The 113,179-nt window shown below is 68.2% G+C and carries 103 protein-coding genes and 3 pseudogenes (2 of these 106 cut by a window edge); 54 read left to right on the forward strand and 52 right to left on the reverse strand.

Going from position 1 to position 113,179, the window contains the following annotated elements:
* From G3I17_RS22405 to G3I17_RS22415, 3 genes and pseudogenes are all read left to right on the forward strand, one after another.
* Positions 1-362: pseudogene (locus tag G3I17_RS22405) on the forward strand (helix-turn-helix transcriptional regulator); it begins 186 nt to the left of the window's first position.
* Between the two features lie 348 nt (positions 363-710).
* The gene (locus G3I17_RS22410; RefSeq protein ID WP_164599409.1) at positions 711-1,313 is read left to right on the forward strand and encodes a hypothetical protein; all 603 of its coding nucleotides are present in this window, start codon (positions 711-713) and stop codon (positions 1,311-1,313) included.
* Positions 1,310-3,427 carry a bifunctional polysaccharide deacetylase/glycosyltransferase family 2 protein gene (locus G3I17_RS22415; protein WP_343238378.1) on the forward strand — a complete coding sequence of 706 codons (2,118 nt, stop codon included), beginning with the start codon at positions 1,310-1,312 and terminating at the stop codon, positions 3,425-3,427. The genes G3I17_RS22410 and G3I17_RS22415 overlap by 4 nt, the downstream gene beginning before the upstream one ends.
* On the opposite strand, the gene G3I17_RS22420 is transcribed toward G3I17_RS22415, so the two are convergent.
* The 3 genes from G3I17_RS22420 to lysX form a co-directional block, all read right to left on the reverse strand.
* Positions 3,419-4,243, reverse strand: a complete 825-nt coding sequence (locus tag G3I17_RS22420; RefSeq protein ID WP_164599412.1) for an alpha/beta fold hydrolase — start codon at positions 4,241-4,243, stop codon at positions 3,419-3,421. The genes G3I17_RS22415 and G3I17_RS22420 overlap by 9 nt on opposite strands.
* 80 nt (positions 4,244-4,323) lie before the next feature.
* Positions 4,324-5,286, reverse strand: coding sequence for a hypothetical protein (locus G3I17_RS22425; protein WP_164599414.1), 963 nt, complete (start codon positions 5,284-5,286; stop codon positions 4,324-4,326).
* 149 nt (positions 5,287-5,435) lie between these two features.
* On the reverse strand, positions 5,436-8,789 hold the full coding sequence (lysX, locus tag G3I17_RS22430) for a bifunctional lysylphosphatidylglycerol synthetase/lysine--tRNA ligase LysX (RefSeq protein WP_164599416.1): 3,354 nt from the start codon (positions 8,787-8,789) through the stop codon (positions 5,436-5,438).
* A 58-nt stretch (positions 8,790-8,847) separates the two neighbouring features.
* Between lysX and G3I17_RS22435 the strand changes: the two genes are divergently transcribed.
* Positions 8,848-9,534 carry a DUF998 domain-containing protein gene (locus G3I17_RS22435; RefSeq protein ID WP_164599418.1) on the forward strand — a complete coding sequence of 229 codons (687 nt, stop codon included), beginning with the start codon at positions 8,848-8,850 and terminating at the stop codon, positions 9,532-9,534.
* The gene (locus G3I17_RS22440; protein WP_164599420.1) at positions 9,531-10,274 is read left to right on the forward strand and encodes an alpha/beta hydrolase; all 744 of its coding nucleotides are present in this window, start codon (positions 9,531-9,533) and stop codon (positions 10,272-10,274) included. Before G3I17_RS22435 ends, G3I17_RS22440 begins: the two co-directional genes overlap by 4 nt.
* 1 nt (position 10,275) lies before the next feature.
* On the opposite strand, the gene G3I17_RS22445 is transcribed toward G3I17_RS22440, so the two are convergent.
* From G3I17_RS22445 to G3I17_RS22465, 5 genes are all read right to left on the reverse strand, one after another.
* A complete protein-coding gene (locus G3I17_RS22445; protein ID WP_203590601.1) occupies positions 10,276-11,505 on the reverse strand; it encodes an ROK family transcriptional regulator in 1,230 nt (409 codons plus the stop codon).
* 194 nt (positions 11,506-11,699) lie between these two features.
* Positions 11,700-14,621, reverse strand: a complete 2,922-nt coding sequence (locus G3I17_RS22450; protein ID WP_164599424.1) for an AAA family ATPase — start codon at positions 14,619-14,621, stop codon at positions 11,700-11,702.
* Between the two features lie 115 nt (positions 14,622-14,736).
* Complete coding sequence (locus G3I17_RS22455) at positions 14,737-14,943, reverse strand: hypothetical protein (protein WP_164599426.1); 207 nt, start codon at positions 14,941-14,943, stop codon at positions 14,737-14,739.
* Positions 14,944-14,952: 9 nt separating this feature from the next.
* Entirely contained in the window at positions 14,953-15,162 is a 210-nt protein-coding gene (locus G3I17_RS22460; RefSeq protein WP_164599428.1) for a hypothetical protein, read from the reverse strand.
* Positions 15,163-15,196: 34 nt separating this feature from the next.
* Positions 15,197-18,073, reverse strand: coding sequence for a type 2 lanthipeptide synthetase LanM family protein (locus G3I17_RS22465; RefSeq protein WP_164599430.1), 2,877 nt, complete (start codon positions 18,071-18,073; stop codon positions 15,197-15,199).
* Positions 18,074-18,501: 428 nt separating this feature from the next.
* On the opposite strand from G3I17_RS22465, the gene G3I17_RS22470 reads away from it, so the two are divergent.
* Entirely contained in the window at positions 18,502-19,536 is a 1,035-nt protein-coding gene (locus G3I17_RS22470) for an MsnO8 family LLM class oxidoreductase (RefSeq protein ID WP_203590602.1), read from the forward strand.
* Between the two features lie 58 nt (positions 19,537-19,594).
* Positions 19,595-21,055: an NAD-dependent succinate-semialdehyde dehydrogenase gene (locus tag G3I17_RS22475; protein WP_164599434.1), complete on the forward strand. Its 1,461-nt coding sequence runs from the start codon at positions 19,595-19,597 to the stop codon at positions 21,053-21,055.
* Here the strand turns inward: G3I17_RS22475 and G3I17_RS22480 are convergent, their stop codons facing one another.
* The 9 genes from G3I17_RS22480 to G3I17_RS22520 all read right to left on the reverse strand — a co-directional run bounded on the left by G3I17_RS22480 (position 21,056) and on the right by G3I17_RS22520 (position 31,224).
* Entirely contained in the window at positions 21,056-22,282 is a 1,227-nt protein-coding gene (locus tag G3I17_RS22480) for a glutathionylspermidine synthase family protein (protein WP_164599692.1), read from the reverse strand. It abuts the gene before it with no gap.
* Entirely contained in the window at positions 22,282-22,707 is a 426-nt protein-coding gene (locus tag G3I17_RS22485) for a hypothetical protein (RefSeq protein ID WP_203590603.1), read from the reverse strand. The genes G3I17_RS22480 and G3I17_RS22485 overlap by 1 nt, the downstream gene beginning before the upstream one ends.
* Positions 22,704-24,065 (reverse strand): APC family permease, encoded by a 1,362-nt coding sequence (locus G3I17_RS22490; protein WP_203590604.1) that lies wholly within the window; start codon positions 24,063-24,065, stop codon positions 22,704-22,706. The genes G3I17_RS22485 and G3I17_RS22490 overlap by 4 nt, the downstream gene beginning before the upstream one ends.
* Positions 24,066-24,224: 159 nt before the next feature.
* Positions 24,225-24,980 carry a 3D domain-containing protein gene (locus G3I17_RS22495; RefSeq protein WP_164599436.1) on the reverse strand — a complete coding sequence of 252 codons (756 nt, stop codon included), beginning with the start codon at positions 24,978-24,980 and terminating at the stop codon, positions 24,225-24,227.
* Between the two features lie 117 nt (positions 24,981-25,097).
* Entirely contained in the window at positions 25,098-27,548 is a 2,451-nt protein-coding gene (locus G3I17_RS22500; RefSeq protein ID WP_164599438.1) for a glycoside hydrolase family 2 protein, read from the reverse strand.
* A 79-nt stretch (positions 27,549-27,627) separates the two neighbouring features.
* Positions 27,628-28,242, reverse strand: coding sequence for an SGNH/GDSL hydrolase family protein (locus G3I17_RS22505; RefSeq protein ID WP_164599440.1), 615 nt, complete (start codon positions 28,240-28,242; stop codon positions 27,628-27,630).
* A 7-nt stretch (positions 28,243-28,249) separates the two neighbouring features.
* The gene (locus G3I17_RS22510) at positions 28,250-29,347 is read right to left on the reverse strand and encodes a Gfo/Idh/MocA family oxidoreductase (RefSeq protein ID WP_164599442.1); all 1,098 of its coding nucleotides are present in this window, start codon (positions 29,345-29,347) and stop codon (positions 28,250-28,252) included.
* Positions 29,344-30,090 (reverse strand): sugar phosphate isomerase/epimerase, encoded by a 747-nt coding sequence (locus G3I17_RS22515; RefSeq protein ID WP_164599445.1) that lies wholly within the window; start codon positions 30,088-30,090, stop codon positions 29,344-29,346. The genes G3I17_RS22510 and G3I17_RS22515 overlap by 4 nt, the downstream gene beginning before the upstream one ends.
* 192 nt (positions 30,091-30,282) lie before the next feature.
* Positions 30,283-31,224 carry an amidohydrolase family protein gene (locus G3I17_RS22520; RefSeq protein ID WP_164599447.1) on the reverse strand — a complete coding sequence of 314 codons (942 nt, stop codon included), beginning with the start codon at positions 31,222-31,224 and terminating at the stop codon, positions 30,283-30,285.
* A 79-nt stretch (positions 31,225-31,303) separates the two neighbouring features.
* Between G3I17_RS22520 and G3I17_RS22525 the strand changes: the two genes are divergently transcribed.
* Both G3I17_RS22525 and G3I17_RS22530 read left to right on the forward strand, forming a co-directional pair.
* On the forward strand, positions 31,304-31,774 hold the full coding sequence (locus G3I17_RS22525; protein WP_164599449.1) for a MarR family transcriptional regulator: 471 nt from the start codon (positions 31,304-31,306) through the stop codon (positions 31,772-31,774).
* 206 nt (positions 31,775-31,980) lie between these two features.
* On the forward strand, positions 31,981-32,994 hold the full coding sequence (locus G3I17_RS22530) for a LacI family DNA-binding transcriptional regulator (RefSeq protein ID WP_164599451.1): 1,014 nt from the start codon (positions 31,981-31,983) through the stop codon (positions 32,992-32,994).
* A 60-nt stretch (positions 32,995-33,054) separates the two neighbouring features.
* Here the strand turns inward: G3I17_RS22530 and G3I17_RS22535 are convergent, their stop codons facing one another.
* Genes G3I17_RS22535 through G3I17_RS22545 form a run of 3 tightly spaced genes read right to left on the reverse strand, consistent with a single transcriptional unit; the run spans position 33,055 to position 36,371 of the window.
* A complete protein-coding gene (locus tag G3I17_RS22535; protein ID WP_164599453.1) occupies positions 33,055-35,154 on the reverse strand; it encodes a molybdopterin-dependent oxidoreductase in 2,100 nt (699 codons plus the stop codon).
* Between the two features lie 35 nt (positions 35,155-35,189).
* On the reverse strand, positions 35,190-35,708 hold the full coding sequence (locus tag G3I17_RS22540; RefSeq protein WP_164599455.1) for an AAA family ATPase: 519 nt from the start codon (positions 35,706-35,708) through the stop codon (positions 35,190-35,192).
* A 54-nt stretch (positions 35,709-35,762) separates the two neighbouring features.
* Entirely contained in the window at positions 35,763-36,371 is a 609-nt protein-coding gene (locus G3I17_RS22545; RefSeq protein WP_164599457.1) for a TetR family transcriptional regulator C-terminal domain-containing protein, read from the reverse strand.
* Positions 36,372-36,449: 78 nt separating this feature from the next.
* On the opposite strand from G3I17_RS22545, the gene G3I17_RS22550 reads away from it, so the two are divergent.
* From G3I17_RS22550 to G3I17_RS42195, 3 genes are read left to right on the forward strand one after another with little or no spacing between them, the layout of a single operon-like run.
* Positions 36,450-37,007 carry a 2TM domain-containing protein gene (locus tag G3I17_RS22550; RefSeq protein ID WP_164599459.1) on the forward strand — a complete coding sequence of 186 codons (558 nt, stop codon included), beginning with the start codon at positions 36,450-36,452 and terminating at the stop codon, positions 37,005-37,007.
* Positions 37,008-37,047: 40 nt separating this feature from the next.
* A complete protein-coding gene (locus tag G3I17_RS22555; protein ID WP_164599461.1) occupies positions 37,048-37,692 on the forward strand; it encodes a Pr6Pr family membrane protein in 645 nt (214 codons plus the stop codon).
* 29 nt (positions 37,693-37,721) lie between these two features.
* Positions 37,722-38,366 (forward strand): methyltransferase domain-containing protein, encoded by a 645-nt coding sequence (locus G3I17_RS42195; RefSeq protein WP_203590607.1) that lies wholly within the window; start codon positions 37,722-37,724, stop codon positions 38,364-38,366.
* A 55-nt stretch (positions 38,367-38,421) separates the two neighbouring features.
* Here the strand turns inward: G3I17_RS42195 and G3I17_RS42200 are convergent, their stop codons facing one another.
* Positions 38,422-39,078: a transglycosylase family protein gene (locus tag G3I17_RS42200; protein WP_164599465.1), complete on the reverse strand. Its 657-nt coding sequence runs from the start codon at positions 39,076-39,078 to the stop codon at positions 38,422-38,424.
* A 613-nt stretch (positions 39,079-39,691) separates the two neighbouring features.
* Here G3I17_RS42200 and G3I17_RS22570 point away from each other — a divergent pair.
* A complete protein-coding gene (locus G3I17_RS22570; protein ID WP_164599467.1) occupies positions 39,692-40,291 on the forward strand; it encodes a response regulator transcription factor in 600 nt (199 codons plus the stop codon).
* Here the strand turns inward: G3I17_RS22570 and G3I17_RS22575 are convergent.
* The 9 genes from G3I17_RS22575 to G3I17_RS22620 all read right to left on the reverse strand — a co-directional run bounded on the left by G3I17_RS22575 (position 40,270) and on the right by G3I17_RS22620 (position 53,024).
* The gene (locus tag G3I17_RS22575; protein ID WP_164599469.1) at positions 40,270-41,973 is read right to left on the reverse strand and encodes an ABC transporter ATP-binding protein; all 1,704 of its coding nucleotides are present in this window, start codon (positions 41,971-41,973) and stop codon (positions 40,270-40,272) included. The genes G3I17_RS22570 and G3I17_RS22575 overlap by 22 nt on opposite strands.
* Entirely contained in the window at positions 41,970-43,637 is a 1,668-nt protein-coding gene (locus G3I17_RS22580) for an ABC transporter ATP-binding protein (protein ID WP_164599471.1), read from the reverse strand. Before G3I17_RS22580 ends, G3I17_RS22575 begins: the two co-directional genes overlap by 4 nt.
* Positions 43,634-45,601, reverse strand: a complete 1,968-nt coding sequence (locus G3I17_RS22585; protein WP_164599473.1) for a prolyl oligopeptidase family serine peptidase — start codon at positions 45,599-45,601, stop codon at positions 43,634-43,636. Before G3I17_RS22585 ends, G3I17_RS22580 begins: the two co-directional genes overlap by 4 nt.
* Positions 45,602-45,912: 311 nt before the next feature.
* Positions 45,913-48,474 carry a class III lanthionine synthetase LanKC gene (gene lanKC / locus G3I17_RS22595; RefSeq protein WP_164599477.1) on the reverse strand — a complete coding sequence of 854 codons (2,562 nt, stop codon included), beginning with the start codon at positions 48,472-48,474 and terminating at the stop codon, positions 45,913-45,915.
* Between the two features lie 238 nt (positions 48,475-48,712).
* On the reverse strand, positions 48,713-49,687 hold the full coding sequence (locus G3I17_RS22600; RefSeq protein ID WP_203590608.1) for a hypothetical protein: 975 nt from the start codon (positions 49,685-49,687) through the stop codon (positions 48,713-48,715).
* Between the two features lie 275 nt (positions 49,688-49,962).
* The gene (locus tag G3I17_RS22605; RefSeq protein WP_164599479.1) at positions 49,963-51,027 is read right to left on the reverse strand and encodes an ATP-binding cassette domain-containing protein; all 1,065 of its coding nucleotides are present in this window, start codon (positions 51,025-51,027) and stop codon (positions 49,963-49,965) included.
* On the reverse strand, positions 51,024-51,839 hold the full coding sequence (gene modB, locus G3I17_RS22610) for a molybdate ABC transporter permease subunit (protein ID WP_164599490.1): 816 nt from the start codon (positions 51,837-51,839) through the stop codon (positions 51,024-51,026). Before modB ends, G3I17_RS22605 begins: the two co-directional genes overlap by 4 nt.
* Positions 51,840-51,843: 4 nt before the next feature.
* Positions 51,844-52,629 (reverse strand): molybdate ABC transporter substrate-binding protein, encoded by a 786-nt coding sequence (modA, locus tag G3I17_RS22615; RefSeq protein ID WP_164599492.1) that lies wholly within the window; start codon positions 52,627-52,629, stop codon positions 51,844-51,846.
* A complete protein-coding gene (locus tag G3I17_RS22620; protein WP_164599494.1) occupies positions 52,629-53,024 on the reverse strand; it encodes a TOBE domain-containing protein in 396 nt (131 codons plus the stop codon). Before G3I17_RS22620 ends, modA begins: the two co-directional genes overlap by 1 nt.
* 111 nt (positions 53,025-53,135) lie before the next feature.
* Here G3I17_RS22620 and G3I17_RS22625 point away from each other — a divergent pair, with 111 nt between their 5' ends.
* Both G3I17_RS22625 and G3I17_RS22630 read left to right on the forward strand, forming a co-directional pair.
* Positions 53,136-55,058, forward strand: a complete 1,923-nt coding sequence (locus G3I17_RS22625) for an acyl-CoA dehydrogenase (protein ID WP_164599496.1) — start codon at positions 53,136-53,138, stop codon at positions 55,056-55,058.
* The gene (locus G3I17_RS22630) at positions 55,055-55,672 is read left to right on the forward strand and encodes a hypothetical protein (protein ID WP_164599498.1); all 618 of its coding nucleotides are present in this window, start codon (positions 55,055-55,057) and stop codon (positions 55,670-55,672) included. The genes G3I17_RS22625 and G3I17_RS22630 overlap by 4 nt, the downstream gene beginning before the upstream one ends.
* Before the next feature lie 529 nt (positions 55,673-56,201).
* Here G3I17_RS22630 and G3I17_RS22635 read toward each other — a convergent pair.
* Positions 56,202-58,820 carry a bifunctional FO biosynthesis protein CofGH gene (locus G3I17_RS22635; RefSeq protein WP_343238379.1) on the reverse strand — a complete coding sequence of 873 codons (2,619 nt, stop codon included), beginning with the start codon at positions 58,818-58,820 and terminating at the stop codon, positions 56,202-56,204.
* A gap of 275 nt (positions 58,821-59,095) precedes the next feature.
* On the opposite strand from G3I17_RS22635, the gene G3I17_RS22640 reads away from it, so the two are divergent.
* Complete coding sequence (locus G3I17_RS22640) at positions 59,096-59,653, forward strand: TetR family transcriptional regulator (protein ID WP_164599500.1); 558 nt, start codon at positions 59,096-59,098, stop codon at positions 59,651-59,653.
* A gap of 50 nt (positions 59,654-59,703) precedes the next feature.
* On the opposite strand, the gene G3I17_RS22645 is transcribed toward G3I17_RS22640, so the two are convergent.
* Both G3I17_RS22645 and G3I17_RS22650 read right to left on the reverse strand, forming a co-directional pair.
* Positions 59,704-60,201, reverse strand: coding sequence for a DUF2867 domain-containing protein (locus tag G3I17_RS22645; protein ID WP_164599502.1), 498 nt, complete (start codon positions 60,199-60,201; stop codon positions 59,704-59,706).
* Between the two features lie 13 nt (positions 60,202-60,214).
* Positions 60,215-60,766, reverse strand: a complete 552-nt coding sequence (locus G3I17_RS22650; protein ID WP_164599503.1) for a TetR/AcrR family transcriptional regulator — start codon at positions 60,764-60,766, stop codon at positions 60,215-60,217.
* Between the two features lie 196 nt (positions 60,767-60,962).
* Here G3I17_RS22650 and G3I17_RS22655 point away from each other — a divergent pair, with 196 nt between their 5' ends.
* Genes G3I17_RS22655 through G3I17_RS22665 form a run of 3 tightly spaced genes read left to right on the forward strand, consistent with a single transcriptional unit; the run spans position 60,963 to position 63,267 of the window.
* Positions 60,963-61,745 carry a GAF and ANTAR domain-containing protein gene (locus G3I17_RS22655; protein WP_164599506.1) on the forward strand — a complete coding sequence of 261 codons (783 nt, stop codon included), beginning with the start codon at positions 60,963-60,965 and terminating at the stop codon, positions 61,743-61,745.
* 54 nt (positions 61,746-61,799) lie between these two features.
* Positions 61,800-62,516: a GAF domain-containing protein gene (locus G3I17_RS22660; protein ID WP_164599508.1), complete on the forward strand. Its 717-nt coding sequence runs from the start codon at positions 61,800-61,802 to the stop codon at positions 62,514-62,516.
* 37 nt (positions 62,517-62,553) lie between these two features.
* Positions 62,554-63,267: a GAF and ANTAR domain-containing protein gene (locus tag G3I17_RS22665; RefSeq protein WP_164599510.1), complete on the forward strand. Its 714-nt coding sequence runs from the start codon at positions 62,554-62,556 to the stop codon at positions 63,265-63,267.
* On the opposite strand, the gene G3I17_RS22670 is transcribed toward G3I17_RS22665, so the two are convergent.
* Together G3I17_RS22670 and G3I17_RS22675 are read right to left on the reverse strand one after the other, a co-directional pair.
* Complete coding sequence (locus tag G3I17_RS22670; protein ID WP_343238380.1) at positions 63,268-64,482, reverse strand: MFS transporter; 1,215 nt, start codon at positions 64,480-64,482, stop codon at positions 63,268-63,270.
* A complete protein-coding gene (locus tag G3I17_RS22675) occupies positions 64,479-64,928 on the reverse strand; it encodes a MarR family winged helix-turn-helix transcriptional regulator (RefSeq protein ID WP_164599512.1) in 450 nt (149 codons plus the stop codon). Before G3I17_RS22675 ends, G3I17_RS22670 begins: the two co-directional genes overlap by 4 nt.
* Positions 64,929-65,006: 78 nt before the next feature.
* Here G3I17_RS22675 and G3I17_RS22680 point away from each other — a divergent pair, with 78 nt between their 5' ends.
* Positions 65,007-65,864 carry a LysR family transcriptional regulator gene (locus tag G3I17_RS22680; protein ID WP_164599514.1) on the forward strand — a complete coding sequence of 286 codons (858 nt, stop codon included), beginning with the start codon at positions 65,007-65,009 and terminating at the stop codon, positions 65,862-65,864.
* Here G3I17_RS22680 and G3I17_RS22685 read toward each other — a convergent pair.
* Entirely contained in the window at positions 65,813-66,562 is a 750-nt protein-coding gene (locus tag G3I17_RS22685) for an SDR family oxidoreductase (RefSeq protein WP_164599517.1), read from the reverse strand. The genes G3I17_RS22680 and G3I17_RS22685 overlap by 52 nt on opposite strands.
* A gap of 136 nt (positions 66,563-66,698) precedes the next feature.
* Positions 66,699-67,892 carry a nucleotide disphospho-sugar-binding domain-containing protein gene (locus tag G3I17_RS42205; protein WP_164599519.1) on the reverse strand — a complete coding sequence of 398 codons (1,194 nt, stop codon included), beginning with the start codon at positions 67,890-67,892 and terminating at the stop codon, positions 66,699-66,701.
* A gap of 40 nt (positions 67,893-67,932) precedes the next feature.
* Here G3I17_RS42205 and G3I17_RS22695 point away from each other — a divergent pair, with 40 nt between their 5' ends.
* Positions 67,933-68,412, forward strand: coding sequence for a MarR family transcriptional regulator (locus G3I17_RS22695; RefSeq protein ID WP_164599521.1), 480 nt, complete (start codon positions 67,933-67,935; stop codon positions 68,410-68,412).
* Complete coding sequence (locus G3I17_RS22700; RefSeq protein WP_164599523.1) at positions 68,405-68,866, forward strand: isoprenylcysteine carboxylmethyltransferase family protein; 462 nt, start codon at positions 68,405-68,407, stop codon at positions 68,864-68,866. The genes G3I17_RS22695 and G3I17_RS22700 overlap by 8 nt, the downstream gene beginning before the upstream one ends.
* Here G3I17_RS22700 and G3I17_RS22705 read toward each other — a convergent pair.
* The gene (locus tag G3I17_RS22705; RefSeq protein ID WP_164599525.1) at positions 68,850-69,554 is read right to left on the reverse strand and encodes a transporter substrate-binding domain-containing protein; all 705 of its coding nucleotides are present in this window, start codon (positions 69,552-69,554) and stop codon (positions 68,850-68,852) included. The genes G3I17_RS22700 and G3I17_RS22705 overlap by 17 nt on opposite strands.
* A gap of 54 nt (positions 69,555-69,608) precedes the next feature.
* Positions 69,609-71,249, reverse strand: coding sequence for a GMC oxidoreductase (locus G3I17_RS22710; RefSeq protein WP_203590610.1), 1,641 nt, complete (start codon positions 71,247-71,249; stop codon positions 69,609-69,611).
* 67 nt (positions 71,250-71,316) lie between these two features.
* On the opposite strand from G3I17_RS22710, the pseudogene G3I17_RS22715 reads away from it, so the two are divergent.
* Positions 71,317-72,385: pseudogene (locus tag G3I17_RS22715) on the forward strand (MFS transporter).
* 19 nt (positions 72,386-72,404) lie between these two features.
* Positions 72,405-72,704, forward strand: a complete 300-nt coding sequence (locus tag G3I17_RS22720) for a thiamine-binding protein (RefSeq protein WP_164599527.1) — start codon at positions 72,405-72,407, stop codon at positions 72,702-72,704.
* A 19-nt stretch (positions 72,705-72,723) separates the two neighbouring features.
* Here G3I17_RS22720 and G3I17_RS22725 read toward each other — a convergent pair whose 3' ends face one another.
* Positions 72,724-73,467 carry an SDR family NAD(P)-dependent oxidoreductase gene (locus tag G3I17_RS22725; RefSeq protein ID WP_164599529.1) on the reverse strand — a complete coding sequence of 248 codons (744 nt, stop codon included), beginning with the start codon at positions 73,465-73,467 and terminating at the stop codon, positions 72,724-72,726.
* A 99-nt stretch (positions 73,468-73,566) separates the two neighbouring features.
* Between G3I17_RS22725 and G3I17_RS22730 the strand changes: the two genes are divergently transcribed.
* Positions 73,567-74,424: a helix-turn-helix transcriptional regulator gene (locus tag G3I17_RS22730; RefSeq protein WP_164599531.1), complete on the forward strand. Its 858-nt coding sequence runs from the start codon at positions 73,567-73,569 to the stop codon at positions 74,422-74,424.
* Here G3I17_RS22730 and G3I17_RS22735 read toward each other — a convergent pair.
* Positions 74,388-74,804, reverse strand: coding sequence for a nuclear transport factor 2 family protein (locus G3I17_RS22735; protein WP_164599533.1), 417 nt, complete (start codon positions 74,802-74,804; stop codon positions 74,388-74,390). The two genes, G3I17_RS22730 and G3I17_RS22735, sit on opposite strands and share 37 nt — an antisense overlap.
* Positions 74,805-74,970: 166 nt before the next feature.
* Here G3I17_RS22735 and G3I17_RS22740 point away from each other — a divergent pair, with 166 nt between their 5' ends.
* Positions 74,971-76,836 (forward strand): glycoside hydrolase family 3 N-terminal domain-containing protein, encoded by a 1,866-nt coding sequence (locus G3I17_RS22740; protein ID WP_164599535.1) that lies wholly within the window; start codon positions 74,971-74,973, stop codon positions 76,834-76,836.
* Positions 76,837-76,856: 20 nt separating this feature from the next.
* Positions 76,857-78,167 (forward strand): ThuA domain-containing protein, encoded by a 1,311-nt coding sequence (locus G3I17_RS22745; protein WP_239062782.1) that lies wholly within the window; start codon positions 76,857-76,859, stop codon positions 78,165-78,167.
* Here the strand turns inward: G3I17_RS22745 and G3I17_RS22750 are convergent.
* Positions 78,136-79,008 (reverse strand): bile acid:sodium symporter family protein, encoded by an 873-nt coding sequence (locus tag G3I17_RS22750; RefSeq protein WP_164599537.1) that lies wholly within the window; start codon positions 79,006-79,008, stop codon positions 78,136-78,138. The two genes, G3I17_RS22745 and G3I17_RS22750, sit on opposite strands and share 32 nt — an antisense overlap.
* Before the next feature lie 87 nt (positions 79,009-79,095).
* On the opposite strand from G3I17_RS22750, the gene G3I17_RS22755 reads away from it, so the two are divergent.
* The 3 genes from G3I17_RS22755 (at position 79,096) to G3I17_RS22765 (ending at position 82,666) form a co-directional block, all read left to right on the forward strand.
* Positions 79,096-80,187: an oxidoreductase gene (locus G3I17_RS22755; RefSeq protein WP_239062783.1), complete on the forward strand. Its 1,092-nt coding sequence runs from the start codon at positions 79,096-79,098 to the stop codon at positions 80,185-80,187.
* 61 nt (positions 80,188-80,248) lie between these two features.
* Entirely contained in the window at positions 80,249-81,088 is an 840-nt protein-coding gene (locus G3I17_RS22760; RefSeq protein WP_164599539.1) for an endonuclease/exonuclease/phosphatase family protein, read from the forward strand.
* 231 nt (positions 81,089-81,319) lie between these two features.
* On the forward strand, positions 81,320-82,666 hold the full coding sequence (locus tag G3I17_RS22765; protein ID WP_164599541.1) for a C40 family peptidase: 1,347 nt from the start codon (positions 81,320-81,322) through the stop codon (positions 82,664-82,666).
* Between the two features lie 77 nt (positions 82,667-82,743).
* On the opposite strand, the gene G3I17_RS22770 is transcribed toward G3I17_RS22765, so the two are convergent.
* The 3 genes from G3I17_RS22770 to G3I17_RS22780 form a co-directional block, all read right to left on the reverse strand.
* A complete protein-coding gene (locus G3I17_RS22770) occupies positions 82,744-83,007 on the reverse strand; it encodes a hypothetical protein (RefSeq protein ID WP_164599543.1) in 264 nt (87 codons plus the stop codon).
* A gap of 47 nt (positions 83,008-83,054) precedes the next feature.
* Positions 83,055-84,650, reverse strand: coding sequence for an alpha/beta hydrolase (locus tag G3I17_RS22775; protein ID WP_164599545.1), 1,596 nt, complete (start codon positions 84,648-84,650; stop codon positions 83,055-83,057).
* 102 nt (positions 84,651-84,752) lie between these two features.
* The gene (locus tag G3I17_RS22780; protein WP_164599547.1) at positions 84,753-85,241 is read right to left on the reverse strand and encodes an inorganic diphosphatase; all 489 of its coding nucleotides are present in this window, start codon (positions 85,239-85,241) and stop codon (positions 84,753-84,755) included.
* A 50-nt stretch (positions 85,242-85,291) separates the two neighbouring features.
* On the opposite strand from G3I17_RS22780, the gene dacB reads away from it, so the two are divergent.
* The 14 genes from dacB (at position 85,292) to G3I17_RS22850 (ending at position 97,910) form a co-directional block, all read left to right on the forward strand.
* Positions 85,292-86,650 (forward strand): D-alanyl-D-alanine carboxypeptidase/D-alanyl-D-alanine-endopeptidase, encoded by a 1,359-nt coding sequence (gene dacB / locus G3I17_RS22785; RefSeq protein WP_164599549.1) that lies wholly within the window; start codon positions 85,292-85,294, stop codon positions 86,648-86,650.
* 46 nt (positions 86,651-86,696) lie between these two features.
* Positions 86,697-87,791: a zinc-dependent metalloprotease gene (locus tag G3I17_RS22790; RefSeq protein ID WP_164599552.1), complete on the forward strand. Its 1,095-nt coding sequence runs from the start codon at positions 86,697-86,699 to the stop codon at positions 87,789-87,791.
* Between the two features lie 4 nt (positions 87,792-87,795).
* Positions 87,796-88,815: a tRNA lysidine(34) synthetase TilS gene (tilS, locus tag G3I17_RS22795; protein ID WP_164599701.1), complete on the forward strand. Its 1,020-nt coding sequence runs from the start codon at positions 87,796-87,798 to the stop codon at positions 88,813-88,815.
* Between the two features lie 5 nt (positions 88,816-88,820).
* Entirely contained in the window at positions 88,821-89,372 is a 552-nt protein-coding gene (gene hpt / locus G3I17_RS22800) for a hypoxanthine phosphoribosyltransferase (protein WP_164599554.1), read from the forward strand.
* A gap of 193 nt (positions 89,373-89,565) precedes the next feature.
* Complete coding sequence (gene ftsH / locus G3I17_RS22805; RefSeq protein ID WP_164599556.1) at positions 89,566-91,593, forward strand: ATP-dependent zinc metalloprotease FtsH; 2,028 nt, start codon at positions 89,566-89,568, stop codon at positions 91,591-91,593.
* A 4-nt stretch (positions 91,594-91,597) separates the two neighbouring features.
* Complete coding sequence (folE, locus tag G3I17_RS22810; protein WP_164599558.1) at positions 91,598-92,170, forward strand: GTP cyclohydrolase I FolE; 573 nt, start codon at positions 91,598-91,600, stop codon at positions 92,168-92,170.
* A 162-nt stretch (positions 92,171-92,332) separates the two neighbouring features.
* Positions 92,333-93,481, forward strand: a complete 1,149-nt coding sequence (locus G3I17_RS22815; protein ID WP_164599560.1) for a S1 family peptidase — start codon at positions 92,333-92,335, stop codon at positions 93,479-93,481.
* A gap of 153 nt (positions 93,482-93,634) precedes the next feature.
* A complete protein-coding gene (gene folP / locus G3I17_RS22820; protein ID WP_164599702.1) occupies positions 93,635-94,432 on the forward strand; it encodes a dihydropteroate synthase in 798 nt (265 codons plus the stop codon).
* Positions 94,429-94,893, forward strand: coding sequence for a nuclear transport factor 2 family protein (locus tag G3I17_RS22825; protein ID WP_164599562.1), 465 nt, complete (start codon positions 94,429-94,431; stop codon positions 94,891-94,893). The genes folP and G3I17_RS22825 overlap by 4 nt, the downstream gene beginning before the upstream one ends.
* Entirely contained in the window at positions 94,890-95,294 is a 405-nt protein-coding gene (gene folB / locus G3I17_RS22830) for a dihydroneopterin aldolase (RefSeq protein ID WP_343238381.1), read from the forward strand. Before G3I17_RS22825 ends, folB begins: the two co-directional genes overlap by 4 nt.
* Positions 95,291-95,857 carry a 2-amino-4-hydroxy-6-hydroxymethyldihydropteridine diphosphokinase gene (folK, locus tag G3I17_RS22835; protein ID WP_164599564.1) on the forward strand — a complete coding sequence of 189 codons (567 nt, stop codon included), beginning with the start codon at positions 95,291-95,293 and terminating at the stop codon, positions 95,855-95,857. The genes folB and folK overlap by 4 nt, the downstream gene beginning before the upstream one ends.
* A 2-nt stretch (positions 95,858-95,859) precedes the next feature.
* Positions 95,860-96,378: a DUF3180 domain-containing protein gene (locus tag G3I17_RS22840; protein WP_203590611.1), complete on the forward strand. Its 519-nt coding sequence runs from the start codon at positions 95,860-95,862 to the stop codon at positions 96,376-96,378.
* Between the two features lie 11 nt (positions 96,379-96,389).
* Positions 96,390-96,830 (forward strand): hypothetical protein, encoded by a 441-nt coding sequence (locus G3I17_RS22845; RefSeq protein WP_164599568.1) that lies wholly within the window; start codon positions 96,390-96,392, stop codon positions 96,828-96,830.
* A 114-nt stretch (positions 96,831-96,944) separates the two neighbouring features.
* Positions 96,945-97,910 carry a hypothetical protein gene (locus G3I17_RS22850; protein WP_164599570.1) on the forward strand — a complete coding sequence of 322 codons (966 nt, stop codon included), beginning with the start codon at positions 96,945-96,947 and terminating at the stop codon, positions 97,908-97,910.
* Between the two features lie 69 nt (positions 97,911-97,979).
* Here the strand turns inward: G3I17_RS22850 and G3I17_RS22855 are convergent, their stop codons facing one another.
* Entirely contained in the window at positions 97,980-99,080 is a 1,101-nt protein-coding gene (locus tag G3I17_RS22855) for an NADH-quinone oxidoreductase subunit D (protein WP_239062807.1), read from the reverse strand.
* A gap of 118 nt (positions 99,081-99,198) precedes the next feature.
* On the opposite strand from G3I17_RS22855, the gene G3I17_RS22860 reads away from it, so the two are divergent.
* Positions 99,199-99,687, forward strand: coding sequence for a PH domain-containing protein (locus G3I17_RS22860; protein WP_164599583.1), 489 nt, complete (start codon positions 99,199-99,201; stop codon positions 99,685-99,687).
* A 155-nt stretch (positions 99,688-99,842) separates the two neighbouring features.
* Positions 99,843-100,985 (forward strand): annotated as a pseudogene (locus G3I17_RS22865) (PH domain-containing protein); the annotation flags it as partial.
* A gap of 23 nt (positions 100,986-101,008) precedes the next feature.
* On the opposite strand, the gene G3I17_RS40990 reads toward G3I17_RS22865, so the two are convergent.
* Positions 101,009-101,896: an SAM-dependent methyltransferase gene (locus G3I17_RS40990; RefSeq protein ID WP_164599594.1), complete on the reverse strand. Its 888-nt coding sequence runs from the start codon at positions 101,894-101,896 to the stop codon at positions 101,009-101,011.
* On the reverse strand, positions 101,893-102,474 hold the full coding sequence (locus G3I17_RS22875; protein ID WP_164599595.1) for a 2'-5' RNA ligase family protein: 582 nt from the start codon (positions 102,472-102,474) through the stop codon (positions 101,893-101,895). Before G3I17_RS22875 ends, G3I17_RS40990 begins: the two co-directional genes overlap by 4 nt.
* 185 nt (positions 102,475-102,659) lie before the next feature.
* Between G3I17_RS22875 and G3I17_RS22880 the strand changes: the two genes are divergently transcribed.
* The 7 genes from G3I17_RS22880 (at position 102,660) to G3I17_RS22910 (ending at position 109,686) form a co-directional block, all read left to right on the forward strand.
* A complete protein-coding gene (locus G3I17_RS22880) occupies positions 102,660-103,520 on the forward strand; it encodes a Rossmann-like and DUF2520 domain-containing protein (RefSeq protein WP_164599596.1) in 861 nt (286 codons plus the stop codon).
* A complete protein-coding gene (gene panC, locus G3I17_RS22885) occupies positions 103,517-104,344 on the forward strand; it encodes a pantoate--beta-alanine ligase (protein WP_164599597.1) in 828 nt (275 codons plus the stop codon). The genes G3I17_RS22880 and panC overlap by 4 nt, the downstream gene beginning before the upstream one ends.
* 22 nt (positions 104,345-104,366) lie before the next feature.
* Positions 104,367-106,025, forward strand: a complete 1,659-nt coding sequence (locus tag G3I17_RS22890; RefSeq protein WP_164599598.1) for an L-aspartate oxidase — start codon at positions 104,367-104,369, stop codon at positions 106,023-106,025.
* Positions 106,026-106,028: 3 nt separating this feature from the next.
* Complete coding sequence (gene nadC, locus G3I17_RS22895) at positions 106,029-106,883, forward strand: carboxylating nicotinate-nucleotide diphosphorylase (protein WP_164599599.1); 855 nt, start codon at positions 106,029-106,031, stop codon at positions 106,881-106,883.
* Positions 106,883-107,647, forward strand: a complete 765-nt coding sequence (locus tag G3I17_RS22900; protein WP_164599600.1) for a type III pantothenate kinase — start codon at positions 106,883-106,885, stop codon at positions 107,645-107,647. Before nadC ends, G3I17_RS22900 begins: the two co-directional genes overlap by 1 nt.
* Positions 107,648-107,802: 155 nt before the next feature.
* Entirely contained in the window at positions 107,803-108,255 is a 453-nt protein-coding gene (locus G3I17_RS22905) for a hypothetical protein (protein WP_164599601.1), read from the forward strand.
* Positions 108,256-109,686: a multicopper oxidase family protein gene (locus G3I17_RS22910; RefSeq protein WP_164599602.1), complete on the forward strand. Its 1,431-nt coding sequence runs from the start codon at positions 108,256-108,258 to the stop codon at positions 109,684-109,686.
* A gap of 12 nt (positions 109,687-109,698) precedes the next feature.
* On the opposite strand, the gene G3I17_RS22915 is transcribed toward G3I17_RS22910, so the two are convergent.
* On the reverse strand, positions 109,699-110,259 hold the full coding sequence (locus tag G3I17_RS22915) for a carboxymuconolactone decarboxylase family protein (protein ID WP_164599603.1): 561 nt from the start codon (positions 110,257-110,259) through the stop codon (positions 109,699-109,701).
* Positions 110,260-110,287: 28 nt separating this feature from the next.
* Positions 110,288-110,701 (reverse strand): TIGR03668 family PPOX class F420-dependent oxidoreductase, encoded by a 414-nt coding sequence (locus G3I17_RS22920; protein ID WP_343238382.1) that lies wholly within the window; start codon positions 110,699-110,701, stop codon positions 110,288-110,290.
* An 84-nt stretch (positions 110,702-110,785) separates the two neighbouring features.
* Between G3I17_RS22920 and G3I17_RS22925 the strand changes: the two genes are divergently transcribed.
* Positions 110,786-112,090: a fibronectin type III domain-containing protein gene (locus G3I17_RS22925; RefSeq protein ID WP_164599604.1), complete on the forward strand. Its 1,305-nt coding sequence runs from the start codon at positions 110,786-110,788 to the stop codon at positions 112,088-112,090.
* On the opposite strand, the gene G3I17_RS22930 is transcribed toward G3I17_RS22925, so the two are convergent.
* Both G3I17_RS22930 and G3I17_RS22935 read right to left on the reverse strand, forming a co-directional pair.
* A complete protein-coding gene (locus G3I17_RS22930; RefSeq protein WP_164599605.1) occupies positions 112,076-112,783 on the reverse strand; it encodes a DedA family protein in 708 nt (235 codons plus the stop codon). The two genes, G3I17_RS22925 and G3I17_RS22930, sit on opposite strands and share 15 nt — an antisense overlap.
* A 131-nt stretch (positions 112,784-112,914) precedes the next feature.
* Positions 112,915-113,179 carry the 3' portion of a winged helix-turn-helix domain-containing protein gene (locus tag G3I17_RS22935; RefSeq protein WP_203590612.1) on the reverse strand. 305 nt of this gene lie beyond the right edge of the window, so 265 of the gene's 570 nt are visible here — the last part of the coding sequence; the start codon falls outside the window, past its right edge — the gene reads right to left on this strand; its stop codon occupies positions 112,915-112,917.

Raw genomic sequence — 113,179 nt, forward strand, 5'->3', positions numbered from 1 at the left:
GTCCTGGCCGGGTGGCGCAGACCCCTGAGCAGGCGGCTGCTTTCACCCGGGCGATGGTCACCGATCTCCGCGCGGCCACCGCGCGCTACCCGAACGACGCCGACCTCCGCGCCCTGATCCAGGAGCTCCGCACCTGCAGCGCCCGCTTCGCCGGCCTCTGGGACGACCACGTGGTCGGCTTCCACGAGTCCAACACCAAAACGATCAACCACCCGGAACTGGGCCCGATGCTCCTCGACTGCGACATCCTCACGGCCCCCGGCAGCGACCTCCGCCTGGTCGTCTACACAGCCCCACCCGATTCCGAAGCCGCCGAAAAACTCCGCCTCCTCTCGGTGATCGGCCTGCAATCCCTCACCTGACCACTCGTGGTTAGCGGTCGCCGACACCTCGCAGATCCGGCGGCTGAGGTTCCAGGTGCCGGAGGTCGGTACCGAGATCCTGACGATCTTTGATCCTCACACGGAGGGCGCCGTTGCTCATCGGGGCGTCATGGTGACTCGGTGTTGCCGGATTTGGCGATCTTTGTGCCGGCCGGACGATCTTTCGGTGAACAACATTCCACGGTCTGTTTGAAATGAGGTGAAGCGCGTAGCCTCCGAATTCGAGGCTTGATGGGGGAAATCGTGAAACCGTTCTTCAGGGAACCCGTGTTCGTCGATCCCACTGGCAGGCGAAGCCGCCGGCTCCGCCGGGCCGGTGTGGTTGTGGTGGCTCCGACGTCCGCGTATCTGTTGTTGATGGTGAGCAGCGTGCTGGGTGGGCCGACGATCGACACCCCGCTGCTTCCGCCGGCCGCCGCAGACAAGGCGTCGTCCGGCTCTCAGGCGGAGACGGCGGCCATTCCGGAAAGCCGCATCGACAAGCCAGGACAGCAGCCGGAGGTAGTGCGGACGGGGCAAGCAGAACGGACGGCTGTGGACGACGCTGTGCAGCCGAAGACCAAAGGGACCGCTGCCGTGGTGACAGGCGAGGCCGAGCCGCAGGCCGTGGTACGGGTGCCCGCCAAGGCCAAGCCTGCCCAGGTCGTCGTCCCGGAGCCATCCGCGACAGTCCAGCAACCGGCCAAGCAACCGGTCGTGCCGACCTCGACGCCCGATCGGCCCAAGCCGGCTCCGCCCAAGTCAGCCGCGCCCAAGCCGGCCCCGCCCAAGCCCGCCCCGCCCAAACCTGCCGTACCGAGCACCCCGGCACCTGCTGCCCGGCCGCTCGCGCCGGTGGTCGACCCGGTGATCGCGGTGGTGACGCCGGTGCTCGCGCCGGTGGTGGACCTGCTTGACGGGGTCGGAGGGCTGCTGGGCCTGGGCAGGTGACTCGGCGGAGCGCCAGAGACGTACCGCTGCGGACTCACTGGATCGTCCTCACGGTCTGCTTGGTGTGCCTGGTCGCCGCACTCTTGTTGCATGGCTATACCCAGCACCTGTTCGGTACTGCGCCGGACGCCGAGCCGCCGGACCGCACGTCGTACGCGAAGGTACCCGATGAGGTCAGCCGCGGCGGGCCGGTCATCGACGCCAGCGGAGCCGAGATCCACACCGCCGCGCCGAAGCCGAAGACGATCGCGCTGACCTTCGACGACGGCCCGGACCCGGTCTGGACGCCACTGATCCTCGACCTGCTCCAGCAACATGATGCCAAGGCGACCTTCTTCGTCGTCGGTGTCCAGGTCGTCGACAACCAGGAGCTGACCCGGCGGATCAATGCCGAAGGCCACCAACTCGGCCTGCACACCTTCACCCACGCGGATCTCGCCGCACTACCCGACTGGCGTCGCTCCTTCGAGCTGCGGCAGAGTCAGCTGATCCTGGCCGGAGCCGCCGGAGTGAGTACGCCGCTGCTGCGGCCGCCGTACTCGTCCAAGGCCGAGGCCGTCGCCGACGAGGACTGGTCGGGGATCAGGTACGCGCGGGAGCTCGGCTACCTCACTGTGCTGACCACTCAGGACAGTGAGGACTGGCGCCGGTTGGGAGTCGACCGGATCCTCGCCAGTTCGCGACCGGCGGGCGACGCCGGACAGATCCTGCTCGTCCATGACGCCGGCGGCGACCGGAGCCAGACTGTGGCTGCCCTGGCGGTGCTGATTCCCGAACTGAAGGCACGCGGCTTCCGCTTCCAGACGGTCAGTGACACGGTCGGGATTCCGCAGCCGGTCCGGAAGGCCACGCTCAGCGAGCGGCTGCGGGGCCTGGGGATGATCGGCGCGATCAAGCTCAGCGACACCGTCCTGCTCGTACTCACCTGGCTGCTGTACCTGGCCGGCGGTCTGAGTCTGCTCCGGGCCGTGGCAACGGTCGTGGCCGCACGCAGGCATTCCAGCACCAGATCAAAGGCCTGGCTGGATCCGGTCACTGAGCCGGTCACCGTCGTCGTACCCGCCTACAACGAGAGCGCGGGGATCGAGGCAGCTGTCCGGTCGCTGGTGGCTTCCGATCATCCGGTCGAAGTGATCGTGATCGACGACGGTTCGACCGACGGCACGGCCGACCTGGTCGAGTCGCTGGGGCTGCCCGGAGTACGAGTGATCCGGCAGGAGAACGGGGGGAAGCCTGCCGCCCTCACGAGAGGGATCCAGGAGGCCTCGCACGAACTGGTGGTGATGGTCGACGGTGACACGGTCTTCGAACCCGACGCGGTCCGGCTGCTCGTCCAGCCGTTCGCCGACTCGGGGATGGGCGCGGTGTCCGGCAACGCGAAGGTGGGCAACCGGGAAGGAGTGCTGGGACGCTGGCAGCACATCGAGTACGTCGTCGGCTTCAACCTCGACCGGAGGTTGTTCGACCTGGCCCGGTGCATGCCGACCGTGCCAGGAGCGATCGGAGCCTTCCGGCGGAGCGCGTTGCTGCAGGTCGGCGGGGTCACTGACGACACCTTGGCCGAGGACACGGACCTGACGATGGCGCTGTGGCGGGGTGGCTGGCGGATCGTCTACGAGGAGCGCGCGAAGGCCTGGACCGAGGCGCCCAGTTCGCTGGGATCCCTTTGGCGGCAGCGTTATCGGTGGTGTTACGGCACACTGCAGGCAATGTGGAAACATCGGGGCGCCCTGGTGCAGCGCGGCTCGGCCGGCCGGTTCGGCCGCCGTGGTCTCGGTTTCCTGCTGGCTTTCCAGGTCCTGCTGCCGTTGCTCGCGCCGGTCGTCGACGTGTTCGCGCTGTACGGCCTGATCTTCCTCGACCCGGTGCGCGTCGCGGTCCTCTGGGTAGCCTTCGTCTCCCTGCAGGCGTTGACGAGTCTGTACGCCTTCCGGCTCGATCGGGAGCCGATCGGCCCGTTGTGGACGCTGCCACTGCAGCAGTTCGTCTACCGGCAGCTGATGTACCTCGTCGTCATCCAGTCGGTCGTCACCGCGCTGGCCGGGTCACGACTGCGCTGGCAGCGGATGGAGCGGTACGGCAGCCTGCAGGTCCCCGCGAGTCGGTCACGCTGAGCCGTTGAGGATGGTTCTGGCCACCAGCGCCGAGTCGTCGTTCATCGGGACGTGGCCGCAGCCGTAGAGCGGGATCATCCTTGCGCCGGGGAGTTGAAGGTGGGCTCGGGCTGCCTGGCGGGGGAGGAGGATGCGGTCGTGGGTGCCCCAGGCGATCGTGACCGGGACGTCCGGTACGTCGCCGTCGAAACTCACTCCTGACTTGCCCAGCCGGACTACTCGGTCGAAGGCCGTTGAGGCGCGCATGGCGAGGGTTTCGGCGACTACGGCTTCGGGGCTGCGTTGGGCCGGGCGGTGGTAGATCATGCCCGTCATCACGCGCCGGCCGGACGTAGTACGGGCCATTCGGCGGATGGTCGAGTCGGGGGTGTGTTGGGCGACCCGGCGCATGTTGACCAGGACGTTGAGGGCCCAGGTGCGCTCGCGGGGAGTCCAGAAGCCCGCGGGGGACAAGGCGGTGACGGAGCGCACCGAGCCGAGTTGGCCGAGGCGGAGGGCGACCAGGCCGCCCATCGAGTTGCCCACGACATCGGGTTTGCCGAGGTCGAGCGCAGTACAGAACGCCTCGACCGCGAGTGCGAAGGAGTCGAGCTCATCGGGGATCCCGGCTGGTACGTCGGGAGACTCGCCGAAACCGGGGAAGTCGAGCGCGATCACGTCGCGCGACTCGGCCAGCTGCCCGATCACCGGGTCGAACGCCTGCCGGTGGTGACCGATGCCGTGCAGGAGCAGCAGCGGCGTGCCGGCGCCCTTGCGGTCGTAGGCGATCTCCACCCCGGGAACACCGGCCACGGTCACGGTCGCAGTAGCGCTCATGAACTCATGGTGACCCCGAGGTGGAGCCCTGTCATCGTGACATGGTCGATGTCACATAGCTGTGAAGTTTCCCCGGCCGGCTAGAACGGGTCGACGTTGCTCGCCGTCACGTTGCCGACGGTCGCCTGCAGCTCGATCTCCCAGGCCTTGTTCTTGGCGAAGGACGAGTCGAACTTCGAGAACGCGCAGTCGGAGCTGAACTGGCGCCGCTTCGGGTTCCAGGCCTTGCCGGTCTTGAAGTACAGCTCGTAGGTGCCACCGATCCGGTAGACCTTGGTCGTCTTCTTGGCCTGGACGTAGACCAGCACCTGCGGCTTGCTCGGTGACTTCCCGGTGTTGACGATCGCGATGGCGACGTCGGAGGACTTGCCGTTCTTGATCAGCAGCGTGGCCGGACCGCTGGGCGCGTTCCGGACCAGGATGTCGCCGTTCGACGGGCGGGTGTCGGCCGCCTCGGGGCCGACGTCGGGCAGTGTCCGGCCGACGATCAGCCCGAGGGACCGCAACTGGGCGACGGCGACGCTCAGCGTGGTGTTGAGCTGGCGCTGCAACGACTGGGAGACGTACGCGAGCCCGCCGCAACCGACGTCGTCGGTGTCCCCCGCCGCCAGATTGGCCGCTGCGGCCTTCAACCGCAACTGCAGAACGCGGTTGGCGACGACGGCACGAGCCGGCGGCTTCAACGATCCGAGTGCGATCGACTCGGCGGTCAGCGTCTGGGTCAGGTTCTCCATCGCCGCGTTCAGGCTGTCCTCGGTCTTGACCGTCCCCAGGGCGTTGATATCGCCCGCGAGCCGCTGGTCGAGCCGGATCAGCGCCGTCTGGTACTGCGCCTGGGTCAGCGGCCCGGCCGGTGCTGTCGGTGTGGGAGTCGGCGTAGGCGTTGGCGTTGGATCGAAGGTCGGATCCGACGTCGGCGCCGTGGTGGGCGCAGTGGTCGTCGGGTCCGTACTCGACAACGTCTTCTTGCCGTCCGACCCACCGCATCCGGCCACCAGTGCCAGTGCGACGACAGCGGCGGAAATGGACAGACTTCGGCGCATGAAAGCCCCCCAGGTCTCGAGATTTATCCCCTTGTAAGAACCCTATGCGGCAAGGAGGGTCCCCGCGAGCCCATTGACCGCTTCGTGTCAGACGCGGAACCTCCCGCACCGGTTCCCATCGATCCGGGATCCGGATCGATGGGTGAAGGTCAGTTGCGCGGGGCCGGCCGGACGAACGGGAAGGCGAGGGTGGCGCGGATGTTCTGGCCGGTGAGCATCATCATCACCCGGTCGACGCCGATGCCGAGACCGCCCGTCGGGGGCATCGCGTACTCCAGTGCGCTGAGGAAGTCCTCGTCCAGCGACATCGCTTCGGGGTCGCCGGCGGCCGCCTTGAGCGACTGCTCGGTGAGCCGTCGCCGTTGCTCGACGGGGTCGATCAGCTCCGAGTACGCCGTACCGATCTCTGCTCCGAAGGCGACCAGGTCCCAGCGTTCGGCCAGTCGCGGGTCGGTCCGGTGGGTGCGCGTCAGCGGCGACGTCTCCAACGGGAAGTCGGTGTAGAAGGTCGGCACGGTGGTCGTCGGCTCGACCAGCTCGTCGTACAGCTCCAGCACCAGCTCGCCGGGCGACAAGTCGAAGCCGGCATGGACACCGTGCTCGGCGCACAATTCACGCAAACGTTCGATCGGGGTACCGGAGTCGATCGGTACGCCGGTGGCGCGGCCGACCGCGTCGTGCACGGTGATCACCGGCCACTCGCCGGAGATGTCGATCTCGCCGTCGGCCCGTTGCACCACGGGCTTGCCGAACACCGCGGTCGCGGCCTCGATCAGCAGTTCGCGGGTGAGCTCGCGCATCACGTTGTAGTCGGCGTACGGCTGGTAGGCCTCGACCGAGGTGAACTCCGGGTTGTGCGTCGCGTCGGCGCCCTCGTTGCGGAAGTTGCGGTTCAGCTCGAAGACCTTGCCCATCCCGCCGACGCTGAGCCGCTTGAGGTACAGCTCGGGCGCGATCCTCATGAACAAGTCGGTGTCGTAGGCGTTGATGTGGGTGACGAACGGCCGCGCGTTGGCGCCACCGTGCACCGCCTGCAGCATCGGCGTCTCGACCTCGATGAATCCCCGTGACTCGAACCCGTTCCGCATCGCCCGGACCGCGGCGCTGCGGTGCTGCATCATCTGCAGCGAGTCGGGATTCATCACCAGGTCGAGGTGCCGCTGGCGGACCCGCGCCTCCGGGTCGGTGAAGCCCTTTCGCTTGTCAGGTAAGGGATGCAGGCACTTGGCCGCCATCAGCCACTCGGTCGCCGCGATCGACAACTCGCCCCGGCGGCTGGTGACGACCTCGCCGGTGATGCTGACGTGATCGCCGATGTCGACCAGGCGGCGCCAGTTCTCGACCGCCTCGGCGCCCGTGCTGCCGGCCGACATCATCACCTGCAGGCTGGACAAACCGTCCTGCAGCAAGGCGAAAGACAGCGCGCCGTGGTTGCGCATCCGCATCACCCGGCCGGTGACCGAGACCTCGTGGCCGGTGTGGTGATCGGGTGGCAGGTTCTGGTGGAGGGCGCGGATCCGTTCCAGGGTTTCGGTTCGCGGTACCGAGACCGGGTACGGATCGATGCCCTTGGCAACGAGTTCGTCGAGCTTGGCGCGCCGGATCTGCTCCTGCTCGGTGAGTTTGCGATCCGGCAGGACCGGCCGCAGCAGCTCTTGCTCCTGCTCCCGGACGGCGGCCGCGAACTGTCCGCCGTCGGCCGTCATGATCGCGTGCCGCTCGGCGGTCTCCGCGCTGTCGACCCGGGTCCACGGTCGCGGGGCGGGCAGGAAGCCCTCCGCAGTGCCGGCGGCCAGCAGCACCTGGGCCAGCGATGCGCCACGGGAGTAGCAGATCAACCGGGGGGACCAGCGCGGCAGATACTTCTCGTTGGACTGGTACAGGCTCTCCAGTTGCCAGAATCTCGACGCGGCGGTCAGCAGCGCGTTGGTGAGGCGTAGCACCGGACCGGCGCCGACGCGCTCGGCGTCGCTGAAGATCTCCCGGAACATCGCGAAGTTCAGTGAGATGTGGTGCACGCCGAGATCGCCGCACGCCTCGACGAGCGCGTTGACCATGAACTCCATCAGGCCGTTCACGGACTCGGGATCGCGCCGCATCAGATCCAGCGACACCCCGCGCACACCCCAGGGAGCGAAGGCGAGCAGACCCCGTACCGCGTTGTTGGAGTCGCGCGCGATGACCATCACACAGCGGGCGTCGGCGGGATCGCCGAGCCGGCCGAGCGCCATCGAGAAGCCACGCTCGGTCTGCGCGCCCCGCCACCTCTCGGCGAGCCGCACGTACTCCGCGAGGGCCTCGGGGGACAGATCGCCATGCCGCACCACTTCTGCGTGGTACCCGGCTCGCTGGGCCCTGGTGACGGCCTGGCGGACCGGTCGCATGGTCCGGCCTTCGAGGGTGAAGTCGGCGACGTCGATGATCGCCTCGTCGCCCATCGCGAGCGCTCGCAGGCCGGCGTCGACGTACGCGTGCGCTGCCTCCTCGCTGGCCGACAGGACGGCCGGGGACCAGCCGTAGTTCTGGGCTTCGGCGAGCCAGCGCTGGATCGCGCCGGGCCAGGCCGCTGGATCCCCGATCGGGTCGCCGCTGGCGAGACTGACGCCGTTGACCACTCGATACGCGATCGCGGCCTGGTTGTCGGGGGCGAAGACCACTGCCTTGTCGCGCCGGGTGGCGAAGTAGCCGAGCGAGTCGCGCTCGCCGTACTCGAGCAGCAATCGGCGGACCTGGAGCTCCTCGGCCTGGCTGAGGTAGCGGACCCGTTGTACCGACCGGAGGAAGATCGCGAAGGCGACCACCAGCGAGGCGGCGGAGATCGCGCCGACGGTCAGGCCGACCCAGCCGTGCCCCTCGTGGCCGGCGCCCATCTTGCTGCGGCTCTGGCCGAGCGCGGCGATCAGCGCCCAGCCGATCTTCTCCTTCTGCCCGGTCAGCGTCCGGGGGAACGCCTGGGTCAGGCTGATGCTGACCGCGATCGAGATCAGCAGGCCGGCGATCAGCGCGCCGACCGCGAGCCGCCTGGTACCGGGGGCCAGCCGGGCCGGGAAGGCGGCGCGGATCGTCCAGAGCAGCAGCACCAGCGCGGCCACCACGACCACCTGGGCGATGGCGATCTCCAGGTCCTGCGGCTTGGCCTCGCCGAACTCGTCGATCAGGCCCTGGTCGCGCGGATTGGCCAGCCGGATGCTGGCGAAGCCGACCGCCGCGACGGCGGTGAGCAGCCAGAGCACCTCGAAGACCCAGAGCACCCACAGCAGCGCGGCCCGCTTGCCGCGCAGCAGCGCACTGCCGATGACGGCGAGGTAGACGGCCGAGAAGAAGGTGTGCCCGGCCGGGATGCCGAAGAAGTCGAAGGCCTGGTCGACCCGCTTCACATATGCGGGTGCGAACAGATGCAGCGGGATCGCGAGGAACGACCAGATCGAGGCGAAGACGACGATGCGCCCGACCCAGCCGGCAGCCCGCTGCTGCCACTTCGGGATGACCTGTTCCGATGACACCCAGCGATCATCGCATCCCCGGCAGGCGACTTTGGTTTCGTGTGCGACTCTTTCGACCATGACGGCCGTCCCCGCCCGGTTTCCGTATCGCCTGATGCGGGGTGTCCTGGTGGCCGCAGGGCTGCTCTACTGCAGCCTCTTCCTGGAGTTCCTGGCCGGTTATCCATTGGATGTCCACAACTCCTTCCTCAGCGAGCTAGGCGCCCTGGACCAGCCGACGAGCTCGTACGCGCGGGCGATGGATCTCGGGGCCGGCGTGTTGTTGCTGCTGGCGGCGATCCTCGGCCGGCCCGCCGTGCGGATGCATCGCGACGTCGCCGGGCTGCTGATCAGCGCGGCCGTGTTCGGCGCCGGGACGCTGTTCGACGCGCTGTCGCCGATGAGCTGTGCGCCATCGGTGAGCGCGCTCTGCCGGGAGACCGAGGACAGCGGGCAGAGCGGTACGGCGCTGGTGCTGCACGAGGTCACCTCGACCGTCGCGGGGATCGGGAGTGTTGCCCTGGGCATCTTTGCCGTCCTGGTACTGCGCCGCTCGGGCTGGGGTGGCGTCTGGGGCAGTGTGGTCGCCGGGCTGGCCGCCGCCGTCGCCGTCACGCAGGCCTGGCTGGGGATCGAGACGGGCCTGGAGGTCCTGACCGGCAACGATCTGCATCCGCCGGGGATCCTGCAACGCGTGTCGGTGGCACTGGTTTGCTTAATGCTGGCGACATTGCTGCCCGGTCTGAGGCAGGCTTTCACCCGATGAGTACCAGTTGGGTTCTGCTGCCGGGGCTGGCCGAGGCTCCCGAGGAGTTCGGCGAGGTCCTCGCCCTGCTGTCCGGCAGAGAGCTTCGGGTGATCGACCCCTGGCTCACACCGGTGACCGCGCCGGTCTCGCAGTTGCGGAGCGGGATGACGCTGCCGGTGGGGCTGCTCGGGCACTCGATCGGTGGCCTCGCGGCGTTGCGATGGACGCTCGCCCATCCCGACGAGGTCGACCGGCTCGTCCTGATCGACTCCAGCCTCACCTCGGAGACCGGCTGGCGATGGCTCTACCCGGGCACCCGGGGTGATCGGGTGGTCCGGTCGGTACTACGGGGGCTGGCGCGGATCGGCGTACCGGCCCTGCTCGGTACTGCGGCGCGACGGGTGTTCATCCGCGTCGGGAGCATGCGGAACAACGACCGGCTCTCGAAGGCGACGGCGCGCTCCCGGTACGCCGCGGCCGGGTCGTGGTTGCTGTTCTGGGACGAGCTGAGCGGTAGCTGGGCGCTCGCGGCCGAGGTCGCGCGGCTGCTGGAGTCTCCGCCGGCCGTCATGCCACCCACGGTGGTCCTGGTGGCGACAGGCGGCAGCTCCCGCTTCACCGCCAACAGCTGGCTCGCCGGTCAGCGAGCCCTGGCAGCCAAGCTCAACGCCACTGTCGAAGTACTGCCCGACTCAGCACACCTGGTCCACCTCGACCGCCCCGACGCCATCGCCAAGGCCGTCACCAGCCTCGCCTGAGCTAGGCCGGCGTAGTGAGCGCAGGGGTCGGGAGTTTGCGCTGCCAGACCTCGTCGAGGGCCATTCGCATGGCGCCGGTGACTACGGCGTCCTCGGCCAGGGCGGAGAGCTCCAGCTTCGGGTGGTTGAGGGTCAGCAGCCGGAGCTGGTCGGAGATGGCGTCCAGGAGGACGGCGCCGGCCCGCGCGACACCACCACCGATCACCACGGCAGTGGGGTCCAGGACCAGTACAGCGGGCGCAAGCGCGCGGGCGAAGTCGCGGGCGACCTGCTGGACGACTGCCTGGGCGACCGGGTCGCGCTCGGCCGCGGCGGCGAAGACGTCGGCGGTGTCGAGCTGGTCGCGACCGAGCTCAGCGAGGCGTGAGTCGGGGTTGGCGATCGCGGCCTGGCGGCCCAGCTCGGCGATGGCCTCGGAGCCGACGGCGCGCTCCAGCGGGCCGCGGCTGTCCTCGGGGTTGATCACGTCGTCCGGTGCGGTGGCGATGAAGCCGATCTCACCAGCCGCGCCCGTACCGCGGTGGAGGCGGCCGTCGATCACGATGCCGGCACCGAGTCGCTCACCCCACTGGATTGCGAGCAGCGTGCCCGTACCACCGCGGGCAGCGGCGATGGCCAGGGCAGCCAGGTTGGCGTCGTTGTCGAGCATGACGGGGCAGTCGAGCAGGCTGCGGACGTGCTTGGTCAGGTCGATGGCCGACCAGCCCGGTACGGACGGGACCAGCTGGACCCGGCCGGTGTGCTCGTCGACGATGCCGGGGCTGGCGGCGACGGCGGCGGCGATGTCCTCGGCGGGCACCTCTGCCTCGGCGAGCGCCTCGGTGATCACCTCACTGATGACGCCGAGCAGCTCCTGGGCCGTCCAGCCCGGGCCGGACCGGCGTACCAGGGAGAGCTTGCGGCCGGCCAGGTCGGAGACGCCCACGGTGACGCGGTGCGGGCCGACATCCAGCCCGAGCACCGGCGCCGCGCGCCCGCGCAGGGAGACCCGGATCGCCGGGCGACCCAGCGAGCGGTCCGCGGAATCAGGGCCGTGCTGCTGCAGCCAGCCGGCATCCAGCAGCTCGTCGACCGCCTGTGCGACGGTCGGTCTGGCCAGTCCGGTGCGTTCGACCAGTTCGGCGACCCGCAGTGGTGCCGGTGCCGAGCGGCGGACCGCGTCCAGCACAGCGGCGACGTTGATCCGCCGCAGCATCGTCGTACCGCCGCCGCCGACCGTTCCCTTGCTCATGTCCGACCCCTTGCCTGCCACTCGCCCATCTTATATATAAAGCGAGCGTTCATAAATTATCCGGCCAGTTGCGCGCGTGCCGCCGGACCTTCGCGGGCGGGCGGTCGCCTGGAAATCCGTGAGTCGACAACTATCACCCGAACGTCGTCCCGCGCCCCAGCACACGCACGCGACCCGGGATCAGTCCTGCAACTTCAGTCTTGCAGCACCGTCCGCGCAAAGCTGCTCAGCGCCTCCCGATCCGGCTGCTGAGTCTTGGTCATCAGGCTCGCGACGTGCTTCTCCACCGTCCGCGGCGAGATGTGCAACCGGGACGCGATCGACTTGTTCCCGATCCGGTCCACCAGCAACTGCACCACCTCGAACTCCCGCGTGGTGATCCCCAGCTGCCGCAGATTCGCCGGCACCTGATCGGACCCGGTCCGCCGCTGCGACACGGTGGCCCCCAACTGCCGCAACATACTCCGGCAAGCACTAGCCACCGCCGGTACTTCGGCATTGTGGAAGTAATCCTCAGCCTGCCGAAGCCAGGCAACTGGTTCTCCCCACCCGTCGGCAGCCGCCGGCTCCGCAATCAACCGAAGCCCGAGATACCTGGCCATCGGGTAAAGCTCTGAAGACTCCAGGGCGGCGGCGACGGCCGCAGTCGCCTCGGCAGTCTTCTCATCGCGCCCGAGCAGTACCGCCTGCGCCAACTGCACGAACTGCCGATTCCACCGCATCTTGCTCCCGGCTGTCGCCGACACAGCCTCGAAGTGCGGCCAACCGTTCCGGCCCGCGAGCACGCCGAGCAGCAACGCTAGTCCGTTCTTGCCCGCCATATGAAAGACCGCCGGATTCTGCGCGTCGTAGGCGAGCGCCTGCGCCATCTCCGAGTCGGCCAGAGCCCGGTTCTCTTCGAGCAACGCGCAGAAGGTCCGCGCAAGGCCGTAGGACAAGGGCAGTTCATGCGAGGCGCGTTCGCCCCAGGTAGCCAATTCGCCGAGCGTGCTCTCCATTTCCGCACGCCTGCCCTGATGAGCGGCCAGCACGGCCATCGTCACCAGCTCGTACGGTGCCCCCCGGCTGAGCTTGAGTCGTTGAGTCACTTCCAGGCAGGCCGCGATCATCTCCTCGGCTTTCGTGTACTCGGATCGTAGGATCGCCTGCAGGCCAAGGGCTCCGTCGATCTCGTAGGCCGTCGGGATCGCGCCGATCTGGAGCGCCTGCTGCCTTGCGTGGTCCAGCTCGGTGACATCGCCTTCGGCCAGGCAGATCGTGCCGGCCTGGTACAGGTGCGACATCACTCGCTGGAGAGCGAGATTGTTCTCGGTGGCCACTTGGCGGGCCCGGCGGAAGTAGTCGACGGCCTGGTCCAGGTCGTGCTGGCGGGCCAGCATGCCGAGCTGTTGCCAGGCGTCGACGGCGACGCTCGGAAGGTTGGCGCGTTCAGCCGCGGCCGCTGCCCTGGTGGCGAATTCCGCTGCCGACTTCAGCCTTCCGGGGCTGGTCTTCGCCAGCTCCAGATGAGCAGCCATGGCGTCGACCGGAGCCAGATCGACGTCGGCCGCGGCATCTCCGAGGATGGATCGGGCGATCGCCACATGCGTCGACGCGGACGCCCAGCGTCCGGCCAGATTCTCGACCCCGGCGAGCCGTACGTACAGTGCGGCGACCTTGCGATGATCGAGATTCTGGTTCTCCAGTTGCTCGATCACCGCGGACTCGGCGGCAGGGTGGTCGAACTGCCCGTTCTCGCCGGCGGCGAGCAGCAGCGAGCTGAGAACCTCGGCGCGGTAGTCGAGGTCGGGATCGTCGACGAGCAGGGTACGGGCGCGGTCCAGGAGGTGGACCGCGGAGGCCATCGAGCCTTCCTCGAACGTGCGCCGGCCCGCTTGGGCGAACAGCCTGCCCGCCCGCACCCGGTCACCACCGCCCTGGGTGAGTTCGGCTGCCATCGGGCACCATTCACCGGGCAGGCCGGGATGGAGTTGTTCGATCGCGTCCGCGCACCGGATCGCCAGATTCGATCGCTCGGTCGGCGTCAGATCCGCCAGCAACGCGTCGGCGGTCAAGGGATGCCGAAAGGCGTACCAGTCCGGTACTGGCTCGTCGGGCCCGACCAGTTGAGCGGCCAGACCTGCTCGCAACGTTGCCAGCAGCAACCGCTCGTCGACGTCGCCGGCCTGCCGGACCACGCTGAGCGGAAAGCGGTGGCCGATCACGGCCGCGAGCAGAAGGAGCTCACGGGACTGGGAGCTGAGCCGGCTGGTCCGGCTGTTGATACTGCGAATGACGGCTGGTGGAACAGCGGTGTGCGAACCCTCCACGAGCCGAACGGTGCCGTCGGGGTCGGCGAGCAGTTGCCCGGTCCGGCCGGCTTCCTGCAGCAGTTCCTCCACGATGAAAGGGATCCCGGCGCTGTCCTTCCACAGTCGCTCCACCAACTGCTCCGGCACGCCGTCGGTGCTGACCTCGAGGTAGCCGGCGGCGAGTTCACTGACCTCTTTGCGGTCGAGTCGCTGGAGCTCGATCGCCGTGGCCGTGCCGCGCTGATCCGCCAGCCGGGCAAGGTCGAGTCCGGAGCCCTGCTCGGCACGCAAGGTGCACAGCAGGACGACCGGTTGATCCTCGAGGTTGTCGAGCAGGTACTCGATCACCGCGAGTGTCTCCGGGTCGGCGTCGTGGAGATCCTCCAGCACGAGCAGAGCACCCCGGTCGGCGGCGATCAGTCCGAGCAGTCGCAGGATCGCCTCGCCCAGAACGATCGCGGAGATCCCTGCCTCGTGGGACTCGCCCTCGTCCCAGTCCGGGATCAGCCGGCCCAGGACTTGGCGGTACGGGCCGAGCGCCATCGGATCGGGCATCCCACCGCGCCGGATCAAGGACAGGAACGCCTCGGTGAACGGTCTGAAGGCGACCATCGTGCCCATCGCTCCCACCCGGCCACGCAACGTCGCCATGCCACGACCGACGGCCATCGTGGTGGCGACCGCGCCCAGGCGGCTCTTTCCGATGCCGGGCTCACCGAGTAGGAAAATCGCACTGCCGCGACCGTCACGAGCTTCGGTGATCAGCCGGTCGAGTCGCGCGATCTCCCCATCTCTGCCGACCACTTTGGGCGCATGGGTCTGCATGGCTGCAAACTCTATCCAGAGTCTGCTGACGGCGCAGTGAGTTCGGCGGGGTTGCCGCCGGTTCGAGATGCTGCTCAAACGTATGCTTGCGGCTCGAACCGGCGGCGGCGGCTGCCTAGCCTGGAGCGCTGACTGTGGTGGTGATGCAACGGTCGGTGACCTCGACGAGCCCGATCGACAGGACGCCGGTAGCTCCGACCAGGGCAAAAGCCCGGGCCCCGATCCAGCTTCGCTTGGGCATCCCCATCGGACCGATGGGATCTTCGATCTGCTCGGCCGGTGGGACGGTGAAGTCTTCGGGCTGGTTCTCACGAGTTGACACGATGCTCTCCTACGGCTTGCTGACCGAAGTCGTGATGGGACAGTCGGTGTACACCATCAGACCGACGGCCAGGGTGCTGGTGTAGCCGACGAGGGCGAAAGCCCGCCGGCCGATCCGGCTTCGGCTCGGGAGGTTGATGGGTCCCAGCGGATCGGCTCCGGACGAGTCGGTACTGGTTGGCTGGTCCTGTGGTTCGTCTGGTGGGTTGTGGGCGGTCATGGTGGTTCCCCTGTCGATGGTGTTCGGCCGGTCGTCAACGCTGTGATGGGCGCTTCGGATCGGTACTTGGTTCGAGCAGCAGGACTGACGGGACGCGCCGGCCGAAGCCGAGACGCAGGAGCCCGTAGCCGATGCCTGCCAGGCCGGTCAGCAGACCTGGCGAGGTCACCCCTCTTGGCGTACCGCAGTGCGGTCCGTACTGCTGCAGTGCGGCGAGTACCAGCCCGGCCCGGCGACGTCGGACCGCCTCCATGGCTGGGTCATCGCGTTCTTCGAGCCACAGGAGTGGCTCTAGTGCGCCGAGCTCGCCGTGACACAGACTCATGTCGGCGAGCATCGGACGTTCGGTGGCGGCCTTCAGGTACGCGTCGAGATCGACGTGAGCGCCCGCCATGCTCCTGGCCAGGGTGGTACCGGCTTCGCCGGAGCACCAGCCCGGGTTCGCCGGGTCGCCCGGCCGATCCATGTCGGCGGCAACGAAAGCCGCCTCGCTGTACCTGTCGCCTGGCGTTCCGTACTGGCCCAGTGCCCAGGCGACTCCCTGGTAGCCGCCGGCGAAGCCGGCATGCGGCACAGGCCCGTTGCGCCGGCCGGTCTCGACAGCTTCGATCAGTTCGTCGGCATAGCGGCTCGCCAGTTGCGCGGCCGCCGGGTGGTCGATCGCGCGGAGGGCGGCCAGCCCGCCGGCAGCGCCCTCGGTATAGCTGGGGAACTGGCCGGCGTCGGGAGCGAGCCCGCCGGCGATCTCGAGCGAGGTCGTGAGCCAACCGTCGAGGTCCGGATCATCGAGGAGCGAGGAAAGCCGGCTCAGGCCGTAGCTGATGCCACCCAACCCGTAGAAGCCAGGGCCGATGAGCTGCGCGAGATCAGGAACAGAGACGAGGGTCCGCAACAGCTCCGGGATCGGGCGGATGGCGTCTCTGGCCAGTTCGCGATATTTGTCGGCGCCGGTGAGTGACCCGACCTGGGCCAGGAAAAGGGCAACTCCGGTGTAGCCGGTGGCCAGACCGGCGCCCATCGGCATCAGCGACCAGTGGTGGTCGTCGAGTAGCTCCAGGCCCAGCCAGTTCGCCCGGCCGTCGCCGCCATCCACGGCTCGGGCCATGATCTCGTCAGCGATGTCGGTGGCCGCGGCGAGAAGTTGTTCCGGGTCAGCTGCTGCTGCCTGCACTGTGCGGGTGGTACTGCAGGCATGCACGATCGGCTCGGGCCGGGTGGCCAGAGTGGCGGAGATGATCCACTGCTGCCGATGCTGATCAATTTCGGTCAGCAAGCCGATCTTGGTCTCGACGGCGGCAAGTCCGTCGTGAGTGAAGAACTCTGGCACCCGGGTGCCGTCGGAGCCCCAGACATCACGGCTGCCCGGCCGGGCAGCGAACAACGGGATGTCACCGGCCCACAGGTCGGCCAGCTCGGTCGGTACCAGTCGGTGCAACGCCGGATCGGCATCCCAGAGCAGGTCGAGCAGTTCGCTGCGTCCGTCGGCGGCGCGGAGGGCATCAGGATGCGTCGCCTCGTCGAGAAGCGTCGCGTACGTCTGAGTCGCTCGGGGGACGTAGCGGATCTCGTCGTCCCGGCAGGCGGCAAGGAGCCCCTTCGGGCCGACCAGTTCGTGGCGGTTCCAGGCTATTGCCTCGTACCCGGTCTGGAATCCCACCAGCAAGGCCGCTTCGTGGTCGCGAGGCTCTATCGCCACTCGATTGAGAAGTGGGCGGTTCTGGCTGCCCCGCGTTGTGGTCGGAACGCGGACCATGTGCATGGTGTCGAGACCGGGGTCCGCCCAGTCGACCTTGCTGATCGGAGACACCTCGCCGGAGTCGCCGCCCAGACCCGAGATGTCCACGATTCCGTGTTCCCCGGTGAGGAGCAGGGGCAGCAGCGCGGTTCGATAGACCGAGCTCTGCAAGGCCGCGTGAGCGGGGTCGTGGCCTGGCATTCCCTGGAGGAAGGTGCTCGGGTGGAACAAGGTTTCCACGTCGACCATGACTGGCTGGTCGCCGTGGGCGATCAGGTTCTCGTGGTGCATGTCCGTGCCGTCGAGGACATACAGCAAGGCCAGCAGGGCGCCCTGGCGCTGGTAGAAGCGGCGGACCTCTGCCAGGTCCTGGCAGGGGGTGTGGTCGATGTACTCGAGCCAGCCGTAGCCGGGGCGGCGGAGTACGTCGACTGATTGGAGGTCCAGACCGGTTTTGCTGTTGAGCCAGTGGATCAGGTCGTTGAAATGTGCGTGCAAGTCGAGCGGCCGGGGCTTGTAGATGAGGCGTTGGCCGTCGGTGAAGGTGAGGGTGGCTGTGGAGCGACCGCCGCGGTGGGAGTCGCCCCCGGGCTCGATGCTCAGCAAGGGACCCGGGTCAGTGCCTGACAGGAGGTCGGTGATGAGTTGCTCGCGGTCCTCGGCGAGGCGTGCCAGCAGCTCGATGTGGCCCTCGACCGCCTGTCGGCACGCCTCGCCCAGGACCCGGGCCAGCACCGGGTATGCGGCCAGGAAGTCCGCCAGCTCGCTCCCTCCGACGAGCCGGTGGGTGAAGTCGAGAAAACGCTCGGCCGGCGTCTCGCCGGCCAGCTCGCCACGGTTACGGGCCCGGGCGAGTTCCAGTACCAGCGTTCGGGACGCCAGCCGGACCAGGCGCAGTCCCAGCCGCTGGAGGAACTCTTCGGCCAGTACGCCGTCCTGTTCCGCCGCGGTGAGGTCCTGCCGGGCAGTGGCCAGCAGTGGTTCGAGGCACCGGACCAGCGCTTGCTGCCAACCGCCTGTCACCGGTGCCGGGGGGACTGACATGGCTGTACTGCGTTCGATGTACTCCGCCCAGCCGGGCATCGGCAGGCCCAGCTCGTGCGGGCCCATCCCGGCAGACCACCAGGCTGTCGACTGGTCGGTCCGGGACGTCCCGGCGGTTGCGGAGTTGAGCACACGCTCAGGGTGCCATCGGGGGGTAGGCCCTGCCATGGGTACGGAACCCCCATATTCCGTATGGGCGCGGTAACGAGTTGGTGACGGGCAGAAGAGAGTGCTGTACCGCGGGGCGTCGACTGGGGGTAGATCGCCCCGCGGTCCAGCATCGCCTGTACCGGACAGCCTCTGGTGGAAGGCCGTTCGGCGCAGGAACCGTGGTGCCGGGTAGTGGTCGAACTCCCGACGCCGTGAACGATGCCGGACCGCCGGAACCACCAGCAAGGGCTCTGCCTACCCAATTTCCCCGCCGTCGCGGAGCCGGTGTCCGTGGGTGGGAACGGACCAGAACATGGGGGCCGACCCCCCATGTGGAAAGCCGGCCGGGCTGCGACGGTGAGCGGGTGTACAGCCCCGCATCCCCCGGACTCCCGGTCTCAGCTCACTCGGTGCTCGACGTAGTGCCGCAGCTGCCCGGTCAGTCCGCCGCGGCGGCGCTCCGGGAGACCGTCGAGGTCGCTCAGGCTGCGGACGATCTCGGGTACCGGCGGTTCTGGGTTGCAGAGCAGCATGGCGTCCGGGGTGCTGGTGGCGCAAGCCCTGCGGTGTTGGCCGCTGTTCTGGCCGCCAGGACCGACCGGATCCGGTTGGGCTCGGGCAGTGTTCTCCTGACCAACCACCGGCCGCTAGTGGTCGCAGAGCAGTTCGCGGCGCTAGCGGCGGCGTACCCGAGCCGGATCGATCTTGGTGTCAGCAAGGCGCCCTCAGTAGCGCCGAGTACCGCCGCTGCACTCGGCCTGACCGAGAAAGGGTGGGACACCTTCCCCCAGCGGCTGGACGAGCTCTGCCGCTTCCTGCGTGACGGTCTGCCCGGGCGTGCTCCGGTGGGCGACGTACGGCTCGCCCTGGCTGGACTGCCGCCACCCGTCTTCGTGATGTCCGACAACCCGGCCGGCGCGCAGGTGGCCGCAGTACGGGGGCTGCCGCTCTTCCTGGCACATCATGGCGCTGCCGTCTGCACGCTGGCGTCGGTAGCGGCGTACCGGGACAGCTTCGAGCCGACAGGGCCGACGGGGAAGCCGTACGTCGGGGTGACCGTGGGTGTGGTTGCGGCGGACACCGAGGAGGAGGCAGTAGCCCGACTGGGCGAGTACGTCCGGGTGAAGTCGCGTCTGAAGACTGCGGCCAACCGGGCGACGCTGGCTGAGCTCCTGGAGTTGCTGGCGCCACCGATCACCGGTCGCGAGCGGATCAAGGCCGAGCGGCTGCTGGACGAGCCCGGGTACGTCGTGGGTACGCGGTCTGGCGTTGCCGGGGGACTGGCGTCCGTGGCGGCCAGTACCGGAGCAGACGAGCTCATGCTGGTCCCACTGGCCTTCGACAGCCTGGTTCGGTCAGCCATCCTGCGGACCGTCGCAGCAGGCCTGACCCGAGCCATCCGCAGCATCCCCCGCCACGCCCCGCACTTCGTCGCCTCTGCCTGATATCCCCGGCCTATCCCCGGCCTATGGTTGGCAGTGCCGACTAGTGAAAGGCGGGCTGATGTCGCGGGAGCAGGAAGTCGTCGAGGCTTGTCCGACCGAACTCTTCATCGCAGGCAAGTGGCGACCGGCCGAGGGCGGCAAGACCCTCGCCGTTGAAGACCCAGCCACCGGTACGACGCTGTGCGACGTGGCGGACGCGAGTCCTGCCGACGGACTGGCCGCGCTGGACGCCGCCGTCGCAGCGCAGGCCGACTGGGCCGCCACCGCCCCCCGGGAGCGCGGCGAGATCCTCCGGCGGACCTATGAGCTGATGACCGAGCGGGCCGACGAGCTGGCCCTGCTGATGACCCTGGAGATGGGCAAGCCGGTCGCGGAGTCCAAGGGCGAGATCGCGTACGCCGCGGAGTTCTTCCGCTGGTTCGCCGAGGAGGCCGTCCGGATCGAGGGCGGCTACCAGGTCGCGCCGAACGGCAAGGGCCGCGTCCTGGTGATGCGGCAGCCGGTCGGGCCGTGCCTGCTGATCACGCCATGGAACTTCCCGGCCGCGATGGGTGCCCGCAAGATCGGCCCGGCGGTCGCCGCCGGCTGCACGATGGTGATCAAGCCGGCCTCCCAGACGCCGCTGTCGATGCTGAAACTGGCCGAGCTGATGACCGAGGCGGGTCTGCCACCCGGCGTACTGAACGTCGTCACCACCCACGACTCGGGTGGCGTGATGGAGCCGCTGATCCGCGACGGGCGCGCGCGCAAGCTCTCCTTCACCGGCTCGACCCCGGTCGGTGTGAAGCTGATCGAACAGGCGGCCGAGAAGGTGCTCAAGACGAGCATGGAGCTCGGCGGCAACGCACCGTTCCTGGTCTTCGAGGACGCCGATCTGGACAAGGCGGTCGACGGCGCGATGCTGGCCAAGATGCGCAACGGCGGCGAGGCCTGTACTGCGGCGAACCGGATCTACGTGCACTCGTCGGTGATGGAGGTCTTCGCCACCAAGCTGACCGAGCGGATGGCTGCGCTGAAGGTCGGGCGCGGCACCGAGGACGGGGTCGACCTCGGCCCGCTGATCGACGCCAAGCAGCGGGACAAGGTGAAGGACCTGGTCGACGACGCGGTTGCCCAGGGAGCGGAAGTACTGACCGGCGGAACGATTGCCGAGGGCAACGGTTACTTCTACCCGCCGACCGTGCTGGCCGGCGTGCCGAAGTCGGCGCGGCTGCAGAAGGAGGAGATCTTCGGCCCGGTCGCCCCGCTGACCGCGTTCGAGACCGAGGACGAGGCGGTCACGATGGCCAACGACACCGAGTTCGGCCTGGTCTCGTACCTGTTCACCAACGACATCGGCCGGGCGTTGCGGGTCAGTGAGCGGCTGGAGACCGGCATGATCGGCCTCAACCAGGGCATCGTCTCCAACCCGGCCGCGCCGTTCGGCGGCGTCAAGCAGTCCGGCCTCGGCCGTGAGGGCGGCACGGTCGGCATCGACGAGTACCTGGAGATCAAGTACCTCGCGGTCGCTCTGGACTAGCTACTCCGCGAGCCATTTCTGGATGGTCTCCTGGTCCGGGCGGGCCTCGGTGCCGATCGCGTGCGGGACGAACCGCGCGTAGTAGTCGGTGACGGGGCCGTCGGACTCGCGGACCATCATGCCGGCCGCGACGCCGTCGACGATCCAGCTGCCGATCACCGCCCGGTTGCCCTCGTACGACGGCAGCGGACTCCACTCCTGGTAGACCATCGTGTCGGTGTCGTAGGGGCCGTCGTGCACGTCGTCCTCGGTGGAGGCGATGGTGTGGATCCGGATGTTGCTGCCCTCCCGCCCGTGCAGCGGCTTGGCCACCCACTCGAGCAGGTCACCCGGCGTCCCGAAGTACGCGGGAAGCAGGTTCGGGTGGTCCGGGTAGAGCTCCCACAGCACCGGCAGGATCGCCTTGGTGGACAGCATCGTCTTCCAGATCGGCTCGATCCACTGCACCGGCTCGCGCTCGAGCCCGGACAGGATGTACCGGCCGAACTGGTCGTCGAGCATGTCCTCCCACGGGTAGAGCTTGAACGCGGTCCGGATCTTCCGCCCGCCCCAGTCGACGAACGCGCGCTGCTCCGTCTCCCAGCCGAGGTCCTCGATCTCGTGCCCGTACGTCGCCAGCCCGGCCATCGCCGCCGTGTCGCGTAGGTAGGCCACCGTCATCGCCTCTTCGCCGGTCGTCTCGGCAGCCGAGTTGAAGAAGTGCGCCTCGTTGCCCGGGAACGCCCCGGCCGCGCGCCGCTCGCTCCACCACTTGACCAGCCGGTCGTGCACGGAGTTCCACTGGTCGCCCTCGGGGAAGACGTCCTCCAGCCAGTTCCACTGGATCACCGCCGACTCCACCAGCCCGGTCGGGGTGTCGCCGTTGATCTCCAGCATCTTCGGCTCGACCCCGTTCCAGACCAGGTCGAACCGCGCGTACACCGACGGGTCGTCGCGTTTCAGCGACTCCCGGACCAGCGGCAGCGTGCCGGACGCCAGCCCGAGTTGCGAGTCGCTGAAGCGGTCACCGGCCGCCATCACGGCGGCGGCGTGCTTGCACATCTCGTAGAGCTCCTCGGTGACGCTCTCGAGGTGCTCCACCTCTTCCAGCGTCACCTCGTACCAGGCGCTCTCGTTCCAGTACGGCGTCTGGCTGCCGTCGGGCAGGTCGGTCATCGGGAAGACCAGCCCCTGCTCGACGACCGTGTCCTTCCAGCCCGGGCGGGGTTTGATCGAGTGCCGCCACATCAACCGCCAGAGCTCCCCTTGCCCGCCTTGCCGAAGCCGCCGCGGGAGATCGTGCCGATGTTGCCGCCTTTGGTGTCCAGCCCGCCGCGCTTGACCGTCGCCGTGCCGCCGGAGGCGTTGCGCAGGCCGGAGGTCGTGTAGCCGCCGTCGGCGGTGTTGTAGCGGCCGCCGATCGGTGGCACCAAGGCTCCGCCCCGGGTGGCCATGTAGAACCAGAAGAAGCCCGCGCCGGACCCGTGGTACTCACGGTCGTCCTTGCACTGGTCGTCGTCGGCGCGCTGCTGGGTTTCCGGGTCGACACAGATCGCCTGGTAGTCCGACTGGTCCTCGTCATCGTTGCTGCACCCGGTCAGCGAGGCGGCGACCAGCGCGGTCAGTCCGAGCGTGATGCCCACGCTGCGCATCCGCTTCTTTGATTGAGTCATGCCCTGCCTTCCCCCTCGGCCGGCGGCTTCATCGAGTACATGATGAGCGCGCCCACCACCATCGTTACACCCACGACAACCAGGGGCCCTGTACCGACGTCCGAGACGGCCAGGACGAGTACTACGACGAACGACGCCGCCGCCAGCAACGGGATGATCACCCGCTGCAGTACGCGGCCCTTGATCGCCCCACTGAAGTACACCGGTACTGCGACGGCAGTGACCAGGTAGTAGATCGACACGAGCACCGAGACGGCCCCGACGGCGTCGGCCAGCAGGGCGTCGGAGGTGAGCACCAGCGTCACGTAGATGACCAGGCTGGCCCCGGCGAAGACCCAGGTGGAGACGCTGGGGGTGTGGAAGCGAGTGGAGATCCGGGCGAACTGTCCTGGGAACGCGTCCCTGCGAGCCATCGACAGCATCGTCCGGGCAGTCGGCAGGATCGTCGTCTGGGTCGAGGCGAGGGCGGAGACGAGCACTGCGCCCACCAGGAGCTTGCCGCCCGCAGTACCGAGCAGGTCGTTGCTCAGGACGTAGAAGAAGTCGTCATCGGCTATGTCGGCCAGTGGACCGACTCCTGCGTACACGACGGCGGACCAGGCGACCACGGCGTACAGGACGACCAGGAAGCCATTGGCGATGAGGGCTGCGATGGCCGGAGTGCGGCGTGGGTCGCGGGTCTCCTCGTTGAGGCTGAAGGACGAGTCCCATCCCCAGTAGAGGAACACTGCGACCAGTACTCCGGTTGCCCAGGCCTTCTCGCCGGTGGCCGTCGATAGCGGGATGCTGAGCGTCCCGGCGTCGGCGAAGGCGTTGATCGCGAACCAGAGCAGTGCGACGACCTCTACCGTCAGCAGGATCGCCTGGGTCCAGGCGGCGATCTGAACGCCGCGATAGGCGAGCACTGCCATCACAATGATGAACAGTGCGCCCAGACCGGCTTGTGCGAGGCGGGAGTCGGCCGCGCCGTCCAGACCGAACAGTAGGTAGGTGTAGACCGAGGCGACTTGCGCCAGGTTGCTCATGACGAGCACACAGGCCATGACTGTCGTCCAGCCGATCATGCGGCCGACACCCAGTCCGAACGCCTTCGAGGTCCACGGGAACGTCGTACCGCAGTCCGGCTCGGCCCTGTTCAGCTCACGGAAGCAGAGCGCGACCAGGATCACCGGCACTGCTGAGAGCGCCAGGACCAGGGGAGCGGCGGCGCCGACGTACGCGACCAGTAGTCCGACCGCCACGGCCAGCGAGTACGCCGGTGCGGAGGAGGAGATCCCGATCGCGGTGGATGTGCCCAACCCCAGCGCATCCCGGCGCAAGCTCCGCCCACGGGACCGCGAATCAGCTGTCGTCGTCATCGTCCCCCAAGAGTGCCACCCCGCAGGCCCACCGTCTGTGAGGCGCCGTCGTCAGCCGTTCATCAGTTGGGTCACTGTGACGAACTCGAAGCCGCGGGCGCGCAGGCCGACGCCGGCCGCCGTAGTGCTCTTGCCGTGGCGATGCCGGGGCGGGACTGACTACTCCACTACGAGGTTGAGGCGTTGGATGCCCCAGTTGTCGGCGGCGGGGCCTGGGGGAAACCAGACGTCGACGATGTCGTCCTTGATCCAGCTGCCGATGTCGGCGGCGTAGCAGTGGCCGTAGCCGGGGACGTAGAGGCGGGTGCCCCAGGGGATGATGCGGGCGTCGACGGCGCAGATGCCGGTACCGGCGTTGTAGCCGAGGGCTGTCTGGGCGACGTCGTTGTACGCCGAGACGCGGTAGTTGTACGTCGTGCCCACAGGGATCGTGTAGCCGGCCAGCCGGTTGGCCGAGTTGAGCCGGAACGAAGTGGTGATCTGGCCGATCGACGCGGCCGCGGTGTCCTCCTGCGACATCGCGTAGACCTGGTAGTGCGCGCCGGCGCAGGGCGAAGAGTCAGTGACCAGCAGGGTCGGCTGGCCCCAGTCGCTGATCCATTGCAGCGCCTGCCCGTTCTTGAAGGCCCGGTACGCCTTGGCGCCCGCCACCCGGTTGAAGGTGAAGGTCACCTTGCCGTCCGTACCGAGTCCGCCGTTGATCCCGGTCGGCGCCGGCAGCCGTCCAGCGACGCTGTACGCCGGTGCCGTGGTGCCGTTGCCGTGCCCACCCGACACCGGCCGGGTGGGGATCGTGCCGGTGTAGAAGTGCTGACATGCGGGGAGCGCCGCCGAGGCGGTCGCCGGGGCGACCACCAGGGCGGCGAGGCTGAGAAAGGCGAGCGAGGCCGCCTTGAATAGCTTGGTTTTGGGCATGACGAACAGACCTCCAAGGTGGGGGCGGAACCTGAGGCAGTCGAGCTGTCAGCACCCAGTAGGAGGTCTGTCGATCACTTAGTCAAGGTCTCGTCATAAGTCTGGTCAGGAGTCTCGTCAGGAGGCGATCAGGTCATTCGCCGAGCGGAGCAAGGGCTTGCCGATCGGCGCCGTCGGAGCGGACGCGTTGGTGACGTGGAACGTGTGCGAGTCGCCCGCGCTGAGCGTCACCAGGCAGCTGTCGACCTTGGCGCTCGCCTCCAGCCGATCCGGGAACAACGCGAGGTCCTTGGCCAGCGCGCTCGCCGTCACGGTCACGTCGTACCCGTCGGTGGTCGGGGCGACCGCAGCCGTGTAGGCGTCGGCGACAACCTGCAGCGACGTGTCCTCGACGAAGTACCAGTACGCCGTACTGCCGTCCGCTGTCTTGACCTCGACGTACTCGGCTGTCGGGTCGGCCGGAGTGGCGACCGACTCGGGCAGCGAGTTGAGGACGGCATCGCGGGGACCGACCTCGAGCGCGAACGTCTCGCTCGCGAGCGCCTCGCTGCCCTTCGCCGTACTGCGCCGGGTCACCGTCACCTCGGTGCTCCAGGCAACATCGCTGTCGTTGTGCGCGGCAACCACCGGCCCGTCCTCGCGCGGCTGAACGGACAGCAGCCGATCGGCGTATACGCGCTTCAGCGTGTGCCACAAGGGTTTCCGTACGCCGAGTCCGTCGACGGCTGCCCAGGAGACGACCGGCCAGTTGTCGTTGAGCTGCCAGACGATCGCGCCGGTGTTCAGCGGGAACAGGCTGCGGAAGTGTTCGATGCCATAGGCAACGGCTCGCGCCTGGTTGAGCTGCGTCGTCCAGTGCCAGTCGTCCATCGTCTTCCACAACGGCAGGTGATCGCCGAGACCTCGTTCGAGCTTGAGGTTGCCCTCGTGGGCCTTCTGGTGCACGAGCATCTGCTCGCCGTACGGGTCGAGCGGCTCGTCGTGCACGACGGACGTCAGCGTCGACCAGGCCGGCGGGCCCTGGAATCCGAACTCCGACACGAAGCGCGGCTTGTACTTGCGGTAGGTCGAGTAGTCGACCTGGTTCCACACGTCCCAGATGTGCATCGTGCCGTTGCGCTCGTCGTTCGGGTGGATGTAGCGGTCGTACGAGAACGGGCTGCCGGCCGAGTACGGCGTCCGCGGGTCGAGCTCGGCGACGATGCGGGGGAGGAGCTCCAGGTAGTACCCCTCACCCCACGAGCGCCCGGCCAGCGGCTCACGCCAGCCCCACTCGACGTACCCCCAGATGTTTTCGTTGTTGCCGTTCCAGAGCGCGAGGCTGGTGTGGCTGCTCAGTCGCGTAACAGCCTCGCGGGCCTCGGCCTCCACCTCGCTCCACAGCGGCTCCTCCTCGGAGTACGCCGCGCAGGCGAAGAGGAAGTCCTGCCAGACGAGCACCCCCAGCTCGTCGCAGACGTCGTAGAAGTCTTCGCTCTCGTAGAGGCCGCCGCCCCAGACGCGGAGCAGGTTCATGTTCGCGTCGATCGCGTCGCGGATGCTGCGCTCGTACGTCTCGCGGTTCTGCCGGGTGAACAGGGCGTCGTCCGGGATCCAGTTGGCGCCGTGGATGTAGATCGGCTTGCCGTTGACGGACAGGACGAACGGGCCGCCGTCCTTGTCCGGGGCAACGTTCATGGTGATCGTGCGGAAGCCGACGCGGGTCTGCCAGTCGTCGGTCTGGTTGCCGGCGGCCACCGAGATGCTGACGTCGTACAAGGGCTGCTCGCCGTGACCTCGCGGCCACCAGCGGTCCACCGCGTCGATCGTCGACGTGACGCCGACCTCTTGGGTGCCAGCAGCAACGGTCATCTGCGTGGTGGTACCGCCGACCTCGACGGTGATCATGGCGTCGTCGGTAGCTTCCTCGGACCAGGCGAGGGAGACCCGGCTGTCCAGTACACCGCGGTCGCGATCGAGCCCGGCGAGCGGGCGGACGGAGTCGATCCGGACGCCGGTCCAGGACTCGATCCGCAGCGGGCGCCAGATGCCGGCGGTGGCGACGTCGATACCCCAGTCCCAGCCGAAGTTGCTCGCCATCTTGCGGATCGAGTTGTAGGGATGGAGATTCGTGTGCGGCCACATCCCGGACTCTTCCCGCAACCGGTTCGCGGTGGCGACCGGCGAGGCGAACTCGACGACGAGTTCGTTGCTTCCAGCAACCAACAGCTCGGTCACCGCGAACCGGTACGACCGATGCTGGTTGCAGGTCTGCCCGATCTCGGTGCCGTTGAGAACCACCCGCGCCGCTGTGTCGAGGCCCTCGGCGACGAGCTCCTGGACGGCGTGCTCATCCGGCTCCCAGTCGAAGGCGGTCCGGTAGCTCCAACTGGTCTTCCCGATCCAGTGCAGCTTGCCCTCGTTGTCCCCGTCGAACGGATCAGGAATCACTCCCGCCGCCAGCAGATCCGAGTACACCTCACCCGGAACGGTCGCCGTGACCGGCGCCGCGAGCAACGCACTGTTCCGATCCGGCACCGGCCCCTCCACCGCCCGCACAGTCCAGGCGGCCCCGCCTTCGGTGGTCAACGAAACAGTCCTCAGAGTCGAGGTCACAGGGGGTTCTCTCTTTCGAACGGAATACTTAACCTGGTGCAGTAAGCCTACGTCAGGACAAACGATCCAGTACCGTCCGGCGCCACAGGTCGGCGAGCAGTTGGTGGCCGGCTGCGGTGGGGTGAACGCCGTCGTCGGCCAGGGTGGTAGCGCCTGCGGTCGCAGCTTGCCGGTTGAACTCCACGTCGGCGGGGACGAGGATCGCGTCGTACTCGGCTGCGAGGCGGCGGACCACGGCGATCTTGGGGTCGAGGTCTTCTCGCCAGGTGTGCTGTTCCTCCTTCACCGCAAGGAGAAACGGCTCGATCAGGACGAGTTGGGCGTCCAGGCCGTCGAGCATCGCGCGGTACGAGTGTTCGAAGGACTCGGCCGACGTCGGGTCGTCCTCGTCGTACCGGCGCCAGGTGTCGTTGATGCCGACCAGAATCGAGACGACGTCCGGCTCGTACGCGAGCACGTCGGTCTGCCAGCGGGCGGCGAGGTCGACCGCCCGGTGCCCGGAGATGCCGGCGTTGACGATCCGCGGCCGGTCGGCGCCGAACGCGTCGTACAGGTTCTTCACGTAGCCGTCGCCGAGGCCGGCCGGATCGCTCCGGCGGCCGCAGTCGGTGACGGAGTCCCCGGCGAACACGATGGTCCGCCGGGGATCCCGAAGTGTCACAAGCATGCTGTCATCAGATGGTGGTGGCCTCTACGTCCCAGTCGTCCGGCAGGACGGGCGGGACCTCGACGGTGCTGGTGACGTCGACGAACGAGCCGGTTTCGATCGACTCGGTAATGGAGGCCATCACATCGACGACGTGGAACGCGAGCGCCCCGGTAGCCCGGTGCGGCCGGTCCTCGCGGATCGCGCGCGCCATCTCCAGTACGCCGGTACCACGCTCAGCTGTCGCCTCGGTGGTCTCCAGGACCTCCCAGTCCTCAGCGCCCCGGCGACGAATCTTGATCTCGCCGTCGAAGCGGTTCGGGTCCGGTACGGCGAGCGTCGCCTCGGAGCCGGTGATCTCCACGAACCCGCCCCGCGACAGCGGCGAGTCGAAGCTGAAGATGCTCTGCGACGACTGACCCGACTCGAACCGGGCGATCGCGCTGACGTGCGTCGGAACCGTCACGTCGAAGTCCGTGCCCTCCAGTGGCCCGGATCCGATCGTGCGCTTCTCCCGCGACTTCGAGCCGATCCCGGCGACGGCCGCGACCGGGCCGAACAGCTGCACCAGGGTGGTCAGGTAGTACGGGCCGATGTCCCAGAGCGGACCGGCGCCTTCCTGGAAGAGGAAGGCCGGGTTCGGGTGCCAGGACTCCGGGCCGGGGGACTGCATCAGAGTCAGCGCGGTCAGCGGCTGACCGATGTCACCGCGTTCGATGATCCGGCGCGACTCCTGCAGACCCGGCCCCAGGATGGTGTCGGGCGCGCACCCCAGCCGGAGTCCCGCGTCCTGAGCGGTCGCGAGCAGCTTGAGTCCGCTCTCCTGGTCGAGCGAGAACGGCTTCTCGCTCCACACATGCTTGCCTGCAGCAACGGCTGCCAGGGCGACCTCGACGTGCGCGATCGGGATGGTCAGGTTGACCACGATCTCCACGTCGGGGTGGCCGAGCACGGCCTCGGGGCCGCCGTGGGCCTCGATCCCGTACTCCGCTGCCTTCGCCTCCGCGGCCTCCGGGCGCAGGTCGCCGATCGCGACCACCCTGAGGTCGGGGAAGCTCTGCATGCTCTTGAGGTAGGCGTCGGAGATCGTGCCGGCGCCGATCACGCCTACGCCGACAGCCGTCATTCGACGCCCTCCCCGGTGAGGTAGGTGAAGCTGCCCGCGACGGCGTCGAAGATGTCGCCCTCGAAGTCGTCGAGCTCGACCACGCGCAGCGTGCCCGGCGATGCGGCGAGGATGTCGTTCACCGCGATGGAGCCGGCGCCGACCGCGACCTGCGCCTTGTTGTTCAGGGTGCCGTCGCCGTCCTTGACGTGCAGCGCCTTCACCCGGTCACCGAGCCGGCCGAGCAGAGCCGGTACGTCGGCGCCGCCGACCGCGGCCCAGTAGGTGTCGAGCTCGAGGATGACGTCGTCGGACAGGTTGTCGGCCAGGATCTCCAGGCCGTGCACCCCGTCGATCACGGACTCCAGCTCGAAGTGGTGGTTGTGGTACCCGACGGTGATGCCGTGCTCGGCCGCCTCTTTGGCAGCCTCGTTCAGTGCCGCGGCCGTCGCCTTGATGTCGTCGGCGGACTGCCAGCGCGCGGGGTCGACGTACGGGTCGATGACGGTGCCGATGCCGAGCTTCTTGGCCACCTCGAAGATCGGGCCGGACTCGTCGCGGAGCAGCCCGGCGTGCGTGGTGGGAGCCGAAAGACCGTACTTGGGCAGCGCCTCGGCCAGCTGGTCGGCCAGGCCGACGACACCGAAGGGCTCGACCTGGCGGTACCCGATCTCAGCGATCCGGGCGAGCGTGGCGTCGAAGTCCTCCTCCAGCCTGTACCGGACCGTGTAGAGCTGTAGGGACAGATTGTCCACTGCGACCATGTTTTTCTCTCCTCGTCTTCGGGGACTCCCGCTGCCCATGAGAGCCCCCGGACTGGACTAGCCGAACCGGTTAAGTAACTCGCCGCAGCCTATCCCAGCCAGCCACCCCCGGACCACCCCATAATCACCAGTCGAGCCGCCTTCACAGCCTGAAGGCAAGCGCTTACCCAGGATGCCGTTTCGTCAGGGCTGTCAGGTGAGGCCGAGTAGGCCGGCTGCGGTGGTGTCGAGGATCGCCTTCGTGTCCGCGTCGGACAGGTTGGCGCGTTCGATGTAGGTGACGGCCTCTTGGAAGGCTTCGCCGGATTGGTACGGGAAATCGGTGCCGAGGATGAGGCGGTCGGCGCCGAGGGTTTCGGCGGCGGCGTGGAGGGCGGGGAGGTGGTCGTGGGCGACGGTGTCGAACCACATCCTGCGGGCCGCCAGGCTTGGCTTCTCGGGGGTGTTCGGGGACTCCCAGGGTTGCTGGCGGTCCATCCGGTTGAGGGTCATCGGGAGGGCGCCGCCGAGGTGGGAGCCGATGATCTTGAGGTTGGGGAAGCGGCTCGGGATGCCGGCCAGGATGAGGTGGGTCAGTGCGACGGTGTCCTCGATCGGGGCGCCGATCGACCAGGTCATCGTTTCGCTGATCAGCTCCGACTGGGCGCGGGTGCCGGCTGGGTGGACGTACAGGACTGAGCCGCGGCGGTCGAGTTCCTGGTAGATGGGGAGGAAGGAGGGGTCGTCGATCGGCTTCCCGAGTACGTCGGTGGTGATGGCGACGCCGAGCATGCCGAGGTCGTCGAGCGCGCGGGTCAACTCGGTCAGGGCGGCATCGGTGTGCGGGAACGGCAGGGTCGCGAAGGCGCGAAACCGATCCGGGTGGCGGCTGGTGAGTTCGGCGTACTCGTCGTTGACCCACTTGGCTGCCTCGGTGGCGTGCGCCGCGTCGTCGAGATGCGGCGAGGCCGGCGGCGTCGAGAGCACCTGCAGGTCGATACCGGCCCTGTCCATCAGCGCGAATCGCTTGTCCAGCTCTTCAGCCGTCGATCCCGCGCCGAGTCCGTGATGGGCGGGTGCCTCGGTGCTGCCGAAGCTCTCCAGCAGGTGCAGGTACTCCTCGCTCCACAGGTGAGCGTGTACGTCGATCCTCATGGTCCTGGTTCCTCTCTCTTCCGAAGTATCTAACACAACAGTATCTAACATGTTAGATATTCCAAGGTACACTCATCCCATGGCAACGGACCAGCAGTTCGAGGACTTCGTCACCGCGACCCACGACCTGTATGCCGCCATGCGCCGCAATCGCGCCCAACTGGCTCGCGACGCCGCGGGCCTCTCCCTGTCCCAGTTGGCCCTGCTGGACGCCGTAGCCACCGACGGTCCTTTGGCGGTCGGCGAAATCGCCACCCAAGCAGGCGTCTCAGGCCCCAACGCCACCCGCATGCTCAAGCAGCTGGAGCAATCCGGCGTAGTAACCCGAACCCGTTCCCCTCAAGACGAACGCAAGGTAGTAGTCGACCTAACCCCCCAAGGCCGAGCCCTCTACACCCAGAACCGCAACGCCCTCCGCACCTCCCAGCAAGCCCACTGGTCCACCCTCAACCCCACCCAGCGAACCCAATTCGTCAAGGTCCTCCAGCAAATGGCGGTCATGATCCCCGAATGGATCCCGGTCCCCCCTGTGCCGAAGGACAGGAAGTAGTTGCTGGTCGGGGTTTTCGTGAGCGCGAGAGGCGGGCGGTAGTCGCCTGGCTACTGTTCGTGTTCGCAGCGGGTGGGTTTGATCAAATGGTTGCTCTGGGTGGTGGAAAGCGGTTACCTAGAGACGGGGAGTACACGGGGGTCGCAGAATGGGGGCTTACCGGACCGCCCGTCACGGTTCGGACCGCCCGTTCGAAGGAGGCCATCGTGCCCCGAATCACGATCAAGGAGATCGCCCGACGGGCCGGCGTCTCCAAAGGCGCGGTTTCGTACGCGCTGAACAACCAGCCGGGGGTCAGTGAGGCTACCCGGGCTCGTGTGCTGAAGGTCGCCGAGGAGTTGGAGTGGGTGCCCAACCGGGCGGCCCGGCAGTTGTCGGCCGCGCGGAGCGAGACGCTCGGTCTGATCCTGGCCAGGAGCGCCAAGACCTTGAGTGAGGAACCGTTCTACATGGGCTTCGTCGGTGGCGTGGAGTCCGTGCTGAGTGACCGGTCGTACGCGCTCGCCCTGCAGGTCGTGCCCGACCTGGCCGACGAGATGGCGACGTATCGGAAGTGGGCTGCCGAGCGCCGGGTGGATGGGGTGCTGGTGGTCGATCTGCGGGTCGACGATCCGCGGATACCCCTGCTGCGCAAGCTCGAACTGCCCGCGGTGCTGGTCGGGGATCCGGCGCTCGCGGACGGTCTGACCTGTGTCTGGACCGACGGTACGACGGCGATGTACGCCGCGGTGGAGCACGTCGCGTCGCTCGGTCATCAAGCGATCGCCCGGGTGGCCGGGCCGCCTGAGCATGGTCATGTGTGGATCCGGGATCAGGCGTTCGCGGCGGTGAGCCGGCGACTCGGGCTGGATGCGCGGGTCGTGCACACCGACTTCTCCGGTGAGGAAGGCGCTGCCGCGACGCGGGAGTTGATGGCAGGCGAGGCGAGGCCGACGGCGATCATCTACGACAACGATCTGATGGCCGTCGCCGGGTTGTCGGTGGTGAACGGTCTCGGGCTCCGTTCGCCGGACGACGTCACGCTGGTCGCCTGGGACGACTCGACGCTGTGCCGGCTGACCCATCCGACGCTGACCGCGATGAGCCACAACATCGTTGCCTACGGCGCTGAAGTCGCCCACCGCCTGTTCGATCTGCTGGACGGTGCGCTGCCGCAGTCGCACCTCTACTCCACCCCCGCGCTCGTCGTGCGCGGCAGCTCGGGGCCGCCACCCGCCTGATGTGGGTTTGCCGCCCCGCGCAGGGCAAGGGCGGGTGTTGGGGCGGCTCGGGGGTGGTGGTCAGGCGGGGGCGGCGGTGACTTTCACCGGTACGCCGTTCAGGGCGGCGGTGCCTGCGATGGGGTCGGTCAGGGTGCTGTCGGTGATGTCGTTGATGCTTGCGCCGGCGACCTGGCTGGCCACCGACAAGCGCACTCCCGGGCGGCCGTGGCCGAAGCCGTGCGGGAGGCTGACCACGCCGGGCATCATGTCGTTGCTGGAGGCAACTTCTACCGAGATGGTGCCCGCGGCCGAGCTGATCTCCACCAGCTGGCCGTCCGTCAGGTCGCGTGAGCGCAGGTCGTCGGGGTTCATCAGCAGCTGGTGGCGCGGCTTGCCCTTCACCAGGCGGGCCGAGTTGTGCATCCAGGAGTTGTTGCTGCGCAGATGCCGCCGCCCGATCAGCAGCAGGCCGTCATCGGCAGGGCCCGTGAACAGAGCTGAGAAAGCGCGCGGCAGGTCGTCGATGATCATCGCCGGCGCGAGGTCGATCCGCTTCGTCTTCGTGTACAAGCGGCCCGGCAGCGCCGGCTGCAGCGGCCCGAGATCCACCCCGCCGACCGACTTCCGCAACTTGCGCACGGACAGCCGGTACGGCCCGATCCGCAACCCGAGGTCGACAACACGGCGAGGTGACAACCGCAGTCGCAACGAGGTGATGGCCCGCTGCCGAAGCCGGCCGCTATCCAACAGAGCGAGCCCCAACCCGCGGAAGATCTCCCAGTCGTGTCGCGACTCCGACGGCCGCGGCAGTACGGCGTCGTTCCACCGAGCAGTGTTCCGTACTGCGAGCTGGTGGAAAGCCAAGTCGTAGTGATCCCGTTCCAGCGGCGGCGTAGGCGGCAGGATCACATCCGCATGCCGGGTCGTCTCGTTGATGTACGGATCCACGCAGACCATGAAGTCCAGCGTCTCCAGCGCCTCGTCCAACCGCCGGCCGTTCGGCGTCGACAACACCGGATTGCCCGCGATCGTCACCATCGCCCTGATCTGTCCGTCGCCCGGCGTCAGGATCTCGTCGGCCATCGCCGACGCCGGCAACTCGCCGCCGAACTCGGGCAGCGACCGCACCCGGCTCGTCCACGCCCCGATATGCCCCTTCCCGATCCCACGCAACGTATCGACCGCCGGCCGCGGAAACATTGACCCACCCGGCCGATCGAGATTGCCGGTGATGATGTTGAGCACCTGCACGGCCCACTGGCAGATCGCGCCGAACTGCTGCGTCGACACCCCGAGCCGCCCATAACAAGCAGCCTTGTCAGCGGCAGCGAACTCCCGCGCAATACGCCGGATGTCATCGGCCGCAATCCCCGTCACCGCAGCCGCCCGCTCCGGCGTCCAGTCCCGCGTCACCTCGTCGACAACCGAGAGGCTGTCGACATACGACGCCACAGCAGTCGTCCCGTCGCGCAGGATCTGATGGATCAGAGCGAGCAGGAAAGCAGCATCGGTACCAGGCCGTACGAAGTGATGTTCGTCAGCCACCGCCGCGGTCTCGGTCCGCCGTGGGTCGATCACCACGACCCGCCCACCACGCTTCTGTACTTCCTTCAGCCGCCGCCCGAAGCCGGGCGCGGTCATCATGCTCCCGTTGGACGCGAGCGGATTCGCCCCGAGCATCAGCAGGTACGACGTCCGGTCGATGTCCGCCACCGGAACCATCAGCTGGTGCCCATACATCAGATGAACAGCCAGCATGTGCGGCAACTGATCGACCGACGTCGCGCTGAACCGGTTCCGCGTCTTGAGCAGCCGAACGACAGTCGGCATGTGCGTCATCGCGCCGACGCTGTGCACATTCGGGTTGCCGAGGTACACGCCGACCGAGTTGCGCCCATGATCCTTCTGCACGGCACGCAGCCGGGTGGCGACATACGCATACGCCTCGTCCCACCCCAGCTCCTCCCAGCCGGTGGCGGTACGGCGTACCGGCTGGGTGAGGCGGTCCGGGTCTTCCTGGAGATCGCGGAGCGCGACAGCTTTGGGGCAGATGTGCCCACGGGACAACGGATCCGCCTCGTCACCGCGGATGTCGGTGACGCGGCCGGCCTCGACGGTCACGAGCACACCGCAAATGGCCTCACACAGGTTGCACGAAGTACGCCGGACGGTCGCCATCCAGCCAAACTACTCCGCAGTAGCCGACTCGACCACTACTCGAACCGGGCCTCGTCGAGGCGGCCGAGGATGGCGTCGACGGTCTCGTGTGGGGAGAGGTCGGAGTTGTCGAGCCAGAGGCCGCGGCGCGGGCTGAAGGCGTGCAGTTCGTAGTCGAGCTCGTCGACCGAGTGCCCGTGGTCGGAGCCGAGCCGGTCGTGGATCACCTCGGGTCGCGGAGTGAGCACGACCAGGTACCGGGGGCGGGTCTCGATCCCGTCGAGGAACTCGCGCAGCAGCTCGCCGATCACGACATCCTCGAGTACCACCGTGAAGCCGCCCTGCGCGTAACTGTCGGCGGCCTGGCAGGCGAGCCGGTAGCGCAGCTTGAGCTGCTTTTGCGCCTCCGCGCCGTTCTCGGCGACGGACGACGCCTGGCCGCTGACGATCATCCGCCGGAACACGTCACCGTGCAGATGGACGCCGTACTGGAACCGCTCGGCGAGCAGTTGGGAGACGGTGGATTTGCCGGCCGCCATGATCCCGCTGACGACGATCACCCCCTCGGTCTCCATACAGGGGATCGTGCCACCCGGGACAACCTTTTAGTCAGGCCTCGTCCATCTACTTCAGCGGCGCAAGGGCTGTAGCTCGAGAAGATGCCCGCGAAGGATCTCGCGGACCCGCTCCGGTGTGCTGACGGTGGGCTGCACGGCGGCATGCAGGGAGAGGCCGTCGATCAGCGCGTGCAGCCGTTCGGTCTCCAGGTCGAGCCGCAGGTTCGGGCGGAGGCCACCGGCTTGGGCGAGGTTGTGAAGCAGCATTTCGCAGAGGCTGCGAAGACCCTGGTTGACCGGGGCGAGGAGGTCGCGGAGTGCGCCGGCGCCGGACTCGGCCTGGGCCTGGGCGGTGAAGGAGAGCCAGATGTCGAACTCGGCCTGCCGTTCGGTGTCGAGCGGGATCACCTCCTCCAGGTACCGCAGCGCGATCTCGGTCGGCGAACCGGTGGGCTCGATGGCCTGGATCCGCTCGCCCACGCGACGCGACACCAGGTCCATCGCGAAGGCGATCAGACCGGCCTGGTCGGGGAAGTAGTAGCGCACGGCGCCGGCGGACCAGCCCGCCTCGGTGGCGACGGTACGGACCGAGGCGGCCCGGATCCCGTCGCGGCGGACCACCCGCCACAGCGCCTGGGCGATCTCCTCGCGGCGGGTGTCGTGATCGACGATCTTCGGCATCTGACCTTTTTAGCACAGCTGTGTTAGAGTCGCTGTATTGACACGGTCGTACTGAATAAAACGAAGGAGTGAAATCCCGTGCTGCTCGCTGTGATCGTCGGGTGTGAGATCGGCTTCTGGGTCCTGCTCGCCGCCGGAATGGGGACGCGCTACCTGCTGCGGTTGCCGCGGCTGGGGATGGTGCTGCTCGCGATGGTCCCGCTGGTGGACGTCGTGCTGCTGATCGCCGGCGTGATCGACATCCGGGCCGGGAGCGAGCCGTCGTTCAAGCACTCGCTGGCGGCCATCTTCATCGGGGTCAGCGTCGGGTTCGGCCACCAGAGCCTCAAGTGGGCGGACGGCTGGGCGGCGTACAGGTTCGCCGGTGGGCCGCGGCCGCGCAAGCCGGCGAAGGGCACTCGGGAGAAGGCCCGCCACGAGCGCCAGGGCTGGTACCGGCACGTGCTCGCGTACGGCGTGGGTGTCGGCGTGATGATCGCTCTCGGGCTGCTGTCCGGCAAGGGTTTCGACGCGCTGCTCGGCCCGGCATGGCCCTGGACCATCGTGCTCGTGATCGACGGTCTCGTCTCGTTCAGCTACCGCACCGAGGTGAATGAGGACGACGAGAAGAAGATCGTCGAGAAGCAAGCGGCCTGACCTCCCCACCAGACCCGTCCGAAAGCCGTACCTTTCAGGCATGACGTCAGCAGGGCGGGTCTGGTCCGGTGTCACCGCGGCGGTGGTCGCCATCGGTGTCGTGATGCAGGCACTGGTCACAGCGACCTCGACGGGCGGCGACGGCTTCTACAAGGAGAATCCCGAGCGGGTTCTGAACGTCTTCGCCTACTTCACGATCCAGTCCAACCTGTTGCTCGGTGGCACCTGCCTGTTGCTGGCCCTCCAGCTGGGCAAGCAGGACAGCACGTTGTTCAAGACGCTCCGGCTCAACGGCGTGCTCTGCATCGCGGTGACCGGGATCGTGTACCACCTGGTGCTCGCCGGTACCGACGACCCGTCCGGCTGGGCCTGGGTCGCGAATCTCCTGGTCCACACGGCCACCCCGCTGCTCGGCGTACTGGGGTGGTTGGTGTTCGGCCCGCGGCGGCAGACCGACGGGCGGATCGTCGCCTGGTCGGTCGTCTATCCGCTGCTGTGGGTGGCGTTCACGCTGATCCGCGGCGAGGGCACGGGCTTCTATCCGTACGAGTTCGCCGACGTCGACCTGCACGGCTACGGCAGGGTCTTGCTGAACTGCCTGTTCGTCGCGCTACTGTTCCTGGCTCTGGCAGCCGGGGCCACCCTGCTCGACCGCCGGATCGGAAGACGAACCGTCAAGAACTGAGCCGTCGACAGATAGGGCCCAAAGTGCTGGTGACATCTCGCTCGTACGCCGAGTACGAGGCGATGTTCGACCTGTCGGAGTTACCCGATTCGATCCTGGACTGCTGTGCCGGTGGCTCGAGCTTCACCGCCGAGGCGGCCGCTCGGGGTGTCGACGCCGTCGCGGTCGACCAGGCCTATGAGCTGCCGATGCCGGAACTCGTCGACACCGTCCGCCGCAGCCTGCCGGCCGGCGCGCAGATCGTCGACGCGCACGCGAGCAGCTTCGTCTGGAACTGGTACGGCGATCCCACGCGCAAGGACGAGATGCGGATCGAAGCGGCCGACCGCTTCCTGCAGGACGTGTCGCTGGCACCCGACCGGTACGTCGCGGGCACGCTGCCCGAGTTGCCGTTCGAGGACGGCCGGTTCGACCTGGTGCTGTGCTCGCACCTGCTCTTCACCTGGGCCGACACGTTCGACCGCGACTGGCATCTCGCCGCGCTCGAGGAGCTCGTCCGGGTCAGCCGGTCCGAAGTACGGATCTTCCCGCTGGTCCAGCAGGGTGCCGGCGAACCGGTCCTGTACTTGCAGGAGCTCCTGGACGCCTTACAGCCGGTCCGGTCCGAGATCCGCAAGGTCCCGTACGAGTTCCAGGTCGGCGCGGACCAGATGCTGGTCCTGAATCACCAATAGGTACTACGGCCGCGGGCGGGGATTGAGGGACCGCCCGCGGGCCGCAGTGTGGGGGTCAGCGCAGGTACTTGCCGCACACCGGCCACGGGGAGGCGCCACGCTGTGCGTAGAGCTTCTTCGCGCGCATGAGCTGCTCGGCCGCCGACGCGTTCGTCGGGTTGCCGGAGCCGCCGACGCTGCGCCAGGTCTGCAGGTCGAACTGGAACAGGCCGTAGTAGCCCGCCGGGTTCACGGCCTTCGGGTTGCCGCTGGACTCACAGTTGGCGACCTTGGCCCAGGCGCCACTCAGGTTGGCCTTGCCGCTGCCGGTCGAGGGGCGATCGTCAGAGCGGGTGGCGCGCTTCTTGGGCACGGCCTTCTGGACCGTCGTCTTCTTCGCCGTCGTCTTCTTCACGACGCGGGTCTTCTGCGCGGCCTTCTTCTTGTCGGTCTGCCGGACGGCGGTCGCGGTCACGCCGTCGAGCTTGAGGGTCTGACCGATCAGGATCAGGTCCGGGTTCTGCAGGTTGTTCAGCTTGGCCAGCTGGTGCCAGTCGGCACCGTTGGCCTGGGCGATCTCGGACAGCGTGTCGCCGGCCTTGACCTTGTAGTCGGCGGCGAACGCGCCACTCGCGCCGGCGGCGGTGATACCGGCACCGAGGCCGGCGATGGAGAGGGTCCGGACCACTCGGCGGGTACTTCGCGAAGGTCGGGCGTGTCGAGCTTTGGACATCAGAATTCTGCTCCTCATGAGCTGGGCACCCTGACCGGGGTGGTGGGGTGGGGTCAGGATTTGCAGGGTGAACTTCTCCAGCCCGGATGAGCCAGCCACGTGCGCACTTGCCCCGAGAACCTCAGTCCCGGGCAAGTGCGGCCGGAGCGAGGTGAAGGTGGACGTCACCTGGGTGCGTGAGGCTCGGATCGCCGGCCGCGTCAGTTCGAGCGGCCGTACCGGGCTCCGCAGTCTGGTGAGGTACCACTCCCTTCCGGGGTGCAGGGGACGGGCATCCGGGCAGATCACGAGACTGCGTCCGAATGATCACGCATCGGTAACGACGTGATCGGCCCATCGTGCTGGACGGATCGCCGGAACGCAAGAGGCTTCGGTGGATCCGCAGAAGATTTCGCCGACTCCGAAGATCCCGAAAGCCCAACAACAGAACGGTTTACTGCCCAAAACTGATCGGTTTCAAGCAAGCGTTCCCACTCCGTGGACAAGCGCTTGCTTCAGGCGTTCGAGCGGATTCGCGCGTGCCCTCGCGCGAGTTCGCTCGTTGAGGGAAGGATGGGCCAGGCCGCGGTATGGCCGACCCCGTGTTGAGGCAGACGATGTGAGGGGGCGTGCGGTGATCCGAGTACTCCTCGGCCACCGCGGCACGATGGTGCGAGGTGCACTGGCCGCGGTGTTGGCGCGAGAGAACGACCTGGACGTGGTGGCCGAGGTGGAGTCCTCGGACGAGATCCTCACGGCGATCGGCAGGCGGCCTCAGGTCGTGGTGCTCGATCCGCAGTTGCCCGGCAAGGTCGGGATCGAGGACCTGTGCCGCAAGCTGACCGGCCGCGGCGTGCTGGTGCTGATCGACCACGAGGCGATCGCCGCGACCAGCCTCGCGCTGGTCAAGCAGGCGCCCCGGATCGGGCTGATCGCGACCGACTCGTCGACCGACCAGCTGGTCGAGGCGATCCGCGACGTCGCCAAGGGACTGCCGGTGGTCGACGTCCGGCTCGCGGTCGCGGCGCTCAAGGCCGGTGACAATCCGCTCACCGATCGCGAGTGCGAAGTACTGCGGCAGGTGACGACCGGTGCGACCGCACAGGAGATCGCCCGGACGCTCAGTCTGAGTGCGGGCACGGTGCGCAACTACCTGTCCCGAATCCTGGCCAAGACGGGTGCGCGCAGCCGGATCGAGGCGATCCGCAAGGCTCAGGACGCGGGCTGGATCTGATCACGCTGGAGCTGATCAGCTGGGGGTTGCCAGTGCCCGAGCAGCTCGCGGTAGAGCGGTGACTTCCGCAGCAGTGTCGGGTGGTTGCCGATGGCGGCCTTGTTGCCGTCCAGGACCAGGATCCGGCGGGCGCGCAGTGCGGAGCTGATCCGGTGCGCGATCACGATCAAGGTGCCGCCGCGTGCCGCGAAGGCTTCCTCCGCGCGTCGCTCGGCTTCCGGGTCGAGGAAGCAGGTCGCCTCGTCGAGCACGACCAGCGGCGCCGGTGACAGGTAGGCCCGAGCGAGCGCGATCAACTGCCGCTCGCCGGACGACAGCTCGCTGGGCCGTACTCGTGCGCCGAAGCCACCGAGCCGCTCGACCAACCGGTCGGCGCCGACCGCGTCGACGGCCTGCATCACCTCGGCGATCGTCGCGTCCGGCAGCAGATAGGTGAGGTTCTCCATCAACGGGCCACTGAAGACGTACGCCTCCTGCGGAATCAGCACTCGCGTCTCGGCCAGCCGCTCCACCGGTACTTCGCTGGGCGGTACGCCGCCGAGCAACAGCCGGCCACTCGTCGGTGCGAGCATCCCGCAGACGAGCCCGGCGAGCGTGGACTTGCCGATACCGCTGGGCCCGACCACGGCGAGGTGCTCGCCTTCGGCCACGGTCAGGTCGAGGTCTTCGAGCACGGGATCCGCGGAAGGCCCGTAGGCGAAGGTCAAACCGCGCAGGCGAAGCTGGTACCCATTCACCTCGTCCACCGGACGCGGCGCCGGCGTGGGTGCCGCTGAATCGAGGACGCGGCCGAGGGTGATGACGTACCGCAGGCCGCTGTCGCCGAGCGCACCCATCACCGTGCTCAGCGCCGGCTGGAGGCCGACCAGCACATAGGTGAGTCCACCGAGCAGCGTTCCGGTGCTGATCCCGCGGCCGACCAGCCAGGGACCTGCGCCCAGCAGGATCAGCAGCGGCGCCCAGCCGCCGACCGCGAAACACAACGTCCGCAACGCGGCCACCTTCGCCAGCGACCGTTCCGCAGCGGCCTGCGCCTCGATCGGCTCGCCGACCAGGTTTTCCGCGAATTCCTCGGCACCTGTGGCAGCGATGTCCCGTACGCCGCCGAACGTCATCCCCGCCGCCGTCGCCAACTCCTCGTCGGCTTGCAGCGAAGCCCGCACCCGATCGGCCGCCATCCCGAGCACCGCCAGGGACAACGCAAAACCGACCAGAAACGGCGGTACGACGAATGCCGCGACGAGAGGCGCCAAGGACAAGAGGCCGACCAGGACGCCGAGCAGGGTGACTGCGAAGTTGCGGATCACCAGGACCAGCCCGGCGAAGGTGTCGCGGACGATCTCCACCTGGCGATTCAAGCGGGCCACGGCGGCCTCGTCGCCCGTTCGCAGCGCGCCGCCGACGACCCGGCGGACGAGGTCGTCTCTCAGCGGCTCGACCAGGTTGCCGAGGCGGCCGTAGACCTGGTGGGAACCGGCGGCGCCCAGACAGGCGGTCGCGATCAGGCCGCCGAGCCAGGCGACGCCTTGCCAGGCGCGGCCGGCCAGGAAGTTGTCGGTGGCGTGGGCGACGGCGACGCCGTAGATGGCGGTCGGGAGGATGTCGGGGATCGACCAGGCGGCCAGCTTGAGCGTCGATCGGTTGCGCAGCGCCGCGGCGCCGAAGCGGAGTTCGCGTCTCATCCGAACACCGCGCGGTAGGCGGCGTCCTGCCACAGTTCCTGGTGCGAACCGACTCCACGGACCCGGCCGCTGTCGAGCCAGACGACGAGGTCGGCGCGGGCGGCGGTCGCGGTCCGGTGGGTGACGATCAGCCGGGTGCGGTGGTGGCGGTCCTCGGTGAGGGTCTTGCTGATCTGCATCTCGGTCGCGGTGTCGAGGCTGGAGGTCGCGTCGTCCAGCACCAGCAGGCGACTCGCCGGCCAGGCCCGGGCCAGGCCGAGTCGTTGCCGCTCACCGCCGGACATAGGGGCCTTGGGCAACGGAGTGAAGTAGCCGTCGGGGAGGCGGCTGACGAAATCGTGGGCGTGGGTCGCGCGCGCCGCTGCGAGGGTACGGACCGGGCCGACCGCGTCGTGGGAGATCGCGTCGCCGACGGTCGTGCCGACGAGGGTCGGGCGCTCGAAGGCGCAGCCGACCGCAGTACGGAGGGCTTGGCGGTTGAGGGCCTGGAGCGGGACGCCGTCGAGCAGGACCTGGCCGAAGTGGGGGTCGCGGAGGCGGGCGGCCAGACCGGCGAGCACGGATTTGCCGGCGCCGCTGGGGCCGACCACGGCGATCGTCGCGCCGCCGGGGAGTTCCAGGTGGATGTCTTCGAGCATTGCTGAGTCCTCGGCGAAGACGGTGACGCCGTCGAAGGTGAGGCGTCCGGGGCCGGGCGGCAGGGGAAGCGTTCCGTGCGCGACGGGGGTGATGGCGAAGACTTCGGCAGCGCGCTGGATGCCTGCGCGGGCTCGGGCGATCTCGCCGATCACACCGGTGAGGCTGCCCAGGCCGGCGCCGAGTATGGCGTACTGGCTGGCGGCGAAGAGCTCGCCGGCGGTGATCCGGCCGTCGACGAGTTGGAGGCCGCCGACGGCGAGGACCGCGACGAGGACGAGGGGGCCGACGATCGCCGCCTGGGCGCCGGAGCGGGCCAGGACTTTCCAGGTCTCCAGGCCGTGCTTGTGGAGATCGGGGAGGAAGCCGAGGATCCGGCGTTCTTCGCGGGCGATGGTGCCGGCCGAGGAGATCGTGCGGAGGCCGGCGACCGATTCGGTCAGCAGGGCGGAGATGCGGCCCTGGGTCTCCTGGTAGGCGAGGCTGATCTCGGCGGTCCGGCGAGCGAAGACGAAAAGCACGCCGACGACCAGGATCACGCCGCCGAAGAAGGCGACTGCCAGCCAGGGATCGATGAGGGCGAGCAGGACGAGGCTGCCGATCGGTGGTGCCATGGCGGCGACCGTGGTGACTGCGGCCGGTCCTGCTTGGGCGGCATCGGAGGTGTTGCCTGAGACGCGGCTGACGAGGTCGCCGCTGTCGAAGTCGCGGCTGCCTTCCGGGCCGCCGCGGACGACCTGGCTGACGAGTCGATGCCGCAGCCACGCGGTGGTACCCGCCACACACGCCGTACCAGCGAAGACGTCGATCAAGCTGCAGACGATGCCGGTCGCGATCAGGGCGGCGGCGATAGTGAACCACTTGCTGTAGTCGCTGCCGGCCACGATGGCATCGACCGAATGCCCAAGCACAGAAGGTAAAGCGAGTGCTACTCCGCTGCCGGCCAGGGCGGTCAGCCCGATCACCGGCAGCCAGCCACGCCCATGCCGAGCGACGGCACCGAAGGTGGTGGGGCCGTGCATGCTCATTGGGGCAGTCCGGTGTGGTGGGCCAGGAAGGCGAGGATATCGGCGGCTAGGCCGATGCCTTTGCTGGTGGAGCCGCCCGCGTGGCCGGAGTCTTGCTCGTGGCGCAGTAGGACAGGACGGTCGCCGTCGGCGGCGTGTTGGAGGGCGGCGCACATCTTCCTTGCGTGCAAGGGGTCTACGCGGGTGTCGCCGCCGAAAACGGTGAAGAGGACGGCGGGGTACTCCACGCCGGTCTGCACGCAGTGGTACGGCGAGTAGGACAGCAAGGTCGCCAACTGAGCGGGATCGGAGGCCGAGCCGAACTCGGGGACCCAGGTCTTGCCCAGGCCGAAGTGCTCGTAGCGGACCATGTCGAGCAGCGGCGCCGAGCAGACAGCGGCCGCGAAGAGCTCTGGCCGTTGGGTGATCGCCGCTCCGACCAGGAGGCCGCCGTTCGACTCACCGCAGAGCGCGAGCTGGTCCGGAGTCGTCCAGCCCTCGTCGATCAGCGCCTCGGCAGCCGCGAGGTAGTCGTCGAAGACGTTCTGCTTCTGGTCGAGCATGCCGGCCTTGTGCCAGTCGTTGCCCCCTTCGCCTCCGCCGCGCAGATTGGCCGTCACGAAAACTCCGCCGGCCTCGACCCACGCGAGCGTGAAAGCGGAGTACGTCGGCGTCAGCGACTGCCCGAAACCCCCATAGCCATAGAGGATCGTCGGCCGCGGTCCATGTTCGCCTGGCTTGCCGACGACGAGCATCTGCAACGCAGTACCGTCTGCCGAGGTGAAGGCGACCTGGCGCGACTCGGCTTCCGGTACGCCGACAACGCCGGGCGGCGGCGACCACAACGTAGTACGGGCTGTGTTGTGGTCGTAGGCGTAGACAGCGGCCGGGGTGACGCTGTCGGTATAGGAGAACCAGACCTCGTGGCCGCCTTCTGGTCGCGTCGACAGCGAGCCGACCGAGCCGACGCCGGGCAGCGGAACCTCGCCCAGGAAGCGGCCGGTGACCAGGTCGTGGATCGCGATCTCACCGATCGCGTTCCTCGTCCGCCCGACCAGCACGACCTTGTCGAGGATCGCGAGACTGCTGAGCGGCGCCGCCGGATCGGCCGGGACGAAGTCGTGCCAGACCTTCGGGTCCTCGGGGTCGCCGACGCAGATCTTGCCGGTGGGCGCATCGCGGGTCGTGACGACGTACAGGCGTCCCTCGCGACTGACCGACATCACGGTGATCGCGTCGACGCCTCGCTGGACGACGACCGGCGGCCCGCCCCGCTCGAGGTCGGCGAGCCACAGGTCGTTCGCCGTCCCGCGGGCGGCCGAGATCGTCAGCCAGCGGCCGTCCGCACTGAGGTCCAGCCCGTACGACGCTTCGTCGGCGAGCACCCGGTCTTCGTCGGGCCGGCCGAGCTCGTGGCGCAGTACCTGGCGGGATCGCACGTAGTAGAAGGACTTCCCGTCGGGGAGCCAGGCGACGGGGGAGTAGCGGCAGCCGTCGATCGGGCCGTCGACCAACTGCCCGGTGGCGACGTCGAGGACGTGCAGGATGGACTGCTCGTCACCGCCACGGGAGATCTGGAAAGCGAGTAGCGAGCCGTCGGGTGAGGGCTGCCAGCTGTCGAGGGTGGTGCGCCCGGTCGGGTCGAGCTGCTGCGGGTCCACGAGGACCACGTCATCGACGGACAGGACCGGATGTTCTTGGGAGGCTGAGCGACGGAGGACGAAACAGCGGTCGCCGCGCCAGACGGGAGTGGAGACGGAACCGACGCTGGACAGTGCTCGGACCCGGCTGCGGAGCTTGTACCGACCGGGGAGCGTGGTCGCGTGGTTCAGCCAGAGCTGGTCCTGGATCGCCTGCCACTGCTGGGTTTCCGGCGTGGTGGCGTCTTCCAGCCAGCGGTACGGATCGGGGATCGTCTGCCCGTGCAGGTGGTCGACGAGCGGCAGACGCTCGGCGTCGGGATAGCGCAGGTCGAGGTGTTGCACGGATGCCTCCTCCCGTTGGGGAAAGACCGCGGTGGTGGGGCGGGGAAGGAATTGAGCACAGGTTCGGCCCTGGGTGGGAATGCTGCCCACCCAGGGCCCCCGGAACCTGATGGCCGCGCCGCCTTCGTCATCACTCACAGACGTCCGGCGGCGCTGCCCCGTCGTCCGATCAGTGGCAAAGCAGAAGGCTCAGGTTGCTCGGACGCTGGGAACCGCAGCCGAGGATGGTCAGCGTGGAACCACCGTGACCGTGGCCACCGTGACCGTAGCCGGGGGTCTCCAGACCCTGAAGGTCGAGAAGTGCCATTTGTTTACACCTCCTTCGAGATGAGTAGGGACGGGGACTCGGACCACTGGGGAGGTCCGAGGAACGGGAGGGTGACTCGCTGCTCGTGCAGCGCCGCACCCAGGGCCAGCAGGACGCCGGCCGATCCGGTCGCCAGGTCCATCGAGAGACGGAGCAACTGGTTGCCGGGGTACGCGAGGCCGCCTTCGAACGGCATCGCGTGCCAGCCGAGGCCACGGACCAGGTCGTCGGTCTTCTCACCCAGCGCCGGAGCGGCGAGGAGGAGACCGGCACGACCCATGAACAGGCCTGGCTGGACGTAGTAGGAGCAGCGGGTGACCCGCCGCAGGGCATCGAGCTCCGAGGCCAGCTCCGAATCGGGGCGGCGCTCCAGGAACCGTTGCAGGACGAGGGCGATCCCGGCCGAACCCTCTTCCAGATAAGGAAGTGTGCGCCAGCCCTGGTTCACCTGGACGGTGCCGTCGGGCGTCTGGACACAGCGCCGCAGGTCCTGCCTGATGGCGATCTCCGCGAGGTCCAGCAGTCCGGTGTCACCGGTCAGCTCGTAGGCCTCCAGGAAGAGCAGCGCGGGACCGGACGAGCCGTACATGAGCCCGGCTCGCGGCTTGCCTTCACCACTCGTCTCCGGTACGTCGGTGACGTCACCGAGCCGGTCTGCCACCAGGTCGACCACGTGGATCGCCTTGGCGCGCAGGACGGGCTCGTGGGTGAAGTGCAGCAGGTTGAGCCCGATCCCGGCCAGTCCGCTGTGCAGCCCGAGCTCGCGGGAGCCGAAGTCGTCGGCCAGCGTGCGCTCGACGAGATCCAGCGCGTCCTGCTCGTGGCCGAGCTCCTGGAGAACGTGGGCGATACCGTGCAGGCCGTCGTACAGGCCTGGGCCGATCTCGCTGGTGAGTGCGTGCTTGCGCAGCCAGTCCTCGTACTCCGGGAAGCGGCCGGCGCCCGTTTTGTCCAGACTGTAAAGGACTCCCGCCGCGCCGGTGGCGAGGTTCGTGCCACCACCGGGCTGGAACTGCGCGATATCGCCGGGGAACAGGCGGTCGTCGCGCTCGGGAGTGGCGCTGGCCACGATCGCCTTCGTGAGCGCTGCGCGGACCTCGGTCCACTCGGCGCGACCCGGCAGGGCCAGTGATTCCATCTCGGGGTCGCTGGTCAGGTCGGGACCGACGATCGTGCGAACCGCCGCGTCGAGCGTTTCCCGCGGTACCGGGAAGGTCTCGGCGATCATGTCGGCGAGCTGGAAAGCCTTGCCGGGGTGGAGATTCAGCAACATCGTCGTCTGCGGCGCGAACAGGCCGAGCGTGATGCAGGCCAGTGCGTAGAGGTCGACATCCGGGCCTTGCCGGTCGGCGGGAGCGGCGTACCCGGGATGGGCGAGCGCCGATCGGGCCTGCTCCTCGACGAGTGTCGCGACCTCGAAATCGATCAGGACCATCCGGTCCCCGTTACTGAGGAGCACATTGTCCGGGTGCAGGTCGCAGAAGACGACGCCGCGGCCGTGCAGCTGGGCGACGGCGTTCTGTACGTCGGTGACCATCCGGGCGGCCCATTCGGCGTACTCCGCCAGCTCGGCCTCGGTCGCGTCAGGATGGGTCAGCGGGTAGCGGCTGACCAGCTCGCGCTGGAGCGGGTTCGAGTCGACGAACTCCTGGACCAGGAAGTGGTGCCCGCCCAGCTCGAAGTAGTCGTGCAACTGCGGGACGACGTCGAGACCCTCGAGGCGCTGCAGGATGTCGCGCTCGTGGCCGACCCGGGCAACCGCGTCGCGGCCACTCATGTCGAGCCCGGCCAGCGGCCGGCCTTCCTTGAGGACGACCCTCGCGCCGGTCTCGTTGTGGTGGCCGAGGTAGACGCCGCCGCCGTTGGAGAACTGGATGACGCCTTCGATCGTGTAGGCCAGCTCGTTGGTGGTGACCGAGTTGCGCGCTGCCAGATGTTCTTGCAGGAAGGGCGGCAGGGCTGCCCACGGCGGCATCGAGAAGGTGGGGCCGCGGTGGTCGGGGACCAGGTGGCCTTCGTGGTTCTCGAGAGCGAGTACGCGCTCGCCACCTTCGTTGAGGCAGTACCGGCTGATGAAAGCGCCGTACCGGACGAAGAGCGGGCCTTCGGCGTACCGCAGGTCGCTCAGGATGTACGGGCCGCGGACGCCTTGCAGCAGGTCGTCGAGCTCCTTGAGCACGAGCTCCAGCTGGGCCTCGTCGGCCGGGTAGATCGTGACCAGCTTGCCGCTCGAACCGCGCGGGGCGGACTTCGAGTTGACCATCAGCATCACGGGCTCGTTGCGCAGGAACTTGAACGCGATGCCGCGGGGGACGCAGTAGTCCCACACCACGGCGAGCGTCTTCTCGGCGTCCTCGAGCCCGGAGGACACGTGGATCTTCCAGCCCTGGGCCGGCAGCTCCAGACCGTCCGGTGCGTAGTGCATCCAGGTCTCGCCGGGCACGTGGCTCCAGCCGGCCGGGACGGGGCGCGAACAGAGCGCGAAGTCCGGGTGCTCGGCGCCCCGATTGGTCGGGGACTCGTAGAACCGCCGGTCGGCCAGGCAGTACAGCTCGTAACTTTCCATGGCGATTCGTCCCCCCTCTCATTCGGTTGCCCGGGACATCTTGGGCAACGAGAGGAGGGCTGGCGTAGTGCATCTCGTCATGACTAGGCCGTGAAGAACCCACACCCTACGGATGGGTAAATAACCACTCTTTGTTACGCGACGCTCACTTTAAGCGGTGAAACGCCGTTACATGATGCCTTTTCGTGGCGGTGACGTAACAGGGCGTAACTTGCTGTCACTTTTGTCGTAGCGGCTGCTACTTGGCCGACCGGTGCTGCTGACTGACGAAGTAGGCGACCTTGCGGGCCCGCATCACCTCGCCGAGTGGGCGGTGGGCGACGACGGCGTTCCACGGGTCGAACCGGGCCGACTCGACCTCCTCGCCGAAGGCCGGCTCGGCGTGCTGGCGCGGGATCGCGAGCCGGCCGACCGTCAGGTACGGGGCATCCCAGTTGCGCGAGGCGTCCTCGATCGGGGTGTGCTGCTCGTCGGTGAAGAACTGGACCTGGAAGTCGTAGCTCAGCGGGCCCTGATCGAGTCGCTGGTAGATATCGGCGGCCCAATCCTCACTCGCCTGGGCGTTGACCTCGGTGACTCTGTCTATCTGCTGGGAAGGTGCGACCAGCTTCACGCGGACGGCGTACGGGCCGAAGGCGATCGGGGCGGCGCTGAAGAAGTCGTGTGTGGCGAAGCCGCTGAACGGTTCCTTGAGCGCCGTCTGGACCGTCTTGAGCTGCGGGATCATCCCGGGGTTCTTGAGAACGCGCAGCAGCAGCTTGCCCGGGGTACTGCCGCCGGTGGTGACCACCGTGGTGAAGTCCTCGCTGGTCGCCGAGCTGAACCGCTCGTGGTTGATCAGCGCGAAGTCCTGCGAGACCGCCTCGCCGCCGAGCGCCGCCGGCCCGGTCACGCCGAGCACCTTGAGCGAGAAGCCGCGGATGTCCGGGGTGCTGTCGGGTGCCCGGTTGAAGCCGCCGTTGGAGAGCCGGATCCAGGTGTCGTACTTGTTCGGGATCGCGAAGATGCCCTGCTTGGCGTACGCGGGCAGGTCACCCGGCACCTCCAGCGTCGCCCGCAGAGCCGCGAGCTGCTTGCGGTGCAGCGCGCGGCCGGTACCGAACTTGCCGTCCTTGCGCCCCTGCATCTCGGCGAAGGCCTTGCCTTGCGCCTCGTGCCGCCCGGCTTCCGCGGGATCGATCACTTCACGCCATTCGGTACTCGGCTCAGCCACGGCTTCTCCCATCGGACGGATCCAGCGGTCCCACCCAGTATCCGCCCTCCCGAACGTTGCACCCGGCAACTGCCCGGGGCTGTGTCACACACCAACCAGCAGCTGATCGCGTACCGGAGCCGGAGCCGAGCGTGAGCCGCCTGCCTAACGGGCGGTTGGTGTGTGCTGGCGGTCCGGGCGGGCTGGAGCCCGGTGGTCCGGAGCGCGGTAATGCTGACCCGGTGGCGGTGGCGGTGGCGGTGGCGGTGGCGGTGGCGGTGGCGCGTGGGGAAGTGCTAGGCGGGGTAGGTCTGGATTTCGGTGGCTTTGAGGGTGGCGTGGAGTAGTTGGCCGGGGGAGAGGTGGAGGTCGGCTACTGCTGCTGTGGTGATGTCGGCGAGCAGGGTTGCCGGGGCGGGGGTGTTGTGGGGGATGAGGCGGACACGGACCGTGTGGGCGTGTTGCTCGATGCCTGCTACCTGCATCGGCCAGGTGTTGCGTGGGGTGCCAGTCGGAGGTTCGGTGAAGAGGCTGATGGCTGAGGGTGGGAAGGCGACGAAGACCTTGCCCTGGGACGGGGTGGCGATCGTGAGGGTGCCGCCGTCGGCGAGGGTGACGGTGGTGTTGTCCGCGGTGCCTCGGTAGAGGTTCAGTCCCACCAGCTGGGCTACGTAGTCGGTGCGGGGACGGCGGGCGATTTCGGTGGGTGGGCCTTCTTGGACGATCTGGCCGTTCTCCACGATGACGAGGCGGTCGGCCAGGACCATCGCGTCCAGGGGGTCGTGCGTGACCAGCAGGGTGCGGCCGGGGTAGCGTTGGAGGTGTTGGCCTAGCTCGGCGCGGACGTGCAGCGTCGTGCTGGCGTCCAGGGCTGCTAGTGGCTCGTCGAGGAGTAGCAGCTCGGGAGAAGTGGCCAGGGCGCGGACGAGCGCTACGCGTTGGGCTTGGCCGCCGGAGAGTGAGCGGGGGCGGGTTTTTGCGTACTCCGCCAGGCCGACTGCGTTGAGCCAGCGGGCCGCCTCGGCGCGGGCCGTGCGTTTGTCCGTACCTCGTGCCCGCAGGCCGAACGCGACGTTTTCCAAGGCGCTCAGATGGTCGAAGAGCAAGTAGTCCTGGAACACGACGCCGATCGGCCGGTGGTCGGCGGAGCGGAAAGTACGGGGTGGTTGGTCCCAGAGGGTGTCGCCGAGGCGGATGCTGCCGTCGGTGATCGGGAGCAGGCCGGCGATCGCGCGGAGGGCGGTGGTCTTGCCGGCGCCGTTGGGACCGAGCAGGGCGACGACCTCGCCTGGTTCGACGGTCAGGTCGAGGTCGAGGCGGAAGGCGTCGCGGGTCACGTGCAGGTCGGCGTACAGGGTCATCGCAGACCACTGATCCAGCGTTCGCGCAGGCAGGCGAGCACTACGACCGAGACGGCCAGCAGGACGATGCTCAGTACTACGGCGACGTCGGGGTCGGACTCCAATGCCAGGTAGACGGCGAGGGGCATCGTCGTCGTACGGCCGGGGAGGTTGCCCGCGAAGGTGATCGTGGCGCCGAACTCGCCGAGGGCGCGGGCCCAGCACAGTACTGCGCCCGCGACGACCCCCGGCGCGATCGACGGGAGGGTGACGCGCCGGAAGGTCAGCCAACGGCCGGCGCCCAGGGTCGCGGCGGCTTCCTCGTAGCGCGGGTCGGCTGCTCTGAGAGCGCCTTCGACCGAGATGACCAGGAACGGCATCGCCACGAACGCCTCCGCCACGATCACGCCGGCCGTCGTGAACGGGAGGGTGAATCCGAACCACAGATCCAGCTGCTCCCCGATCAGCCCGCGCCGCCCCAGCACCAGCAGCAACGCGACCCCGCCGACCACCGGCGGCAGCACCAACGGCACAGTCACTAACGCCCGGATCAACCCACGGCCAGGCAACTCAGCCCGCGCCAGCAACCAGGCGAGCGGTACGCCGAGAAACAGACAAAGAATGGTCGCCGTGGTCGCACAGAGCAACGAAAGCCGTAGGGCCTGCCAGACCTCGGCACTGAACAACCGCGACGGCAACGTCGACCAGGGCGCCTGGGCCAACAACCCGACGAGCGGTACCAACAGAAAAGCCAGCCCAAGCAGAGCGGGCAACAGCAGAACAGCAGGCAACCGCCCGCCAACCCGCTGCCGCCGCGCTCTCACAGCAGACAAGTTCTCACGGGGCTTCGAAGCCTGCTGCGGTCAGGACTGTTTTGCCTGGGGCGGAGAGAACGTAGTCGACGAAGGCCTTGGCGCCGTCTGCGTTCTTGGCCGTGGTCAAGGTGGCGATGGGGTATTCGTTGACGGCCTTGTCGGCTTCGGGGAACTCGATGCCCTCGACCTTGTCCTTGGCCGCGAGGACGTCGGTCTTGTAGACGAGGGCGGCGTCTACCTCGCCGAGGCTGACCTTGGTGAGGGCTGCCTTGACGTCCTTTTCCAGGGTGTCGGGCTGGGGGGTGAGGCCGGCTGCTTTGAAGACCTTCTCGGCGGCGGCGCCGCAGGGGACCTCGACGGCGCACAGAGCGATCTTGAGGTTCTTGTCGGTGAAGTTCTTCAGGCCGGTGATCTTGCCCGGGTTGCCCTTCGGGACGGCGATCTCCAGTTTGTTCTTCACGAAGGTGGTCGCGGTGCCCTTGTCGGTGACCTGGTCCATGTTCTTGGGGGCCGCGGAGGCGAAGACGTCAGCGGGGGCGCCCTGGTTGATCTGCTCGGCGAGCGCGGAGCTGCCGGCGAAGTTGAAGACCACCTTGACCCCCGGGTGCGCGGCCTCGAAGTCCTTGCCGAGCTGGGTGAACGTCCCGGTCAGCGACGCCGCCGCGAAGACGTTGATCGTGCCCGAGAGGTTCGCAGTACTGCTGGACGAGCTGCTCGAAGGCGAGGCCGCCGGGGTGTCGTCGCCGCAGCTGGCCAAGGTCAGGGCAGCGACGGCAGTAACAAAGGTTGCGACGGTACGGCGGAACATCAGGCCTCCGGGATCTCGACTACTACAAGGGTTGACTTGATGGAGGCGACGGCGATCACGCCCGGCTCGAGACCGAGCTCGTCCGCCGCTTCCCGGCTCATCAGCGAGACGACCCGGAACGGTCCGGCCTGCATCTCCACCTGAGCCATCACGCCGTCCTTGACGACGCGCGTGACGATGCCGCGCAGGCGGTTCCGCGCGGAGGCAGCTGTGGTGTTGCCCGGCTCGGGCGACTCCGCCTGCTGCTGCGCGAAGGCGGCCAGCGCTGCACCCTCGACGGCCATCCGGCCGCTCTCCTGCACGGCGGGTAACCGCCCCTGCTCGACCCAGCGACGCACGGTGTCATCGCTGACTCCGAGCAACGCGGCCGCCTCACTGATCCGCAAATTCGGCACGAACGGTATCTTATCGCCGCATCTGCGCATTCTGTATCCCATTTCCGCTTACCAAAGGCGAACGTGAGCGTCGTTACGGACCGGACGGCGCCACCGGCATACGTTTGATCCATGACGGGGCTGCGGGAGTACCTGGACGGGCCGCACAAAGCGGTGAGGGATCTGGTCCGGGACGGGCTGGCGGCGAATGCCGGTCTGCTCGACGCCGGGCTGGAGCTGAGCAGAGCGGAGTACCGCGACAAGGTGCTCGAGGTGCTGCAGCAGATCACCGCGGAGGGCCACACCGGCCGCGGGTTCCCGAAGGAGTACGGCGGCCAGGGTGATCTGGGCGGTTTCCTCGCCGGGTTCGAGACGCTGGCCTTCGGTGACCTCTCGCTGATGATCAAGGCGGGCGTCCAGTTCGGCCTGTTCGCCGGCGCGATCCTGCATCTCGGTACGACCCGGCACCACGAGCAGTACCTGACTGACGCGATCGAGGGCCGGCTGCTCGGTTGTTTCGCGATGACCGAGACCGGCCACGGCTCCAACGTCCAGGCACTCGGTACGACGGCGACGTACGACCCGGCGACCGAAGAGTTCGTCATCCACACCCCGACCGCGGCCGCGCGCAAGGACTACATCGGCAACGCAGCCCGGCATGGCCGGATGGCCGCCGTCTTCGCGCAACTGGTGGTCGGCGGCGAGACGCACGGCGTGCACTGCCTGCTCGTCCCGATCCGGATGACCGACGGCGACCCGCTCCCCGGCGTCACGCTGTCGGACTGCGGCGCCAAACTCGGCCTGAACGGCGTCGACAACGGCCGGATCGTCTTCGACCAGGTCAGGGTCCCGCGGGCCGCGCTGCTCGACCGCTATGCGCAAGTGGATGCGGAGGGCAACTACAGCAGCGAGATCGAGAACCCGGACCGGCGCTTCTTCACGATGCTGGGCACGCTCGTCCAGGGTCGCGTCTCGGTCGGCGGCGCGGCGATCAACGCGAGCAAGGTGGCGCTGACGATCGCGATCCGGTACGCCGATCGCCGCCGCCAGTTCGGCGCACCCGGCAGCGCGGACGAGTCGTTGCTGCTGGACTACCGGATGCACCAGCGCCGGCTCCTGCCGCTGCTGGCCCGGACCTACGCGCTGCACTTCGCCCAGGCGGAGCTGGTGGAGGAGTTCGTCCGCCTCTTCGGTGGCGAAGGCGTGAAGGATGATCACGACCAGCGGGCGCTGGAGGCCCAGGCGGCCGGTACGAAGGCAGTCGGCACCTGGCATGCGACCGAGACGATCCAGGTCTGCCGCGAGGCGTGCGGCGGCGCCGGGTACCTGGCGGAGAACCGGCTGGCGACCCTGAAGGCGGACACCGACGTGTTCACCACCTTCGAGGGTGACAACACGGTGTTGCTGCAGCTCGTCGCCAAGGGGTTGCTGACCAACTACCGGGAGTCGTTCGGCAAGCTTGACCCGCTCGGGATGGCCCGGTTCATCGCGGCGCAGGCGGTGGAGATCGCCGTCGAGAAGACCGCGCTGCGGACCTTGATCGAGCGGCTGCGCGACGTGGTACCGAATCGCAACGACGCCGCCGACCCCGACGCCGGGCTGCGGGACGACGCGTACCACTGCGGGATGGTCCGGTTCCGTGAGGCGCACATGCTGGCCGGGGTGGCCCGGCGGATCAAGGGCGGGATCGACGCGGGGGTCGACGCGTTCGAGGCGTTCAACCGCTGCCAGGACCACGTCATCGCGGCCGGCCGGGCGCATGTCGACCGGGTGGTGCTCGAGGGTTTCCTGGCCGCAGTACAGGCTGCGCCGGAAGGTGCTCCGCGGGATCGGCTGAAGGAGCTCTACGACCTGCACGCGCTCGCGACGATCGAGGCCGAGCGTGCCTGGTACATCGAGCACGGGCGGTTGTCGGGCGCTCGGTCGAAGGCGATCACGGCGCTGGTGAACGAGCTTTGCGCCGCCGTTCGCCCGTACGCCGGGGAGCTGGTGGACGCGTTCGGCGTACCGGGCGCGGCGGTGGATGTGCCGATGGTTGTAACGTCTCCAGCATGAGTGAGCCGATTGAGCCCGCATCGGCCGCCGAGGCCGCCCGCGAACTGGCGAAGGTTTTGCTGGAGCAAGCCGACGCCCTGGACCTGCACGATCTGCGGGCCACCACGGCGATCGAGAACGTCCGGGTCCAGGCCCGGGTGCTCGCCGACGCGGTGCACGAGCGCGGCTGGGGTGACATCTTCCTCGGCATCGACTCCTACGATCCCGACGAGCTGGACGACCTGCCGCTGGGTCCGGACGACTTCGACGACCCCGCTGACTACCGCGAGATGGTCGAGCGCGGTGAGATGGACGAGATGGACGAGGCGCTGGTCCCGGAGAACGGGATCCGGCTCAGCTACCAGGCGCGGTACGACTTCGTCGTGACGGATCCGGAGGCGTTCATCGCCTACGTCCGCAGCCGCGCGGACGAGGCGCAGAACGACGAGGTGATCGACGACATCGAGGACGCCCGGTCGGCGTTCGAGCTGCTCGGCTACCTCGACGGCCTCGGCTCCAAGGACTACGACGCCGTCGGGCTGACCCCGGCCGGCGGCGAGGAGTCGCACAAGGTGGTCGAGTTCTCCCTGTGGGACCTCGACCCGACCCGCCGCGACGACACCTACCCGTACTGATCGTTGCCCTGGCCCCCTAACCGGAGGGCTGGCGTCACGGGTGGTTGAGCGCTGGATTGTTGTTGCGTGAGGCAACTTCCCCGGCGCGGTTCTTACTGGCGAGTACGCAAAGCGACGCTCGATATACAGAGCGTCGCTTTGTCCAAGATCAATGCAAATGTTTGACCCGCCTCATGGCGGCGCAGAGCCACGCCGTGACAACGTTCTGTTGTCAGCGACGGACGGGTCGCGGACAACCAGGCTCTAGGCGGTACCGCAGCTCCCGTCCGCGACCGGACTGTACCTCCCCTGCCGGTCACGGAATGAGCTCGCGGTTCCTCCCACCTTCGGGCCGAACCGCCCTCTCGGGGCAAAGCAGAACGCCGGCTGTGTCGCCGGGCGCCGGTCGCCAGTGAGGTGGTGACCGACGCCCGACACAGTCGGCGTTTCTTTTTGCTGCTGATACCTTCCCCGCCCCCGCACCCCGGTCAGTACCGGTGCGTTTCTGGGGACCGGTACTGACCGGGAAAAGCCCTGCAGGGCTTGAGGTCTAGGCCAGTTCGAGGGCTGTGTGCGAGGTCTGCGGGATCTCGCCGTAAGTCGTTGTGCGCTGCCGGGCCGGGCGGCCGGCGGCGGTGGCCATCTGGGTGAGCTCTTCGATGGACTTGCGCGAGCCGTGCTTGGAGCCGGCCATCCGGCTGATGGTCTCCTCCATCAGGGTGCCGCCGATGTCGTTGACGCCGCCGTTCAGGACGTCGACGCAGCCGTCGGTGCCGAGCTTCACCCAGGAGCACTGGATGTTGTCGATCCGGCCGTGCAGCATGATCCGCGACATCGCGTGCACCGCGCGGTTCTCGTCGTACGTCGGGCCCGGGCGGGCCACGCCGGCCAGGTAGATCGGCGAGTTGGTGTGGATGAACGGCAGCAGCACGAACTCGGTGAAGCCACCGGTCTGGTCCTGTACCGCCGCGATCGTGCGCAGGTGCTGGACCCAGTGGTGCGGCGCGTCGACGTGGCCGTACATCATCGTCGAGCTGGACGGCAGGCCGACCTTGTGCGCCGTCGTGATCACCTCGATCCAGCTTGCTGTCGGCAACTTTCCCTTGGTGAGGATCCAGCGCACGTCGTCGTCCAGGATCTCGGCCGCGGTCCCGGGGATGCTGTCCAGGCCGGCCTCCTTGACCGAGATCAGGAAGTCCTCGATCGACAGGCCGGTACGGACCGAGCCGTTGACGATCTCCATCGGCGAGTAGGCGTGGACGTGCATCTGCGGAACGCGGTCCTTGATCGCGCGAACCAGGTCCGCGTACGCCGTACCGGGCAGGTCGGGGTGGATGCCGCCCTGCATGCAGACCTCGGTGGCACCGATCACCCACGCCTCCTCGGCGCGCTGGGCGACCTCGTCCATCGAGAGCGAGTAGGCGTCGGCGTCGGTACGCCGCTGGGCGAAGGCGCAGAACCGGCAGCCGGTGTAACAGACGTTGGTGAAGTTGATGTTGCGGTTGACGACGTAGGTGACGTCGTCGCCGACCGTTGCCTTGCGCAAGTCATCGGCGATCTTCGCCAGCTGGTCGAGCGCCGGACCCGTTGCCGTCATCAACGTCAACGCCTGCGCATCGGAAAGCCCAGCAGGATCACGCTCAGCGGCCGCCAGAGCGGCCTTCGTCTCAGCAGCGATACGCTCCGGTGCTCCCGCGCCGCCGTGGGCGGCGCGGCTCGCATCGCCGGTTTGCTCTGCGAGCTTGCCGTCCGCCTCGGCGGCCCGCCGAGCTGCGACGTCCTCACGCAGTACGTCCCAGTCGCCGTAGGCGGCGTCGAAGTCCGAGCGGGTTTCAGTCCTGCGCCCCTCGGTGTCGATCGCGGTGTGCAGGTCGGTACGCCCGACGCTGTCCCAGCCGCCGTCGGGCTCCTGCCAGGGCAGGCCCTTCGGGAAGGCGGCCTCGTTGGCGAGGCCGGTGTCCGGGTCGACGAGGGCCTCGACGTGCGAGATGAGCCGCGGGTCGAGCCAGGGCTCCCGCAGGTACTCCGGGTGCGCGGTGAGCCTTTCGCGCAAGGTGAAACCGGCGTCGGCGGTGACCTTGGCCAGGTCATCGATCTGCGGCCAGGGGCGCTCGGGGTTCACGTGGTCGGGGGTCAGCGGCGAGACGCCACCGAAGTCGTCGACGCCCGCGTCGAGCAGCAACCGGGCCTCGGCCAGGTCGACCAGGTTCGGCGGGGCCTGGACGCGCATCCGCGGGCCGAGTACGACCCGGGTGGCGGCGATCGCGGCGAGCCACTCGTCCAGCGGGACGTCGGCATCGTTGCGCATCGCGGTGTCCGGCTTCACCCGGAAGCCCTGGATGATGACTTCCTGGATGCCGCCGTACTGGCGGGCGATCTTGCGCAGCGCGAAGATCGAGTCGGCGCGCTCCTCGAGGTTCTCGCCGATGCCGATCAGCAGACCGGTGGTGAAGGGGACGTTGGACCGGCCGGCGTCTTCCAGCACTCGCAGGCGGATCGCCGGGTCCTTGTCGGGTGAGCCGTAGTGCGGCTGACCCTTCTCCTCGAACAGCCGGCGCGAGGTGGTCTCGAGCATCATGCCCATGCTCGGCGCGACCGGCTTCAGCCGCTGGAGGTTCTGCCAGGACATGACGCCGGGGTTGAGGTGCGGCAGCAGGCCGGTCTCCTCGAGTACGCGGATCGACATCGCGCGCACATAGTCGAGGGTGCTGTCGTAGCCGGCCTCCTCGAGCCACTTCTTGGCTGCGTCCCAACGGTCCTCGGGAGCGTCGCCGAGGGTGAAGAGCGCTTCCTTGCAGCCGAGCGCTGCGCCCTGTCGAGCGATCTCCAGCACCTCGTCCGGGCTCAGGAACGGCGAGTGCACGCGGCCGGGCGTGGTCGCGAACGTGCAGTAGTGGCAGCGGTCCCGGCACAACCGGGTGAGCGGGATGAAGACCTTCTTGGAGTAGGTGACGATCCCGCTCCGGCCGGCGTCGGCCAGCCCCTGGTCTCGTACTCGGGCGGCGGTCGACATCAGCTGTTCGAGCGCGACTCCGGTGGCCGACAGCAGCACTTCGACCTCTGTCGGGTCGAGCGTCTTGCCGTCGTCGGCCCGCTTGAGCGCTCGCCGCATGGCGGTGCTGAGCGGGGCGTTCGGGGGAGTGGCTGGGGGCTGTCCGGGAGCAGTCACGACTAGAAGCGTAGGCCGCCTCCGGACCGGATCCCGCCGATTCCCGGGGTCAAAAACAATCAGTACGTCCGTCCAGCTACTCTTCCACAGAGCCCCCCGCGACGTCTGAGGGGTTAACCCCGCAGAGGGTGGGTTGCCCCTCCAGAATCCGACGGGGCAACCCACCGACTGCGGGGTTAACCCCTCAGACGTGGCGAGGCGTGGCGAGGCGAGGCGAGGCGAGGCGTGGCGAGGCGAGGCGAGGCGAAGGCGAGGCGAGGCGAAGGCCGTGGGGGATGAGCGGAGGGGTGAAGGTGGTCGATGGGCGGCGGGTGCGGGGGCGGGTGCGGCGGGTGGCGTTGCTGACGGCGACGTTGGCGGTGATTGAGCGGGGCGGGGTCGCGGGGGTCAGCCACCGGGCCGTCGCGGCCGAGGCCGGGGTCTCATTGGCGTCGACCACCTACCATTTCGCAACCCTGGACGATCTGCTGGTCGCCGCCCTGACCTGGGCGGCCGACGACCTCGCCGCCGAACTCCATGAGCGAGTCAATGAAATGGGCGCCCGGCCGGCCGACGAGCTGGCCCGCTTGATCGAGCACTGCCTGGTCTACCGGCGCGGCCGCACCCTGGCGGAGTACGAGCTTTGTCTGCTCGCAGCCCGCCGCCCCGCCCTCCGCGAAGCCGCCGCCGCCTGGCTCGAACCCCTCACCCAGATCGCCCGCAACTTCACCACCGACCCGCAGAAGGCGAGCCTCCTGGTCGCCGCCCTGGACGGCATCCTGCTGCAGTCGCTGATCGGCGCGCGCCCCTACAACCACGCAGACTTCGCGGCGCTCCTCACGCACCTCAGGTAGTACGGAGGGCTGAGCGGCACCTCAGGTAGTACGGAGGGCTGAGCGGCACCTCAGGTAGTGCGGAGGGCTGAGCGGCACATCGCGTGGATGACGAGGTGGTGGAACGGGCGGATCAGGTTGTAGTAGAAGCGGCCGGCCGGGCGGAGGTAGAAGACGAGGGTGACCACCTTGAAGGCGCGGACCGGGCCGGAGTCGTCGACGATGATGGCCAGGTAGCCGCGCAGATGGTTGTCGGTGACCTTCAGGAGTAGGTAGTGCTCGTCTTCGCCGCGATCGACGGTGAAGAAGGACAGGTGGTCGCCCGGGGTGAAGCTGACGTCCTCAGGGGTGAGCCTTGTCCTGGGTGGCATTCCGGCCATTTGGAGGCGGAGGAGTTTGGCCACCGGGACGCGGAGGGCGAACAGGAAGCGGCCGGCGGTGGAGTCCTGGCTCAGGGCGCCGGCGGCGAACTCGCGCAGGGTCACCGGGCCGGTCGCTGTCTTCACGTCGATGACGTCGGCTGTCGGCAGTAGGTCGGTCAGCTCGGGGAGGTCGGTGTGGGTCGGCATGGCGGGCTCCTTGTCAGGTGAGGAACGATTTGCCAGTCGCCAGTGTGAGCGTGGTGGCGTAGAGCGCGCGCAGCTCGGCGGCCGGCACCGGTGGTACGACCTGTTCGGCGCCGATCAGGATCAGATAGAGCAAGCGGGCCAGGTGAACCGGCTCCTTGACCGAGTCGATCCCTCGGCAAAGCTCTTGTAGATAAGCTGTTCTGGCGTGGTCGACGCGTTCCTGCGCCGCTCGCGCCTCTGGGTCCTGCAGAGCCCAGGCCCGTACTGCGATCTCGAGCCGGACGTGGTCGGCGTCGGCGAGTACGAGCTCCATCAGCTCGGTGAGCTTGCTCGCCGCGTCGGCCTCGGGGTGCTGCTCGACGGTGTCGATCAGCCTGCTGGTGAACCTCTTCTCGAAGTGCTCGAGCAAGGCGGTCCGGAAGCCGCCGGCGCCTTTGAAGTGGTGGTAGTACGAGCCCTTGCTCAGGCCCAGCTCAGTGGTCAGCCGTTCGATCGTCAGTGCGGGGGAGCCTTCGCCGGCCAGCACCTTCAGGCCGGCGTCGAGCCAGTCCGCCTTGGTCACCATGCCGAAACCGTACCATACTGTTTGGTATGGTCGTCTGCGGCGCAAAAGAATCCCGGCCAAGTCGGCGCGCTGGCGGTCGGATGGCGGTACTGTTCAAGCATCACCCCGGACGCTGTTCGCAGGCCGGGCGTGATCGGTTGCCCCAGACCCTGGCGCCGCTCTCCTCGAGTGGCAAAAGTGAAAAGGGGCTGAGCCGATGGCGCTCATCCGTAGTCGCGTCCGGCGACCGTCGGCCGTTTCAGCGCCGACGACTGCGGGATCACGCCCCGAACTGACTGACGCAGTGGTAGCCGCCGGCGAGGTCGCGCGGTGGGCCGAGTTGCACGACGCAGCGGGCATCACCGAGACGGTGGGCCGGGTGCAGGACTCTGTACTGCGCATCGTCGGGGGTGACTGCGCTGGAGTGATCCTCGTCCACCGAGGACGCCTCTCCTCGGTCGGCGCCGTCGACCTACGGGCAGAGCGGGCAGACCAACTGCAGGTGGAGTACGGCGAGGGCCCGTCGGTGCCGTTGAGTAGAGCTCAAGGCAGCGTTCTCGTGCCCGACACTGCTGCCGATCAGCGATGGCCGCGCTGGAGCCGGCAAGTGGCTGAGCTCGGGCTGCGGAGCATGCTCACCGTCCCACTCGCCACGACGTCGTCGGCGGTAGGCGCGATCACCGTCTACGCGGCAGCACCGAATCAGTTCAGCGCCGGTGACGCGGCAGCGGCACTCCTGCTGGCGAGACACGCAGCGGTCGCGGTCGTGGGCGTTCAGGAGATCGCGGACCTGGCGCGGGCGATCGAGGCCCGCCACCTCATCGGTCAGGCGCAAGGAGTGTTGATGGAGCGTTTCGAGATCGACGCCGACCAAGCGTTCGCCGTACTGCGTCGCTACTCCCAGGACGGCAACGTCAAGCTCCGGGTGGTCGCCGCCCGGCTGGTGGCCAGCCGCAAGCTTCCTGACGGGTCTGCGGACGGCTCTCCGGCTGGTCGGTGATCGGCCCTGTCAGCCGAGGCGGGGGCAGGATGAGGTGTGAGGGTGGTGCGGCCGATGCCAACGGAACGGATCCGGCAGATCCTGGCCGAGGTGATGGTCGGCGACCAGGACAGGTTTCCGGAGCGGTTGTGCCAGGTCTGCGCCGACCGGCTGCCGATCAGCGGGGCCGGACTGGCCTTCATGACGTCTGCTGGGCACGAGGGCACGATCATGGCGACGGACGGAGCGGCCGCAGTACTGGAAGACCTCCAGCAGGTACTGGGCGAGGGGCCGTGCGTGGATGCCTTCCGCGACGGGCGACCGGTGCTGCAGCCCGACCTGGCCACGACCGGCTTCTCCCGCTGGCCGGGTTTCGCCGAGGGGGCATTGCAGGCGGGGGTCGCGGCGGTCTTCGCGTTTCCGTTGCAGGTCGGCGCGATCCGGGTCGGTGTCCTCGATCTGTACCGCGATTCGCCGGGTGGGCTGGACTCGCCGCAACTGTCGGAGGCGCTGGCCTTCACCGAGGCCGCCGTGACGGTTCTGCTGCATCTGCAGGGCAAGACTCCGCCTGGTCAGCTGATGCACCCCCGGCTGGCGGAAGTCGCCGAGAGCCGCCGGGAGATCCATCAGGCGACCGGGATGATCACGATCCAGGCAGCGGTCGGCCTGGCCGAGGCACTGCTGTTATTACAGGCTCATGCCTTCGGCTCCGAGCGACCGTTGCTCGAGGTGGCGAAGGACGTGGTCGCCCGGCGGCTTCGTTTCGGGCCGGAAGGCGATCATCATGGATGAAGCACGTGAAGTGCGCTCACCGAACGGAGGCGTTGCGATGAGCAGGGAACAGCGGCTCGCCGCGGTGTTCGTCGAGCTTGCGGACACACTGGTCGCCGACTTCGACGTGATCGACTTCCTGCACACGCTGACTGAGCGCAGCGTCGAGTTGCTGCACGCGGACGCGGCGGGCCTGATCTTGGTGGATCCGCAAGGCAAGTTGCAGGTGCTGGCCTCCACCACCGACCAGGCCCGGGTGCTGGAGCTGTTCGAGCTGCAGAACTCTCAAGGCCCCTGCCTGGACTGCTTCAGGACCGGCCGTCCGGTGGTGAACGTCGACCTGGCTGAGGTCGCGGCTCGCTGGCCACGCTTCCAGGCGGCCACCACGGCCGCGGGTTTCCGATCGGTGCATGCGTTGCCATTGCGCCTTCGGGGGCAGGTGATCGGGGCGATGAACCTGTTCTGCAAGGACCGGTCCAGCCTCACCGACGATGACGTCTCGGTGGGCCAGGCGCTGGCTGACGTGGCGACCATCGGCCTGCTGCAGGAACGCACGGTGCGGCACAGCGAGATCGTCGCCGAACAACTGCAAGCGGCGCTGAACAGCCGCGTCCTGATCGAGCAGGCCAAGGGAGTACTGGCCGAGCGATCCGGGGTCGACGTGGACGAGGCGTTCGCGTTGCTGCGGGCCTATGCCCGCAGCAACGGTAGCCAGCTCAGCGCCGTCGCCGTGGCGGTCATCAGCGGCACTGTGACAGTGACCGCGCCCTGATCAGGCGTCGGCCGTGGTGAGGGCCGTGGCCTCGGCCTCGGAGTGAGCGGCCGGCGTACGGAGGTGGGCGAGGGGCTTCCAGCCGGTGGCCAGTACGCCGATTGCGAGTAGTACTGCGAAAGCACCGACCCAGAAGGGGACCTGGACGTTGATCTCCTCGCCGAGCTTGCCGGCCAGCCAGGGCGCGACCGCGCCGCCGGAGAACCGGACGAAGCTGTACGCCGCGGAGGCGGTGCCGCGCTCGACCGGTGCGGCCGCCATCACGGCCTCGGTGATCAGGGTGTTGTTCACGCCGAGGAACAGGCCGGCCACGATCACGCCGGCTGCGAGGACCGGCGGGTGGTGGGCGTAGAGACCCATCACGGTGAGGTCGGCGGCGAACAGCAGTAGCGAGGTCATCACGACGGGCAGGGTGCCGAAGCGACGCTGCAACCGGGGTGCGGCGAAGACCGAGGTCAGCGCCAGGCCGATGCCCCAGCCGAAGAAGATCAGCCCGATCTGCCGCGCCGACATCCCCAGCGGGAACGGGGTGAACGCGAGCAGGGTGAAGAAGCCGAAGTTGTAGAGCAACGCGGTGACCGCGACGGTCGCCAGCGAACGGTGCCTGAGTGCCTTCAGGGGTTCGAGGATCGACGTACGCCGGGGAGCAGGCGGCGAGGCGGGGAGTAGGAACGCGGTGGCGGCGAGCGCGATCGTCATCAGGACGGCGACGCCGAAGAACGGGCCACGCCAGGAGATCGTGCCGAGCTCACCACCGACGAGCGGACCGGCCGCGATACCGACGCCGAGCGCCGCCTCGTACAGGATGATCGCCTGGGCGACCGAACCGCTGGCGGAGTTGACGATGGTGGCCAGGGCGGTGGCGATGAAGAGCGCGTTGCCCAGCCCCCAGCCGGCCCGGAAGGCGACGATCATGCCGATCGAGTTGGACAGGCCGGCCAGCGCGCTGAAGACGACGATGATGGCCAGGCCGATCAGCAGCGTGCGCTTGGCGCCGATCCGGCTGGAGACCGCGCCGGTGATCAGCATCGCGACGCCGATCACGGCCATGTAGCTGGTGAACAGCAGCGAGACCTGCGACGGGCTCGCGTGCAGCTGCTCCGCGATCGGCTTGAGGATGGGGTCGACCAGGCCGATGCCCATGAACGCGATCACACACGCGAACGCGACGGCCCAGACGGACTTGGGTTGCTTCAGAATCGAGTTACTGCTCACCGGTTGCTCTCCTCCAAGGGCTCGAGAGTGAGAATTTGGTGCATGACGGTGACTGCGGCCCGAAGGGTTTCGAGGTCGGTCGACGGCAGTTGCCGGAGCCGGGTGGCGATGGCCTGGCCGGCTTCGTGGCGGGCCCGGTCGGGCTCGGCGCGGCCGGCCGGGGTCAGGCTGATCAGGCTGGCCCGGGAATCGGCGGGGTCGGGCTCACGGAGTACCCAGCCGTTCTCCTCCTGGCGCTGAACCAGGTTGGACATCGTCGGTTGCGAGCACCGATCGGCCTTGGCCAGCTCGCTGATCCGGGTCGGCCCGAGCTCGTCGAGCCGCCCCATCAACCGCATCGCCGCATGCGGCAACGCACTGACATCCCGGCTCGCCAGCCGGGCCAACCGCGCCGAGGCGACGACAACGTCGACCCCGAGCTGAGAAAGATCCGTCGAAGGGCTCACAGAAGACAACTATACATAGGAAAGCTATGCATTTCTAGAGTGAGCGCCGCGGGGGCCTGTCGAGGTAGTTTCGAGGGTATGGATCGGTTGGAGGTGCGTGAGCTCGTCTACTTCGTCGCAGTGGCGGAACAGATGCACTTCGGTCGTGCCGCTGAGGAGCTGGGGATCGGGCAACCGCCGCTGTCGCGGGCGATCAGCCGGCTGGAGCGGCGGATCGGCATCAGGCTGTTCGAGCGCACGAGCCGACGGGTCGACCTGACCGACGCCGGCGAGGTCTTCCTGCACGAGAGCCGCAAGGCGCTCGCCGCCTTGGACACCGTCGTACGGCGTACGCGGCAGGCCGTCCGGCCGAAGCGGCTCCTGGTCGCCGCGCCGCCGGGTACTGGCGCGGGATTGCTGGCCAGGATCTTCGAGGAGTACCGGCGAGGTGCCGATCCGGTGCCGGTCGAGGTCGTGTTCACCGCCGAGCTTGGGGCCAGTCTGCGGGACGGGCTGGCCGATCTGGCGCTGATGTGCGGCAACGACGACCTGGACGGGCTGGACACGATCGATCTCCTGGAGGAACCGCCGGTCGCGCTTCTCCCGGCGGGGCATCCGCTGGCTTCGCGCGACAGCCTGACCGCCCGGGAGCTGCGAGCCGAGGCGCGGTACCGCGAGGACGCCCCGCCGGTCGGCCTGGACGAGCTCATCGACAGGGTTGCGCTGGGGGAGCTGGTGGTCGTCATCGGCGCCGGCGGGACCAGCCGGCTCGGCGGGTCGGTCGTCGCCGTGCCCGTCGTCGACGTACCGGGTGATCGGATGGTGCTGGCCTGGCCACACGCGAACCTTTCGGCTGCGCGTGACCAGTTCGCCCGGGCGGCGGTCGCGGTGGTGAATCGGCTGGATCAGATCGAGTTGATGCCACCGTCCACGAGCAGCTCGATCCCGGTGATGTAGCTGCTCTGGCCGGACGCGAGGAACAACGCGGCGGCGGCCTGTTCCTCCGGTTGGCTCACCCGGCCCATCGGCACCTGCGCGGCCACCATCCCGCGAAACTCCTCTGCGGTAAGGCCTTCCGGGGTGGCGCCCACCATCGCAGGGGTTTCAGTACCGCCCGGCGCGAGAGCGTTGACCCGGATGCCGCGATCCTTCAGCTCGTTCGCCCAGGTGCGGGCGAACGAGCGGACCGCTGCTTTGGACGCGGCGTACACAGTGCCGGTGGCCGGCCCCCTGGCCGCGGTGGTGGACGACGCGAGAATGATCGAGGCGTTGTCGTTCAGGAATGGCAAAGCCTTCTGCACGGTGAAAAGCGTGCCGCGCACGTTCAGCCCGGTCACCTGTTCGTAGTGCTCCTCGGTGACGTTGGCCAGTGGCACGAAGGCCGTCATGCCGGCGTTCGCGAACAGCACGTCGATCCGCTGCCCGTCGGCCTCGATCGTCGCAAAGAGTTGGTCGAGAGCGGCGAGATCGGAGACATCACCCGGTACGCCGATCGCGCGCGGGCCGATCTGCGCGACGGCCGAGTCCAGTGCCGTCTTGCCGCGTCCGGTGAGGTAGACAGTCGCCCCCTCCTCGGCGAAACGTTGAGCCGTGGCGAACCCGATCCCTTTGCTGGCCCCGGTCACCACTGCCACCTTGCCGTCAAGCTGACCCATGTTTTCGCACTCCAATGATCTGTACTTCCGACTGCGGGCAACCCGCTGGCCGCCGCCTTTCCAGATCACCGCATCGGCCGCCGGTGAACAATGACGGTTCGCGCAAGAGCCGATACCTCTCAGGTGCAACCGGGACTCAGGAGGTCTCGGGAGCTGCCAGTGCGATGGCCTCGGCGGCCTGGGCCGGGCCGTCGACGGCGGCGTAGAGCTTCTGGATTCGCTCTGCGGCTGCGGCGTGGGACCTGTTGTCGAGCATCTGGGCGGCGAGGGTTGCCAGGTTGTCGGTGGGGGTGGCGTGGCGGGCTGCGCCCAGGCGTTCGACCAGGGCGACGTTGAGGTCCTGTTCGATGTGGAGGGGGATGCCCAGGAGTGGGGTGCCGCTGGCCATGGCCGTTTGGACGCTGCCTTGGCCGCCGGTGGTGATGGCGAGGTCTACCTGGGGCATGACGAGGTGGCTGGGGAGGGTGGCTCCGACCAGGATGCGGTCGGTGGCCAGGTCGGACAGGTCGTGGATGGTGCCGGCCACCAGGATCCGGAGGTCGAGGGAGCTGAGCTCGGCGATGGCGGCGCGAACCTGGGTCGGTGGGGTCGAGGTCATCGCCAAGTAGATGGTCGGGCCCGGGTGACTGAGGAATTTCTGGACCCGGTCGGGGAGCGGCAGATCGAGGTGCGCGAAGAGCGGGCCAACGGCGGCCAGGCGGGAGTTCGGGCGATAGCCGGGATCGCCGTCCGGGGTCCAGGCGGCCAGTTCGGTGGCGGAGACACTCAGGACTTCGGCGACCTCCGGGACCAGTGAGAGGTCGCCCAGGAGTAGCGCTGCGAGGCTGGGAATGCCTTCTATGCCAAGGGATTCGGCGACACGGTTGAAGCCGGAGCAGTAGGCCTCTATGCGGGCGGGCTTCCGGTCGGGCGGAAGATAACGCTCGAAGACCGGTGGGACGAAGCTGCCTGCGTGTTCGGTGATCACCTGTACTCCGGCCAGCCGCGACGACAGCAACGCGGTCAGCGTGAAGCCGGTGACCGCCACCGTGATGCCGTGGGCGCGGAAGTACTCCGCCTCCGTCTGTACGTAGGAACGGATCTCGTCATCGTCGTACATGCTCTGCCCGGGATCGCCGAGCCCGACGGCCGACCCGACGAAACGGGCTGCTCTGGATGCGGACAGACCAGGGCCCAGTACGTCGTACGGGATGCCGGCCAGGAGGCGTTCGTGCGGGCCGCCGTGGGTGGCGACGCGGACCGGGAGGCCGAGCTCGGTCAGGGCGCGGTGGAGCTCGAGCATCCGCGACGTCTCGGACAGGTAGGCGCAGTGCGGCAGTAAGCAGATCACGATCTTGCCCCCTTCGATGGTGATAGGTAATATATTGCCTATGTCATCGCGGAACAAGACCGAAGACCTGCTGGGGATCGGCCCGGAGTCGGCGCTCGAGCCGTCGATCCGCGCGTTCCGGACGACGCTCACGCTGGCCCAGCGGTTGCGCTACGCGATGGACGAGCGGTTGCGCGAAGACGGCCTGACCACCCAGCAGGCCGCGCTCATCACGGTCGTCGTCGCGGCCGGTAAACCGTCCCTGGCCGAGGCGGCGGCGGCGCTCGGCAGCACCCACCAGAACGTCGCCCAGATCGTTGCCGCCCTGGTCCGCAAAAACCTCCTGCAAGTCGAGCCCGACCCCACCGACAAGCGCCGAAAGTTGCTCTCAGCAACAAACCACAGCGCGTCCTTCTGGAAGGAGCGCGACGAGGGCGACTACGCGGCGGTCGCCGACTGGTTCGCCGATCTCACCCCAGCCGAGCTGGACACCTTCTGCGAGTTGTCCGACCGAGTGATCGCCAGGCTCTCCGATGGTTAAGGCGGTTCTCGGCAGTACGGCTTTCTTCTTCGCCGCACCCTGCGTGGTCGCGGGCGCGGTCCCGTGGTGGATCAACGGCTGGTCCGAGGTGAGGTTCTGGCCGTCGCTGCTGCTGATCGTTGCCGGACTGGTCGTCCTGCTGCGCGCCTTCGCCCGCTTCGTGCGGGAAGGGCGCGGCACACCGGCGCCGATCGCGCCGACCGAGCAGTTGGTGATCGGCGGCGACTACCGCTTCGTCCGCAATCCCATGTACGTCGGTGTGGTGGCGGCCGTCGCCGGCCAGGCGGTGCTCTTCCTGGACCCCTGGTTGTTCGCCTACGCGGTAGTCGCCTGGGTGGTGATGGCGTCTTTCGTGCGGTGGTACGAGGAGCCGGTACTACGGCAGCGGTACGGCCCGCAGTACGAGGAGTACTGCAAGACCGTACCGGCCTGGATTCCTAAGGTGCGACCGTAGCGTCGTGTTGGCCGGCGCGCTGGAGGGAGTCGGCGACGAAGCCGCTTGCCTTCAGTTCTTCGATCAAGTCGTGGAGGAACTGGACGGTCTCCGGGTGGCGGGCTTTGGTGGTGCCGACGGCTTGCTGGATCTGCATGAAGCGTTCTTCGATCAAGCGGACGTCATCGTTCGCCGCGACATACTTGGTGAGGGGCTGGCGGATGCCGGCGGTGGCTTCAAGACTGTCGGTGCGGAAGAGGTCTATGCCGTCGGTGCCGCGGACGAGTGTGGCGTGCTGCAGAGTGCGGGTCAGGTAGAGGTCGTAGGCCGAGCCTTGGTTGACGCCGATCCGTACTCCGGGGGCGTCCACCTCGTCGATCGTGGTGAGCGGCGAGTCCGTCGGGACGGCATACACGCCTTCGATCAGGACGTACGGCGCGGTGAAGGCGACCTCTGCCGCTCGCACCGGTTCGATCGCGAGGAAGCAGAGGTCGGCCGCGCCCGAAGTCATCGCCTCGAACGACTTCCGTGCCGCGTCGAAGCAGAGGAACTCCACCGGTACGCCGAGCCGCGCCCCGATCTCCGCGGCGAGGTCGACCGTGACGCCGGTCGGCTCTTCCGGGGTGCCCTGGGCAAGAACAGGGTTGCCCAGGTTGATCGAGGCACGCAGTACGCCGGTGGGGGCCAGATCCGTCGCGATGGAGGTCATAAAGCCCGAGCGTATAACCCGGTCAGGTCCGCCGGTCGACGGCGACCAGCCCGGTCAACTCCGCAGGTCGGTGGCGAGCACGCGGGCGATGTTGCGCTCGGCAAGGGCTGTGATGGTGACGAACGGGTTGACGCCGATCGAGCCCGGGATCAGCGATCCGTCCGTCACATAGAGGTTGCGGTAGCCGCGCACCCGGCCGTAGTCGTCGGTTGCCTTGCCCAGTACGCAACCGCCGAGCGGGTGGTAGCAGAAGTCGGCGGCGAACTCCCGGTTCCCGCCGAACAGATCCCGCCGGTACGTCGTGCCGATGGCACGGTTGATCTTGTCGAACAGCGCCCGGGCGGACTTGATCGACGGGTTGCTCTGGGTCGCGCCCCAGTGCAGGTCGGCCCGGTCGGTCCGGGAGTTGTAGCTGAACCGGCCGCGCTCGGGGTTGACCGTGATCGCCAGGTAGAGGCTCGCCCACGTCTCGATCCCGATCGGCAGCGGCGCGATCTCCGCGAAGGCCGGGTGGATCGGGTCGTCCCAGTTGTCGATGGCCAGCGTCGGGATCGTCGACTGGAGGAGACCGGTCGGGTCCCACAGGTGGTTGGCGCGCGACGTCATCACGTTGCCGTTGGTGCCCCAGCCGCTTCCGATCGTCGCGGAGAGGTTGGGCAGGGCATCGGTTTCGCGGGCCCTGAGCAACAGTTCGGTGGTACCGACGCTGCCCGCGCCGAGGAAGAGGTGCTTGCAGCCCAGCTCGCTCCGGCGCAGAACCTTGCCTGAGGCATCGATTCGCTCGACCGTCAGTACGTAGCCGGACCGGTCCTGGCGGATCGCGGTGACCCGGGTGAGGGTCTGGATCGTCACTTTGCCGGTGCCGACCGCATCCGCGAGATAGGTCTTGTCGAGACTCTGCTTGCCGTGGTTGTTGCCGTAGATGACCTCGCCGGCCAGCGCCGACCTGGGCACCTCGCGACGCTCTTCGCGTTGCAGATAACGGAAATCGTAGACGTTCGGGATCACCGTCGTCTTGAATCCCGCCTGGTGCGCGTGCCGGCGGGAGACCCGGGCGTAGCGATAGACCGGGGTCTTCTCGAGGTAGTGCGGGTCGATCGTGTTCACGCCGAGCATCCGGTTGGCCAGCGGGAAGTACCGCTTGTACATCTGCTCCGCGTCGACGTGTGGCAGCACCTTCTCGAAGTACGAGCGGCGCGGGGTCGGGGCCATGCCGCCGTTGACGAGCGAGCCGCCGCCGACGCCGCGTCCGACGTACACGCCCATGTTGGGGAAGTCGATCCGGTCGAGCACGCCGGCGTACGGCGTACCGATGTCGCGGTTGACCACGTCGAGCCACAGGAACGTGTCGAGCGGGGCCTTGGTGCGGCGGTTGAACCACATCGAGCGGGAGTCCGGGTTCAGGGTGGAGCAGAAGACCTTGCCGTCCTTGCCGGGCTTGTTCCACAACTGGCCCATCTCCAGCATCGTCGTGGTGATACCGGCCTCGCCGAGCCGCAGGGCGGTGACAGCGGAGCCGTAGCCGGTGCCGATCACGACGGCGGGGACGAAATCACGCTTGGCGGCGGTGATGCCGGTATCGGCGCTGCTGGTGCGGATCTGGGTGAGGCCGAGGGCGGCCGCGGAGGTGAAGGCGGTCAGGCCGGCGAACCGGCGTCGGGACATAACGGACGGGTCAGTCTCGGAAGGGCGCATCGACGCACCGTAGCGGCTCGGACGCCCGGAGTAGCGGCCTAGTGAGCAGCGTCACGTGTCCGGCCTGATGATGGGCATGTTCGTCGCGATCCTGGCCGGCGCCATCGTGTCGACCGCGCTGCCGCGGATCATCCACGACCTGGGGGCGAGCCAGTCGTCGTACACCTGGGTCGTCACCCTCGAGCTGCTCACGATGACCGCCACCGTGCCGATCTGGGGCAAGCTCGCCGACCTCTACAACAACAAGCTGCTCGTCCAGCTGTCCTTGGGCTTCTTCGTGGTGGGCTCGCTCGTCGCGGGCTTCGCGCCGAACATCGAGGTACTGCTGGGCAGCCGCGTCCTGCAAGGCCTCGGCGCCGGTGGCCTGACCGCGCTGGCGCAGATCGTGATGGCCGCGATCATCCCGCCGCGTGAACTCGGCCGGTACTCCGGAATCTTCGGCGCGATCTTCGCGTCGGCGACCGATGGACCTGTTCCGCAACCGCACGGTGACGCTGTCGATCGTCGCCAGCGCGCTGGTCGGGGTGGCGATGTTCGGCGGCTCAGTGTTCCTCGCGCAGTACTTCCAGATCGCGCAGGGCTACTCGCCGACCAAGGCCGGGCTGATGAGTCTGCCGCTGATCATCGGCATGATGGTCGCGTCCACGATCGCGGGTGGACTGATCACGAAGTACGGCAAGTGGAAGATCTTCCTGGTCGTCGGAAGCGTGCTGCTGCCGATCGGGCTGGCGCTGTTCGGCACGATCGACGCGCACACCTCGAAGTACATGCTGTGGAGCTTCATGCTCGTGCTCGGTGTCGGCATCGGCCTGGTGATGCAGAACCTGGTGCTCGCCGCGCAGAACGACGTACCGGTGCGGGAGCTCGGCGCGGCCACGCTGAACCCGGGTGGCGCGTCGGGCGGCAGCAGCGCGGTACCGAACATCTCGGAACTGCCGGAGCAGGCCAAGGCCGCCGTCGAGAACGCGTACGGGATGGCGACCGCGGACCTGTTCATGATGTCGGTGCCGTTCGCGGTGCTCGCATTGGTGGCCGTGCTCTTCATCAAGGAGAAGCCGCTGCTGACGACGTCAGGCGCCGAGCGGCGGGCCGAGGAAGCGGCGAAGCTCCAGGTCCAGGACAAGCTGCAGGACTAGTACCTGGCAAGCTGAAGGCATGATCGTTGCATTCAGCATCAGCCCAGCCGCAGGGGACGAGACCGGTGGCGTGAGCGAGGCGGTCGCCGAGGCGATCCGCGTCGTTCGCGCCTCCGGTCTGCCGAACGAGACCAACGCGATGTTCACCAATCTCGAGGGGGAGTGGGACGAAGTGATGGCGGTGGTGAAACAGGCCGTCGAGGCCGTCGCCGCCGTCTCACCCCGGGTCAGCTTGGTCCTGAAGGCCGACATCCGCCCCGGCTACACCGGCCAGCTCGCCGCCAAAGTTCAACGGATAGAACAAGCCCTGTCCGAATAGCCGCTGTCCGACTGACCGCTCAGTGCGCGTTGACCGCTGCGACCGTCTGGTCGTAGCGGTTCTCGCGTTCCGCGTCGCGCAGGAAACCGACCCGCTGGACGGTGATCTCGGCGGCGTCCGGCTGATCGGCGAGCAGCGTCATCGTCTCGGCGAGGTACTCCTCCAGCGGCATCGCGCGCTCGTCGTTCTGCTGACCCATCAGCGCGGTCTGCACAGCCGGCGGAATGAGCTCGATCACCTGTACCGCGGTGCCGGCGAGCTGGATCCGCAGGCTCTGGGTGTAGCTGTGGATGGCTGCCTTGGTCGCGTTGTACGTCGGGGTGAATGCGAGCGGGACGAACGCCAGGCCCGAGGAGACGGTCAGGATCGTGGCCTTCTGCTTCGCCATGAGATAAGGCGTGAACTTGGCGAGCGTACGGATCGTGCCGAGCAGGTTCGTGGTGATGGTCGCCTCGGCCGTGTCCAGGTGTCCCGGGTCCAGCAGGTTCTCCGGGTGCATGATCCCCGACATCGTGAGGACGGCGTTCAGCTCGGGGTAGCTGCTGGTGACCTCGTCGTACGCCGCCTGGATCGACGCCGGGTCGTCGACGTCGAGGACGACGGTGCCGATCCCGGCGTGCTCCGCCGCGATCTCGTCGAGGAGCTCCTTGCGGCGGCCGCCGATGATCACCTTGTTGCCGAGGGCGTGGAAGCGCAGCGCCAGGCCCAGCCCGAGGCCCGAAGTACCGCCGGTGATGAAGATCGTGTTCCCTGTCGTTTTCATGTCTCCAGCCTCGAACGGCGGGGGCCGGGCAACCAGGCCCAGTTCAGCCACTGCTCGACAAGCAGTGGCTAACGCGGGCGGGTGCTGAACAATGGAGCCATGGACTACGGGGAACTGTCGGACTTCCTGCGCAAACGCCGCGAGGCATTGCAGCCAGAGGACCTCGGCCTGCCCCGCGGCCGCCGGCGCCGTACTCCGGGCCTTCGGCGCGAGGAGGTCGCTGCGCTCGCCGTGATGTCGACGGACTACTACAGCCGGCTCGAAGGCGGTCGTGGTCCGCAACCGTCGGCGGAGATGCTCGCCGCGATCGCCCGCGCGCTCCGGCTGACGCTGGACGAGCGGGATCACCTGTATGTCCTGGCCGGCCACGGTGTGCCGCCACGGATGAGCGGCGACGACCACGTGAACCCCGGGCTGCTGCGGATCCTGGACCGCCTGGTCGACACCCCCGCCCAGGTGATGAACCGGCTTGGCGAGACGTTGGTGCAGACCGCGGTCGACGTCGCCTTCGAGGGCGAGCTGACGAATTTCGAGGGCCTCGAGCGGAGCGGCGCCTATCGATGGTTCCTGCGCGACGGCGACCGGGACCGCTACGCGGACGAGGACCAGCGCGCCAACCACAGTCGTGTCCTCGTGTCGGGCCTGCGGTCCGTACACGCCACCGATGGCGATAAGTCGCCGGCCGGCAGCCTCGTCCGTGCGCTGCTGGACGGCAGTGCGGAGTTCCGCGAACTCTGGAACGCCCACGAGATCGGGATCCGGCACGTCGGGGTCAAGCGCTTCCTGCACCCGGCCGTCGGCGCGCTGGAGCTGCACTGTCAGGTGCTCGACGACTTGGAGCAGCAGCAGACCTTGCTCGTCTTCACCGCGACACCGGGCTCGGAGAGCGCCGAGAAGCTCGCACTGCTCGCCGTGCTCGGTCAGGCCGCCGCGCCGACCGACTTCGCAACCAGGTGAGTGTCCTCGTAGAGGTGCATCCGCACTAGTTTCCCGTTCTCGACGGTCAGGTGCATCGCCACGGGCGTGCTGAAGCGACGCCTATTGGCCTGCACCGTATGGGTGAACTGAGCCAGGATGACGGCATCCGGGCCGTCCACCAGGATCTTCTTGAGCTCGGTCTCGCTCTCGCCCGGCACGAAAATCGGCCACATGGTGCGGAAGTACGCCGGTACTTCGTCGCGCCGGGTCCGCTGCCCGGTCCAGCCCTGGGCCTGGTCACCGGGGACGTACCAGTCGATCTCCTCGGCGAAGGTCGCCGCGATCAGGTCGGCATCGCCCTTGCCGAGAGCGGCGAGGAACTCGCCGACCACCGCGCGCACTGCGTCGTCGTTGCTCATGAGTCCGAGAATACGCATTCTGGACCGATCGGTCAAGTAAAGGAGAAACTGAAAGACTTTTCGGAAAAGGTTTGCCGAAGTCTTTACGGCCGTTAGAACGTGGGTTAATTTAAGCCCTGAATTTCAGACCCTGCGTAACACCATGCTCACTGAGGGGATCCGCCCAATGCCCGCTCGGAAGCTGTTGCCTGCCCTCGTCGGCCTACTGACTGGGGCGCTGCTGCTGGCTGTTCCCGCGCCTGCGCCGGCCTCGCCGGTTCCGGATCAAGACGCTGCGACACCGGCGTACAAGGACGCGACACAGCCGGTGAAGGCCCGGGTTCAGGATCTGCTGGGGCGGATGACGTTGGACGACAAGCTCGGCCAGATGATCCAGGCCGAGCGGCTGGGCATCACCGAGCCGACCGACGTCGCGACGTACCGGCTGGGGTCGTTGCTGTCCGGCGGGAGCTCGCAGCCGACGCCGAACACGCCGCAGAGCTGGGCCGATATGTACGACGGGTTCCAGCGGACCGCGTTGTCGTCGCCGCTCGGGATCCCCTTGATCTATGGGGTCGACGCGGTGCACGGGCACAACGGGGTCAAGGGCGCGACGATCTTCCCGCACAACATCGGGCTCGGGGCCACCCGCGATGGCGCGCTCGCCGAGAAGATCGGCCGGGCGACCGCCGAAGAGGTGTCCGGCACGGGTATCGACTGGAACTTCGCGCCCTGTCTGTGTGTGGCACGCAACGACCGGTGGGGACGCACGTACGAGTCCTTCGGTGAGCTGCCGATGCTCGCGCGGACGATGGCGCCGATCATCAACGGCATGCAGGGCGAGTCGCTCTCGGACTCCGGCTCGGTGCTCGCGACCGCCAAGCACTACGTCGGTGACGGCGGCACTGTCGGTGGCAAGAACGAGGGCGAGACGAACATCAGCGAGGCCGAGCTGCGGGCGATCCACCTGCCGCCGTTCAAGGAGGCCGTCCGCCGTGGCGTCGGCTCGGTGATGATCTCCTACAGCAGCTTCAACTCGGTCAAGATGCACGCGAACGGTTACCTGATCAACGACGTGCTGAAGGGTGAGCTCGGCTTCGACGGCATCGTCGTGTCGGACTACAACGGCATCGACAAGATCGACGGCCAGGCCGGGTTCACGCCGGCCGAGGTGACCGCGTCGATCAACGCCGGCATGGACATGGTGATGGTGCCGTTTGCCTGGAAGCAGTTCATCGACACGCTGCGCGCGGAGGTCCAGGCCGGCCGGATCCCGCTCGCGCGGATCGACGACGCGAACCGGCGGATCCTGGCCAAGAAGTTCGAGCTCGGGCTGTTCGAGCACCCGTACACCGATCGCACCTTCACCGACACGATCGGCAGCAAGGAGCACCGCGACCTGGCTCGCCAGGCGGTCCGCGAATCCCAGGTACTGCTGAAGAACTCCGGTCGCGTGCTGCCGCTGGCCAAGGCGAACCAGAAGATCTTCGTGGCCGGCAAGAACGCCGACGACATCGGCAACCAGGCCGGCGGCTGGACCATCGGCTGGCAGGGCGCGAGCGGCCCGGTCACGCCCGGAACCACCATCCTGGAAGGGATCCGGCACTCGGCCGCACCGTCCACAACGGTTGCCTATAGCAAGGATGCGACCGGCGTCGACGACTCGTACGACGTCGCCGTCGCGGTGATCGGCGAGACCCCGTACGCCGAGGGCCGTGGTGACCGCCCGGCGGGGATGGGGCTGGACCAGGCCGATCTCGACACGCTGGCCCGGTTGAAGGCGACCGGCGTACCGGTGGTCGTCGTACTGGTGTCCGGCCGGCCGCTCGACATCGCGGCGCAACTGCCGGACTGGACCGGGCTGGTCGCCGCCTGGCTGCCGGGCACGGAAGGGCAGGGCGTCGCGGACGTCCTGTTCGGTGACTACAACCCGACCGGCCAGTTGCCGGTGACCTGGATGAAGAGCGCCGCGCAGCAACCCATCAACGTCGGCGACGGGCAGGCGCCGCTGTTTCCGTTCGGATACGGACTTCGTTATCGCCCACTGCAGTAATTCACGAAAGGACCGCCCCCATGCACATGGTCCGCAAGAGTCCCATCGCCCGATTGCTGGCCATCCTGGTGGTCGCCTGTCTGACCCTGACGTCAGGCAGCGCGTTCGCCCGGGTGGCCGCGCCCGACAAGGTGGCTCAGCTCGACAAAGTACAGGCAACGTTCAAGGTGCTCGCCTTCTACAGCGGGTCCTTCGACGCGGCGCACATCGACTTCCAGAAGGAGGCCGCGGTCCGGTTCCCGCAGTTCGGTGCTCAGAACGGCTTCACCTACGAGCAGACGAACAACTGGGACCGGCTGAACACCCTGACCACCGCGCAGGCGGCGGTGGTGCTGTTCCTGGACGACTCGCCGCACAGCTCGGCGCAGCGGACCGGGTTCCAGCGCTACATCGAGAGTGGTGGTGGCTTCCTCGGCTTCCACGTCGCCAACTACAACGACGCCAGCGGTGGCTGGCCGTGGTTCAACAACACCCTGCTCGGCACCGGCCGGTTCAACTCCAACACCTGGCTGCCGACCGCGGTCACGTTGAAGGCGGAGAACCGCTCACACCCGTCTTTGGTGAACACCGGCGCGACGTTCCGCTCCTCGGTCAGTGAGTGGTACAGCTGGCAAAACGACCTGCGCAACAACCCGAACATCCAGGTGCTGGCGTCGATCGACCCGTCCAGCTTCCCGGTCGGTACGTCGCAGGTCTGGACCAGCGGCTACTACCCGATCGTCTGGACGAACAAGAACTACAAGGTGATCTACGCCAACTTCGGCCACAACGCGATGAACTACGAGACCAACACCCGGACCTCGTCGACCTTCGACAGCCCGGCGCAGAACCAGTTCCTGATGGACGCCCTGAAGTGGCTCGGCGGTGGCGGCACCACTGTTCCGCCGGTCGACCAGCCCGACGCCAACACCTGGTACACGGCTGCCAACAAGGGCAACAGCAAGTGCATCGACGTCCGCGCGGCGGCCACCGCCAACGGCTCGGTCGTCCAGCAGTACAGCTGCAACGCCTCGCAGGCCCAGCAGTTCCAGTTCCAGCCGACCTCTAACGGCTTCACCCGGGTCAACAACCGCAACGACGCCACGAAGGTGATCGACGTGACCGGGGTGTCCTCGGCCGACAACGCGGGACTGCAACTGTGGACGTACAGCAGCGGCACCAACCAGCAGTGGCAGGCAGTCTCAGAAGGCAGCGGCTACTTCCACTTCGTCAGCCGCCTGAGCAGCAAGTGCCTGACCGTCCCCGGCGGCTCCACCGCCGACAGCATCCAACTGGTCCAGCTGACCTGCAACGGCGGGGCTACGCAGTCCTTCCGGCTGACCGCGAGCTGAGGTAGAAGGCGAAGGCGGCGGTTGGGATGAACATGACGATGCCGTAGACGGCTACCGGGATGGACATCTCGCTGTTGCCCAGTAGGGAAGGGCTCAGAGCTATGGTGAGCGCCAGAGTGGCGTTGTGGATGCCGATCTCCATCGAGCACGCGATGGACTGGCGCTCACCTAGCTTAGCCAGCTTCGGTACTGCGTAGCCGATGGCGAGGCTGAGGATGTTGAGGAGTACGGCGACCACACCGACGGCGGCGAGGTAGTCGAGGAAGTTGGCGCGTTCGGTGTAGATCGCGGCGAAGATCACCAGCGCGAGGACGACGATCGAGCCGAGTTTCACGGGTTTGGCCATCCGGGTCGCGAAGCCGGGCGCCTTGTTGCGGAGCAGCATTCCCAGGGCGACCGGGACGAGCACGATCGCGAAGACCTGCAGCATCTTCGCCGGTTGCAGGCCGATCTGGCCGTCGCCGAGGAAGTGGTCCAGGGACAGGTTGACCACGATCGGCAGGGTGATCACGGCCAGTACCGAGTTGACCGCGGTCAGCGTCACGTTGAGCGCGACGTCACCGCCGGCCAGGTGGCTGAAGAGGTTCGCTGTCGTACCGCCGGGCGAGGCGACCAGCAGCATCATCCCGACGGCCAGCGCGGGCGCCAGGTCGAACGCCTTCACCAGGCCGAAGCAGATCACCGGCAACAACAGCACCTGGGTGCCGAGCGCAACGATGACGGCGCGCGGCATCCGTAGTACCCGGGTGAAGTCGGCGACCGTCAAGGTCAGGCCGAGGCCGAGCATGATGATCGCCAGTGCGACCGGCAGCAGTACCGAGGTGAGTACGGAGTCGTTCATGGGCGGCTCCTGTCAGAATTGGATGCTTAGAGTGACAGTGGCCGGAAGGCTCGGCAAGAGCTCGTCTTCTGTATTACGTTGCCGGGCATGCTCTATAACTTGAAGGCCCTGCGGATGGCCGCGCTCGCGGCCGGAGTTCTGCTCGCGATGTCCCAGCTGGTGCCGGCCCAAGCGGTCGGGCACCCCGGACCGAAGTACCAGTGGGATCTGAAACCGACCGGGAGCGCGTCGCAGTTCCGTGGGCTCGCGGCGGTCAGCAAGGACGTGGCCTGGGTCGCGGGGAACCAGGGGCAGGTACTGCGGACCCTCGACGGCGGTAAGAAGTGGCAGAACGTGAGCCCGCCTGGGCAGGCGCTGCTGTTCCGCGATGTCGAGGCGTTCGACGCGCAGCACGCCGTGGTGCTGGCGATCGGCGTCGGCGAGGACTCCCGGATCTTCCGGACGGCCGATGGTGGCAAGCACTGGATCGAGGCGTTCCGCAATCTCGACCCGGTCGCTTTCTACGACTGCTTGGACTTCAATAACCCGCGCAACGGGCTCGCCTTGAGCGACCCGGTGGACGGGAAGTTCCGGATCGCGGCCACCTCCGACGGCGGCAAGTCGTGGAAGGTGCAGTCGACCAAGGGGATGCCGGCGGCACTGCCGGGTGAGTTCGCCTTCGCGGCGAGCGGGACGTGTCTGGTGGCCGGGCCTGGCAAGACGGCCTGGTTCGCGACCGGCGGTGCCGATCGGCCGCGGGTGTTCAAGACCCTCGACGGTGGGCGGTCGTGGCGGGTGACCGACTCCCCGATGGGCAGTGGCGGGGCGGCCGGCATCTTCACGCTGTCCTTCCGCGATCCGTTCCACGGCGTGGCGGTCGGTGGCGACTTCGAGGAGACGGGCGGCGCGGTCAAGGCGGCGTCGTACACCACGGACGGCGGCCGGAGCTGGAAGTTGGTTGCGGCGGACAAGGCACCGAAGATGTACCGCAGCGGCTCGGCGTACGTGCCGCGGACCCTGGCGACCTTCGTTGCCGTCGGCCCGACCGGGAGCGACGTGAGCCTCGACGGCGGCCGGAGCTGGACCCAGTTCGACGACGGCAACTATGACGCCGTGGAGTGCGGAGGGTTCGGTCGCAAGGCCGGCTGCTGGGCCTCCGGTCCCAAGGGTGCGGTCGCGCAGCTGAGCGTCTCGCGCTAATTCAGCCAGGCGACACCCGTACTTCGTGCGGGTGTCGCCTGTTTACGGCCAGGATGAGGTCATGCGAAAACTGCCTACCCGGTTGCTCGCTACCTTCGCGGGCTTGCTGATGGTGCTGCCGACGGCGGCCGACGCCACCTCCCGCGGCAGCGACCGGCCCGACAGACCGGGCCAGCCGCTGAAGGTGCTGACCTACAACATCCACCATGGCGCCGGTACGGACGGCGTACTGGATCTCGAGCGGATCGCCAAGGTGATCGAGGACTCCGGTGCCGACTTGGTCGGCCTTCAGGAGGTCGACAACCACTGGAGCGAGCGCAGCAACTGGGTCAACCAGCCTGCCTGGTTCGCCGCCCGGCTCAAGATGCACTATGCCTACGCGGCCAACCTCGACCTGCCGCCGCTGCACCCGGGGGAGCCGCGTCGGCAGTACGGCACGGCGGTGTTCTCGAAGAACCCGATCAAGGACTTCAAGAACACGCTGCTGCCGCTTTACCCGACCGGTGAGCAGCGCGGATTGGCCGTGGCGGCGATCAAGATCCGCGGCGTTTATCTGCGGCTCGCCAATACCCACCTGACGTCGAACAACAACGCCGAGCGGCTCGAGCAGTCGAAGAAGGTCGTCGAACTGCTGGACGACTCGAAGCTCCCGACCATCCTGGTCGGCGATCTGAACGCGCGGCCGACCGCTCCGGAGATCACGACTCTGACCAAGGTCTGGCGCGACACCTGGGCCGAGGTCGGCGTCGGGCCCGGCTACACGATCGAGGCGGACAACCCGACCGCCCGGATCGATTACCTGCTGCACACCCGGCAGGGCGTCGAGCCGTTGTCGTCCGCGGTGATCACCACCAACGGCTCCGACCATCTGCCGGTGGTTGCCACTTTCACGCTCAAATAGCTTTCGGCTCAACAAATCGGCGTCCACCTGCGAAGGTGGGCGCCGATTTTTCTGCGCGTGAATTACAAGCTTGTAGTTTGTCAAGCCGACACGCAGGTGCAACAAAGTTATTAGTGGGATTAGTGTTCCCAATGGGGCCTGAGGCAACTAGTGTCACGTATGGGGTCCAGATGGACCAAAAGTTCGCGAGTCCTGGGGAAGGGATTCTCGACCGGCGGAAGGAAGTGCCCGATGCGTCCACTGCTCTCCGGGGTGCTCGTGGTCTCCCTCGTCGGCACCATGGGCCTGATCTCGGTGCCTGCCCAGGCTGATCCCAGGCCGCCGGTCATTCCGTCGCAGTCCAGCGTCGACGCCGCCAAGAAGGCAGCCGCCGCGAAGGCCGCCCAGGTGGCGGCGATCGAGCAGCAGCTCGCCGGCGCCAGCGCCCGGCTCGACCAGCTCGGGGTCCAGTCGGCGAAGGCCGGCGAGATCTACAACGGTGCGATGTACCGGTTGCAGCAGGCGCAGGCCGAGGCCAAGTCGGCCGGCGACCGCGCCGACAAGGCCGAGAAGGCTCTGGCGACTCAGCGGCAGCAGATCGGTCGCTTCGCGGCCGCGTCGTACCAAGGTGGCGGTGACCTGGCCAAGATCGGGCCGCTGTTCACCGCGAACGGTCCGCAGGAGCTGCTCGACTCCGCCGGTGCCGCGCGGTCGGTGTCGCAGGCGATGCAGGGCTCGTACCTCCGCTACACCGCGAGCCAGGTGGTTACCAACGCGTTCAAGCTGCAGAAGGACGCCGCTGTCACCAAGGTGAAGGCGGCGACCGACGAGGCGGCGAAGGCCAAGAAGGCGGCCGAGGCGGCTGAGGCTGAGCAGCGGTCGGCGGTCGCGTCGATCGGCGTCCAGCGTCAGCAGCAGATCGCTCAGCTCGCCACGCTGCGCCACACGTCGGTCCAGGTGGCCGCGCAGCGCCAGCGGGGGCTCGAGGAGCTGGCCCGGCAGCGGGCCGCGGCGCTGGCCGCGAAGAAGGCCGAGGAGCTGCGCCGGCGGATCGCCGCGCGGGCAGCGGCCGAGGCTCGCGAGGCCCGGGAGGAAGCCGCCCGGAAGGCTCGCGAGGAGAAGAACGACCACAAGAACAACGGCGACAACGACAGCAAGAAGCCTCCGAAGAAGGACAAGCCCGGCAAGGGTGACGGCGGCAAGAAGGACGATGGTGGCTCCGGGCGCAACTCGCGCGGTGCCCGAGCCGCCATCGACTTCGCGCTCTCCCAGCTGGGTGAGCCCTACGTGTGGGCCGCGACCGGACCGAACTCCTGGGACTGCTCGGGGCTGACGATGGGCGCGTGGAAGCGGGCCGGCGTACAGCTGCCGCACTACAGCGTCGCGCAGTACGAGCAGATCAAGCACATCTCCGAGGACGAGCTGCGGCCCGGCGACCTGATCTTCTGGGCCGAGAACCACAGCGACCCCGGCTCGATCTTCCATGTGGCCATGTATCTCGGTGGTGGCCGGATGGTGCACGCGCCGCGGACCGGCCGGCCGGTCACGATCGACAGCATCTACTACTGGGAGGCGCCGGACTTCTTCGGCCGGCCCTGATCGCAGGGCCGGGCGATTGTGGAGAGGTACAGCGGTAGGTAGTGCAGCAGCGTGAGGCAGCTCAGCTCCCTGAACGACTAGACCAGCCGATCTCCGCCGTCGGCGCGCAGGACGGTTCCAGTGCTGAAATCATTGCGCAGCAAGGCCATTCTCGCTTCCGCGAGATCCCTGGTCGCCGGGCGGCGACGCATCGCCGAGGTCGACACGTCCGCGGTGAACGCGACCGAGCCACCCGGTACGCCGTACCCGGCGAGCCGGACCAGCCCGATCGCGGATCGCGCGGCGCCCACGTCGTACTCGCTGATCGGCTGGTAGGCGCGGTTGATGCCGACAGCAACCAATCCGGCAGGTCGCTGCCTAGGGCGTCGCGATCAGGCGACCGACGGGCTCACCAGCGGCTGGTCAGCTCGGTGGTGTTCGGAGTGCCAGCGGTGCGAGCTGCCGGAGCCAGTGCTGGGTCGTTGGCCGCGCAGCGGGTGTCTGCTGCCGGCACTGTCAGGTTGAGGAAGTAGTTGTCGGCCGCTGCGCGAGTGCAGGCGGTCCGGGTGTAGACGACGTGGCCGGAGCCCTCGTAGGTAACCAGAACGGCCTTACCCAGTTGGCGTCTGGCGTTGACTGCCCACGAGTAGCCGGTGGCTGGGTCGTGGATGCCGTTGAACATCACGATCGTCGGCGCGCCCTTCACCTTGAGCCGGTGCTGGGGGTTGTTGACCTTGCCCGGCCAGCCGATGCACTGGGTCATCGACTGCAGCGCCTCGACGGAGGCGCGCATCCGCGGTGCCACCTTCAGGCTGGCCCGGTAGAGGGTGTCCAGCTCCCCGAAGCTGTGGATCGGCAGCGACCAGTCTTCGCAGAACTGCGGCCTGACGTCCTCCACCAGCTCCACAGCTCCACTCGACGCCTTGCCTGCCGCTGTCGGTACTGCGGCCGGCCGGGTCGAGGCGAGCTCCGTACGCGCGGTACGGACGGCGGCTGACGGCGTACCGGCGTGCAGGGAGCTGAGCAGGTCACCGAGCTGGACCCAGCGGGGACGGCTGAAGAAGAACTGGGTGAGGCCGAGCAGGTCCCAGTTGCTGAGCTTGGTGCCGTCGGACGGGTCGACCAGAGTGCCGGCGTCGGCCTTCGCGAGCACCTCGGCGTACACCTTGGAGACGTCCTGGCCCTGCAGGGCGCAGTTGGGGCTCTTGCCGCACCAGTCGACGAACTGCTGGAAGGAGTCCTCGGCGAAGCCGCTCTCGCTGAGCTGGAAGCGCCAGGTGTCGAGGCTGTGGTCCATGTTGCCGTCGTTGACCATCGTGCGGATCCGCTGCGGGAACAGCTCGGCGTACATCTGGCCGGTCAGGGAGCCGTACGACGCGCCGTACCAGTTGAGCTTGTCGGCGCCGAGCGCGGCGCGGACGGCGTCGAGGTCGCGGGCCACCGAGATGGAGTCGACGTGGTCGTAGAGCGGGCCGGTCTGCTGCTTGCAGTCGGCGGCCAGCTGGCGGTTGAACTGCACCAGCGCCGTGTACTCCGCCTTGGTCCGCGGCAGCACCGTGTCACCGGGCTGGCCGAGGGCATCAGCCGAGCAGACCACTGGGTGGCTGCGCGCGACGCCGCGGGGGTCGATGCCGATGATGTCGAAGGTGCGCAGGACCTCCGGGCTGAAGATGCTGCCCGCGCTGAAGGTCATGTTGACGCCGGAGCCGCCCGGGCCGCCGGGGTTGATGAACAGCGGGCCCTTGGACGCGGCGGGGTCGCCGGCCGGGCGCTTGGCCATCACCAGCTCGAAGGTCGCCCCACCGGGCTTGCTCCAGTCCACCGGCAGCGTGATCCTGCCGCACTGGACGGTCGGTACTTCGTCACAGGGAGCCCAGGCGATGGACCGGGCCGGCTGCTGGCCGGCAACTGGGCTCGCGGTCGCTGGGGTGGAGACACCGGCCGCGAGTAGCAGCAAACCGGCTCCTGCCGCGGTCAACTGCCGCCTGATCGTCCGACCGGACATCACGGGTCCCTCCGTCGTAGTACTGACTGACGGTGTGGAACTTACTGCCCCGCGGCCGGTGCTGCGCAGGTGGTTGCAGCTAGCTGCAACCACCCCGGTGACTCAGTGGCCTTCGCGCTTCAGGCGTTCGAAGGAGGCGGTGACCTCGGCCTCGGCGTCGGCGCGGCCGACCCAGCTGGCGCCCTCGACGGACTTGCCCGGCTCCAGGTCCTTGTAGACCTCGAAGAAGTGCTGGATCTCCAGCCGGTCGAACTCCGGCACGTGGTGGATGTCGCGCAGGTGCTCCTGGCGCGGGTCACCGGCCGGGACGCAGAGGACCTTGTCGTCCGGTCCCTTCTCGTCGGTCATCCGGAACATGCCGATCGCCCGGGCCTTGATCAGGCAACCGGGGAAGGTCGGCTCGCTCAGCAGCACGAGGGCGTCCAGCGGGTCACCGTCCTGACCCAGGGTGTCCTCGATGAACCCGTAGTCGGAGGGGTACTGAGTGGCCGTGAACAAGGTCCGGTCGAGGCGCAACCGGTTCGTCTTGTGGTCCAGCTCGTACTTGTTGCGGGTGCCCTTGGGGATCTCGATGAAGACGTCGAACTCCATACGGCAGATACTGTCACGGTTCCGGCCGATGAAATGACAGGAGTAGCCAGGTGGCTCGCCCTCCCCGTGCGGTGTTCGTCACGCTGCTGGCTACCGGAGTACTGGCCGGACTGGTCGGCAGTGCACAAGCAGTGCCCGGCTCGTTGCAGACAGCAGCCAGTACGACGGCCGCGCCGCCGGTGCTCGAGCCTGCCAAGACGGAGGGTGTCGCGCCGACCGCCGCCGGAGTACAGAAGGCTCTTGCGGCTGTCCTGGCGGACCCCTCGCTCGGCAAGCACCACGGCGTCTACGTGTACGACGCGTCCCGCGGCAAGGCGGTCTTCTCGGCCGGTACTGCGAAGCCGTACGTCCCGGCGTCGACGATGAAGCTCCTGACCACGGTCTCCGCGCTGGAGACGCTCGGCCCGGACCACCGGTTCACCACGAAGGTCGTGCGGTCGGGCAACTCGATCGTCCTGGTCGGCGGCGGCGACCCGCTGCTGGTCAGCAAGCGGCCGACCGACCCGCTCGACTTCCCGGCCCGTGCCTCTCTGCAGGACCTGGCAGCCAGTACTGCGAAGGCGCTGCGCGCCGACGGGGTGACCACCGTCACGCTCGGGTACGACGCCAGCCTGTTCACCGGGCCGGCCGCCAACCCCAAGTGGGAGGCGAACTACCTCACCGAGGGCATTGCTGCCCGGACCTCGGCGCTCTGGGTCAACGAGGGGCGCCTGTCTGCTGGCATGGCTAAGCGGGCCGACTCCCCGGCCCAGGCCGCTGCGGCTGCCTTCGCGGCTCAGCTGGCGAAGCTGGGGATCAAGGCGACCGGGGTCAAGCCGGTAGCGGCCCCGGCGGGTGCGGCGGCTGTGGCCCAGGTGGACTCGCCGACACTCGGGGACATCGTCGAGTACATCAACCTGCACAGCGACAACGACGGCGCCGAGGTGCTGCTGCGGCACGTCGGGCTGGCGACCGACAACGGCGGCTCGACCACGGGTGGCGTTCTGGGCGTGCGCGCGACGCTCACCAAGCTCGGTCTGGACGTCAGCAAGGCACGGATCGAGGACGGCAGCGGCCTGTCCCGTACGAACCAGGTGCCGCTGGACGTACTGGCCGGAGCCGTTAGGGTGGCGACCTCCGAGGACAACCCGAAGCTGCGGCACCTGCTGACCGGGCTGCCCATCGCCGGCTTCAACGGGAGCCTGAAGGAGCGCTTTGCCGGGCCGGGCACAGCCACTGGTACCGGCATGGTCCGGGCCAAGACGGGCACTCTCACCAGCGTCCATTCACTGGCCGGCTACGCCCGGACCAAGTCAGGGACGCTCCTGGTCTTCGCAGTGGCCACCGACAGCGCCCCGCCCGCCAAGGCCCTGGACGCCCGCGCCGCTCTGGACCGAGCGACGGCCGCCCTCGCCGCCTGCGGCTGTTGACTCTGTTCAAACAGCGCATGTTGGAACATGCCACTAGGGTCGATGTATGAGTACGGCTGAAGGTAGTACCGCGGCTGAGATGGTCGACTGGCAGCTGGCGATTGGAGTGGCTCGCAAGCTGCTCCGGCCGGGACCGGCGGTCAGTCGGGTCGAGGCGGATCAGGTGGTTGCCGAGCTGCGGCAGTTCGCGGCTGACTCCGAGCACCACGTGCGTGACTTCACCGGTCTGCAGGCGACGTCGGCCACGGCTCCCGTGGTCATCGTGGACCGGCAGGGCTGGGTGCAGGCGAACGCGGACGGCTTCAGGACGGTACTGCGGCCACTGGCCGACAAGCTGCGCGAGAAGCAGGAGTGCAGCGGCGGGCTGTCGTCCGCTGTCGGCTCCCGCGTCACCGCCATCGAGGCGGGGGCGCTGCTGGCCTTCCTCTCTTCCCGGGTGCTCGGGCAGTTCGATCCGTTCTACCCGTCCGAGCCCGACCCGGCCCGCCCCGACCTGACCGGACGGCTGCTGCTGGTCGCGCCGAACGTGATGCACGTGGAGTCCGAGCTGGGCGTAGTGCCGCGGGACTTCCGGTTGTGGGTGTGCCTGCACGAGGAGACCCACCGGGTGCAGTTCACCGCCGTACCGTGGCTGCGGGATCACCTGCGCTCGGAGATCGCGTTGTTCCTGGACCAGGCCGAGCTGGACGCGTCGGCGTACGCGGCGATGTTCCGCGAGGCGGTGCAGCGGCTCGGGCGGTCGGTGAAGGGCGAGGCCGAGCTGAGCCTGGTCGACCTGATGCAGTCGCCGGAGCAGCGCGCCGTGCTCGACCGGCTGACCGCGGTGATGTCGTTGCTCGAAGGCCACGCGGACTTCGTGATGGACGGGGTCGGGCCGAGCGTGATCCCGACCGTCGACGCGATCCGGTCCAAGTTCACCTCGCGCCGCACGGGCGGCAGCCCGCTCGACCAGTTGCTGAAGAAGCTGCTGGGGCTGGACGCGAAGATGCGGCAGTACCAGGACGGCGCGGCCTTCGTCCGCCGTGTGGTCGAGCGCGTCGGGATGGAAGGCTTCAACAAGGTCTGGACCGCCCCCAACACCCTCCCCACCAAGAACGAGATCGCCAGCCCCGATGCCTGGATCACCAGACTCCACGGCTGAGGCGATGGAAGGCGACCCTGCTGTTGCTCGGCGGGCTCGCCTTCACCCCGCCGTCGCCAGGGTGCGGGAGGCCGTGCGGGTTGCACTGGCTGACCTGCCTCACGGGACCACTGTGCTCGTCGCCTGCTCCGGTGGAGCCGACTCGCTGGCACTGGCGGCGGCCACTGCTTTCGAGGCTCCGAAGCTTGGCTTCACCGCCGGCGCGGTGGTTGTCGATCACGGGCTCCAGACGGGGTCTGACAAGACAGCGGAGACAGCGGCTGAGCAGTGTCGCGGGCTGGGGCTCGAACCCGTGCAGGTGCGAGCAGTGGAGGTCGGGACAGAGGGGGGACCCGAGGGAGCCGCCAGGACGGCCCGGTACGACGCCCTGCGGGATGCTGCCGACGAGCTCGGGGCAGATGTCGTCCTGCTCGCCCACACTCGCGATGACCAGGCAGAGACGGTGCTGCTCGGGCTGGCCAGGGGATCGGGCGCCCGCTCGCTCGCGGGGATGGCTCCGACCGCAGGACTGCTCCGGCGACCACTGCTGGAGGTTCCCCGCAGTGCAACGGCCGCCGCGTGCATCGCATCGGGTCTGCGCCCGTGGCACGACCCGCACAACGACGACCCGCAGTACAGGCGGGTACGGGTGCGGCACGAAGTACTGCCGGTGCTGGAAGAGGCGCTCGGGCCCGGTGTGACAGAGGCCCTGGCCCGTACTGCGGGGCTGCTGCGCGCCGACGCCGACGCGCTCGACGTACTGGCTGCTGACCTGGCAGAGACCGCCGTCCAGCATGCAGAGTCGGAAGTCGTCTGCGACGTCGCAGTACTGGCAGAGGAGCCCGCCGCGCTCCGGACCCGCGTACTGCGTCAGGCTGCGCTGGAAGCTGGTTGCCGCGCCAACGACCTCAACGCCGGCCACGTCGCCGCCGTCGACGCGCTGATCACCGATTGGCGCGGCCAACGCTGGATCGACCTCCCGCAAGGAGTCCGCGCCGTACGCAAGGGCGGATTCCTCGTCTTGGGGACTGATGTGACAGGCTGAGCATCGTGGATGCGTCGGACATCGAGAAGGACCTGGCCCAGATTCACTTCACCGAGGAACAGATCCAGGAGAAGCTCCGGGAACTGGCCCTGCGGATCGAGCAGGACTACGTGGGCAAGGATCTGCTGCTCGTCGGCGTCCTGCGTGGCGCCGTGATGGTGATGGCCGACCTCGCCCGCTCGTTCAGCCGGCACGTCGAGATGGACTGGATGGCGGTCTCCTCTTACGGCTCGGGGACGAAGTCGTCCGGGGTGGTCCGGATCCAGAAGGACCTGGACACCGACATCACCAACCGGCACGTGCTGATCGTCGAGGACATCATCGACACCGGGCTGACGCTGACCTGGCTGGTCAGCAACCTGCAGTCGCGCCAACCCGCGTCGGTGGAGATCTGTACCGCGTTCCGCAAGCCGGACGCGGCCAAGATGGCGGTCCCGGTCAAGTACGTCGGGCTGGAGCTGCCGGACGAGTTCGTGGTCGGCTACGGCCTCGACTACGCGGAGAAGTACCGCAACCTGCGCTGCGTGGCGACGCTCGCCCCGCACGTCTACTCCTGACCCGCTCGCGGGCCGGGTGCGGGCTGACCTGTCAGGGACTTGGTGACAGGCTGTAGACAGGGTCGTACCGTCGTTCGGTGACCCTCGTGGTGGGCACGCTTGCCCGGCACGAGACACTTGGACTGGTATTACCGTCACAAGCCCGTTATCCCGGGCCTGCTGAGCTAGGAGGGACGGGGCGCCTGCCCTGATCATGGACGTGAAGCGCATCTTCCGCGGACCCCTGTTCTGGATCGTCATCGCCTTTTTGGGCGTGCTGGTGATCGGACAGCTCCTGACCGGCTCGTCCGGATACAAGACCGAGCCCACCGGCCAGGTGGTGCAACTGATCTCGCAGGCCACGGCGTCGACCGACAAGTCGATCAAGTCGGTCACGCTGATCGACCCGGATCAGGAGATCCGGATCGAGAAGACCGACGGCACCAAGGTCCGGGCGCACTGGGTGGACGGCCAGGCCAACAGCCTCGGTGGCGACCTCCAGACGCTCTTCCAGAACGGCAAGATCGAGAAGTACGACGTGGAGAACCCGAAGCCGAGCTTCATCGGCCAGGTGTTCTCGACGCTGATCCCGTTCCTGCTGATCGCCGTCGTCTTCATCTTCTTGATGAACTCGATGCAGGGTGGCGGCTCGCGGGTGATGAGCTTCGCCAAGTCGAAGGCCAAGCTGGTCACCAAGGACACCCCGAAGACGACCTTCGCGGACGTGGCCGGGGCCGACGAGGCGATCGAGGAACTGAGCGAGATCAAGGAGTTCCTGCAGGAGCCGGGCAAGTTCCAGGCGGTCGGGGCGAAGATCCCCAAGGGCGTCCTGCTCTACGGCCAGCCCGGTACCGGTAAGACCCTGCTGGCCCGTGCGGTCGCCGGTGAGGCCGGCGTGCCGTTCTACTCGATCTCCGGGTCGGACTTCGTCGAGATGTTCGTCGGTGTGGGTGCCTCCCGGGTCCGCGACCTGTTCGAGACGGCCAAGACCAACGCGCCGGCGATCATCTTCATCGACGAGATCGACGCCGTCGGCCGCCACCGTGGTGCGGGTCTGGGCGGTGGCCACGACGAGCGCGAGCAGACGCTGAACCAGCTGCTGGTCGAGATGGACGGCTTCGATGTCCGCGGCGGCGTGATCCTGATCGCGGCGACCAACCGGCCGGACGTGCTCGACCCGGCGCTGCTGCGCCCGGGCCGCTTCGACCGCCAGATCGCGGTCGATGCTCCGGACCTGCCGGGTCGCGAGCAGATCCTGAAGGTGCACTCCCGCGGCAAGCCGATGGCGGACAACGCCGACCTGCGCGCCGTCGCCCGTCGTACGCCGGGCTTCACCGGTGCCGACCTGGCCAACGTGCTGAACGAAGCCGCGCTGCTCACCGCCCGGCTGAACAAGCAGCAGATCGACAAGTTCGCCCTCGACGAGGCGATCGACCGCGTCATCGCCGGACCGCAGCGCCGGACCAGGTTGATGTCCGACAAGGAGAAGGTGCTGACGGCCTACCACGAGGGCGGACACGCTCTGGTGGCCGCGTCGCTGCCGCACTCCGACCCGGTGCACAAGGTGACGATCCTGCCGCGCGGTCGCGCGCTGGGTTACACGATGGTGCTGCCGGACGAGGACAAGTACTCGACCACCCGGTCGGAGATGCTCGACAAGCTGGCCTACATGCTCGGTGGCCGCGCCGCCGAGGAGATGGTCTTCCACGACCCGACCACGGGCGCCAGCAACGACATCGAGAAGGCGACGGCGCTCGCCCGGGCGATGGTCACGCAGTACGGCATGACCGAGCGGCTCGGCGCGATCCAGTACGGCCAGGACTCCGGTGAGCCGTTCCTGGGCCGCGACCTGGGCAGCCAGCGCAACTACTCCGAGGAGATCGCCGCGGCGGTCGACGAAGAGGTCGGCAAGCTGATCCTGAACGCGCACCAGGAGGCCTTCGACATCCTGGCCGAGAACCGCGCGGTGCTCGACGCCCTGGTCGAGGAGCTGCTCGAGAAGGAGACCCTGGACAAGGCGGAGATCGCCCGGGTGTTCGAGCCGATCCAGAAGCGTGAGCTGCGGCCGGCCTGGACCGGGTCCTCGACCCGGATCCCGTCCGAGCAGCCGCCGGTGATGCCGCTGCCGCGGGCCGAGCAGAACGGCTCGCTCCAGGACGTCATCCCCGGTGGATCGATCGGACCGGACGAGGCGGCCAAGGGCCCGAACTACGGCGGCGGTCCCACCCCGCCCGTCGAGTAGTCCCTTGACCTCGCCGAAATTCGATCACGCCCGGGCGGAAGCCGCCGTCCGGGAACTGCTGATCGCGATCGGCGAGGATCCGGATCGTGAAGGACTGAAGGACACCCCCGCCCGGGTCGCGCGCTCGTACGCCGAGATCACGGCCGGGCTGGGGCAGACCGCCGAGGACGTGCTGAGCACGACGTTCAACCTCGGCCACGACGAGTTGATCCTGGTCAAGGACATCGAGGTCTGGTCGGTCTGCGAACACCATCTGGTGCCATTCACCGGGGTGGCCCACGTCGGGTACATCCCCGGTACGGACGGGCAGATCACCGGGCTGTCGAAGCTCGCCCGGCTGGTCGACGTCTACGCCAAGCGGCCGCAGGTGCAGGAGCGGCTGACCACCCAGGTCGCCGAGTCGATGGTGGAGCTGCTCAAGCCCCGTGGCGTGATCGTCGTGATCGAGTGCGAGCACCTGTGCATGACGATGCGCGGCGTCCGGAAACCGGGCGCCAAGACGATCACCTCGGCCGTTCGCGGCCAGCTCCGCAACCCGGTCACCCGGGCCGAGGCGATGAGCCTGATCGTCGGCTGATTCCCCGTCCCGGCAACTGCTTCGCCGGGACCGCGTAGCCCCGATGGGGCCGCGCTCGTTGAACCTCTGAAGCTGTTGCCCATGGACATTCCGTGTCCGAACGCCTACGGTCCGTAGTGGCGTTCTGACTCGGGTGCAGGGCGCCAGTGTGAGGAGGAAGGTATGTCAGGGCGTTTTCGGGTCGGCGCCGCACTCACCGGGATCGTCGTACTGACGGCTGCCGGACTGATCGCGGCGAACGGCGCCCAGGCTGATGGTCGCAGTGCGGACACCCCGGTGGGAGCAGCCAAGCTCCCCACGGCGGACCAGCGGATGCTGCGAGTCCAGGACCAGGCGCAATCGCTCGAGTCCGAGCTCGGCTCGCGTGCCATCGGCAGCTATCTCGACAGCACCGGAGCCCTGGTGGTCTCGGTCTCCGACGAAGCGACCGCGGATCTGGTCCGGCAGGCGGGCGCCATCCCCAAACTCGTCCGCTACACCGCTGAGCAACTGCTCGCGGTGCAGTCGGAGCTCGACCACGTGGCGACCGGCTCCAGTGCGGGCAAGGTCAGGTCCTGGTACGTCGACCCGATCAGCGGCACCGTCGTCGTCACCGTGCCCCGCGGCACCGGCGACCCGATCTCGCAACGGTTCCTGCGCAAGGCGCTGGCCAACGGCGACAAGGTGACGCTGCGCCGGTCGCGCGGCGTCGTCACCACCACCGACGAGCAGTTTGGGCTGCTGGGTGGCTACCAGGTCGACAAGAACACCGGTTACACGTGTTCGCTCGGCTTCAACGCGACGACGAGCGAGGGTGGCCGGATCTTCCTCACCGCGGGCCACTGCACGACGGGCAAGCCGTCGTTCTCGCGCAACGGCTACATCATCGGCAACACCCGCAGCTCCAGCTTCCCCGGCAACGATTACGGCACGGTCAGCGTGATCGAGGGCTGGGACCAGCAGGGCCGGGTCGAGCGGTGGGGAGCCACCGACGTCCAGGTCCGCGGCGTCTCCGACGCGATGGTCGGGGCCGATCTGTGCAAGTCCGGCAAGAGCACCGGCTGGACGTGCGGCAAGATCGTCGCCCGCAACGTGACGGTGAACTACGGCAACAACAAGGTCGTCCGCGGCCTGATCCAGCATTCGGCCTGCGTCGAGGCCGGCGACTCCGGTGGCGCCAACATGACTGGCGACTACGCGGCCGGAATCACCAGTGGCGCGGCCTTGATCAGTGGGCAGTGTCTCGACAAACATGGACAGTCCAACGAGTCCTACTCACAACCGATCGGTGAGGCGCTGTCCGCTAGCGGCGCCTCGCTGGTGCTGGGCTAGCGGCCCCGGGCGGGAGCCCGGAGTCGATGGGGGCCTGGTACCTAGGTGGGGTAGTTCGGGCGCGGCCACTACGGTGGTCGGGTGCGAACTGCCCCACCGAATCACGTTCCCAGTCATGTCGAAGGCCTGCCTGCACCGGATCGCTGTCTGGTGATGGGTGTCGTCAACGTGACCCCGGACTCCTTTTCCGACGGCGGTGAGTGGTTCGAGCCGTCTGCCGCGATCAAGCATGGCCGCGAACTGCTGGCCGAAGGCGCCGACCTGCTGGACGTCGGCGGTGAGTCGACCCGGCCGGGTGCCGAGCGGCCCGCGCCGGCTGAGGAGATCCGCCGGGTGCTGCCGGTGATCGAGACGCTGGCCGCCGAGGGCGCGCTGATCTCGATCGACACGATGCGCGCCGACGTCGCCGCCCTCGCCCTCGACGCGGGGGCCGTGATGGTCAACGACGTCTCCGGCGGGTTGGCCGACCCGGAGATGCTCGGGCTGGTGGCCGAGCGCGGTACGCCGTACGTGTGCATGCATTGGCGTGGGCACTCGGCGGAGATGCAGGAGCGAGCGCAGTACGAGGATGTGGTGGCCGAGGTGGTCGCCGAGCTGGCGGCGCGGCTGGAGGCGATCAGCGCGGCTGGAGTGGACTTGAACCGCGTCGCGCTCGACCCGGGACTGGGGTTCGCGAAGAACGCGGATCACAACTGGGAGGTACTGCGCCGGCTGCGCGAGTTCGCGGTACTGGGAAGGCCATTGCTGATCGGTGCCTCGCGCAAGGCGTTCCTGGGTAGGCTGCTCGCCGACGAGAAGACGGGCGAGCCGAGACCGGCCGTCCGACGAGACGACGCGAGCGCGGCCGTCTCCGCCCTCGCCGCCGTAGCCGGAGCCTGGTGTGTCAGAGCTCACGCGGTGGCGCCGAGTGCGGATGCGGTGCGGGTTGCGCGCCGGTGGGGAGCGGTATGACCGAAGAGCCGGGCGGTACGCGCCGTGGAACGGGTGCCTCCGCGCAGACCGTGGTGCTGAACGCGAACACCGCGTTCTACAACGCGTTCGAGGCGGGCGACCTGGACCTGATGGCGGCGGTCTGGCTGCCCGAGCCCGATCCGGTCTGCATCCACCCGGGCAACGCGGCGATCTACGGGTATCCCGAGATGATGCGCGCCTGGGCGATGATCTTCGCCAATACGCCGTACATCCAGTTCTTCCTGACCGACGTGCAGGTAAGAGTGGATGAAGACGTGGCCTACGTCACGTGTACGGAGAATGTCCTGTCGTCCGGCGAAGGGGCGCCGGAGGAAGGTTTCGCCGGGGGTAAGGCACTGGCCACCAACGTCTTCCGCAAGACGACTACCGGCTGGCGGTTGTGGATCCACCACGCCTCCCCGGTACTGTCGTCTGGGGGTCGACAGGAGGAGGCAGAGTGAGCGGTCCCGCACTGCCCTCTGTTGTGCGGCCCCCGGACGTGATCGAGATCCGCGGCATCCGGGGTTTCGGGCGGCACGGAGTGTTCGAGCACGAGCGGGCCGACGGGCAGGAGTTCGTCGTCGACGTCCGGCTGGAGCTGGACACCCGGCCGGCAGCGGCCTCCGACAAGCTGGCGGACACCGTGAACTACGGGCTGGTGGCCGAGCAGGTGCACGCGGCCATCGAGAGTGACCCGGTGGACCTGATTGAGACACTGGCACAACGGATCGCGGACCTGTGCCTCGCCGACCGGCGGGTGACCGGAACCGCGGTGACCATCCACAAACCTTCGGCGCCGATCACGGTGCCGTTCGACGACGTTGTCCTGACCGTGCAGCGCAGAGCCGGAGAATCCTCGTGACTGAGACCCCTAGCCCCTACGTGATCGACGCGGACACCCTGAGCGGTGGCCTCAAGCCGATCCGGCAGGTGATCCTGTCGCTCGGTAGCAATCTCGGTGACCGGGAAGCAAACCTGCAGGGCGGCGTCGACGCACTGCGGGACACTCCCGACGTGGTCGTCGTCGACGTCTCCCCGGTCTACGAGACCGAGCCGATCGGTGGCCCGGAGGAGTCCGGGCCGTACCTGAACATCGTGCTGCTGGCCGACACGACGCTGTCGGTCGACACCCTGCTGGACCGTGCGCACGCCGTCGAGCAGGCGTTCGGCCGCGAGCGCAGCGTGCCGGGTGCGCCGCGGACCCTCGACGTCGACCTGATCACCTACGGCAAGAAGACGGTCGAGTCCGAGGAGCTGACGGTGCCGCACCCGCGCGCCCACGAGCGCGCCTTCGTGCTGGCGCCCTGGCTGGACATCGAGCCGGACGCGGTCCTGCCCGGGGTAGGCCCAGTGGCCGAACTGCTCGCCAAGGTGGGCAGCGACGGGGTGAAGAAGCTCGACGACCTCACCATCGAGCTGCAGTAGTGGTGTCGGGCGGTCCCGGTCCGAACCGGGCGCCGGGGGCCGGCAAGGAGCCGCCGCGCCCCGGTACGGTCCGGCCGACCTCACGTCGGCTGCTGGTCGCGATCGTCGTCCTCGGGGCGGCGATCGGCTGGACCATGATCAAGGCGATCGAGTCCAACGGTGGCGTAGCGCCGACGGTCTCCTGGCTCACCCTGGTCGCGTGGAGCTTCCTGGCGGCGCTGCTGTTCGTCGCAGCCCGGAACACTCAGCAGCGGATCCAGGTCCGCCGGGAGCGGGTCGAGGCGTCGCGGGCGGTGTTCCTGCTGCTGATCGGAAAAGCCAGCGCGTTCGTCGGCGCGTTGTGCGCCGGTGTTTACGCAGGGTTCGCGTTATCCTTCCTGGGCGCGGTGAGCTCCTCGGGGCCCCGCAATCGAGTGATCACAGCCGGTGCTGCGGCAGTGATCTCTGTGCTGGTCGTCACGGCCGGATTGCTACTCGAACGGGCGTGTCGTATCCCCGATGACCCCGAAGACACCCCCTAACATGGCGGTCCATGGGGTCAAGAGGTAGCCGCCGTCGTACCAGGGCCACGGTTCTCGTGGTCGCCAACGTGCTGCTCGTCCTGATCTGCGTCGGCGTGAGCATCTCGCTGTTCTCCCAGAACCAGTGGATCCTCCGGGCGGCCGCCGTCGCCGCCGTGGCGGTCGCGGTCGGCGCCTCCGCCCTGACCCGCCACCAGCTCCTGATCGAACGCCTAGCCCACAGCGACGAGCGCGCCCAGGTAGCCCAGGAGTACTCCCGCATCACCAGCGCCCGCGTCGTCGAGAACGCCGAGTTCGTCGACCTGATGCAACGCCGCCTGGACCGCATCGACCAGCGCCTCGACAAGATCGACGAGGAAGTAGCCACCGTCGTAGCCGCCGGCGACAAACACTCCCACGCCGACGCCCCCACCGTCGTCGACCTCAAACTCCGGGGCCTGGCCGCCAGCTAACTCCCCCCTATCATCGGTCCGTTGTTCCTCGGCGTGTCTCCGTTCGTCGGTCCATTGAAGCAATCCTGTGGATAACTGCGGCGGACTTTCACCGCATTAACCCATCCTGCTGGGATGCAACCCCAGACCTCCAGCGCCCTACCGCTGCTTCCCGACCTAGTCCTGAACGGTCAGCCGTTTACCCGATCCGAAGGCCGCGACCATGATCTGGATGCCAAACAGATCCGCAGGCTTCTCCGGATCGGGTTGCTGCGTTCCGTTGTCCGCGGTGTCTATGTCGATGCGCTGGTCGAGGACTCGCTAGCCCTCCGGGCTGCGGCGATCGCCAAAGTTGCTCCACCCGACGCCGTCGCCTGTCGCCAGACTGCCGCATGGTTGCTCGGAGTCGACACTCTGGCGCTGTCGGAGCACGCGGACACTCCGAAGGTCGACTTCGTCCGTCAGGCGAAGACGCGGGCAGTGAAAATCTCCCGAGCCAGCGGTCACTCGCAGACTCTGCTCGCTGGCGATGTGATCGATTGGCACGGGCTGCAGATCACATCCCCACTGGCGACCGCGGTCCACCTTGCGCGACATCTGCGGCGCCCCTTCGCTTTGTCTGCGCTGGATGCGATGGCCCGAGCAGGGTTGGCCACCCGCCTCGACGTCCAGGACGCAATACGGCGTTTCCCGCATCACCCAGGGATCGTGCAGGCTCGTGAACTAGCGGCGCTGATAGATCCAGGCGCCGAATCACCCGGCGAGTCCTGGCTTAGGTTGTGGATGATCGACGCGGGATTCCCGCCGCCGGTGCCGCAGATCGAAATCACGGACGAGGTCAACAGCTATCGGATCGACCTGGGGTTTCTCGATCCGATTCCGGGTACGGCGGATCGCCACCTCGGGCTGGAATACGACTCGGACAAGTGGCACGGCACAGCCGAGCAGCGGCGCCACGACTCGGTACGCCGCACGCGGCTGGGTCGGCTCGGATGGGACGTCTTGTCCGTCGGACGGTGGCAGGTCTGGGGAAGGGACACCACTTTAGAAGAGTCCGTCGGGAAGATCCTCGGGCTGGTCCCGCGGTCGCGTCGTTGGTGACGAGGGACCGACGATCGGCGACACGCCGGGGATCAAGGGACCGATGAGTGGGGTGGGGGTGGGGTGGGGCTACTTGTCGATGTCGCCGACTACGAAGAACATGCTGCCGAGGATGGCGATCATGTCGGCGACGATGGTGTTGGGGAGCATTTCGGGGAGGACTGAGATGTTGTTGAAGCTGGCGGAGCGGAGTTTCAGGCGCCAGGGGGTTTTGTCGCCTCGGGAGACCAGGTAGTAGCCGTTGATGCCCAGGGGGTTCTCGGTCCAGGTGTAGGTCTGGCCTTCGGGGACCTTCAGGATTTTGGGGAGGCGGACGTTGACCGGGCCGGCTGGGAGTGAGCGCAGGCGGTCCAGGCAGGCGTCGACCAGGTCCAGGGAGACCTTGACCTGGTCCAGCAGGACGGAGAAGCGGGAGAAGCAGTCGCCGTCGGTGCGGGTGACTACGCGGAGTACGCCGTCGCGGGCCAGCTCCTCGTAGGCCAGGTAGGGCTCGTCGCGGCGCAGGTCGGCGTCGACGCCGGAGGCTCGCGCGATTGGGCCGGAGACCCCGTACGACGCGATCAGCTCCGGCGAGAGCCGGCCGACGCCGACTGTCCGGGCCCGGAAGATCTCGTTGCCCAGGACAAGGTTCTCGATATCGGGCAGCCGCCGGCGGACCGCGGCCGACGCGGCGCCGGCGCGGTCCAGCCAGCCGTACGGGAGGTCTTCCTTCAGCCCGCCGACGCGGTTGAACATGTAGTGCATCCGGCCGCCGGACAATTCCTCCATCACCGCCTGGATCGTCTCGCGCTCGCGGAACGCGTAGAAGACCGGCGTGATCGCGCCGAGCTCGAGCGGGTAGGAGCCGAGGAACATCAGGTGGTTCAGGATCCGGTTCAGCTCGGTCAGCAGGGTCCGCAGCCAGACCGCGCGGACCGGCACCTCGAGGCCCATCATCCGTTCGACCGCGAGCACCACGCCGAGCTCGTTGGAGAACGCGGACAGCCAGTCGTGCCGGTTCGCCAGCACGATGATCTGGCGGTAGTCGCGGACCTCGAACAGCTTCTCCGCGCCCCGGTGCATGTAGCCGATGATCGGCTCGCAGCCGACGATCCGCTCGCCGTCCAGGGTCAGCCGCAGGCGCAATACGCCGTGCGTCGCGGGATGCTGCGGCCCGATGTTGAGCACCATGTCGGTGGTGGGCAGCTCGGAGCCCGGGTCCGTACCGCCCCGCTCGAAAGCTGCGGCACCAGGACCGATTCCCACCACTCGTTCCGTGCTCATGCCCCTATCGTGACAGGCTAAGAGTGTGGACGACCTCTTTGCTCCTTCCGATGTCAGCTGGACGCCGGTCTCGCCCAAGCTCGCGGCGGTACGCCGGGTCAGCGCGGCCGTCGCTCTCGGCGTACTGGCCATCGCCGGGCTGCTGTTGCTGGGGATGCTGCTGGGCTGGCTGTACGGCGTACTGGCGTTGGTGCTCGTCGCGCTCGGCTACGGGTGGGCGTGGGTGCTGATCGGCCGCAACCAGCGATCCTGGAAGTACGCCGAACGCGAGGACGAGCTGCTGGTCAGCCACGGCATCATGTTTCGCCAGCTGGTCGTCGTGCCGTACGGGCGGATGCAGTTCGTCGACGTGGCGGCCGGGCCGCTGGAGCGGGCGTTCGGGGTGGCGACGGTCGAGCTGCACACGGCCACGCCGGCCACCGACGCGAAGATCCCCGGGCTGCATCCGGACGAGGCGGCGCGGCTACGCGACCGGCTGTCGGCTCTCGGCCAGGCACAGGCGTGGGGCCTGTGACCGAGCCGCCCCAGCACCAGGCACAGCACCAGGCGCAGCCGCAGCCGCAGCCGCAGCAGGCGCCGCCGGTCGCCGAGCCGGTCATGGGTGCGCGGCTGCATCCGCTGACGCCTTTCGTGAAGGGCTGGGGGTACTTCGTCATCGCGGCGTTCGCGATGGCCAACAACGAGGGCCTGCGCAGCAACCTGAAGATCGCCGGGTTCGGCCTGGCCGCCGTCCTGGTCGGTGGCATCCTGCTCGGCACGCTGTCGTGGTGGTTCACCAAGTGGCAGCTCACCGTCGACGCGATCCGGGTGGACAGCGGCTTCCTGTTCCGCCGGACCCGGATCATCCGCTTCGACCGGATCCAGACCATCGACGTCGCGCAGCCGTTCGTGGCGAGGCTGTTCGGGATGGCCGAGCTCCGGATGGACGTGGCCGGCGGCGGTAAGAACGACGGCCGGCTGAGCTACTTCACGTACGACGAAGCGCAGAAGCTCCGGGGCACTCTCCTGGTCAGGGCCAAGGGTGAGCACGCCGTCCAGCAGCACCCGATCGACGAGGTCGAGCCCGAGCCGCTGCTGGTCGTGCCGACCGGGCGTCTGCTCGGTGCCACCCTGCTGTCGTCGACCGTGCTCGCGAGTGCCGGTGGTCTGGTCGTGCTGATCGTGTCGACCACCGTGCTGGAGGCGCATGCCGGTCTGTTCGCCGGTCTGCCGCTGCTGCTCGGTGTCGTGCAGCCGATCTGGAAGCAGGTCGTCGGCAACCACGGCTTCACCCTGTCGGAGACGCATGAGGGCCTGCGGACCAAGCGCGGCCTGTTCGACCTCCAGCGCCAGACCGTACCGCCGGGTCGCGTACAGGGCCTGCTGATCACCGAGCCGCTGATCTGGCGGCTCCTCGGCTGGTCCCGGGTCGACCTGGACATCGCCGGGGTGGCCGGCTCCAAGGGCGACGGCGAGGACGAGAACGAAGGCGCCCAGCTGCTGCCGGTCGGTCCGCATCAGGAGGTGATCGGGGTGCTCGCGAGAGTGCTGCCCGGCTTCAACCTGTCGGCCGTCGAGATGCACCGTGCACCGGAGCGAGCGAAGTGGCTGCGCCCGGTCGGCTGGCGCTACCTGGCCTACGGCTTCGACGACCAGGTCCTGGTGACCACCAGAGGCTGGGTGAACCGCCGCACGTCGATCGTGCTCCACCACAAGACCCAATCGGTCCGCCTGCATCAGGGCCCGCTCCAACGCCGCCTGGGCCTCGCCAACGTCCACGTGGACACCCCTGAGGGACCGACAGACGCCATCGCCCTCCACCGCGACCAGCGAGAGGCCGCGGCGCTAGTAGAGGCTCAAGCAGCCAGAGCCCGAGAAGCACGCCGTACTGCGGACGCGGTGCCGGCCCATACCCAGCCGAACGAGCCGAGCCCGGACGTGTTCAACAGCTCAGCCGCCTCTCCCGCAGACGACAACTCGGCCAGGTAGCGCAGGGGCTCAGTGCGAGCCAACTCCTGGCCAGGGCGCTCGGCAGACAGGCCGAGCGCCAGTAGAGCCTCCCGCTGCGTCGTGAGCTGACCAGAGACCGCAGTAGCCAGTGAATCCAGCGCAACGTGCGCAGTGAGGTCACAGGAGCCGTCCAGAGCTACAGGACACTCTCGGCCGCGGCTGAAGCCAGTCAGAGTCCCGTACGACGGGCGCTCGGTGCTCACATGTCCGTAGTCGATGGCGAGCGCGACACCGTCATCCAGCCGAGCAACCACCTCGGCCCAGGCCTCTTCCCGGGTAAGCCCGATCTCGGCCCGGTCGCCCTCCTCGGCCAGCGGCCACCACTTCTCCAGCCAGTCCAGATCGTTGCCTGAGACAACATCACCCAGAGTCTCGTCGGCCAGCAGATAGCGCGCGTCTCCCTTGGCATCGAGCTCGACGACCTCGCATGGCACGTTGTCGAGCCACTCGTTCGCGATCACCAGGCCGGTCAGCCGGGCGGGCAGTTCGTCGTCGAGCTCCACGTCGAGTACGTCCAACCCGGCGGCTCGCAGTACGCGACCCAGTTCGCCTTCACCTGCACCGATGTCGACCACCTGCGAGACGCCGACCTGCTCGGCCAGCCGTGCGATCGCCTGACCGAACAGCGGCGACGCGTGGACCGACGTACGGAAGTGTGCGGCCGGTCGCTCGCGCCGGTAGAAGCCGGACGGTCCGTAGAGAGCCGCGTCCCAGGCTTCGCGAAAGGTCGTCACCGAAGTTCGGGATCTCCGCCGAGTGGGACCGAACCGGTCAGTTGCCAGATGCCGTCGTCGCCCTCGCGCCAGATGGTCAGGTCGTCGAGGCGGACGGCCGGGATCTCCTCGGCCTCCAGGGCGGCCTGGGCCTCGGCGACCAGGGCCGGGCCGCCTCGTGTTGAGGACGAGATGGTCAGGTGCGGATGCGGGTCCGGGTGCTCACCGGCGTACGGCGGGCACTCGGGGAAGGTCGCCAGCACGGTCGCCACCAGGTCGCGCACCTGGTCGAACGGCTCGGGCCGGAGCCACGTGGTGCCGTTGGGAAACTGACCCGCCGTCGGGAAGGTCAACTCGAACGGCTCGATGTCGGCGATGGCGTCCTCGAGTCGCTGGACGTCCTCCGGCGACGGGTCCTGCAGCCAGGGCACGAGCACTGTCACGTGCGGCGGGATCAGCTCGGTGAGGGCGACCGTCGGCCGGGTCGACGAGTAGGAGATCGACCGCCATCGATCGGTGAACTCGGTCAGCTCTGGGACGGCGATCAAGATCGCCGTCAGTCCTGTCCGCGCCGCCCAGGGGTCAGGTAGTCCACTCACCACCCCATCGTCCCACCTGTGACGAAGGACTCAACCAAAACCCTCGTTGCGCTCGGGGAGGCAGGGGATGCATCCCCTCGCTGCGCTCGGGGCTGGGGAGGGCCCGCAGATGAGCACTACGCTGTCCTGAACCGCATCAATTCGTCTGGTACCTCGTAAGAGGACTGGAGCGTACGAGAGTGGACATGGAACGCATCGGCATCATCGGCTCCGGCCGGGCCGGCAGCGCCTTGGGAGCAGCCCTGGCGTCGGCCGGGCATCCCGTCACCGGCGTCACCGCACGCTCGCAGGCATCGCTGGATCGTGCCGCGAGGTTTCTTCCGGACGTCCCGATCCTCTCGCCCGCTGACGTCACGACGAGCGCGGACGTGGTGCTGGTCGCAGTACCGGACAGTGCGATCAGTGAGGTCGCCAGGAGCCTCCCGCTGACAGCGGACCAGTACGTCGTCCACCTGTCCGGCGCACACGGGCTGTCCGTGCTGCAGCCGACAGTGGCCACTCCTGTAGCGCTGCACCCGCCCATGACCTTCACTGGCGACCGCCCCGACCTCAGCGCCATCACCTTCACCGCAACTGCGCCCGATCGGGCAAAGCCGGTGGTCGAGCGTCTGGTGAAGGCACTCGGCGCCGAGCTGCAGTGGGTCGCGGAGGACCAGCGTGCTCGCTACCACGCGGGTCTGGTGCACGGCGCGAACCACCTGACCACTCTGCTCGTACAGGCATTCGCAGTACTACGGGAAGCCGGTATCGCAGACCCGGCGGCGACACTGCGACCCTTGCTGACCGCAACTCTCGACAACACGCTGCGGTCCGGTCATGATGCGCTCACCGGGCCGATAGCGCGCGGCGACGTCGAGACGGTGGCTGCCCACTTGGCGGTACTGCGGGGCCGCACCGCGAGCACGTACGCCGAGCTGGCCCGGGCGACGGTGGACTTGGCGACGGCGGACGGCCGGCTGGAGCGCAGTACGGCCGAGCGGTTCGACGAAGTACTGGCTGTGCAACCTGTGCTTGAGCAGGATCGAACAGGGGAGGCACCACGGTGAGACTCACCCAGACGAAGGCCGAGCTGCGGGCGGCCGCGGCGATTCGGCCTCGGGCGGTCGTGATGACGATGGGCGCGCTGCACGAGGGCCACGCGGCGCTGCTGGCGGAGGCGCGCGAGCGCGTCGGGCCGGATGGCAGCGTGGTGCTGACGATCTTCGTGAACCCCTTGCAGTTCGGGCCGGCCGAGGACTTCGACCGGTACCCGCGCACGCTCGCCAGCGACCTCGCGATCGCCAAGAACGAGGGCGTCGACCTGGTCTTCAACCCGTCTCGCGACGAGCTCTACCCGAACGAGCCGTCCATCACCGTTCATCCCGGTCCGCTCGCCGACGAGCTCGAGGGACAGGTCCGGCCGGGACACTTCACCGGCGTCCTGACGGTGGTGTCGAAGATGCTGCACCTGACCTCGCCCGACCTGGCGCTGTTCGGCGAGAAGGACTACCAGCAGCTGACGCTGATCCGCGAGATGGTCTGCGATCTCGACATGGACGTGGACGTCGTACCGGTGCAGACCGTGCGCGAGCCCGACGGCCTCGCGCTGTCCTCACGCAACCGCTACCTGGACGAGACCGAGCGTGACGAGGCGCTCGTCCTGTACCGCGCACTGACCGCCGGCGCGAAGGCGGGGATGAACGGGCCGGACGCAGTACTGGCTGCCGCCCACGCCGAGCTGGAGGCCGTCCCGTCGGTGCAGATCGACTACCTGGCGCTCAGAGCACCAGACCTCGGCCCAGTGATCGGCCCCGGTGAAGCAAGGATGCTCATCGCCGCGCGCGTAGGTAGTACTCGTCTCATTGACAACATTTCCATCACGCTCCGGTGAAATCGGTTGATACCGTCGCGGGATGACTGCTCCTGCTGTGCCGCAACGGTTGGCTGCGCCTGAACCCGGCTGGACCGACACGGTCGACGTGGTGGTGATCGGCTCGGGGATCGCGGGGCTGACGGCCGCTCTGAAGGCTCGGGCGCTCGGCTCGGTGTTGGTGGTGACGAAGGATGTCGTCGCCTCCGGTTCGACCCAGTGGGCCCAGGGTGGGATCGCCGCGGCGCTCAGCCCGGAGGACTCGCCTGAGGACCACTTGAAGGACACCCTGGTCGCAGGGGCCGGTCTGTCGGACCCCGAGGCCGTGCGGGTGCTCGTGACCGAGGGGCCGGACGCCGTACGCGATCTGATCGAGCTCGGGGCCGTGTTCGACACCGGCGCCGGGGGAGACCTGTCGCTGACCCGTGAGGGCGGCCACCACCGCAACCGGATCGCGCACGCGGGCGGCGACGCGACCGGCGCGGAGATCGAGCGGGCCCTGGTCGCCGCGGTGAAGCGCGCGCCCGACATCCGGATCATCGAGCACGCGCTGGTGCTCGACCTGCTCAAGGCCGAGGATGGCGCGATCGCCGGCGTCACGCTGCACGTGATGGGTGAGGGGCAGCTGGACGGCGTCGGCGCGATCCGCAGCCGTGCGGTGATCCTCGCCTCCGGCGGACTCGGCCAGCTGTACGCCGCGACGACCAACCCGAGCGTCTCGACGGGTGACGGGATGGCGCTCGCTCTGCGGGCCGGCGCGAAGGTGCGCGATCTCGAGTTCATCCAGTTCCACCCGACCGTGCTCTGGCTGGGCAAGGGCGCCAAAGGCCAGCAGCCATTGGTGTCCGAGGCCGTCCGGGGTGAGGGCGCCTTCTTGGTCGACCACGAGGGCAAGCGATTCATGCAAGGGCAGCACGAGCTGGCCGACCTGGCGCCGCGGGACATCGTCGCGAAGGCGATCATGCGCCAGATGCTTGCCTCGGGCAAGGATCACGTCTTCCTCGACGCCCGCGACTTCGGCGACGAGAAGTGGCGGGTGCGCTTCCCGACCATCCTGGCGTCCTGCCGCTCGCACGGTATCGACCCGGTGCACGAGCTGATCCCGGTCGCGCCGGCCTGCCACTACTCATCCGGTGGGGTCTGGACCGACCTGCACGGCCAGACGTCGGTGCCCGGGCTCTATGCGTGCGGCGAGGTCGCCTGCACCGGCGTCCACGGCGCCAACCGGCTCGCCTCCAACTCGCTCCTGGAGGGCCTCGTCTTCGCTCGCCGGATCGCGGATTCCCTCACCAAGCAGCTCCCGGTACTACGGGAGCCCGCCGCCGACCATCGCGTACCGGGCCTCGTGGATGCCGGCGTAGTACCGGAACTGCAGCGAGTGATGACCGTCGGCGCCGGCGTGATCCGGAGTGCGAGCGGATTGTCGGAGGCCGGTGACAGACTCGCCAAACTGTTCGAGCAGCCGGCCGAGCAGCCTGGAACTCCCGATTGGGAAGCGACGAACCTCGCCACCGTGGCGTCCGCGCTGATCGAGGCGGCGACGACGCGGGAGGAGAGCCGTGGCTCGCACTGGCGGGAGGACTACCCGGATCGCGACGACGAGAACTGGTCGGGCAGTCTGGACCTGACACTGCCGGCCGAGGATGATTCGGCACGGCCCGCCGCGACCTTCGTGGCCCAAGCACCACGTGAGGGGAACTGAGCAATGGATGACACGCTCGACAAGCAGTGGGTCGAGGACCTCGTCCGGGCCACCATCGAGGAGGACCTGGCCGGGGGAGTCGACGTCACCACGACCGCCACGGTCGAAGCGGACCAGGTCTCGGTCGCGGAGTTCGTGGCCAGGGCCGACGGCGTCGTCGCGGGTCTGGAGATCGCCGAACTGGTGATTCGGCTGATCGCGGGCAAGGACGAGGTCGAGATCGAGCACTCGGTGGTCGACGGCGCGCAGGTCAAGGCGGGCGCGGTGCTGATGACGGTGCGCGGCAAGACCCGCCAGTTGCTCACCGCCGAGCGCACGGCGCTCAACCTGCTCTGCCACCTCTCCGGCGTGGCCACGCTGACCAGCCGTTGGGTCGCGGCCGTCGCTGGTACCGGCGCGATCATCCGGGACACCCGCAAGACGATGCCGTTGATGCGGACGCTGGAGAAGTACGCCGTCCGCTGCGGTGGCGGCCGCAACCACCGGATGGCACTGTCCGACGCGGCGCTGATCAAGGACAACCACGTGATCGCCGCCGGCGGCGTCGCGGAGGCGTTCCGGCTGGTCCGCAAGGCGTATCCGGACCTGTCCGTCGAGGTCGAGGTGGATACCGTCGAGGACGCCCTGATTGCCGTCGAGTCGGGCGCTGAGCTGATCCTGCTGGACAACATGTCGGTCCCGCTGCTGCGCGAGGCCGTCGAGAAGGTGGCCGGCCGGGCTCGCCTCGAAGCCTCTGGCGGGCTGACTCTCGAGGTCGCCCGCGAGGTCGCGGAGACCGGCGTCGACTTCCTCGCCGTCGGCGCGCTGACCCACTCGGCACCGGTCCTCGACATCGCGATGGATCTCCAGGCGGCCTGATGCTCCTTGCCGTCGCCGTTGAGAACACCAGGACTCTGGTCGGCCTGATCTTCGAGGGCACGGTCAAGCGCCACTGGTGGGTGGGGACGGACCCGCGCCGCACGGCGGACGAGTGGGCCGTCCTGCTCGACGGGCTGCTCGCCGGCGAGTCGCCGGTATCGGGGATCGCGGTCTGTTCCGCAGTACCGCACGTCCTGCACGAGTTGCGCGATGTCGTCGCGCGGTACTACAGCGAAGTCCCGAGCGTCGTCGTCGAGCCCGGCGTGAAGACCGGCCTGCCGGTGCTCGTCGACAACCCGCGCGAGGTCGGCACCGACCGGATCGCCAACGCCCTCGCGGCCGTCAACCGGTACGGCGCCCCCTGCATCGTCTGCGACTTCGGTACTGCGACGACGGTCGACGTCGTCAACGCCAACGGAGCCTTCATCGGCGGCGCGATCGCCCCCGGCATCGAAACCGCCGTCGACGCGCTCGGAGCCGAAGCTGCCCAGCTCCGCCGGGTCGAGCTGGTTCGCCCGCGCTCGGTGGTAGCCAAGAACACCGTCGAAGCCCTGCAATCCGGCGCGATCTTCGGCTTCGCCTCCCTCGTCGACGGCCTGATCACCCGCATCATCGCCGAGCAGTCCTTCGATCCCGCCACCGTGGCCGTCGTGGCCACTGGCGCACTCGCTCCACTGGTGGTCGACGAGTCGGAGCAGATCAAGCACCACGAGCCGTTCCTGACCCTGCAGGGTTTGCACCAGGCTTTCGCCCGGAACCGCTGACGGTCACCCTCCGTCCTGTCCAACTCACCGGGCAGGGCCCTTGTGTACTGCGCGTCACAGGATCACGATGTGAGCAGCGACACCTGGGCGGGGAGGCCCGGGGCCACGGGGTTCTGTGGTCGCAACACGCGGGTCGCGTGGTCCGGGGGAGGATCATGAAGTCGACCTATCGCGTTCTTGCTCTGCTCATCGCGCTCGGTGTGGTCGTTCAGGCCATGAGCGTCGCGCTCGGGTGGTTCCTGGTGCTGAAAGACGTCGACGGCGGCGCGGTGTTCGACAAGAACACCGATTTCAACTTCGGCCAGGTCACGCACAGCATCGTCGGCATCATGCTGATCCCGCTGCTGGCCATCGTGCTGCTGATCGTGTCCTTCTTCGCCGGTATCGCCGGTGGCGTGAAATGGGCGGCGATCATCTTCGGTCTCGTCGCCCTGCAGATCGCGCTGGCTTTCGTGGCGTGGGGCGGCATCCCCGCCGTCGGAGCGCTGCACGGGCTCAACGCGCTGGCTCTGCTCGCGGTCGCCGGGATCGCCGGGAAACGGGCGGCCCCTGCTCAGGACACGATCCAGGCCGGCACGGAGACAGTCGCTCAGCCGCCGGCCGTCTAGATGCCGCGTCGCCGCACGCTGGGCGCGCTCGCGGCCACGCTGGTAGTGCTTGCTCCGCTCGGCTGGTTCTGGCAGCAGAGCCTGGTGCCGGACGGACTGTCGGCGATGGACATGGGGTACGCCGACTACGGTGGCGGGCCGTCGATGCCGGCAGGGCACCATCACGGCAGCAGCCTGGCGGACCTCAAGCCGGCCGCCGATCGGGCTGCCGACGTGTCGGTGCGGCTGGTCGCGCGCAAGGAGCGGTTCGAGATCCCAGGCCGTGGCTCGATGGCGGGCTACACGCTCAACCACACGTCACCCGGCCCGCAGATCACCGCGAAACAAGGTGACCTGATCGAGGTGACACTGGTCAACGAGTCCGTGCCCGACGGGATGACCCTGCACTGGCACGGCGTCGACGTACCGGCTGCGGAGGATGGAGTCGCCGGGATCACGCAGGACGCGGTACTCCCCGGCCAGACGTTCGTGTACCGGTTCGTGGCAGCCGACGCGGGGACATATTGGTACCACTCGCACCAGTTGTCGCACGAGCAGGTGAAGAAGGGGCTGTACGGCGTACTGGTGATCTCACCCGGTACTGCGGACGTGGTCGCCGCCGTGCACACGTACGACAAGGTCCGAACGGTCAACGGCGGGTACGGGGATCGCCGGGTGGCCGGGGCTCCCACTGTGCGGCTGCGACTGATCAACACGGACAACGGGCCGATGGCGGCCTGGGTAGACGGCGCCGGGTATCGCGTGATCGCGATAGACGGCACAGCGGTGAACGCGCCGACGCCTGTCGAGGGGAAGTCCGTACTGGTGACAGCGGGCGGCCGGATCGACTTGGAGATCAGCCTGCCGCCCGGCAAGGCCGTCCGGATCGGCCTGGGTGGGGGACCGACCACGCTGGTGATCGGCGAAGGGGATGCGCCGACCGGGCGCGAACCGACGGAACGGGTCGACCTGCTGAGCTACGGGAAGCCGGCCGCGCTGCCGTTCGACCCGGCGAAGGCGGATCGGCACTTCGAGTACCGGATCGGCCGCCGTCCGGGGTTCTTCGCCGGGAAGCCCGGCCTCTGGTGGACGATCAACGGTCACCAGTTCCCCGACGTACCGGTGTTCATGGTCGCCGAGGACGACGTCGTGACGATGACGGTGAAGAACACGTCGGGCCAGGTCCACCCGATGCACCTGCACGGTCATCATGTCGTGGTTCTCAGCCGCAACGGGGTAGCGGCCAGCGGCAGCCCCTGGTGGACCGACTCCCTCAATGTCGAGGACGACGAGACCTACGAGATCGCCTTCCTGGCCGACAATCCGGGCATCTGGATGGACCACTGCCACAACCTCCCGCACGCCGCCCAGGGTCTGGTCACCCACCTGATGTACGAAGGAATCACCACCCCGTTCCACCTGAACGGCGCTACTCACAATCAGCCGGAGTAGCGGCGGACCGACTCAGCTGTCGATCGGGCGCCCGACGGTGAGCGACTCGCGCAACGGCGTCGGCAGGCCGTTGAAGGCCGCGTCGGGCGTGGTGCCGGTGGCGTCGAGGGTTTTGGAGAAGAAGGCTCGGGCAGCAGCGGCGAGGGTGATGTCGAGGACGTCGTCGTCCGACAGACCAAGCGCGCGCAGGTCGTCGATGTCCGAGGCTGTGACGGTGTCTGCGGCCAGGGCGACCTTGCGGGCGAAGGTCATCACCGCGCGGTCGACGGGGTCGGGTGCGGGGGCGTCGACGAGGGATGCGACCTCGTCGGCGGTGAGGAACTCGTCGGCCAGCACCTGGCCGTGGGCGAGGCTGCAGTAGCTCGACTTCAGGGCGGTCGCGGCGGCCAGGGTCGCCAGCTCGTACCGGCGTAGGTCCATGGTGGCCTTGATCGCGCCGTTCAGCTGTTTCCAGGCCTCGAAGACCTCGGGCCGGGACGCGAACATGCTGACGAAGTTCGGGATGTGGCCGGCGGGCGCCCGGTTGTTCTCCAGGAAGCCGGCGGGCGGCGTGGACGGTCGAATGAAAGCCATCTGAGATTCCCCCCTCGGATCTGGCCTATTAAGTTAGCTGAAAGACCAGCCCGACCAGGTCTCGATGGCGACCGTGATGACCCGGGCCGCGGGGAGGATCGGCGACGTACTGCGGGTACTTGGCAGCGAGCAGCTCGATTGCCGATGGACTCGAAGCGTCGACGCGGGCCCGGCCGTCGGCCCGGACCCACCAGAGGTGGCGCCAGTCGGCGTCGTACCGGTCGACCAGGATGGCGACCTGCGGATTCCAGGCGATGTTGCGGAGCCGGCGCAGGTCGGTGGTCGACTTCGGCTTCTGGTCGATCGCGATCAGGAGTTCGTCGCCGGAGACGGTGAAGACGACCGGTACGAGGTGCGGGCGGAGGTCTTCGCCGGTGCTGGCTAGGAAGGCGCGGTCGGCGGCGGCGAGTCGTTCGCGGCAGACTTCCTCGGCCAGTCTCACGAATCGACCCTACTGCCGAGTCAGCGATCGGGATGAGTAGGTAAGGTCTACGCGATTGGATGTCACAGAGTCGGGTGAGGCCAGATGGTGAGGTTGCGCAACGTCTTGTCGGCCGCTCTAGCGGTCGGTGTAGGCGCGACCCTGTTGACGGCGTGCTCGTCCGATCCGACACCGAGCAAGGTGACGGTCGCCTGGGCGGACAGCAGCAGGCAGGCGGTACAGGTCAGCTGGCACGACTCTGGTGCGCCGAACCGGATCACCATCGAGGGCGTGCTCAGCACCAACCCGTCGTACGTGAAGTATCTGGCCGGCGACGACCCCAACACCTGGGCGATCCCGGCCTCGGCCTTCCCGCCGGACGGCAACTACAAGGTCTCCGTCGGCGTCGGTACGTCGACCGGCGGGATGTCCAGCAAGCTCGCCAGCTCGCCGATCTTCGACACCAACGGACCCGTCCGGCCGGGTGGCGCGACCGCGACCCCGACCGGCAAGCGCGATGTGCTGGTGCGCTGGACCGTGCCGCCGGAGCCGCAGGACTTCAGCCCCGGCGACCCGCTCGACGTCACCGGCAAAACCCAGCTCTACGTGCCGGTGGTCGGCCGTCCGGGGCAGCCGCTGCGCTCGGCGGGAGCCGGGACGACCTCGACGCGGCAGGTGCTCAAGAACCTCAAGCCGCCCTACGTCTTCCAGTTGCGCGCCCAGAACGAGTGGTCGACGGCCGTCGGCGGGCAGATCTCGGCGCGGACCAGCTCCACCAGCGCGACGGTCCCCGCGCTGGCGCAGTTCGGCGTACCGATCCGGATCCGCGGCCGGACGATCCTGCAGCAGGTCGTCTGCGCCGACGAAGGTAGTTGCGTGCAGCAACGAACCACCTCGGCCGGGCTGCCGCTGGTGGTGCTGACCCAGCTCACCCCGGGCGCGCGCTGGAAGCCGACCGCGTGGGGGACGACCACGTCCGGCGGGCATTACGATATCGCGGTCGCGACGGGTGGCAGCCGGCCGTACAAGGTGGTCCTGCCCGACTACAGCGTGGTGGGGCAGATCGCGGCGCAGTCGGCCAGCAAACCGCAGCTGACCCGCACGATCGTGAAGCAGGAATCGACCGGTTTCCTCGGTGGCGCGATGAAGAAGCGCGGAGAGACCGTCACCGCGATCCTCGTGGTCAAACCGGCGATGAGGACGACCGTGATGCTGCAGTCCTGGAACCGGAAGTTGCACCGCTGGAACAACGTCAAGGCGGTCCCGATGCGCAAGGGCCAGGCGGCGTACGCCTTCAAGGTCGTCCAGCCGGGCATCTACGTCTTTCGCTTCGTGATCCCCAACGTGATGCTGCTCGGCCGCCCGATGCTCGGCAAGGTCACCCAGAACCTGTCCCTAAGCGTCCGCTGATTCCGCCCGTACGACGTCCGCGGTGTTCGCCGCCGGTACTGCGTCCGCCAGCTCTCCAGCCGGTACTGCTTGCTCTGCGCTGCGCCGCTTGCGGATCTTGTAGACCGCGTACCCGATGACGAGGGCGGCGCCGACCGCCACGAGCGCCCAGACCGACACCTCGCCGAAGATCTTGTCGGCGTTGTCGCCGATCTTGTAGGCGACCACCCCGATCGTCGCCGACCAAGCGATGCCGCCCGCCGCGTTGGCGGCCAGGAACCGCGGATAGTGCATCCGCAGCATGCCCGCCATCGGCCCGGCGAAGATCCGCAGCAGGGCGACGAACCGGCCGAAGAAGACCGTCCAGACGCCGTACTTGTGGAAGTACTTCTCCGCCTTCACGATCCGCTCTTCGGAGAAGTGGTGGAACCGGCGGCCGAGCCGCTCGAACAGGCTGCGGCCCGCCTTGCGGCCGATGAAGTACCCGATCGAGTCACCGATGATGGCGCCGGCCGCGGCCGCACCGATCACGAAGACGACGTTCAGGTCACCCTGCGAAGCCAGCAGGGCGGCCGCGATCAGCGTCGTCTCGCCGGGCAGCGGTACGCCCATCGACTCGACCCCGATCACCAGGCCGACCACCAGATAGGCCACGATCGCGACCCCACCCGTCGGAATCGCGATCGCCAGCGCATGCAATGTGGTAGCCCCCATACCCCCCATCCTGGCACCGCGAGGCAAGCGATTAGCTGATCTGTGAGCTAATCCGGGGGAATTTCAGGGTCTGCCCGGGTGAACGATTCGGTCACTCTCCGCGACATTCAAGCAGCAAGCTGCTTGAGCGGTCAGTCTTCTTTCGGAGGCTTCCCGGTGGGGACTATCGCCAGCAGGGTGCTGACCCCTCGGGTGCTCGCCGGGTGGCTGGCGGCCGTGCGGCCGCGGCGGTAGCGGTCGATCACCGCGGTGAGGTCCTTGTCGAGTTGCTCGAGCTCGGCCTTGGTGAGCCACAGGCGGCTGCGGTTCAGCTTGCTCAGGCCGTCCCAGGGGTCGTCGCCGGGCAGTTCCTCGAACTGCTCCATCACCCGGTCCACGTTGCTGCGCATCATCGCC

It is taken from the genome of Streptomyces sp. SID13031, assembly GCF_010548305.1.
Taxonomy (GTDB): domain Bacteria; phylum Actinomycetota; class Actinomycetes; order Propionibacteriales; family Kribbellaceae; genus Kribbella.

What these genes read in the sequence shown, in the direction of transcription:
- G3I17_RS22425 (WP_164599414.1), bottom strand. Translation starts at nt 5,286, where the DNA reads ATGCGCCGAAGTCTGTCCATTTCCGCCGCTGTCGTCGCACTGGCACTG.
- G3I17_RS22815 (WP_164599560.1), top strand. Translation starts at nt 92,333, where the DNA reads ATGTCAGGGCGTTTTCGGGTCGGCGCCGCACTCACCGGGATCGTCGTA.
- G3I17_RS22655 (WP_164599506.1), top strand. Translation starts at nt 60,963, where the DNA reads ATGGCGCTCATCCGTAGTCGCGTCCGGCGACCGTCGGCCGTTTCAGCG.
- G3I17_RS22850 (WP_164599570.1), top strand. Translation starts at nt 96,945, where the DNA reads ATGCAACCCCAGACCTCCAGCGCCCTACCGCTGCTTCCCGACCTAGTC.
- G3I17_RS22480 (WP_164599692.1), bottom strand. Translation starts at nt 22,282, where the DNA reads ATGTGGCGGCACTCGATCAAACCCCGCCCGGGCTGGAAGGACACGGTC.
- G3I17_RS22605 (WP_164599479.1), bottom strand. Translation starts at nt 51,027, where the DNA reads ATGACCCTGTACGCCGACCTGCACGTGACCCGCGACGCCTTCCGCCTC.
- G3I17_RS22905 (WP_164599601.1), top strand. Translation starts at nt 107,803, where the DNA reads ATGAAGTCGACCTATCGCGTTCTTGCTCTGCTCATCGCGCTCGGTGTG.
- G3I17_RS22475 (WP_164599434.1), top strand. Translation starts at nt 19,595, where the DNA reads ATGTCGCGGGAGCAGGAAGTCGTCGAGGCTTGTCCGACCGAACTCTTC.
- G3I17_RS22890 (WP_164599598.1), top strand. Translation starts at nt 104,367, where the DNA reads ATGACTGCTCCTGCTGTGCCGCAACGGTTGGCTGCGCCTGAACCCGGC.
- G3I17_RS22460 (WP_164599428.1), bottom strand. Translation starts at nt 15,162, where the DNA reads ATGACCGCCCACAACCCACCAGACGAACCACAGGACCAGCCAACCAGT.
- G3I17_RS22545 (WP_164599457.1), bottom strand. Translation starts at nt 36,371, where the DNA reads ATGCCGAAGATCGTCGATCACGACACCCGCCGCGAGGAGATCGCCCAG.
- G3I17_RS22575 (WP_164599469.1), bottom strand. Translation starts at nt 41,973, where the DNA reads ATGAGACGCGAACTCCGCTTCGGCGCCGCGGCGCTGCGCAACCGATCG.
- folP (WP_164599702.1), top strand. Translation starts at nt 93,635, where the DNA reads ATGGGTGTCGTCAACGTGACCCCGGACTCCTTTTCCGACGGCGGTGAG.
- G3I17_RS22535 (WP_164599453.1), bottom strand. Translation starts at nt 35,154, where the DNA reads ATGGCGACCGTCCGGCGTACTTCGTGCAACCTGTGTGAGGCCATTTGC.
- G3I17_RS22930 (WP_164599605.1), bottom strand. Translation starts at nt 112,783, where the DNA reads ATGGGGGCTACCACATTGCATGCGCTGGCGATCGCGATTCCGACGGGT.
- G3I17_RS22525 (WP_164599449.1), top strand. Translation starts at nt 31,304, where the DNA reads ATGGCAACGGACCAGCAGTTCGAGGACTTCGTCACCGCGACCCACGAC.
- G3I17_RS22510 (WP_164599442.1), bottom strand. Translation starts at nt 29,347, where the DNA reads ATGACGGCTGTCGGCGTAGGCGTGATCGGCGCCGGCACGATCTCCGAC.
- G3I17_RS22710 (WP_203590610.1), bottom strand. Translation starts at nt 71,249, where the DNA reads ATGCGCCCTTCCGAGACTGACCCGTCCGTTATGTCCCGACGCCGGTTC.
- G3I17_RS22680 (WP_164599514.1), top strand. Translation starts at nt 65,007, where the DNA reads ATGGATCGGTTGGAGGTGCGTGAGCTCGTCTACTTCGTCGCAGTGGCG.
- G3I17_RS22780 (WP_164599547.1), bottom strand. Translation starts at nt 85,241, where the DNA reads ATGGAGTTCGACGTCTTCATCGAGATCCCCAAGGGCACCCGCAACAAG.
- G3I17_RS22520 (WP_164599447.1), bottom strand. Translation starts at nt 31,224, where the DNA reads ATGAGGATCGACGTACACGCTCACCTGTGGAGCGAGGAGTACCTGCAC.
- G3I17_RS22555 (WP_164599461.1), top strand. Translation starts at nt 37,048, where the DNA reads ATGACGTCAGCAGGGCGGGTCTGGTCCGGTGTCACCGCGGCGGTGGTC.
- G3I17_RS22435 (WP_164599418.1), top strand. Translation starts at nt 8,848, where the DNA reads ATGACGGCCGTCCCCGCCCGGTTTCCGTATCGCCTGATGCGGGGTGTC.
- G3I17_RS22900 (WP_164599600.1), top strand. Translation starts at nt 106,883, where the DNA reads ATGCTCCTTGCCGTCGCCGTTGAGAACACCAGGACTCTGGTCGGCCTG.
- G3I17_RS22665 (WP_164599510.1), top strand. Translation starts at nt 62,554, where the DNA reads ATGAGCAGGGAACAGCGGCTCGCCGCGGTGTTCGTCGAGCTTGCGGAC.
- G3I17_RS22580 (WP_164599471.1), bottom strand. Translation starts at nt 43,637, where the DNA reads ATGAGCATGCACGGCCCCACCACCTTCGGTGCCGTCGCTCGGCATGGG.
- G3I17_RS22720 (WP_164599527.1), top strand. Translation starts at nt 72,405, where the DNA reads ATGATCGTTGCATTCAGCATCAGCCCAGCCGCAGGGGACGAGACCGGT.
- G3I17_RS22915 (WP_164599603.1), bottom strand. Translation starts at nt 110,259, where the DNA reads ATGGCTTTCATTCGACCGTCCACGCCGCCCGCCGGCTTCCTGGAGAAC.
- G3I17_RS22725 (WP_164599529.1), bottom strand. Translation starts at nt 73,467, where the DNA reads ATGAAAACGACAGGGAACACGATCTTCATCACCGGCGGTACTTCGGGC.
- G3I17_RS22825 (WP_164599562.1), top strand. Translation starts at nt 94,429, where the DNA reads ATGACCGAAGAGCCGGGCGGTACGCGCCGTGGAACGGGTGCCTCCGCG.
- G3I17_RS22745 (WP_239062782.1), top strand. Translation starts at nt 76,857, where the DNA reads ATGCACATGGTCCGCAAGAGTCCCATCGCCCGATTGCTGGCCATCCTG.
- G3I17_RS22695 (WP_164599521.1), top strand. Translation starts at nt 67,933, where the DNA reads ATGTCATCGCGGAACAAGACCGAAGACCTGCTGGGGATCGGCCCGGAG.
- G3I17_RS22485 (WP_203590603.1), bottom strand. Translation starts at nt 22,707, where the DNA reads ATGACTCAATCAAAGAAGCGGATGCGCAGCGTGGGCATCACGCTCGGA.
- G3I17_RS22845 (WP_164599568.1), top strand. Translation starts at nt 96,390, where the DNA reads ATGGGGTCAAGAGGTAGCCGCCGTCGTACCAGGGCCACGGTTCTCGTG.
- G3I17_RS22760 (WP_164599539.1), top strand. Translation starts at nt 80,249, where the DNA reads ATGCGAAAACTGCCTACCCGGTTGCTCGCTACCTTCGCGGGCTTGCTG.
- G3I17_RS42200 (WP_164599465.1), bottom strand. Translation starts at nt 39,078, where the DNA reads ATGTCCAAAGCTCGACACGCCCGACCTTCGCGAAGTACCCGCCGAGTG.
- G3I17_RS22730 (WP_164599531.1), top strand. Translation starts at nt 73,567, where the DNA reads ATGGACTACGGGGAACTGTCGGACTTCCTGCGCAAACGCCGCGAGGCA.
- G3I17_RS22515 (WP_164599445.1), bottom strand. Translation starts at nt 30,090, where the DNA reads ATGGTCGCAGTGGACAATCTGTCCCTACAGCTCTACACGGTCCGGTAC.
- G3I17_RS22880 (WP_164599596.1), top strand. Translation starts at nt 102,660, where the DNA reads ATGGAACGCATCGGCATCATCGGCTCCGGCCGGGCCGGCAGCGCCTTG.
- G3I17_RS22685 (WP_164599517.1), bottom strand. Translation starts at nt 66,562, where the DNA reads ATGGGTCAGCTTGACGGCAAGGTGGCAGTGGTGACCGGGGCCAGCAAA.
- G3I17_RS22495 (WP_164599436.1), bottom strand. Translation starts at nt 24,980, where the DNA reads ATGCCCAAAACCAAGCTATTCAAGGCGGCCTCGCTCGCCTTTCTCAGC.
- G3I17_RS22490 (WP_203590604.1), bottom strand. Translation starts at nt 24,065, where the DNA reads ATGACGACGACAGCTGATTCGCGGTCCCGTGGGCGGAGCTTGCGCCGG.
- lanKC (WP_164599477.1), bottom strand. Translation starts at nt 48,474, where the DNA reads ATGGAAAGTTACGAGCTGTACTGCCTGGCCGACCGGCGGTTCTACGAG.
- G3I17_RS22625 (WP_164599496.1), top strand. Translation starts at nt 53,136, where the DNA reads ATGACGGGGCTGCGGGAGTACCTGGACGGGCCGCACAAAGCGGTGAGG.
- G3I17_RS22540 (WP_164599455.1), bottom strand. Translation starts at nt 35,708, where the DNA reads ATGGAGACCGAGGGGGTGATCGTCGTCAGCGGGATCATGGCGGCCGGC.
- G3I17_RS22705 (WP_164599525.1), bottom strand. Translation starts at nt 69,554, where the DNA reads ATGACCTCCATCGCGACGGATCTGGCCCCCACCGGCGTACTGCGTGCC.
- G3I17_RS22650 (WP_164599503.1), bottom strand. Translation starts at nt 60,766, where the DNA reads ATGGTGACCAAGGCGGACTGGCTCGACGCCGGCCTGAAGGTGCTGGCC.
- G3I17_RS22740 (WP_164599535.1), top strand. Translation starts at nt 74,971, where the DNA reads ATGCCCGCTCGGAAGCTGTTGCCTGCCCTCGTCGGCCTACTGACTGGG.
- G3I17_RS22640 (WP_164599500.1), top strand. Translation starts at nt 59,096, where the DNA reads ATGAGCGGAGGGGTGAAGGTGGTCGATGGGCGGCGGGTGCGGGGGCGG.
- G3I17_RS22855 (WP_239062807.1), bottom strand. Translation starts at nt 99,080, where the DNA reads ATGGTGCTCAACATCGGGCCGCAGCATCCCGCGACGCACGGCGTATTG.
- G3I17_RS22755 (WP_239062783.1), top strand. Translation starts at nt 79,096, where the DNA reads ATGCTCTATAACTTGAAGGCCCTGCGGATGGCCGCGCTCGCGGCCGGA.
- G3I17_RS22645 (WP_164599502.1), bottom strand. Translation starts at nt 60,201, where the DNA reads ATGCCGACCCACACCGACCTCCCCGAGCTGACCGACCTACTGCCGACA.
- G3I17_RS22910 (WP_164599602.1), top strand. Translation starts at nt 108,256, where the DNA reads ATGCCGCGTCGCCGCACGCTGGGCGCGCTCGCGGCCACGCTGGTAGTG.
- G3I17_RS22775 (WP_164599545.1), bottom strand. Translation starts at nt 84,650, where the DNA reads ATGTCCGGTCGGACGATCAGGCGGCAGTTGACCGCGGCAGGAGCCGGT.
- G3I17_RS22750 (WP_164599537.1), bottom strand. Translation starts at nt 79,008, where the DNA reads ATGAACGACTCCGTACTCACCTCGGTACTGCTGCCGGTCGCACTGGCG.
- G3I17_RS22440 (WP_164599420.1), top strand. Translation starts at nt 9,531, where the DNA reads ATGAGTACCAGTTGGGTTCTGCTGCCGGGGCTGGCCGAGGCTCCCGAG.
- G3I17_RS22735 (WP_164599533.1), bottom strand. Translation starts at nt 74,804, where the DNA reads ATGAGCAACGACGACGCAGTGCGCGCGGTGGTCGGCGAGTTCCTCGCC.
- nadC (WP_164599599.1), top strand. Translation starts at nt 106,029, where the DNA reads ATGGATGACACGCTCGACAAGCAGTGGGTCGAGGACCTCGTCCGGGCC.
- G3I17_RS22420 (WP_164599412.1), bottom strand. Translation starts at nt 4,243, where the DNA reads ATGAGCGCTACTGCGACCGTGACCGTGGCCGGTGTTCCCGGGGTGGAG.
- G3I17_RS22505 (WP_164599440.1), bottom strand. Translation starts at nt 28,242, where the DNA reads ATGCTTGTGACACTTCGGGATCCCCGGCGGACCATCGTGTTCGCCGGG.
- G3I17_RS22450 (WP_164599424.1), bottom strand. Translation starts at nt 14,621, where the DNA reads ATGCAGACCCATGCGCCCAAAGTGGTCGGCAGAGATGGGGAGATCGCG.
- tilS (WP_164599701.1), top strand. Translation starts at nt 87,796, where the DNA reads ATGGAAGGCGACCCTGCTGTTGCTCGGCGGGCTCGCCTTCACCCCGCC.
- modA (WP_164599492.1), bottom strand. Translation starts at nt 52,629, where the DNA reads ATGTTCCGCCGTACCGTCGCAACCTTTGTTACTGCCGTCGCTGCCCTG.
- G3I17_RS22445 (WP_203590601.1), bottom strand. Translation starts at nt 11,505, where the DNA reads ATGAGCAAGGGAACGGTCGGCGGCGGCGGTACGACGATGCTGCGGCGG.
- G3I17_RS22660 (WP_164599508.1), top strand. Translation starts at nt 61,800, where the DNA reads ATGCCAACGGAACGGATCCGGCAGATCCTGGCCGAGGTGATGGTCGGC.
- G3I17_RS22765 (WP_164599541.1), top strand. Translation starts at nt 81,320, where the DNA reads ATGCGTCCACTGCTCTCCGGGGTGCTCGTGGTCTCCCTCGTCGGCACC.
- G3I17_RS22790 (WP_164599552.1), top strand. Translation starts at nt 86,697, where the DNA reads ATGAGTACGGCTGAAGGTAGTACCGCGGCTGAGATGGTCGACTGGCAG.
- G3I17_RS22700 (WP_164599523.1), top strand. Translation starts at nt 68,405, where the DNA reads ATGGTTAAGGCGGTTCTCGGCAGTACGGCTTTCTTCTTCGCCGCACCC.
- G3I17_RS22925 (WP_164599604.1), top strand. Translation starts at nt 110,786, where the DNA reads ATGGTGAGGTTGCGCAACGTCTTGTCGGCCGCTCTAGCGGTCGGTGTA.
- ftsH (WP_164599556.1), top strand. Translation starts at nt 89,566, where the DNA reads ATGGACGTGAAGCGCATCTTCCGCGGACCCCTGTTCTGGATCGTCATC.
- G3I17_RS22630 (WP_164599498.1), top strand. Translation starts at nt 55,055, where the DNA reads ATGAGTGAGCCGATTGAGCCCGCATCGGCCGCCGAGGCCGCCCGCGAA.